The organism is Enterobacter asburiae, assembly GCA_011754535.1.
GTDB classification, from domain to species: domain Bacteria; phylum Pseudomonadota; class Gammaproteobacteria; order Enterobacterales; family Enterobacteriaceae; genus Enterobacter; species Enterobacter cloacae_N.
Window position 1 is genome coordinate 2817933 of the sequence record JAAQVN010000001.1, and the last position, 115343, is coordinate 2933275.

109 protein-coding genes and 1 pseudogene (2 of these 110 cut by a window edge) are annotated in these 115343 nt (G+C 56.0%); 47 read left to right on the top strand and 63 right to left on the bottom strand.

Going from position 1 to position 115343, the window contains the following annotated elements; translation table 11 throughout:
* From tssB to HBM95_13290, 8 genes are all read right to left on the bottom strand, one after another.
* Positions 1–320, bottom strand: partial view of a type VI secretion system contractile sheath small subunit gene (gene tssB / locus HBM95_13255; protein ID NIH43895.1) — the 5' portion only. 205 nt of this gene lie to the left of the window's left edge; only the first 320 of its 525 coding nucleotides appear in the window; the start codon lies at positions 318–320; its stop codon lies beyond the left edge, outside the window.
* A gap of 75 nt (positions 321–395) precedes the next feature.
* On the bottom strand, positions 396–1412 hold the full coding sequence (gene tssA, locus HBM95_13260) for a type VI secretion system protein TssA (GenBank protein NIH43896.1): 1017 nt from the start codon (positions 1410–1412) through the stop codon (positions 396–398).
* Positions 1413–1423: 11 nt separating this feature from the next.
* Entirely contained in the window at positions 1424–2140 is a 717-nt protein-coding gene (gene tagF / locus HBM95_13265; GenBank protein NIH43897.1) for a type VI secretion system-associated protein TagF, read from the bottom strand.
* Between the two features lie 16 nt (positions 2141–2156).
* Positions 2157–5777, bottom strand: coding sequence for a type VI secretion system membrane subunit TssM (gene tssM, locus HBM95_13270; protein NIH43898.1), 3621 nt, complete (start codon positions 5775–5777; stop codon positions 2157–2159).
* Positions 5778–5780: 3 nt separating this feature from the next.
* Positions 5781–7019: a DotU family type VI secretion system protein gene (locus HBM95_13275; protein NIH43899.1), complete on the bottom strand. Its 1239-nt coding sequence runs from the start codon at positions 7017–7019 to the stop codon at positions 5781–5783.
* 17 nt (positions 7020–7036) lie between these two features.
* Positions 7037–8380: a type VI secretion system baseplate subunit TssK gene (gene tssK, locus HBM95_13280; GenBank protein NIH43900.1), complete on the bottom strand. Its 1344-nt coding sequence runs from the start codon at positions 8378–8380 to the stop codon at positions 7037–7039.
* Positions 8381–8408: 28 nt separating this feature from the next.
* On the bottom strand, positions 8409–8912 hold the full coding sequence (gene tssJ, locus HBM95_13285; GenBank protein NIH43901.1) for a type VI secretion system lipoprotein TssJ: 504 nt from the start codon (positions 8910–8912) through the stop codon (positions 8409–8411).
* A 23-nt stretch (positions 8913–8935) separates the two neighbouring features.
* A complete protein-coding gene (locus tag HBM95_13290; protein ID NIH43902.1) occupies positions 8936–9430 on the bottom strand; it encodes an SH3 domain-containing protein in 495 nt (164 codons plus the stop codon).
* Positions 9431–10409: 979 nt separating this feature from the next.
* Here HBM95_13290 and HBM95_13295 point away from each other — a divergent pair.
* Together HBM95_13295 and HBM95_13300 are read left to right on the top strand one after the other, a co-directional pair.
* The gene (locus HBM95_13295; GenBank protein NIH43903.1) at positions 10410–12698 is read left to right on the top strand and encodes an FdhF/YdeP family oxidoreductase; all 2289 of its coding nucleotides are present in this window, start codon (positions 10410–10412) and stop codon (positions 12696–12698) included.
* Between the two features lie 23 nt (positions 12699–12721).
* A complete protein-coding gene (locus HBM95_13300) occupies positions 12722–13618 on the top strand; it encodes a LysR family transcriptional regulator (protein NIH43904.1) in 897 nt (298 codons plus the stop codon).
* Here the strand turns inward: HBM95_13300 and HBM95_13305 are convergent.
* Entirely contained in the window at positions 13597–14355 is a 759-nt protein-coding gene (locus HBM95_13305) for a PhnD/SsuA/transferrin family substrate-binding protein (protein NIH43905.1), read from the bottom strand. The two genes, HBM95_13300 and HBM95_13305, sit on opposite strands and share 22 nt — an antisense overlap.
* A complete protein-coding gene (locus tag HBM95_13310) occupies positions 14348–15319 on the bottom strand; it encodes a fatty acid desaturase (GenBank protein NIH43906.1) in 972 nt (323 codons plus the stop codon). Before HBM95_13310 ends, HBM95_13305 begins: the two co-directional genes overlap by 8 nt.
* A 148-nt stretch (positions 15320–15467) precedes the next feature.
* Here HBM95_13310 and HBM95_13315 point away from each other — a divergent pair, with 148 nt between their 5' ends.
* The gene (locus HBM95_13315) at positions 15468–16448 is read left to right on the top strand and encodes a helix-turn-helix domain-containing protein (protein NIH43907.1); all 981 of its coding nucleotides are present in this window, start codon (positions 15468–15470) and stop codon (positions 16446–16448) included.
* A gap of 78 nt (positions 16449–16526) precedes the next feature.
* Positions 16527–17537, top strand: a complete 1011-nt coding sequence (gap, locus tag HBM95_13320; protein NIH43908.1) for a type I glyceraldehyde-3-phosphate dehydrogenase — start codon at positions 16527–16529, stop codon at positions 17535–17537.
* A 41-nt stretch (positions 17538–17578) separates the two neighbouring features.
* On the opposite strand, the gene HBM95_13325 is transcribed toward gap, so the two are convergent.
* On the bottom strand, positions 17579–18766 hold the full coding sequence (locus HBM95_13325) for an MFS transporter (protein NIH43909.1): 1188 nt from the start codon (positions 18764–18766) through the stop codon (positions 17579–17581).
* A gap of 115 nt (positions 18767–18881) precedes the next feature.
* Between HBM95_13325 and HBM95_13330 the strand changes: the two genes are divergently transcribed.
* Positions 18882–19838: an AraC family transcriptional regulator gene (locus HBM95_13330; protein ID NIH43910.1), complete on the top strand. Its 957-nt coding sequence runs from the start codon at positions 18882–18884 to the stop codon at positions 19836–19838.
* Positions 19839–19852: 14 nt separating this feature from the next.
* Here the strand turns inward: HBM95_13330 and HBM95_13335 are convergent, their stop codons facing one another.
* Positions 19853–21193: a porin gene (locus tag HBM95_13335; GenBank protein NIH43911.1), complete on the bottom strand. Its 1341-nt coding sequence runs from the start codon at positions 21191–21193 to the stop codon at positions 19853–19855.
* 414 nt (positions 21194–21607) lie between these two features.
* Between HBM95_13335 and HBM95_13340 the strand changes: the two genes are divergently transcribed.
* Positions 21608–23293, top strand: a complete 1686-nt coding sequence (locus HBM95_13340; protein NIH43912.1) for an alpha,alpha-trehalase — start codon at positions 21608–21610, stop codon at positions 23291–23293.
* Positions 23294–23355: 62 nt separating this feature from the next.
* Here the strand turns inward: HBM95_13340 and HBM95_13345 are convergent, their stop codons facing one another.
* Positions 23356–25458, bottom strand: a complete 2103-nt coding sequence (locus tag HBM95_13345) for a TonB-dependent siderophore receptor (protein NIH43913.1) — start codon at positions 25456–25458, stop codon at positions 23356–23358.
* A 112-nt stretch (positions 25459–25570) separates the two neighbouring features.
* Complete coding sequence (locus tag HBM95_13350; protein ID NIH43914.1) at positions 25571–25825, bottom strand: GlsB/YeaQ/YmgE family stress response membrane protein; 255 nt, start codon at positions 25823–25825, stop codon at positions 25571–25573.
* 207 nt (positions 25826–26032) lie between these two features.
* Here HBM95_13350 and HBM95_13355 point away from each other — a divergent pair, with 207 nt between their 5' ends.
* Positions 26033–26764, top strand: a complete 732-nt coding sequence (locus tag HBM95_13355; protein NIH43915.1) for a flagellar brake protein — start codon at positions 26033–26035, stop codon at positions 26762–26764.
* Positions 26765–26800: 36 nt separating this feature from the next.
* Here HBM95_13355 and emtA read toward each other — a convergent pair whose 3' ends face one another.
* Positions 26801–27412 (bottom strand): membrane-bound lytic murein transglycosylase EmtA, encoded by a 612-nt coding sequence (gene emtA / locus HBM95_13360; GenBank protein ID NIH43916.1) that lies wholly within the window; start codon positions 27410–27412, stop codon positions 26801–26803.
* A gap of 106 nt (positions 27413–27518) precedes the next feature.
* On the opposite strand from emtA, the gene ldcA reads away from it, so the two are divergent.
* Both ldcA and HBM95_13370 read left to right on the top strand, forming a co-directional pair.
* Entirely contained in the window at positions 27519–28433 is a 915-nt protein-coding gene (gene ldcA, locus HBM95_13365) for a muramoyltetrapeptide carboxypeptidase (protein NIH43917.1), read from the top strand.
* A gap of 88 nt (positions 28434–28521) precedes the next feature.
* On the top strand, positions 28522–30255 hold the full coding sequence (locus tag HBM95_13370) for a potassium/proton antiporter (GenBank protein NIH43918.1): 1734 nt from the start codon (positions 28522–28524) through the stop codon (positions 30253–30255).
* Between the two features lie 48 nt (positions 30256–30303).
* On the opposite strand, the gene dadX is transcribed toward HBM95_13370, so the two are convergent.
* A complete protein-coding gene (gene dadX, locus HBM95_13375; GenBank protein NIH43919.1) occupies positions 30304–31374 on the bottom strand; it encodes a catabolic alanine racemase DadX in 1071 nt (356 codons plus the stop codon).
* 9 nt (positions 31375–31383) lie between these two features.
* On the bottom strand, positions 31384–32682 hold the full coding sequence (locus tag HBM95_13380) for a D-amino acid dehydrogenase (protein ID NIH43920.1): 1299 nt from the start codon (positions 32680–32682) through the stop codon (positions 31384–31386).
* 321 nt (positions 32683–33003) lie between these two features.
* Here HBM95_13380 and HBM95_13385 point away from each other — a divergent pair, with 321 nt between their 5' ends.
* Positions 33004–34536 carry a SpoVR family protein gene (locus HBM95_13385; protein ID NIH43921.1) on the top strand — a complete coding sequence of 511 codons (1533 nt, stop codon included), beginning with the start codon at positions 33004–33006 and terminating at the stop codon, positions 34534–34536.
* A 115-nt stretch (positions 34537–34651) separates the two neighbouring features.
* Here the strand turns inward: HBM95_13385 and fadR are convergent, their stop codons facing one another.
* On the bottom strand, positions 34652–35371 hold the full coding sequence (gene fadR, locus HBM95_13390; GenBank protein NIH43922.1) for a fatty acid metabolism transcriptional regulator FadR: 720 nt from the start codon (positions 35369–35371) through the stop codon (positions 34652–34654).
* 199 nt (positions 35372–35570) lie between these two features.
* On the opposite strand from fadR, the gene nhaB reads away from it, so the two are divergent.
* Both nhaB and dsbB read left to right on the top strand, forming a co-directional pair.
* Positions 35571–37109 (top strand): sodium/proton antiporter NhaB, encoded by a 1539-nt coding sequence (nhaB, locus tag HBM95_13395; GenBank protein NIH43923.1) that lies wholly within the window; start codon positions 35571–35573, stop codon positions 37107–37109.
* 46 nt (positions 37110–37155) lie between these two features.
* Complete coding sequence (gene dsbB, locus HBM95_13400; GenBank protein ID NIH43924.1) at positions 37156–37686, top strand: disulfide bond formation protein DsbB; 531 nt, start codon at positions 37156–37158, stop codon at positions 37684–37686.
* Positions 37687–37719: 33 nt separating this feature from the next.
* Here dsbB and HBM95_13405 read toward each other — a convergent pair whose 3' ends face one another.
* The 3 genes from HBM95_13405 to HBM95_13415 form a co-directional block, all read right to left on the bottom strand.
* A complete protein-coding gene (locus HBM95_13405) occupies positions 37720–38160 on the bottom strand; it encodes a YcgN family cysteine cluster protein (GenBank protein NIH43925.1) in 441 nt (146 codons plus the stop codon).
* A gap of 93 nt (positions 38161–38253) precedes the next feature.
* Positions 38254–38913, bottom strand: a complete 660-nt coding sequence (locus HBM95_13410) for a fumarylacetoacetate hydrolase family protein (GenBank protein NIH43926.1) — start codon at positions 38911–38913, stop codon at positions 38254–38256.
* 47 nt (positions 38914–38960) lie between these two features.
* The gene (locus tag HBM95_13415; protein ID NIH43927.1) at positions 38961–39236 is read right to left on the bottom strand and encodes a hypothetical protein; all 276 of its coding nucleotides are present in this window, start codon (positions 39234–39236) and stop codon (positions 38961–38963) included.
* A 123-nt stretch (positions 39237–39359) separates the two neighbouring features.
* On the opposite strand from HBM95_13415, the gene minC reads away from it, so the two are divergent.
* The 3 genes from minC to minE are packed head-to-tail and all read left to right on the top strand — an operon-like array spanning position 39360 to position 41173.
* On the top strand, positions 39360–40067 hold the full coding sequence (gene minC, locus HBM95_13420) for a septum site-determining protein MinC (protein ID NIH43928.1): 708 nt from the start codon (positions 39360–39362) through the stop codon (positions 40065–40067).
* Between the two features lie 23 nt (positions 40068–40090).
* Entirely contained in the window at positions 40091–40903 is an 813-nt protein-coding gene (gene minD / locus HBM95_13425) for a septum site-determining protein MinD (GenBank protein ID NIH43929.1), read from the top strand.
* Between the two features lie 3 nt (positions 40904–40906).
* The gene (minE, locus tag HBM95_13430; GenBank protein NIH43930.1) at positions 40907–41173 is read left to right on the top strand and encodes a cell division topological specificity factor MinE; all 267 of its coding nucleotides are present in this window, start codon (positions 40907–40909) and stop codon (positions 41171–41173) included.
* 86 nt (positions 41174–41259) lie between these two features.
* Here the strand turns inward: minE and rnd are convergent, their stop codons facing one another.
* The 5 genes from rnd to HBM95_13455 form a co-directional block, all read right to left on the bottom strand.
* Positions 41260–42375 (bottom strand): ribonuclease D, encoded by a 1116-nt coding sequence (gene rnd / locus HBM95_13435; GenBank protein ID NIH43931.1) that lies wholly within the window; start codon positions 42373–42375, stop codon positions 41260–41262.
* An 83-nt stretch (positions 42376–42458) separates the two neighbouring features.
* Positions 42459–44144, bottom strand: a complete 1686-nt coding sequence (gene fadD / locus HBM95_13440) for a long-chain-fatty-acid--CoA ligase FadD (protein ID NIH43932.1) — start codon at positions 44142–44144, stop codon at positions 42459–42461.
* Between the two features lie 203 nt (positions 44145–44347).
* Complete coding sequence (locus HBM95_13445; protein ID NIH43933.1) at positions 44348–44929, bottom strand: Slp family lipoprotein; 582 nt, start codon at positions 44927–44929, stop codon at positions 44348–44350.
* A gap of 37 nt (positions 44930–44966) precedes the next feature.
* Positions 44967–45662, bottom strand: coding sequence for a tRNA (adenosine(37)-N6)-threonylcarbamoyltransferase complex dimerization subunit type 1 TsaB (gene tsaB, locus HBM95_13450; GenBank protein NIH43934.1), 696 nt, complete (start codon positions 45660–45662; stop codon positions 44967–44969).
* Between the two features lie 66 nt (positions 45663–45728).
* Positions 45729–47639 carry an ATP-dependent DNA helicase gene (locus HBM95_13455; GenBank protein NIH43935.1) on the bottom strand — a complete coding sequence of 637 codons (1911 nt, stop codon included), beginning with the start codon at positions 47637–47639 and terminating at the stop codon, positions 45729–45731.
* A gap of 133 nt (positions 47640–47772) precedes the next feature.
* Between HBM95_13455 and HBM95_13460 the strand changes: the two genes are divergently transcribed.
* The gene (locus HBM95_13460; GenBank protein ID NIH43936.1) at positions 47773–48117 is read left to right on the top strand and encodes a RidA family protein; all 345 of its coding nucleotides are present in this window, start codon (positions 47773–47775) and stop codon (positions 48115–48117) included.
* A 6-nt stretch (positions 48118–48123) separates the two neighbouring features.
* Here the strand turns inward: HBM95_13460 and HBM95_13465 are convergent, their stop codons facing one another.
* The gene (locus HBM95_13465) at positions 48124–48306 is read right to left on the bottom strand and encodes a YoaH family protein (GenBank protein ID NIH43937.1); all 183 of its coding nucleotides are present in this window, start codon (positions 48304–48306) and stop codon (positions 48124–48126) included.
* 61 nt (positions 48307–48367) lie between these two features.
* Here HBM95_13465 and pabB point away from each other — a divergent pair, with 61 nt between their 5' ends.
* From pabB to sdaA, 3 genes are all read left to right on the top strand, one after another.
* Positions 48368–49696, top strand: a complete 1329-nt coding sequence (gene pabB / locus HBM95_13470) for an aminodeoxychorismate synthase component 1 (GenBank protein ID NIH43938.1) — start codon at positions 48368–48370, stop codon at positions 49694–49696.
* A 2-nt stretch (positions 49697–49698) separates the two neighbouring features.
* Positions 49699–50277, top strand: coding sequence for a CoA pyrophosphatase (locus HBM95_13475; protein ID NIH43939.1), 579 nt, complete (start codon positions 49699–49701; stop codon positions 50275–50277).
* A gap of 184 nt (positions 50278–50461) precedes the next feature.
* Positions 50462–51826, top strand: coding sequence for an L-serine ammonia-lyase (gene sdaA, locus HBM95_13480; protein NIH43940.1), 1365 nt, complete (start codon positions 50462–50464; stop codon positions 51824–51826).
* 250 nt (positions 51827–52076) lie between these two features.
* Here the strand turns inward: sdaA and yoaE are convergent, their stop codons facing one another.
* Entirely contained in the window at positions 52077–53636 is a 1560-nt protein-coding gene (gene yoaE / locus HBM95_13485) for a CNNM family cation transport protein YoaE (GenBank protein NIH43941.1), read from the bottom strand.
* 461 nt (positions 53637–54097) lie between these two features.
* Between yoaE and manX the strand changes: the two genes are divergently transcribed.
* From manX to mntP, 5 genes are all read left to right on the top strand, one after another.
* Positions 54098–55066, top strand: coding sequence for a PTS mannose transporter subunit IIAB (gene manX, locus HBM95_13490; protein NIH43942.1), 969 nt, complete (start codon positions 54098–54100; stop codon positions 55064–55066).
* A 47-nt stretch (positions 55067–55113) separates the two neighbouring features.
* Complete coding sequence (gene manY / locus HBM95_13495) at positions 55114–55914, top strand: PTS mannose transporter subunit IIC (GenBank protein ID NIH43943.1); 801 nt, start codon at positions 55114–55116, stop codon at positions 55912–55914.
* 12 nt (positions 55915–55926) lie between these two features.
* Positions 55927–56778 carry a PTS mannose transporter subunit IID gene (locus tag HBM95_13500; protein NIH43944.1) on the top strand — a complete coding sequence of 284 codons (852 nt, stop codon included), beginning with the start codon at positions 55927–55929 and terminating at the stop codon, positions 56776–56778.
* Positions 56779–56832: 54 nt separating this feature from the next.
* Complete coding sequence (locus HBM95_13505) at positions 56833–57291, top strand: DUF986 domain-containing protein (protein ID NIH43945.1); 459 nt, start codon at positions 56833–56835, stop codon at positions 57289–57291.
* Positions 57292–57690: 399 nt separating this feature from the next.
* On the top strand, positions 57691–58257 hold the full coding sequence (gene mntP, locus HBM95_13510) for a manganese efflux pump MntP (protein NIH43946.1): 567 nt from the start codon (positions 57691–57693) through the stop codon (positions 58255–58257).
* Here the strand turns inward: mntP and rlmA are convergent.
* The 7 genes and pseudogenes from rlmA to mgrB all read right to left on the bottom strand — a co-directional run bounded on the left by rlmA (position 58254) and on the right by mgrB (position 63486).
* Entirely contained in the window at positions 58254–59069 is an 816-nt protein-coding gene (gene rlmA, locus HBM95_13515) for a 23S rRNA (guanine(745)-N(1))-methyltransferase (protein ID NIH43947.1), read from the bottom strand. The two genes, mntP and rlmA, sit on opposite strands and share 4 nt — an antisense overlap.
* A 67-nt stretch (positions 59070–59136) precedes the next feature.
* Positions 59137–60855 carry a peptidoglycan glycosyltransferase FtsI gene (ftsI, locus tag HBM95_13520; GenBank protein ID NIH43948.1) on the bottom strand — a complete coding sequence of 573 codons (1719 nt, stop codon included), beginning with the start codon at positions 60853–60855 and terminating at the stop codon, positions 59137–59139.
* 217 nt (positions 60856–61072) lie between these two features.
* Positions 61073–61282: a transcription antiterminator/RNA stability regulator CspE gene (gene cspE, locus HBM95_13525; GenBank protein NIH43949.1), complete on the bottom strand. Its 210-nt coding sequence runs from the start codon at positions 61280–61282 to the stop codon at positions 61073–61075.
* Positions 61283–61295: 13 nt separating this feature from the next.
* Positions 61296–61440, bottom strand: a pseudogene (locus HBM95_13530) (DUF2627 domain-containing protein).
* Positions 61441–61964: 524 nt separating this feature from the next.
* Positions 61965–62954: an MBL fold metallo-hydrolase gene (locus HBM95_13535; GenBank protein NIH43950.1), complete on the bottom strand. Its 990-nt coding sequence runs from the start codon at positions 62952–62954 to the stop codon at positions 61965–61967.
* Positions 62955–62977: 23 nt separating this feature from the next.
* Positions 62978–63268 (bottom strand): hypothetical protein, encoded by a 291-nt coding sequence (locus HBM95_13540; protein NIH43951.1) that lies wholly within the window; start codon positions 63266–63268, stop codon positions 62978–62980.
* Positions 63269–63342: 74 nt separating this feature from the next.
* Positions 63343–63486: a PhoP/PhoQ regulator MgrB gene (gene mgrB / locus HBM95_13545; GenBank protein NIH43952.1), complete on the bottom strand. Its 144-nt coding sequence runs from the start codon at positions 63484–63486 to the stop codon at positions 63343–63345.
* 159 nt (positions 63487–63645) lie between these two features.
* On the opposite strand from mgrB, the gene HBM95_13550 reads away from it, so the two are divergent.
* Positions 63646–63885, top strand: a complete 240-nt coding sequence (locus tag HBM95_13550) for a hypothetical protein (protein NIH43953.1) — start codon at positions 63646–63648, stop codon at positions 63883–63885.
* 65 nt (positions 63886–63950) lie between these two features.
* Here the strand turns inward: HBM95_13550 and kdgR are convergent, their stop codons facing one another.
* Positions 63951–64742 (bottom strand): DNA-binding transcriptional regulator KdgR, encoded by a 792-nt coding sequence (gene kdgR / locus HBM95_13555; protein ID NIH43954.1) that lies wholly within the window; start codon positions 64740–64742, stop codon positions 63951–63953.
* Positions 64743–64920: 178 nt separating this feature from the next.
* On the opposite strand from kdgR, the gene HBM95_13560 reads away from it, so the two are divergent.
* Positions 64921–66294 carry an MFS transporter gene (locus HBM95_13560; protein NIH43955.1) on the top strand — a complete coding sequence of 458 codons (1374 nt, stop codon included), beginning with the start codon at positions 64921–64923 and terminating at the stop codon, positions 66292–66294.
* Positions 66295–66344: 50 nt separating this feature from the next.
* Here the strand turns inward: HBM95_13560 and htpX are convergent, their stop codons facing one another.
* The 4 genes from htpX to HBM95_13580 all read right to left on the bottom strand — a co-directional run bounded on the left by htpX (position 66345) and on the right by HBM95_13580 (position 70768).
* Positions 66345–67226 (bottom strand): protease HtpX, encoded by an 882-nt coding sequence (gene htpX, locus HBM95_13565; GenBank protein NIH43956.1) that lies wholly within the window; start codon positions 67224–67226, stop codon positions 66345–66347.
* A gap of 193 nt (positions 67227–67419) precedes the next feature.
* Complete coding sequence (gene prc, locus HBM95_13570; protein NIH43957.1) at positions 67420–69468, bottom strand: carboxy terminal-processing peptidase; 2049 nt, start codon at positions 69466–69468, stop codon at positions 67420–67422.
* 19 nt (positions 69469–69487) lie between these two features.
* Positions 69488–70174, bottom strand: a complete 687-nt coding sequence (gene proQ, locus HBM95_13575; protein NIH43958.1) for an RNA chaperone ProQ — start codon at positions 70172–70174, stop codon at positions 69488–69490.
* A gap of 96 nt (positions 70175–70270) precedes the next feature.
* Complete coding sequence (locus HBM95_13580; GenBank protein ID NIH43959.1) at positions 70271–70768, bottom strand: GAF domain-containing protein; 498 nt, start codon at positions 70766–70768, stop codon at positions 70271–70273.
* Between the two features lie 132 nt (positions 70769–70900).
* Between HBM95_13580 and yebS the strand changes: the two genes are divergently transcribed.
* The 4 genes from yebS (at position 70901) to HBM95_13600 (ending at position 76651) form a co-directional block, all read left to right on the top strand.
* Positions 70901–72184: a membrane integrity lipid transport subunit YebS gene (yebS, locus tag HBM95_13585; protein ID NIH43960.1), complete on the top strand. Its 1284-nt coding sequence runs from the start codon at positions 70901–70903 to the stop codon at positions 72182–72184.
* Positions 72153–74786, top strand: coding sequence for an MCE family protein (locus HBM95_13590; GenBank protein ID NIH43961.1), 2634 nt, complete (start codon positions 72153–72155; stop codon positions 74784–74786). Before yebS ends, HBM95_13590 begins: the two co-directional genes overlap by 32 nt.
* 77 nt (positions 74787–74863) lie before the next feature.
* Entirely contained in the window at positions 74864–76306 is a 1443-nt protein-coding gene (gene rsmF / locus HBM95_13595) for a 16S rRNA (cytosine(1407)-C(5))-methyltransferase RsmF (protein ID NIH43962.1), read from the top strand.
* Positions 76307–76411: 105 nt separating this feature from the next.
* Positions 76412–76651 carry a YebV family protein gene (locus HBM95_13600; protein NIH43963.1) on the top strand — a complete coding sequence of 80 codons (240 nt, stop codon included), beginning with the start codon at positions 76412–76414 and terminating at the stop codon, positions 76649–76651.
* 34 nt (positions 76652–76685) lie between these two features.
* Here HBM95_13600 and pphA read toward each other — a convergent pair whose 3' ends face one another.
* Positions 76686–77330 carry a protein-serine/threonine phosphatase gene (gene pphA, locus HBM95_13605; GenBank protein NIH43964.1) on the bottom strand — a complete coding sequence of 215 codons (645 nt, stop codon included), beginning with the start codon at positions 77328–77330 and terminating at the stop codon, positions 76686–76688.
* 167 nt (positions 77331–77497) lie between these two features.
* On the opposite strand from pphA, the gene HBM95_13610 reads away from it, so the two are divergent.
* The 3 genes from HBM95_13610 to HBM95_13620 all read left to right on the top strand — a co-directional run bounded on the left by HBM95_13610 (position 77498) and on the right by HBM95_13620 (position 80170).
* Entirely contained in the window at positions 77498–78439 is a 942-nt protein-coding gene (locus HBM95_13610; GenBank protein NIH43965.1) for a DUF535 domain-containing protein, read from the top strand.
* 102 nt (positions 78440–78541) lie between these two features.
* Positions 78542–79507 (top strand): benzoate transporter, encoded by a 966-nt coding sequence (locus HBM95_13615; GenBank protein NIH43966.1) that lies wholly within the window; start codon positions 78542–78544, stop codon positions 79505–79507.
* Positions 79508–79591: 84 nt separating this feature from the next.
* Entirely contained in the window at positions 79592–80170 is a 579-nt protein-coding gene (locus tag HBM95_13620) for a serine acetyltransferase (protein ID NIH43967.1), read from the top strand.
* Between the two features lie 550 nt (positions 80171–80720).
* On the opposite strand, the gene HBM95_13625 is transcribed toward HBM95_13620, so the two are convergent.
* The 3 genes from HBM95_13625 to yobA are packed head-to-tail and all read right to left on the bottom strand — an operon-like array spanning position 80721 to position 82318.
* The gene (locus HBM95_13625; GenBank protein ID NIH43968.1) at positions 80721–81059 is read right to left on the bottom strand and encodes a YebY family protein; all 339 of its coding nucleotides are present in this window, start codon (positions 81057–81059) and stop codon (positions 80721–80723) included.
* A gap of 16 nt (positions 81060–81075) precedes the next feature.
* On the bottom strand, positions 81076–81945 hold the full coding sequence (gene copD, locus HBM95_13630; GenBank protein ID NIH43969.1) for a copper homeostasis membrane protein CopD: 870 nt from the start codon (positions 81943–81945) through the stop codon (positions 81076–81078).
* Between the two features lies 1 nt (position 81946).
* Entirely contained in the window at positions 81947–82318 is a 372-nt protein-coding gene (gene yobA / locus HBM95_13635; GenBank protein ID NIH43970.1) for a CopC domain-containing protein YobA, read from the bottom strand.
* 136 nt (positions 82319–82454) lie between these two features.
* Between yobA and HBM95_13640 the strand changes: the two genes are divergently transcribed.
* The 3 genes from HBM95_13640 (at position 82455) to exoX (ending at position 84133) form a co-directional block, all read left to right on the top strand.
* A complete protein-coding gene (locus tag HBM95_13640; GenBank protein ID NIH43971.1) occupies positions 82455–82685 on the top strand; it encodes a DNA polymerase III subunit theta in 231 nt (76 codons plus the stop codon).
* A 110-nt stretch (positions 82686–82795) separates the two neighbouring features.
* Positions 82796–83446, top strand: coding sequence for a carbon-nitrogen hydrolase family protein (locus tag HBM95_13645; GenBank protein ID NIH43972.1), 651 nt, complete (start codon positions 82796–82798; stop codon positions 83444–83446).
* 24 nt (positions 83447–83470) lie between these two features.
* Positions 83471–84133 carry an exodeoxyribonuclease X gene (exoX, locus tag HBM95_13650; protein NIH43973.1) on the top strand — a complete coding sequence of 221 codons (663 nt, stop codon included), beginning with the start codon at positions 83471–83473 and terminating at the stop codon, positions 84131–84133.
* Here exoX and ptrB read toward each other — a convergent pair.
* Both ptrB and HBM95_13660 read right to left on the bottom strand, forming a co-directional pair.
* The gene (gene ptrB, locus HBM95_13655; GenBank protein NIH43974.1) at positions 84130–86190 is read right to left on the bottom strand and encodes an oligopeptidase B; all 2061 of its coding nucleotides are present in this window, start codon (positions 86188–86190) and stop codon (positions 84130–84132) included. The genes exoX and ptrB overlap by 4 nt on opposite strands.
* Before the next feature lie 85 nt (positions 86191–86275).
* Positions 86276–86926, bottom strand: coding sequence for a tellurite resistance TerB family protein (locus HBM95_13660; protein ID NIH43975.1), 651 nt, complete (start codon positions 86924–86926; stop codon positions 86276–86278).
* Positions 86927–87096: 170 nt separating this feature from the next.
* Between HBM95_13660 and purT the strand changes: the two genes are divergently transcribed.
* Positions 87097–88275 (top strand): formate-dependent phosphoribosylglycinamide formyltransferase, encoded by a 1179-nt coding sequence (purT, locus tag HBM95_13665; protein NIH43976.1) that lies wholly within the window; start codon positions 87097–87099, stop codon positions 88273–88275.
* Between the two features lie 42 nt (positions 88276–88317).
* On the opposite strand, the gene kdgA is transcribed toward purT, so the two are convergent.
* The 3 genes from kdgA to zwf form a co-directional block, all read right to left on the bottom strand.
* Complete coding sequence (kdgA, locus tag HBM95_13670) at positions 88318–88959, bottom strand: bifunctional 4-hydroxy-2-oxoglutarate aldolase/2-dehydro-3-deoxy-phosphogluconate aldolase (protein ID NIH43977.1); 642 nt, start codon at positions 88957–88959, stop codon at positions 88318–88320.
* A 39-nt stretch (positions 88960–88998) separates the two neighbouring features.
* Positions 88999–90810, bottom strand: a complete 1812-nt coding sequence (edd, locus tag HBM95_13675; GenBank protein ID NIH43978.1) for a phosphogluconate dehydratase — start codon at positions 90808–90810, stop codon at positions 88999–89001.
* A 234-nt stretch (positions 90811–91044) separates the two neighbouring features.
* Complete coding sequence (gene zwf / locus HBM95_13680; GenBank protein NIH43979.1) at positions 91045–92520, bottom strand: glucose-6-phosphate dehydrogenase; 1476 nt, start codon at positions 92518–92520, stop codon at positions 91045–91047.
* Positions 92521–92878: 358 nt separating this feature from the next.
* Here zwf and HBM95_13685 point away from each other — a divergent pair, with 358 nt between their 5' ends.
* Together HBM95_13685 and pyk are read left to right on the top strand one after the other, a co-directional pair.
* Positions 92879–93748 (top strand): MurR/RpiR family transcriptional regulator, encoded by an 870-nt coding sequence (locus HBM95_13685; protein NIH43980.1) that lies wholly within the window; start codon positions 92879–92881, stop codon positions 93746–93748.
* 139 nt (positions 93749–93887) lie between these two features.
* The gene (pyk, locus tag HBM95_13690) at positions 93888–95330 is read left to right on the top strand and encodes a pyruvate kinase (protein ID NIH43981.1); all 1443 of its coding nucleotides are present in this window, start codon (positions 93888–93890) and stop codon (positions 95328–95330) included.
* Between the two features lie 43 nt (positions 95331–95373).
* Here the strand turns inward: pyk and lpxM are convergent, their stop codons facing one another.
* The 3 genes from lpxM to znuA all read right to left on the bottom strand — a co-directional run bounded on the left by lpxM (position 95374) and on the right by znuA (position 98744).
* Positions 95374–96345 (bottom strand): lauroyl-Kdo(2)-lipid IV(A) myristoyltransferase, encoded by a 972-nt coding sequence (lpxM, locus tag HBM95_13695; GenBank protein ID NIH43982.1) that lies wholly within the window; start codon positions 96343–96345, stop codon positions 95374–95376.
* Between the two features lie 119 nt (positions 96346–96464).
* Positions 96465–97784, bottom strand: a complete 1320-nt coding sequence (mepM, locus tag HBM95_13700) for a murein DD-endopeptidase MepM (protein NIH43983.1) — start codon at positions 97782–97784, stop codon at positions 96465–96467.
* Positions 97785–97799: 15 nt separating this feature from the next.
* Positions 97800–98744 carry a zinc ABC transporter substrate-binding protein ZnuA gene (znuA, locus tag HBM95_13705; protein NIH43984.1) on the bottom strand — a complete coding sequence of 315 codons (945 nt, stop codon included), beginning with the start codon at positions 98742–98744 and terminating at the stop codon, positions 97800–97802.
* 77 nt (positions 98745–98821) lie between these two features.
* On the opposite strand from znuA, the gene znuC reads away from it, so the two are divergent.
* Both znuC and znuB read left to right on the top strand, forming a co-directional pair.
* Positions 98822–99577 (top strand): zinc ABC transporter ATP-binding protein ZnuC, encoded by a 756-nt coding sequence (gene znuC, locus HBM95_13710; GenBank protein ID NIH43985.1) that lies wholly within the window; start codon positions 98822–98824, stop codon positions 99575–99577.
* Positions 99574–100362, top strand: coding sequence for a zinc ABC transporter permease subunit ZnuB (gene znuB, locus HBM95_13715; GenBank protein NIH43986.1), 789 nt, complete (start codon positions 99574–99576; stop codon positions 100360–100362). The genes znuC and znuB overlap by 4 nt, the downstream gene beginning before the upstream one ends.
* A 141-nt stretch (positions 100363–100503) precedes the next feature.
* On the opposite strand, the gene HBM95_13720 is transcribed toward znuB, so the two are convergent.
* From HBM95_13720 to aspS, 7 genes are all read right to left on the bottom strand, one after another.
* Positions 100504–100959 (bottom strand): hypothetical protein, encoded by a 456-nt coding sequence (locus tag HBM95_13720; protein ID NIH43987.1) that lies wholly within the window; start codon positions 100957–100959, stop codon positions 100504–100506.
* Between the two features lie 196 nt (positions 100960–101155).
* Complete coding sequence (gene ruvB / locus HBM95_13725; GenBank protein ID NIH43988.1) at positions 101156–102166, bottom strand: Holliday junction branch migration DNA helicase RuvB; 1011 nt, start codon at positions 102164–102166, stop codon at positions 101156–101158.
* 8 nt (positions 102167–102174) lie between these two features.
* The gene (gene ruvA / locus HBM95_13730; GenBank protein NIH43989.1) at positions 102175–102789 is read right to left on the bottom strand and encodes a Holliday junction branch migration protein RuvA; all 615 of its coding nucleotides are present in this window, start codon (positions 102787–102789) and stop codon (positions 102175–102177) included.
* 80 nt (positions 102790–102869) lie between these two features.
* On the bottom strand, positions 102870–103391 hold the full coding sequence (gene ruvC / locus HBM95_13735) for a crossover junction endodeoxyribonuclease RuvC (protein ID NIH43990.1): 522 nt from the start codon (positions 103389–103391) through the stop codon (positions 102870–102872).
* 34 nt (positions 103392–103425) lie between these two features.
* Entirely contained in the window at positions 103426–104166 is a 741-nt protein-coding gene (locus HBM95_13740; protein ID NIH43991.1) for a YebC/PmpR family DNA-binding transcriptional regulator, read from the bottom strand.
* 27 nt (positions 104167–104193) lie between these two features.
* Positions 104194–104637: a dihydroneopterin triphosphate diphosphatase gene (gene nudB / locus HBM95_13745; GenBank protein NIH43992.1), complete on the bottom strand. Its 444-nt coding sequence runs from the start codon at positions 104635–104637 to the stop codon at positions 104194–104196.
* 1 nt (position 104638) lies between these two features.
* On the bottom strand, positions 104639–106411 hold the full coding sequence (aspS, locus tag HBM95_13750; GenBank protein ID NIH43993.1) for an aspartate--tRNA ligase: 1773 nt from the start codon (positions 106409–106411) through the stop codon (positions 104639–104641).
* Positions 106412–106675: 264 nt separating this feature from the next.
* Between aspS and HBM95_13755 the strand changes: the two genes are divergently transcribed.
* Genes HBM95_13755 through cmoB form a run of 5 tightly spaced genes read left to right on the top strand, consistent with a single transcriptional unit; the run spans position 106676 to position 110256 of the window.
* The gene (locus tag HBM95_13755) at positions 106676–107242 is read left to right on the top strand and encodes a hydrolase (GenBank protein NIH43994.1); all 567 of its coding nucleotides are present in this window, start codon (positions 106676–106678) and stop codon (positions 107240–107242) included.
* Complete coding sequence (locus tag HBM95_13760) at positions 107239–108057, top strand: DUF72 domain-containing protein (protein NIH43995.1); 819 nt, start codon at positions 107239–107241, stop codon at positions 108055–108057. Before HBM95_13755 ends, HBM95_13760 begins: the two co-directional genes overlap by 4 nt.
* A gap of 51 nt (positions 108058–108108) precedes the next feature.
* Positions 108109–108504 carry a hypothetical protein gene (locus HBM95_13765; protein ID NIH43996.1) on the top strand — a complete coding sequence of 132 codons (396 nt, stop codon included), beginning with the start codon at positions 108109–108111 and terminating at the stop codon, positions 108502–108504.
* A gap of 40 nt (positions 108505–108544) precedes the next feature.
* A complete protein-coding gene (gene cmoA / locus HBM95_13770) occupies positions 108545–109288 on the top strand; it encodes a carboxy-S-adenosyl-L-methionine synthase CmoA (protein ID NIH43997.1) in 744 nt (247 codons plus the stop codon).
* Complete coding sequence (gene cmoB, locus HBM95_13775; GenBank protein ID NIH43998.1) at positions 109285–110256, top strand: tRNA 5-methoxyuridine(34)/uridine 5-oxyacetic acid(34) synthase CmoB; 972 nt, start codon at positions 109285–109287, stop codon at positions 110254–110256. Before cmoA ends, cmoB begins: the two co-directional genes overlap by 4 nt.
* 262 nt (positions 110257–110518) lie before the next feature.
* Here the strand turns inward: cmoB and cutC are convergent, their stop codons facing one another.
* A complete protein-coding gene (gene cutC, locus HBM95_13780) occupies positions 110519–111262 on the bottom strand; it encodes a copper homeostasis protein CutC (GenBank protein NIH43999.1) in 744 nt (247 codons plus the stop codon).
* 77 nt (positions 111263–111339) lie between these two features.
* Positions 111340–111900: a VOC family protein gene (locus HBM95_13785; GenBank protein NIH44000.1), complete on the bottom strand. Its 561-nt coding sequence runs from the start codon at positions 111898–111900 to the stop codon at positions 111340–111342.
* Between the two features lie 239 nt (positions 111901–112139).
* Here HBM95_13785 and argS point away from each other — a divergent pair, with 239 nt between their 5' ends.
* On the top strand, positions 112140–113873 hold the full coding sequence (gene argS, locus HBM95_13790; protein NIH44001.1) for an arginine--tRNA ligase: 1734 nt from the start codon (positions 112140–112142) through the stop codon (positions 113871–113873).
* 35 nt (positions 113874–113908) lie between these two features.
* Here the strand turns inward: argS and HBM95_13795 are convergent, their stop codons facing one another.
* Both HBM95_13795 and HBM95_13800 read right to left on the bottom strand, forming a co-directional pair.
* Positions 113909–115048 carry a glycoside hydrolase family 105 protein gene (locus HBM95_13795; GenBank protein NIH44002.1) on the bottom strand — a complete coding sequence of 380 codons (1140 nt, stop codon included), beginning with the start codon at positions 115046–115048 and terminating at the stop codon, positions 113909–113911.
* Between the two features lie 4 nt (positions 115049–115052).
* On the bottom strand, positions 115053–115343 hold the final stretch of the coding sequence (locus HBM95_13800) for an MFS transporter (protein ID NIH44003.1). 1293 nt of this gene lie beyond the right edge of the window; 291 of the gene's 1584 nt are visible here — the last part of the coding sequence; the start codon falls outside the window, past its right edge; the stop codon is at positions 115053–115055.

The following is a 115343-nucleotide window of genomic DNA, read 5'->3' on the forward strand; positions in this document are numbered from 1 at the left end:
AAGTCGTCCATGCTGTCGAAGGTCAGATCCACGTTGAGCTTACCTTCGCCAGTCAGGGTGTTATCCACCTGGAACGCCACGCGCGGCTTCAGCGCCTTCATGCGTTCGTCAAAGTTGTCGATGTCGATTTCGAGGAATTTACGCTCGTCGACGGCCGGCAGATTTTCAACCGGTTTGCCGACCAGATCGGCCATGACGCCCATCACAAACGGCAGCTGAATCTTACGTTCTGCACCGTAGATCTCTACGTCGTACTCGATCTGCACGCGGGGGGCACGGTTACGTGCGATGAATTTCTGCCCACTGTTACTCATTGCCATGATGTTCTCCATCAAAGATGCGCGGTGAAGGTGAAACGGCAGGCTCCATGCCTGTCGTCATAATGCCTGGACGCGTTATTCGCGGCGTCCAAAGATGTTTTCCAGTTGGTTAACGCCGTCTGGCGCCAGGTCGCGAATAATGTCCATGAAGTTAAGTTCTGACAGCCGCTGCACCCGTTCAATCATCAGCGGTGCGGGGTGGCTCGGTTCGTACTGCGCAAAATACTGCTTCGCTTTTTCCAGCATCAGCTGCGCGTCGGCGCGGCTGGTGACCTGCACGCTGCGCCAGTCGGTCACCTGCTGAATCGGCTGCGTTGCCGCCGATTGCTGTTCAGCCTGTGGCTCTGCCTGCGCTTCACGGTTCGGCAGCAGCTTGCTGATGTCGGTCACCTGACACGCGCTGGCGACCAGCCCCACGGTTTTCAGCAACTGCTCCATCTCCGGCACGCCGCTTTCACCGAGATGCCCGGTGAGCAGCTCACGGATGGCAAGCAGCCGTTCGTTAATGACGATAACCGCTGCGGTTCCCGGCTGGTCGCCGCGGGCCAGCTCGTCAATCAGCCGCGGACGGCCGCCGGGATAGTCCGGACATTCCGTCTTGCTGCCGTCCAGCAGCGCCTGGGCGTCACGCAGCGAAATTTCATCGCCGTTAGAACGCAGCAGCGAGGCGTTGCGTACCGCGACGGTGAGGTCGGATTTATCGCTCAGCCCGGCCAGGGCGTTAATGCGGTAGAACGGGTCGGTTTCGCCATACTCTTCAAGCAGCGGGTAGAGCGGCTCCCAGTAGCGCGCGATCGCCTCCTGCACCAACAATAATCCGTCCGCGTAGCCCGCAAGCCCGCGGCGGCGGGTCCAGGCATGGGTTAACGCCAGCATCACGCGAAGATCTTTGGTGCGGGTCAGCAGGCTGGTGGCGAATTTTTCAACCGTGTTCCAGTCAGCGGGCTCTGCCGGGATAATGGTGTCGCCAAACTGCTGTTCCGCTTTCCCAAGACTTGCCTGATTCATGATCTGGAAGTCGGCGTCGTACTCCAGGTTTTCGCCGCAGGGCTTTTCAGGGCTTATTGGCGCGAGAAATTCTTCGATATTCATGAGATCCCTGCTTATTCAAACATGGGCGGATAGAGACCGTGACGCCCCGGACGGGCGCCCCCTGCCGGGTCGAACAGCAGGGTGAAAAGCTGCCCGGTAAAATTACCGCTGTGAACGTGGGTGTAGAGCGGGTAACCGTCGCAGCGGTTGGTCCACCAGTAGCTGGTCTGACGCAGCGGGTCAAAACACTCTGCCGCCTGCGGCCAGCCCAGCGTGCTCTGGCCATCCTCGTCATAGCCAATGACGTCAAGGATGTCGGAACGCTTTTGCGGCTCGACGGGCTGCGGCGCCGGAATGGACATCAGCATCTCATCCAGCTGCGAGGCGGAAAAGCTGTTGCGCACCGCGTGCAGCCCCAGACGGCCAATCTGCTGATACCAGCTCTCCGCCTGGCTGAGCAGGCTGGTCGACCACTCTGACGGGGCAAAGCTCAGCTGAATGCAAACCGGGTACTGTCGGCCAACGCTGTCGCGGCCGGGCAGCAGGCAGCCCATCTGGATCATCTGGCTGCCCAGCATCGGCGGGACGACGAAATTCCAGACCGGTGCTTTGGTGAACTGGCGTTCGCCACCGCGCTGCTCTTCCTGCTGCCAGGCGAGCAGGCCAACCTGAAACCAGTGCGACCACTGGCGCTGTAAGGTGTCAGGAAAGCGACGCTGCAGGAAATCTCCGGCGCTGGGTAATTTGCCATACCAGCTGTAGCGGTTCATCGCAGGGGTATTCGTCATACGGCTGTCCTTGCGGTTATGGGCATGAGAAACGGGGAAGCTGGAACGGGTTGCGAATGCTGTTTGGCGCAAACTCCAGTGTGACCTGATGTCCGTCGACGTTGAAGGTGGCCTGACGGCTCAGGCTACCCGCGCCAGGGCTGGTGCTCGCTTTGTCGAAAAAGCGGTTGAGCGCCCAGGAACCGTTGGTTACCAGCGTCGCCGTGCTGCCGTTAGCCAGCCCCAGCTGCATGCGTACCTGATTGGTGCCGCCCGGCCCCGGCCAGTTCATGATCTGCACGGCCTGCGGGCCGTGGCTGTAGCGCAGGAGCTGGCCGTCGACGTCCAGCGTCAGGTTCAGAATGGTGTTATCCATTCTCACGGTGCGTACCGTTACCTTGAAAGATGGCGTGGTGGCGCCGTTAGCAAAGAAAGCGTCGCGAATCGACTGGGCCTGCTGGAACGGTCTCAACAGCCCTTCGCTGCCCGGCAGGGTTTTACCGTCGATGCCCGGCATAAAGCGCCAGTTTGCCTGCGTGGTATCGACTTTGCTGGTCAGGTTGTCGCGAAAGAAGGTATCCATCAGCCCGGTACCGGGGGCAAACATGCGGGCAAGATCGTCCGGGGTGACCTCGGTGCTGGCGCTGCGCACCAGCGGGTAGCGGCCGGCGATTGCCTGACGGCAGAACCCGCCGACTTCAACGTTAATCCGCTTACGCACGTTTTCCAGGTCGCGGCGCTGGGTATCGCTGCTGGCCCCCACCGCCATGTTGCTGAACATGGTTTGCAGTCCGCCCGGCAAACGACCGGCGCTGGCCTGCAGACGGCTGATCGCCTCACCGCCGGGTGCTGGCATACCGCTGTTGGCCGCATCCTGAACCGCGGTCAGGTAACGATAAAGCTCATCCACCTGCTTGAGAAAATCATCAAATACAATCGTCTTCCCGCCTTTCTCCAGCGGCTGCGCCAGCTCAATCATCGGCGCATAGTGGTCGGTCACCAGCTGCTCCGGCGCCTGAGTAATCGCGGCGGCCTGCGTCGGGGCATTGTCATTATTGCTGAACAGCGCTTCCAGCGTGCGGGTGGCGCGGTTGCTCTGCGCCTGCGCTTTACCGGCATCTTCCGGCGCCGGGGTATCGCGGGATAGCGTCAGCACCTGGCTCAGGTTCTGGACCAGACGACGCAGGGGCGAGTTTGCGCCAGAGAGCAGGCGCGCGGTGTTGATGCGCTGGGAGAGATCGGCGCTGTTATTAAGCTGAATGTCGGCGAGAAAGCGATCCCAGTTCGCGATAAAGTCGCGCATGTAGAGCTGGCGCACGGCGTTATCGATCTGCTGTTTATCTTCCTGCGCGGTTGCGGCGCCCAGCACCCAGGCGTCGTCCTCATGCAGGGCGGTGGTTACGCTGTCAATCTGGCTGTTAAAGCTTTTCCAGTAACCGTCCGGCGTATAGAGCCCCGGCACGCCTTCGCTTACCGGCTTGCCGCTTTTGCGGGAAAACACCAGCTCGCTCTGCGGGCCGCCCAGATCGGAAAGGGAGACCGGCTTGATGTTTTCGTCATGTTCCAGCAGGCGCTTCAGGCGACCGTAGACGCGGGTTGAAAGTGGCTGCTGGTTGATCAAAGCCCTTTCGCGTGCCACCAGGGATTCGTCCTGAGCGTACGGCGAGGCCTGAATTTTCGGCTCCAGCAGCTGGGTGAGATGCCATTCGAGCTGCTGCAGCTGCGCCTTCGTGACGTTTTGCGGCAGGTTACGCTGCAGGTTGAGCATCACCCACGAATGCAGGAATTTGCCGTCGTAGTGTTTCGGCTGATACAGCATCTGATAGGCTTTCAGCGCCTCGTAGCTGTACTCCACGTCGCTGCCGTTGTCGTTGCGCAGCCAGGTGGTGATGTGCATTGCAACGGCGGGCAACAGCAGCTGATCCAGCGCTTTCTGGTACAGGGACTGAGAGGCATCGCTGACGTCATCCCCACGGTAAAGCCCCATGCGGCGGGAGACTGGCGGATCGTTGACATCAAACGCGTCGCTTTTCGGCAGGTCCACCAGGCCATTCAGCAGCGGGAGCAGATCGAACAGGTCACGCTGCGGCTGGTTCTGCAACGCTTTGCTCTGCTGGTCCAGCAGCGGCACCTTCGCATCCACCTCTTCCAGATAGGCCTTGTTTTTTGCATAGCTGGTCAGCCACAGCCCGCCGAGGATCGCCAGCAGGGCCAGCAGCGCCGCGTAGCCGGACCAGATCACTGCCCGGTTGCGCAGTTCCCACCAGCGGTTTTCGCCGGCAATCCCGGCTTCCTGGAAGATGACGTTTTGCAGCAGGTTCTTGATGAAGAAGCTCTGGCCCTTCGCGCCGGGGATAGGCGCTTCTTTGCTTACCGAATCCCAGTTATCGTTCTCTCCCCCTTCCGGCAGGGAGAGCGCGCGGTTCAGTTCGCCCATTACGCGGTCGAACGGCATGCCTTCCTGGGTACCGCTGGCGAAGTAGATCCCGCGCGGCGAGAACTCGGTTTCGAAGTTGGAGCGGGCGAAGACCGTGCTGAGGTAATCCGCCAGCAGTGGACGCAGCGCGGCGAACTCCTGTGGGAAGAGATACGCTTCGGCACGGGTTTTCGCATCATGCTCTTTGAGCATGGTTTCCGGCAGCCCGGCATCAAGGCGCTGCTGCAGCAGAGAAAACTCCTGCTGGAAGTTACCCATCAGGTCGTAATCGGCGTGTTTGGTTTGCTCCCACGGCAGCGTGAAGCCCCAGATCTGGTCTCGCTGCGCTTTGTCGTAGTCGGCAAACCACGCGCGGAAGCCTTTGAGCAGGTCGGCCTTGGTCACCATCACGTACACCGGGAAACGGATACCCAGCTGCTCATGCAGTTCAGAAAGGCGCTGGCGCAGGTTCACCGCCTGCTGGCGGGACGCCTCGGCGGACTGGGTCAGCAGGTCCGAAATACTGATCGTGACGATGACGCCGTTGATCGGCTGGCGGCGACGGTACTTGCGCAGTAGCCCCATGAACTGCAGCCATTCACCGGCGTCCTGCACCTGTTCGCTTTCCTGAGTGGTATAGCGACCCGCGGTATCCAGCAGCACGGCCTCGTTGGTGAACCACCAGTCGCAGTTGCGCGTGCCGCCGATGCCCCGCAGCGCGGTTTTACCGAAGCGGTCGGCCAGCGGGAACTGCAGCCCGGAATTAACCAGCGCCGTGGTTTTACCGGAACCCGGCGCGCCGATAATGACGTACCACGGCAGCTGGTAGAGATATTGCGTGCTGAAGCGCTGCGTCCACTGGGCACCCTGTCCCGCTTTGCTGAAGTGCGCTTTTTTCAGCATCTGCGCGGCTTCATCAAAACGGCTGGCGAGGATCTGCTCCTCGCTGTTCAGGCGCTGCTGCGGATCCGCCGCCTCCGGGCTGGTGGTGTTCTCGTTGAGCTTGTCCATCAGCTTGCGGTTCAGCCAGGCGTTATAAAGACGCGGCAGAATATGGCCCTGAGCCCACAGCAGGTAGACCACGGCAATACTGATGATGCGGTTCTGCTCGGATTCGAGCGGTCGGGTGTCCACGATGGACAACAGCGGACCTATCATCCAGATCACCGCCGCCAGCGCCGTGACGCCGAGGAAGCTCCACAGAATGCGGTTAGTCAGTATGGAAAGAAGAGTCGTCAGCATTCCTTAGTTTCCTTGCGGCAATCCGTTCAGCTCGGCCTGAGTGTTTTCAGGCGACACCAGCAGAGTAATTTCCACACGGCGGTTACGGGCGCGGTTTTCCGGGGTCGTGTTCGGCGCCACCGGGTTAATCTCGCCCCGCCCTTCCGCCTTCACGCGGCCAGGCTGAGAGAGGCTTCCCTGCAGCATTTTCTGTACGGAGCGCGCGCGTTCCAGTGAGAGCTCGTAGTTAGAGGCAAAGCGTGCGCTGCGGATCGGCACGTTATCGCTGTAGCCCACCACCAGAATTTTGCCGCTGACGTTATTCATCGCCTGCGCAATGCGGTTGATGACCGGTTCATAGCGGTCGCGCACGACGGTAGAGGCGGAGGCAAACAGCCCGTCGCCCTTCAGGATCACGACGCTGCGATCCGCTTCGTCTTTCACCGCCACCAGGCCCGCCTCAATTTCAGGCTTCAGGAAGCCGCGCAGGTTCAGCACAGCGGGCAGCTGACGCGCCGGCTGCTGGATGGTGGTTTCCGGCAACTGGGACTGGTAAATCTTCGCCAGCACCGGGTTGGTGCTGTCGCCAAGACGCCAGTTAAGCACGATATAAAACAGGCAGGCGATAAACCCGGCCAGCGCCACGCAGGCCCACAGGGGAACCATCGGCCGCCACAGCTTGCGCAGCACCGGACGATCTTCCGGATGAGGAGAAAGCGGCGGCGGATAGCTGCCGCGTACGCCTCGGATCATTTGCCACAGCCGCTGCTTGATGGTTTCAAGCTGGGTGCGACCATTGTCCAGCACCCGGTAGCGCCCCTCGAAGCCCAGCAGCAGACAGTAGTTGATCATCTCCAGCAGCAGAATATGCTCGCGCGGGTTCTGCGACAGGCGCGCCAGCAGTTGGAAGAACTTTTCGCCGCCCCAGGTTTCGTTATGGAACGTCACCAGCAGGCCATTGCTGGACCAAACGCCGCTGCTGCCCCAGGGGGTAAGCGCGGCGGCCTCGTCCAGCGCCGTACACAGGCAGTAGCGCGCCCCGACGATCACTTCGTAGGGCAGCCCCGCCTGCTGGCAGCGGACTTCAAAACGGCGAATCTCATCGATCAGGCGCTGACGTAACGCCACCTGATCGTCATGTGATACCGAATGACGGATCTGCGGAATCGCGTTGAGCAGCGGATTGGCGGCCGCCACCAGCTGATTGTTGCTACTGGCTCCGGTAAACGCGGCATCACTGCCGCTATCCTGTCGTTCCTGCATATTAAGCGCTCGCTTTATTATTCTGTCGGGCTACGGATGGCCCAAAACTCCATATCCAGCCCCGGGAACTCCCCTGCAAGGTGCAGGGCGAATGCGCCGGACTTATCCATCTCGTGCCACAGCTCGCTGCCCTTCTCCAGCTCAAAGTAACTGTAGCCGGCATGCCACGGGATCTGCGGTGGCGCGACCGGCATGGCGCGCAGCATAATGCCCGGCAGCTGTAGCTGAACCAGATCGCGAATTTTCGAGACCGGTGCGACCTTCATCTGCGCCGGGAAATGAGTCTGCAGGTGTTCGCCCGGCACGTTGGCTTTTACCGCCAGCACGAAGCCAAACTCACGCACCATGCTGGTTTCAGGCACCGTGGCAATGTTCAGGCCATGGGAGCGCTCGTTAAGCGGCAGCTGAATCGCGTGGTCTTCCATTACCAGCGACAGCCCCTGACGCAGCATCAGCATCAGCTTGCTGAAGCAGTTCGCCAGATCGTCGTGATCGTAAATCGGCAGCACGCTCTCGGTTGTACGCTGCGACGTCCAGGTGGCGAGCTCGGTGGCAAACGGCAGCCAGCTGCGCCAGAGCGTTTCCGGGTGCAGCAGCGGCAGCGTTTTCAAATGTGAAACCTCGCCCAGATGACGGTTCACCAGCGACAGCAGCGTAAATTCAATCAGTTCAGAGGTGTTAAAGCGGCCAGGCTGGCGCAGGCGGCCGCCAATCTGCTGGCTGCGCTGCACCAGCAAACCGTGCAGATCGTTAATCATGCTGTAGATCTGCGGGCTGTTGTTGGCGTTCAGCATCGGCGGGATGTAGCTATTATCGAGCCGCACGTGGTTGTCGTTGCGTTTTTCAGTCACAAACGCCACGCCGATGGTGGTCCATTCTGCCGTGAGGTCTTTTTCCAGCATCAGGGTCAGACGCAGGCGGCCAAACTGTACGGTAGCATCCCCTACCGACATGGCGTTATCGTCTTCCACCTCCTGCTCAAACGCGACGAAGCGTGCCAGCGAGGCCGGCTCTTCGCTGAAAATCACCTCTTCCCGCTCGCCACGACGAACCGGCAGCGCAAGCACCACCTTTTCGTTGGTGAGGTTGTCAGGAATTTTTAGCGGCGCGGGACCGTTGCGTCCGTTGCGCACCTGGAAAAAGGTGCCGTCCGGCAGTAACCCGCTGCAGTAGCTCAGGGCAATGCAGCCCTGGCGAAGCATTGCTTCGTCCAGCTCTACGTCGAGAAAGCCCCAGAGATAAGAACGCTGCAGCGCACCCCACTCACGAACATGGTTGAGCAGATAACTTTCAGTCCGCTGAAAATGGTGTGGACGCAGGAACATGCCTTCGGTCCAGACGACCTTTTCTGCTTTGGTCATGATGATGTGTTTCCTGTTGTGAAGCGCGTTACTGGCTGATGACCCGAATGCCGTTTACGTCGAGAAAAACGTTGGCCTGGAGTTCATCCGCGGACCATTTCCAGAACTGGTAGATATGATTTTCGCCTGGCACAGGCAGCGGGAGTGAAACGCGCCATTTTTTACCGTCCAGCTTCTGATATTCCGCCATCACGCCGATATAGCGCGCCTCGGGATCGCTCTGACCGCTGAGGGTTTTGGACAGCTGTCCCGGCATCAGGAAGAAAACATCGCTGTTCAGCAGATTCGCGCCAAGCGTTGCTGACGCGTTGTTCTGCAGGGAATAGAAGTCGCTGGACATGAAATCCGCATCGGATTTCAACAACAGCACCCGGACTTTAAGTGGCGCAGAATCATTGATTTGTGGATGAGCCTGAAACTGCAGGTTGTAGCGGGAAGGGTCGCTGTGTGAAGACGACGTACAACCACTGACAAGGGCGAAAAACGCCGCGTAAAAGACTAACCACAGCCGATGAAACTTTTTATTATTCATAAAAATACGCCCACGAAAGCCGTTTAGTTCAGGATCCAGGTACCGTTAGCGCTGTCTTTGCAGGCTTTGCTGTTGCCATCCACATCGACGCAGGTCGCCTTTTTACGCGCCTTAGGACGAATGGCCTGTTTACGAACGGTCGCTTCGTACTGGTCGGCTTTGATAACGGCACGCATCGGGACGTAGCCAATCAGTTGGTCGTTCCCCTCATCGGCGAGCGCCATCCAGTAGTGTTCAACCTGCCCCAGCACCACATAAGTTTTGCCGGTATCCAGCGTACGGATAACCTTTCCGCCAAAATCAGGACGGCTCATCAGGGAGGCCGGGTACATGGCGCGATAAGGCTCGTTAAGCGGGGTGAATTCCGTTGGCGGCACCACGGCGTGACGGTGAGTCAGGGTGACGCCGTTGACCTGGCTGGTCACAATCGTGTCGTCGGTGATTGCCGGTTTCTGTGGCGCTTTACAGCCCGCCACCGCCATTACAAACAGAAGTGAAAACAGTACGCGCATTTTCATATGCTTTTCCGTAGCGATATTTTGATGATGGAGATAAGGGGATGAAATTTGACTTAGGTGCTATTGTTAAAATAGTCAGGATAATTTCGGGGTGTTACTAATTTTAAGGCATAGCTACCGCACGAGCCCTTCAGAATAAGGCCCAGCGTCTTCCTGACATATTTTGACAAACGGTAAACAAGTTTACATGAGCTTGCCTGCAATTCAATATTTCCTGCCTGACAAGTGGTGCTTAAAGAAGCACATGAATGATTATAGGATTAATCTGAGAAAAAAATATGATTTAAGCGCGACCCTCTATTTCACCTGCCAGACAACAAGTTATCCAATTGATATTTAAAGATTAACCCCAAAAAAGAATTACTTTCATTACCGCAGTCACTCTATTATTGCTACTACCATAACTAGTAGAATTTGGCTTTTTGTGAGGTGAAGAAAATATATCCAGTATGAATTATTTGTTGCATTAGCCATGTAACATTTATTACTGGAAGGGGTAAGATGAATATATGAAGCTTATTCAGCAGGGTTGAAAAAAGTTAATTTTGCACTTCAAAATAAGTTTCTCTTTTAGCCACTACTTTTTCCCCGTTATTATCACCTGGATATTATAACAATTAAGCGTTGCTACACCATTTATGATGTTTCCCTCGATGAAATTGTGAAGCATTCCCTTTTCTGTTCGGATTCGCTTTGCTGCAAACCACGCAACCTTCATTTGAAATTTCACCCTGACTACATAATCGCCCCGCTACCGCCATCGCTCAGACTGAACACATGATAGATATAATTTATTATTAAAATGATAAAATTTCGTTATAATTTCTTTAAATAGTTACACATAAACCGCTTTAACCCATTGTTATAAATATGATTACAGGCAAGAGCCATAACTCGATCGTATGGGTTCCTCTTCATGCCAGTCATTGTTTTTGCTTATTACCCAGCCGTTGCGCGACCAAACACGTCAGGAGTATGTATGAACACGAAAAGACGCTCAGTTCCCGGTATCAGACACTATGATGGTCCTGCCGGCGGCTGGGGCGCGTTAAAAGCGACGGCCATTGCGGTACGGACTCAAATGGATACCTTTGAAGCCCCCGCTACGCTGCTGCGCACCAACCAGCCTGACGGTTTTGACTGCCCGGGCTGCGCGTGGCCCGATAAAGAACACAAATCAACGTTCCAGTTCTGTGAAAACGGCGCCAAGGCGGTGACATGGGAAGCGACCAGCAAGCGCGTGACGCCCGCGTTTCTGGCGGAAAACAGCGTCTCCTCGCTGCTGGCAAAATCGGACTTTGAGCTGGAGGGTTACGGGCGTCTGACGCATCCCCTGCGCTATGACCGGACTAGCGATACCTTCCGGCCCGTCGACTGGGACGAGGCGTTTCAACGTATCGGGGAAATCTTGCGCGGGCTCGAACCGGACCAGGTCGAGTTCTATACCTCCGGACGTGCCTCCAACGAAGCGGCGTATCTGTTCCAGCTGTTCGCCCGGGAGTACGGCACCAATAACTTCCCGGACTGTTCGAATATGTGTCACGAGGCCACCAGCGTCGGCTTGCCGCGCTCCATCGGTATTGGGAAAGGTACCGTCTCGCTGGACGACTTCGACAAGACCGAGCTGGTGATCTCCATCGGCCATAACCCCGGCACGAACCATCCGCGAATGATGGGGACCCTTCATGAGCTGGCTCGTCGCAACGTGCCGATTATCGTCTTCAACCCGCTTCGCGAGCGCGCCCTCGAACGTTTTGCGGATCCGCAAAGCGTGATTGAAATGGCAACCTATAGCTCTACGGATATCGCCTCAACCTACTTCCAGGTGAAGGCCGGGGGCGATGCTGCCGCGCTGAAAGGTATTGCTAAACATCTTCTTGAAATGGAGGCCGAACGCGGTAACGTGCTCGATCGTGCCTTTATAGCAGAACACACCCAGGGCCTTGACGACTTTGCTGCCGATATCACGCAGACCCGCTGGGATGACATCGAGCGCGAGTCCGGGCTCAGCCAGGCAGCGCTCAAAAAGGTGGCCGAGGCCTATGCAAAATCAAACGCCACCATCATTACTTATGGAATGGGGATTACCCAGCACAATAAAGGCACGGCCAACGTCCGCCTGATTGCTGACGTGCTGCTCCTGCGCGGGAATATCGGCAAGCCCGGCGCGGGGATCTGCCCCCTGCGCGGCCACTCAAACGTTCAGGGGAACCGCACCGTCGGGATTAGCGAGAAGCCCACCCCCGCCTTCCTGACGCGTTTGAAAGAGGTGTTTGGCTTTGAGCCCCCTTCCCGTCACGGGCATGATGCGGTGCAGGCGACGCAGGCCATGATCGACGGTCGCGCAAAAGCGCTCATTTGCCTCGGCGGTAACTTTGCCGTTGCGATGCCCGATCACGAACGGGGTTTTCCGGCGATGGGTAACCTGGATTTGAGCGTGCAGGTTGGGACCAAGCTCAACCGTACCCATCTGCTGATGGGCAAAGAGACCTTTATTTTCCCGTGCCTCGGCCGCACCGAGCTGGATATGCAGGCCACCGGCCGTCAGTCCATTACCGTTGAAGACTCCATGTCGATGGTGCACGCCTCCTCCGGCAAGCTAAAACCCGCCTCGCCGTTACTCCGCTCGGAGCCCGCCATCGTGGCAGGCCTTGCGAAAGCCACGCTGTCGGATACCCGTGTAGACTGGACGACGCTGGTCGAGGATTACGACCGCATCCGCGATCTGATTGAGCAGACCATCCCGGGCTTCGAGAACTACAATGCGCGGATCCGCGTTCCCGGCGGCTTCCGCATGCCGCTGCCGCCGACGCAGCGTATCTGGCCGACCGCGACGGGCAAAGCGATGTTTTCGGTATTCGACGGCGTACACGAGAACGCCAGCGGCGAAGGCGAGCATGTTCTGCGCCTGATTACGCTGCGCAGCCACGATCAGTACAACACCACCATTTACGCCCTGGACGACCGCTACCGCGGCGTGTTTGGGCGCCGCGACGTGCTGTTTATGAACGAAGAGGATATGGCGCAGTCGGGGCTGGAACACGGCGATCGCGTGGATATTGAAACCGCCCTGCCCGGCAGCGCTCAGCGTCTGGAGGATATTACCGTGGTGGCGTACAACATCGCCCAGGGCTCCGTCGGGGCCTATTACCCGGAGGCCAACGTGCTGGTGCCGCTCGATTATCTCGATAAGGACAGCGGCACGCCGTCGTATAAATCGGTTCCGGTTCGCATTACCCTGCGCTCGAAAGAGATCCGCATGCTGTAAGGCTTCACGCGCAGAGAAGAGTGATGGACATAAAACAGTTAAAATATTTACTCGCGCTCGACGAAACCCGCCATTTTGGTAAAGCGGCCTCGCGATGCAATATCACCCAGCCGACCCTCTCCATGCGCATCCGCAGCCTGGAAGAGGAGCTCGGGCTGGTGCTGATTGTGCGCGGACAGCGCTTTGAAGGGTTTACACCGGAGGGTGAACGTATTCTGGCGTGGGCGCGCGCGCTGCTCGCCGCGCACGACGGATTGCAGGCGGAAGCCGCGCTGTGCAAAGGTCAGGTGGTGGGGGAATTACGTCTGGGGATGGTGCCGTTGGCGAGCGTGGATCCGATGATCTTTATCCGCCAGCTGACGCAAAAGTACCCGGAGCTGACCTACAGCCTCTATTCTATGTCTTCGGCGCAGATTGCGGACGGCGTCAGCCGCAACCAGCTGGAACTGGGGATTTGCTATCTCAACAGCATCGACACCAGCCTGTTTGATATTATCCAGCTTCCTGAAACGAAGATGGGCCTGCTGCACGACACCCGCCATTTCCAGTTGGACCAGACGCCGCTCACCTGGCGCGACCTGACGGATTTTCCGCTGGGGTTCCTGACCAAAGGGATGCACTACCGGGCGCACATGGAGGCCAGCTTTAAATCAGCCGGCATCGAACCCAGGTCCGTTTTCGAGAGTGATTCAACATACCAGATCATTCAGGCGGTTCAGAGCGGCGTGTGCTGCGCCGTGATGCCGCTGAACAACGGGCTTGAGGAACTGAACAACAATTTCGGGATCGCCCCCATCGCCGATGCCAACGTTGAGGCCCTCGTCGGCCTGATTATGCGCAGGCAGAAGCCCGTCTCCTCGCTGGCGCTGCGCTGTTTTACCGACGCACAGGCGATTTTTCACACGGTCAATGCGGCGTAAGCCTGGCGAGTCACCACGCTAAAACCGCCGATCAGAACCGCGGCACAAACCTCCCGGTATTCCGGCGCGCTCACCAGCTCGCGTAGCGCATCGCGAATGGCACTGAGCGTTTCGGTGGACGTGCGTTGCGACGTGATTAATGGCAGCCCAGGCGTAAGCGGGGTACGGTCGATCGCCGCCAGCCCCGCAAGCCGTTCCGGCTCATGACGCTTCAGCAGCGCCCAGGTCACGCAGTCGATGGCGGCGATATCGCTCTTCCCGCGCTGGACGTCAATCAGGGACTGACGGTGGCTGCCACTGAAGGACGTTTGTGAGAAAAATGGCCCGTCAACAATCAGGGGAGCCACCTTTTTTCGCAGTGCGTTATAGCCGGACTGCGAGTCTACCGAATTACAGACCGCCCGACGTCCGCGAAAATCCGCCAGCGTGAGATGCCTATCAGCCTCGCGCGCCACCAGAAAGCTGCGGTACAGGCTCCCTTCGCAGCCCTCCACGGTGTAGTGAAAACAGCCCACCACCTGTACCTCCGGGAGCTGCGTGACCAGCGGGTAGCCGCACGTCTGGCTGAGGGTAAGCTCAGGCTGCCGCCAGTGGGTCAGCAGGTCAGACTCCGGCCAGCCGGGAACAGGATCGACGGGCACATCCCGTGCGGCCAGCAGACGCTGCACCGCCAGCCAGAGCGCGCGGGTGTCGGCGCGATCCACGGCGTACATGGGAAGCGCCAGCAGGTTACTCATACCTCTCCTCCTGTTGTTTTCCGGGATGTACAGTGACCTCCACAGGCCGGGTCCAGAACTGGCGTAGCCAGTCACCGTAGCCCCTGACTACAAAGCCGTGGTTACGCTGCCGGTACGCCTCCCGATTTTGCCGGTAGATCGTCGGTAACCCGTACCAGGGAACGCCCGGTAAATCGTGGTGAATGGAATGGTAGTTGAGATTCAAAAACAGCACCCGCCAGAACAGCCCGGCCTCGTTAATGACCGATCGCGCGAGCGGATCGTCCGCCGCCCGATGTTCGTAAAACGACCGGACCTTGGTCAGCGCCAGCGCCGGATAGCTTACCGCCAGCACAAACCAGACGGGTGAAAAGCCGTGATGCGCCATCCACGCGAAAAGCGCCGCCAGCAGCAGAGCGTGAACCAGCCACATCGCCATTGCCCGCGGCTGACGATGACGAAACGCCGTCACGGCGCTGCCCAGCGACTGAAGGATATCCAGTAGCGGCGCCAGTGCCAGCCGCCCGAAAAAGGTATTCCGGGCGCGGATCGCGCGTTTCTGCCACGGCGAAAAACGTGCCCAGCTCTCGTCGGTAAAATAGTACGACTCCGGGTCATCCACCGGATCGGTCAGGCTATGGTGCCGATGATGCGCAAGATGGGAATCCCGGTACAGGCCGTACGGATACCAGACCGCCAGCGGGAGCGTGCCCAGCAGCTGGTTAAGCCAGGCGAAACGGGTGGGATGTCCGTGGATCAGCTCATGCTGCAGCGACATGTACCAGGCGGTAAACCCGATGAGCAGCAGCGTGGCGGGCAGCAGGCCCAGCGTTTGCCAGAACGCCAGCGTGGCAAACCAGCCGGCATAAATAGTGACGATCAACAGCCACGTGGGCAGTTCGCTTCGCCATATAAAACCCGATGCGAGATGGCGGATTTGTTCGCGTTGTTGCGGATGTAAATAGAGGGAGCTTCGTTGACTCATTCCTTCAGACGCCGTTTCGCCAGAGACAGTGCCCTGACGATCGGGGATAACGCCTGAAATAACAAAGAACTTAAATCGCTTTGCTTTGCCAGAAATGTGGGGGCACGCGCCGCTTGACTTATTTTGTGGTAAAGGTACTTTTCAGGACATGAAGAAAATTTTAATTATCGTTCCCGACGGTGGCATGCTGTTTGAAGCCGCCGGTATCGCCGACATTCTGATGCAGGCCAACCGGCTGCATCCGGAAGGGCTTTCCCGGCCCCGCTACCGTATTATCATCGCCACCACGCAGCCTCACCAGGTGATCCACGGCCAGTCCGGTCTGAACCTGCTGGCGGACTATCGTCTGCCGGAGCTGGATCCGCGCGAACCGCTGGACACCATTATCATCACCGGACGCGGGATGAACGAGCAGGAAAGCACGGCGGTGGTGGACTGGCTGCACCTCGCTGCGCCGCATGCCCGGCGGGTAGCCTCTATCTGCGGCGGCGCGATGCTGCTGGCTCAGACCGGCCTTCTGGACGGTCGTCGCGCCACCACCCACTGGCGGCTGCTGGAGACAATGCAAGCCCGGTATCCGTCTATCCATGTCGAAGGGGGCCCGCTGTACATTCAGGATGGTCCCATCTGGACCTCCGGCGGCGTCAGTTCCGGGTTCGACCTGACCCTCGCGCTGGTGGAGGACGACTACGGATTTACCCTCGCCCGCGACGTGGCGCAGGATATGGTGATGTACCTGCGACGTCCCGGCGGACAGCTGCAGTTTAGCCGCTATAGCCTGCAGCAGCCTGGCACATCGGGGCCCATAAGCGAGCTGCAAACCTGGATCCTGCAGAACCTCACCGCTGACCTGTGCGTGGAAAATCTGGCCGAAAAGGTGGCGATGAGCCCGCGCAATTTTACCCGGGTATTTACCCGCGACGCGGGCGTCTCGCCTGCCCGCTACGTGACCGAAGCGCGACTGGCTGCCGCCCGGCAGCTGCTTGAGCAGACTCATGATCCCCTTGATCGCGTTGCCGAGCAAAGCGGGTTTGGCACCAGCATTAATTTGCGCCGCATCTTTGAGAAGCAGCTTCACCTCACGCCCGGCGAGTACCGCCAGCGATTCCACTGCCGCAAGATGGCGTAATCTGATCCTTTTTTGTCATTTACGCCAACCAGCCCGACGCCTACAGTGACTCCAGACAACAGAGATAAGGAGTGCACCATGGTTAAGGTCGGTATTAACGGTTTCGGCCGTATCGGACGTAATTTCCTGCGCGCGGCGCTGGGTAACCCGGCTCTTCAGATTGTGGCCATTAACGATCTGACGGACAGTAAAACCCTCGCCCATTTGCTGAAACATGATTCCCTTCTGGGCAAACTGCCCGCGCCCGTTGAAGCGGCTGACGGCGCGCTGCAGGTGGACGGTCAGCGGATCACGGTGTTTAGCGAGCGCGATCCGGCAAATATCCCGTGGCGCGATGTCGGCGTTGACGTGGTGATAGAGGCCACCGGCTTCTTTACCGAGCGGGAAAAAGCAGCGGTGCACGTCACGCACGGTGGTGCAAAGCGCGTCATCATCTCCGCGCCCGGCAAGAATGACGATCTGACGGTTGTGATGGGGGTGAACCACGATCGCTACGACCCGGCTCAGCATGTGGTCGTCAGTAACGGGAGCTGCACCACGAACGGCCTGGCGCCGGCGGCTCAGGTGCTGCATCAACAGTTCGGGATTGAGCATGGTCTGATGAACACGACGCACGCCTACACCAACAGCCAGGCGCTGCACGACCAGCCGGAGAAAGATCTGCGCGGCGCGCGCGCGGCGGCGCTGTCGATTGTGCCTTACTCCAGCGGCGCGGCGAAAGCGCTGGGCAAAGTCATTCCCTCACTGGACGGCAAACTCACCGGGTACTCTCTGCGCGTGCCGGTTCCGGTGGTGTCGATTGTGGATCTAACGGTAACGCTCAGCCGGAACGTAACCGCCGAAGAGGTGAATGACGCGTTCCGTAACGCGGCAGCCAGCGGGCCGCTGAAAGACATTCTGGGCTATAGCGATGAACCGCTGGTCTCCAGCGACTATCAGGGCGACCCGCGCTCCTCCATTATCGACGGGCTTTCCACGCTGGTGATTGGCGGGAACATGGTGAAGATCCTGGCGTGGTATGACAACGAGTGGGGCTTCTCTAACCGCCTGGTGGATCTGGCGGTGTGGATGGATAAGAAAGGGCTGTAAGCCTGGGGCCGGGTGGCGCAAGCGCTCACCCGGCAAATAAATTACTCCGCTTTGACCTTCACGCCCATCAACACAACCACCATCGCCGTCACCAGCAGCAACCCGCTTCCGGCGAATACTCCGCTGGCACCGTTAAGGTCAAATACCGCTCCGCCCACGGCCGCACCGGCACTGATTGCCAGCTGAATTGAGGCCACCAGCAGCCCTCCTGCACTTTCGGCTTCATCCGGAACGGTGGTAGCAAGCCAGGTTGACCAGCCTACCGGAACCAGACCAAACGCAAAGCCCCACAGCGCCACCAGGAACCCGTCCAGCATCGCCAGATGGCCAAACGCCACCATCGCCAGCGCCAGTATGCCCATGGCGAAAGGCACCAGCGCCAGCGTCAGGCGCAGATTACGTGCCAGCAGGTGCCCGGCAACGGAAGTGCCGACAAAGTTCGCCAGCCCAAAGCCCAGCAGGATCAGTGAAATGGTCTCAACGTTCGCCTGCCCCACCGTTTCCAGGAACGGGCGCAGGTAGGTAAAGAAGGCGAAATGGCCGCTGAAGATCAGAATAGTGGCCAGCATGCCGCCGATCATCCCCGGACGACGCAGCACGCGGAACAACGTGCTCAGGCTACCGCTGCTCTCCGGCTTCATGGACGGCAGTACCCAGATCTGCCACAGCAGCGCCAGCATGCTCGGCAGAATGCAGAGCACAAAGACGTTGCGCCAGCCAATCAGGCTGCCCAGATAGCTCCCCAGCGGGGCCGCAACCACGGTGGCAATCGACACGCTGGAAAAGATCACCGCCAGCGCTTTCGGCACCTTATCCGCCGGAACCAGACGCATCGTCGTGGCCGTCGACATCGCCCAGAACCCACCGATGGCGACCCCTAACAGCAGGCGCCCCATCAGGAGGACGTGCAGCGTGGGCGCAAAGGCCACCAGCAGGCTGGAGATGATTTGCAGCACGGAGAAAAACATCAATACCCAGCGACGGTCGATATTTTTGGTCGCCGGGGCGATCAGCAGGCCGGTGACCAGCGCCACCAGCGCGGTGGCTGTGACGGCCTGCCCGGCCATGCCCTCACTGACGCCCAGGCTCGCGGCCATCGGCGTCAGCAAACTGGCCGGCAGGAACTCTGCCGTTATCAAACCAAACACGCCCAGCCCCAGTGAATAGACGGCCCGCCAGGCGGGTCTGGCAGGCGCAACGGCCTCTCTCGCCGCGACACATGAATTCATCTGTTATTCTCCCGTTATAAAAATGTGACAACTGTCGCAAAAGCATAGAGGGTTCACCGTGGACGATCTATGACATATAATCTCCACTTATTGATTATTCGTCCGGAGTTGCGCCATGACCGTACAGTCCCCCGATTTGATCAGCGAACTTTTACGCGGCATGCGCCTGTCGGGCGTGAAATACCGGCGGATTGAAGCCAGCGCGCCGTTTGGCGTGGCGTTCCACCAGGCACCCGGTAAGGCGCAGTTCCATTTTGTGAGCCACGGAAGTGCCCTGCTCCGAATGGACAGCGGCGCAACGTTTGAACTGAGCAGCGGCGACGCGCTGTTTATTCCTGGCGGTAATTCCCATGCCCTGCTCTCTGACGCGCAGGCAGCCATTACCCCGGTGAACGCCTTTCCCAGCGAGCCTATCTGCGGCTCGGTCTGTGCGATTACCTGCGAGCCCTGCCCGGAGAACGAGAACACCATCATCTTTAGCGGGTGTATGGATTTTGAGCTCGGCGGGATGCAGCCGCTGATTAAAGCGATGCCGGAAGTGATGATGGTCAGCCGGCTGATGTCCACCTGGCCGGAAATCCATCCGCTGCTGGCGGCCATGGAGCGCGAGTCAATGACGCGACAGGTCGGGTTTGCCGGGATCCTCGCCCGGCTGGCTGACGTGGTGGCAGCGCTGATCGTCCGCGGCTGGGTTGAGGCTGGCTGCGGGAAAGCCACCGGCTGGGTGCAGGTCTTACGCGACCCGCGGCTGAGCAGGGCCATTTATGCCATGCACCAGCAGCCTGGCCTGAACTGGAGCGTGGCGGAACTGGCAAAAGAAGCGGGCACCTCCCGCTCCGTGTTTGCCGAACGGTTTCTGGCCGCGACGGGAACCACCCCGGCAAAGTATCTCAGCGAACTGAGAATGCGGCTGGCGATTCAGTACATTCGTCACGAAAACCAGCCGATTGAAACGGTTGCACTCAGGCTGGGTTACGGATCGCTGGCAGCGTTTAGCCGGGCCTTTAAGCGCATCATTGGCCATGCGCCGGGCACGCTGCGGGAAGCCAGCCAGACCCCGGAAGAGATCTGACCGGCAGGCGGGCATCAGAAATAGTATTTAAAGCGCACGCGGCCACCGTAGCGGTCGTCGTTTTTATTATCACCCTCTTTCGGGGAAGCGTTGATCCAGGACGCATACGCGCCCAGATAGATGTTGAAGTTTTTCATCTTCATGACGTTCGGGATCAGGTACGACGTATGGATGGTATGAATGTCATACTCGCCCGGGTCAGAGATCCAGCAGTCGTTCTCACACTCTGCGTCAAACGTCGAGGTATTGAATTCGTCGATTTCGTTATGGGCGTAGATATAACCCAGCTCAAAATTATGCCAGAGGGCATTGATGCCTGAGGTAAAGTCGGTTTCGCCCGTCGCGTCCAGGTATGCCGTGTTGAGGTTTATAACCACCCCGTCCTGCGGATCGGTTTTGAGCCCGTCCCAGGTCATAGTAAACCCGTAGCCGGTACGGTCGGATTGATCGACCCAGCGCCCTGCGTCGTCGCGATAGCCGTATGCGTTGTTCACCAAGTTGGTCTCCATGGCGACCGCGGTGGAAAACGGCCCGTCCTGCCACGAGATGACCGGGCGCACGTAGGTCACATTTTTATCGTTCTCAAGTTCTGCGCCGTGATAACGCTGGTCGACGTACAAATCGCTGCCGTCTTTAAACAGGGTATTAAGCTCAAAACACCAGTTATCCAGCGTCTTGCTCATCAGGAAGTTGCCCCCGCTGTCGGTTCGCCCGCGGCCCTCTTTCAGCATATAGATATAACCGTAGCCATCGCTGTAGAGATCGTCTGCGGTATTTCCTGAGTATTCCACAAAGGTATCCTGATTGAGCGGGAACATATCGTACGCTTCGAAGCGTCCGACTTTAATTTCCCAGTCGTTCTCAGAACCAAAGAAGAATACCGCATCATCGAGGTACATTTTCCCGACGAGATCGCCGAGGGGCTGAACAGAAAATCCGGCAAAATTGCCGTTATCCATTTTACGATAACCATCAAAGCCTAATAAAATACGTCCGTTAATATCCCAGCGTTCTTTATCTCCTGGTGCCCAGTCGCTATTAGCGCTTTGCCTAACAGAAGTCAGACTGCCGGTCTTACTCGCGGCATCCATATTAAACTCGACGTCGCCATAAAATTTAATATCACCATACCCTGAAAGCGTCAGCTTTGGCGGTTCGGCTTTGCTCACCGGCTCTTCCGACCGCACAACAACGGCGGATGCTGCCTGCGCGGCGGCCGCCTGCTGCTGTTTAAGCGCCTGAATTTGCGCTTCCAGTTGCGCCAACTTTTCTTCCACGTTCGTCGCGGGTTGTGCCGCGAAAAGCGCGCCGGAATAGAATGCACTTATCAGTATTACCGTTTTTTTTAATTTCATAGAATCCATCCTGATTATAAAAGTGAATACACAAATATTGAGCATCGCCATTTCGACCAAATACCCACTGGGGTGCTATTATGTTTTTTGATAAGTGAATTATGAATTTTAACTTGTGTGATCGGCGCAGAGAAAACATCTCACGATGAGCAAAAGAAACACCATTTACTTCGCACTCTTATTCCATTAATTACATCAATATTTTAATGCGTAATGTATATAATTATTTAAAGGCATAATTGTTCTAACACCATTTACACAACAAATCCTTCCGGACAGGGCGTGCGAAGCGGTAAATTGTCTGGTTCTGCGCAAAATGGGATATTCAACACGCGAAGCGGGCGATATTCGTCTAAGGTTTTCAGGTGATTGATAACAGCGGTCACGCTGCTCAGGAATACAGGAGACGAACCGATGATAAGACCTCGTACTTTACGCCCTGCCCTTTTGCACCTCGCGCTGGGAGGCGCGCTACTCGGTGTGGCAACGATGGGCTATGCCGACGAAAAGCCAGCCTATCAGAAAAATTCACCCGATATTTTGCTTGGCCCTCTGTTTAATGACGTGCAGAGTGCCAAACTGTTTCCCGATCAGAAAACCTTCGCTGATGCCGTTCCCAAAAGCGACCCGCTGATGATTCTGGCGGATTATCGGATGCAGCACACCCAGACAAGTTTTGACCTGCGCCACTTTGTGGAGATGAACTTCACCCTGCCTGAGGAAGGTGAAAAATATGTGCCGCCTGCGGGACAAAGTTTACGTGAACACATTGACGACCTCTGGCCTGTACTGACGCGCACCACGGATAAAGCCAGCAACAAATGGGATTCCCTGCTGCCGTTACCGAAGCCTTACGTGGTGCCCGGCGGGCGCTTCCGAGAGGTCTACTACTGGGACAGCTATTTCACCATGCTGGGCCTGGCGGAGAGCGGCCACTGGGACAAAATCAGCGATATGGTGGATAACTTCGCCTGGGAAATTGATACCTTCGGCCATATCCCCAATGGCAACCGCAGCTACTACCTGAGCCGCTCCCAGCCGCCGTTCTTCTCATTGATGGTTGAACTGCTGGCGACCCACGACGACGATGCACTGAAGAAATATCGTCCGCAGATGGAGAAAGAGTACGCCTACTGGATGGAGGGCGTAGATAGCCTTCAGCCTGGGCAAGCTAACCAGCGCGTGGTGAAACTGGATGACGGTTCGGTCCTCAACCGCTACTGGGACGATCGCGATACCCCGCGCCCGGAGTCCTGGCTTGACGATATCACCACGGCGAAGAGTAATCCTAACCGCCCCGCCACGGAGATCTACCGCGATTTGCGCTCCGCAGCCGCCTCGGGCTGGGACTTTAGCTCCCGCTGGATGGACGATCCGCAAAAGCTCGGCACCATCCGCACCACCAGCATTGTGCCCGTCGATCTCAACGCCCTGATGTTTAAAATGGAAAAATTGCTTGCGCGAGCGAGCCAGGAGGCAGGGGACAGCGCGGCGGCGAGTAAATATGAAGCGCTGGCAACTGCACGTCAGAAAGCCATTGAGCGCCATCTGTGGAATGATAAAGAGGGCTGGTACGCCGATTACGATCTCAAGAGCAAGAAGGTGCGCAACCAGCTCACGGCAGCGGCCCTCTTCCCACTTTACGTGAAGGCGGCGGCGCAGGATCGTGCCGATAAAGTCGCCGCGGCCACCTCCGCGCGCCTGTTGAAACCGGGCGGTATTACCACCACTACCATCAACAGCGGCCAGCAGTGGGATGCGCCAAACGGCTGGGCGCCGCTACAGTGGGTGGCAACGGAAGGCTTGCAGAACTATGGGCAGAACAAGGTGGCGATGGACGTAACCTGGCGCTTCCTGAAGAACGTTCAGCATACTTACGACCGCGAGAAGAAGCTGGTGGAGAAGTATGATGTCTCTTCTACCGGTACCGGCGGTGGCGGCGGAGAGTACCCGCTGCAGGATGGGTTTGGCTGGAGCAACGGCGTGACGCTGAAAATGCTGGATCTGGTTTGTCCTAAAGAGAAACCGTGCGACAGCGTGCCGGAAAATCAGCCTGCGGCGAACGATGAGGCTGCGCCGGTGAAAGCTGCGGCGCAGTAAGGGTATTGCCGGGTGGAGGCTTAGCCTTACCCGGCCTACATTTTGAACTCACAGGGAGTTACTTAGAAACTGTAACTCGCCCCTAGCTGATACGTCCTGTCACGCCCAATCCAGCAGTTGGTCGCGTCATAGCAGGTCAACGTCTCTTTATTGGTGATGTTCTGCGCGCTGGCTTTAAGCGTTAGCCCTGCCAGCGAAGGCAGAATTTCGCCCATCCGGTACGAGGCCGCCAGATCGTACTGCGTAGTGCCCCCGAGTTTACCCGCATCGTTTGCCGGAGAGATTTCCATCGGCCCGGTGTAGCGTGCGCCCGCTCCCAGCATCAGTCCTTTCAGCGGCGTGTTCTCAAAGGTGTAATCACCCCAGAGGTTGAAGGCATTCTCCGGGACCTGCGTTGGACGTTTACCTTTGTACTTGTCATCTTCCCGGTTGATCGCGTGGGTGTACGCATAGTTGGCAATCAGCGTCAGGTTATCCGTCGGACGGCTGATGGCGGAGAGCTCCGCGCCTTTGGATTCCACTTCACCGGTCTGACGGTAGTTCAGGAAGCCCGGATCGGAGGTGACAACGTTTTTCTGCCGGATGTTAAACACTGAGGCGGTAAACGTCGTGGCGTACTCGGCCAGCAGATATTTTACCCCGCCTTCCACCTGCTTGCTGGTGGTTGGCTTGACGTCTTTCGCCACGAGTGTTCCCTGCGGCGACACCGGTGCAAAACCTTCTGAATAGCTGATAAACGGCGAAATACCGTTATCGAAGGCGTAAAGTGCGCCCAGGCGTTTGGTGACGCGATCCTGCGATACCCAGGCCTTATCGCCGTTTTGCAGGTAATCGGTGGTGACGGAGCGGTAATCGTCGTAGCGCAGGCTACCCAGCAGATTTAAGCCGCCAAATTCCACCTGATCCTGGAGGTAGTACCCGTTCTGCTGATAGCTAAGGCGGTTTTTCTGGGCGGTGTAGAGTCCCAGCGCACTTTCATGGATTTGCGAATAGTCAGGATTACGCATATCCATGCCCGGCGTGGAGGACGCGTAACGGTAGTGGAAATGGGAATTCAGCCTCTGGTAGTCAAACCCGGCCAGCAGATGGTGTTTCCAGTCGCCCAGCGCAACGGTTTTGGTCACCTGGTTATCAATGTTGAAGCTCTTAAGATCTTCATCGGTGGTATAGGCAAAGCGGTTAAGCTGATAGACCTCACTCCCCGTTCCCGTCGCGTAGACGCTGTTCTGGTGGGTATCGACGTAGAAATAGCGCGCTTTCTGGCTAAAGCCCCAGCCGCTGTCGAACTCGTGTTCGAAGCTGTAGCCCAGCATCCACTGGCGCTGCTTAAACCCGCTCCACTCATCGCCAGCGTAATCCCGGCGATCGGCATATTTCGAACGCAAATAAGCGAGCGGCAGCGGGTTCGACGGCGTCAGGCTCGGGGAATTTTGCGCCAGCGCATCCAGCGTGAGGCGGGTTTTGCTGTCGGGTTGCCAGGTGACGGACGGGGCGACCAGGTAATTTTCATAGCGGCTGGTGTGCGGCTGATCGTCATTCTCCGTCGCCTTACCCAGCAGACGGTAATTCCAGTCGCTGTCAGCTATTTGTCCGGTCGAATCGAGGTAGCCTTCTTTCAGTTTACGGTTCCCGGTGCTAAAACCGACCTCGGTTCGGGCTTCCCGCTGCGGCTTTTTACTTTGAATATTTACCAGCCCGCCCGGCGAAGCGCCGCCGTAAAGCACCGATGAAGGCCCTTTCAGGATATCGACGCTGTCTATTAACAGCGGATCGATGCGCGCCTTGGTGTTGCCGGTGACGTTATAGGGCAACTGCAGCCCGTTGTAGAACTCCTGGTCAACGGTAAAGCCACGAATTTTGTATTCGCTCATATAGGAGGTGTTACCCCGCACCTCGGTCGAGACGCCGGGAGCATAGCGCAGGATTTCGTTCACGGAGTTCGCGTGACGCTTTTCAATTTCAGGCGCCGAGAGCGTGTTGATGACCTGCGGCGTTTTACTTTCGGCAACGGCCGACTTTGTGGCGCTGTTCGTCCAGGCCGGCAGCGCGCTGCCCTGCTCTGAGCCCGTGACGACAATGGTGGATTCTTCGGCGAAAGCCTGGACCTGCACTGCCAGCGTGACGGCACCCGCCAGGGCGCATAACGTAAAACGTGAGGAGTTCATAATGTCGTCTTGTTGTTAGATGCAATACGGAACGACAATTATTATCATTTAGATTAACAAATCAATACTCAGGCAAAAAAACGGCCCTCCGCAGAGAGCCATTTACGTCAATTTATGCTCGTCGCAGTAACCTGAATATGCCCAGCACCACAATGGCACCCACGACAGCGACCAGAAAACTGTGCAGGTCGAAACCACTTATGTTGCCTCCAAAACCAAACATCGTCGCCAGCCAGCCGCCTACAACCGCACCAACGACCCCGAGTACGCAGGTCAAAATAAAGCCGCCGCCATCGTTTCCCGGCATGATCAGTTTAGCGATAGCGCCAGCAATAAGGCCAAAGATAATCCAGGCGATGATACCCATAGCAATGCCCTCTTGCAGATTAAACGCATGTGCAGAAAACCTTCTGCACAGCTAGCTTAAGTATAGGTCATCTCCGAAAAACCATTTTCAGCTCACCGACTTATCTTTGCTTAAACAGGCAAAAAAACTCACCGGTTTGTATTAAGTTTGAGGATGGATTGCCGATAACGCTAAGACAGTCCGTCATCAATCAAGGAGCCACCCGGCGTGAGTCATTACAGTGAGCAGTTCCTCAAGCAAAATCCGCTGGCTGTGTTAGGGGTATTACGCGACCTGCAAAAAGGCGAAGTGCCGCTGCGCATCAGCTGGTCGAATAATCAGTTTATCAGCAAGATCCTTGACGTCTCGCAGGAGCGGCTGGTTATTGACCTGGGCAGCCAGGAGTATGAAAACCGCGCGGCGCTGAAAGCAGAGAATATCGTCGTCATGGCCGAAACCCATGGGGCCAAAGTGGAGTTTGTCCTCCTGCGACTGGAAATGAGTGAATACCAGGGGCTCCCGGCTTTTGTTACCCCCCTTCCTGGCAACCTCTGGTTTGTCCAGCGTCGTGAATATTTCCGCATCAGCGCCCCGCTTCATCCTGCCTATTTTTGTAAGGCTAAAATGCCGGACAAAAAAGAGATCCGCTTCCGTCTCTTTGACCTGTCGCTTGGCGGAATGGGCGCGCTGATGGATACCCCTAAACCGGAGGGCCTGGTAGAAGGCATGCGGTTTACGCAAATTGAACTGGATATGGCGGGCTGGGGCCGTTTTTATTTCGATGCACAGCTGATTGCCATCAGCGAGCGCACGGTTGTGGACAGCAAAAATGAAACGATTACCTCGCCGCGGCTGAGCTTCCGTTTTCTGAACGTCGGTCCGGGCGCCGAGCGCGAGCTGCAGCGCATTATCTATTCGCTGGAACGGGAAGCACGGGAACGTGCGAATAAGGTGCTTTGAGAGAAGTCGGGCAGCGAGCGCCGCCCGTTTGCGGCATTACATGGCATCCATCGCTTTCTGTACTTTCCAGATATAGCGAGGCGCCTGCGGTGCCGGATGATTTTTCGCCACATGCTCGACGAATTCATCTTTGTCCATGTCGTTGATCTCCTCGATCGCCTCTTTACGGTCAGAGGAGAAGGTTCTGAGCAGCGCCCCTGCGCCGTTCACGTACGAGACCACCAGCGCGTATTGCATCACTTCCGGATCCTCGATGCCCTTCAGCACGCCATGTTCCAGAATGCTCAGGTAAGCGGTCCCCATGGAGATGTTACGTTCCGGGTTCTTCAGCTCGCTGGTCGACGGCTGTCCGCTCCAGCCCATATAGCGGTAAACCTCTCTCCCCGCCGTTGAGGCTTTCAGCTGCATCAGACCCACCGCGTTGGATTTGCTGACAAGCGTGGGATTGCCGCCGGACTCGACCGCAATAATGGCGGTGATCAGACGCGGGCTGACGCCCCAGGCCTTTCCGGCTTGTTCACTGATCGGCATCCACTGCATGGCCCGTTTCACCGGCACTTCCGGGTTCCAGGGCGGGTTTTGATAATCACGTTTTGAACTACAGCCAGCCAGCAAAACAATCAAAAAAGCAAACCATCTCAATTTCACGTCATCTATCCTTATAGCCGGTCATCGCGGTGCGCCGCCCTTGAAGCTGGCAGCGTATACGCGGCATGATATAGACAATTAGTTTCTCATTCAGCAAGGAATTGCCATGTCTCAGTTTCATCTCATCGCGCCGTCGGGCTATTGCATTAACCAGGACGCGGCGCAGCGGGGCGTTCAGCGCTTACTGGAATCCGGCCACCAGGTAGAAAATCAGACAATTATCCCGCGCCGCCAGCAGCGTTTTGCCGGAACAGAAGCGCAGAGGCTGAATGATATCAATAGTCTGGTGAACCTGAAGGGCGAAAACCGAATAGTCCTTGCGGTGCGCGGCGGCTACGGTGCGAGCAGGCTGCTGGAGAGCATCGACTGGCAGGGCCTGGCGCAGCGCCAGCAGCAGGATCCGCTGCTGATATGCGGCCACAGCGATTTCACCGCCATCCAGCTTGGTCTGCTGGCGCAGCATAACGTCATTACGTTTAGCGGCCCGATGCTGGCCGGTAACTTCGGCGCGCCGGAACTGGACGCGTTCACCGTGGAGCATTTCTGGCGCGCGCTGCGCAATCCCACCTACAGCGTCGAGTGGCAGGGGAATGGGCCGCACTGGGAATGTGAGGGCCAGCTGTGGGGCGGTAACCTGGCGATGCTGGTCTCGCTCATCGGCACGCCGTGGATGCCTCAAATCGAGGACGGCATTCTGGTGCTGGAAGATATCAACGAACATCCGTTCCGCGTCGAGCGCATGTTATTGCAGCTTTATCATGCCGGTATTCTCGATCGCCAGTCCGCGATTGTGCTGGGCAGCTTCAGCGGCTCGGCCCCGAATGACTATGACGCGGGCTACTCCCTGGAAACGATGGTCGACTTCATCCGCTCGCGGCTGGATATTCCGGTTATCACCGGTCTGGATTTCGGCCATGAGCAGAAGACCGTTACCCTTGCGCTGGGCGCGCAGGCGACGCTTACACATGATATTTCGGGCAGTCGGTTAACGATCGGCGGTCATCCAGTCATAAAAGCCTAAAAAACCCCCTTAATAAAACGCTGTTACCGTTGTTAATATGTTAGGGTTTTAGTAACAGCGTTAACATTGAGGTGGGAGTAAGAGAACATTGGATGCCGCAGCGATAATCAGCCTTTTCATTTTGGGTTCTGTACTTGTAACCAGCAGTATTTTATTAAGTTCATTTTCATCGCGTCTCGGCATACCCATTCTTGTTATTTTCCTTGCCATCGGCATGCTGGCCGGCGTTGACGGCATCGGCGGTATCCCCTTCGATAACTATCCCTTCGCCTACATGGTGAGTAACCTCGCGTTGGCGGTGATCCTGCTCGACGGCGGGATGCGCACTCAGGCAAGCTCCTTCCGCGTGGCCCTGGGGCCTGCGCTGTCGCTGGCGACCGTCGGCGTGTTGATCACCTCCGGCCTCACCGGGATGATGGCCGCATGGCTTTTCCATCTCAATCTGATGGAAGGCTTGCTGATTGGCGCAATCGTTGGCTCTACCGATGCGGCGGCGGTCTTTTCCCTGCTTGGCGGTAAAGGGCTTAACGAACGCGTTGGCTCAACGCTTGAGATTGAATCCGGCAGTAACGATCCGATGGCGGTGTTCCTGACCATCACGCTGATAGAGATGATTCAGCAGCACGAGACCGGCCTGAGCTGGATGTTTGCCTTACATATCCTGCAGCAGTTCGGGCTGGGGATTGTCATCGGCCTGGCGGGGGGATACCTGTTACAGCAGACGATCAACCGCATCTCGCTGCCCTCGGGACTTTACCCTCTGCTGGCGCTGAGCGGTGGAATCCTGATTTTTGCCGTCACCACCGCGCTGGACGGCAGCGGTATTCTTGCGGTTTACCTCTGCGGATTCCTGATGGGCAACCGCCCTATTCGTAACCGTCACGCCATTTTGCAGAACTTCGACGGTCTGGCCTGGCTGGCGCAAATCGGCATGTTCCTGGTGCTGGGCCTGCTGGTGACGCCATCTGACCTGCTGCCGATTGCCGTTCCGGCGCTTCTGCTGTCGGCGTGGATGATCTTCTTCGCCCGTCCGCTGTCCGTGTTTGCGGGCCTGCTGCCGTTTCGCGGCTTTAACCTGCGCGAGCGCGTCTTTATCAGTTGGGTAGGCCTGCGCGGCGCGGTGCCGATTATTCTTGCGGTCTTCCCGATGATGGCCGGTCTGGATAACGCGCGGCTGTTTTTCAACGTGGCGTTCTTCGTGGTGCTGATTTCCCTGCTGTTCCAGGGAACCTCGCTCGGGTGGGCGGCAAAAAAAGCCAAAGTGGTGGTGCCCCCCGTGGGCTGGCCGGTTTCCCGCGTGGGGCTGGATATTCATCCGGAAAATCCGTGGGAACAGTTCGTCTACCAGCTGAGCGCTGATAAATGGTGCGTGGGGGCCTCGCTGCGCGATCTGCATATGCCGGCCGAAACGCGCATTGCCGCCCTGTTCCGCGATAATGTCCTGCTGCACCCTACCGGCAGCACCCGCCTGCGCGAAGGGGATATTCTCTGCGTAATTGGCCGCGAGCGCGACCTGCCCGCGCTGGGCAAGCTGTTCAGCCAGTCGCCTCCCGTGGCGCTGGATCAGCGCTTCTTCGGCGACTTTATTCTTGAAGCCAGCGCCAAATTTGCGGATGTGGCGCTGATTTATGGCCTGGATGAAGGAGCTGAAGAGGGTGGTAACCCGCAAACGCTGGGCGAAATCATCCAGCAGCGGCTTGGCGCTGCCCCGGTCGTGGGCGATCAGGTTGAGTTTGCCGGGATGATCTGGACGGTTGCCGAAAAAGAAGATAACGCGGTGCGGAAGGTCGGTTTGAGGCCGATGGAAGAGGACGCGGAGTAGCGTTTTTTTACCGGGTGGCGGCTTCGCGTCACCCGGCACACGTACAAGTTACACCGTCACAACCGGCACCCTCGGCGCCAGCGCGCACATCAGTTCATAGCCAACCGTTCCCGCCGCGGCCGCCACGTCATCAATTTTGATTTCGTTGCCCCACAGCTCGACCGGAGAACCGATCCCTGCCTGCGGGCATGGCGTGAGGTCAACCGCCAGCATATCCATTGAGACTGTCCCTACCGTGCCCGTGCGAACGCCATCCACCCAGACCGGCGTACCGGTCGGCGCGATGCGCGGGTAGCCGTCGGCATAACCGCCCGCGACGATGCCGATACGCTGCTCGCCCTTCGCCCGGTAGCGGCTGCCGTAGCCTACCGTGTCGCCCGTCTTCAGCGTCTGCACGCCGATGATCTCGCTGCGCAGGGTCATAACCGGCTTCAGGCCGCTGTTGGCGATATCCTGCCACTGCCCTGAAGGAGACGCACCGTACAGAACGATCCCCGGACGTACCCAGTTATAGTGAGCTTCAGGATGCCACAGCGTGGCCGCCGAGTTTGACAGCGAGCGCGGGCAATCGAGCCCTTCTGCCGCCTGCTCAATGCGGACCATGGCATCCGCAATGCCGTCCGGTTTTTCCGCATCGGCAAAGTGCGCCATCAGCGTCATTTCGCCGACGTTTTTCAGGGCGCGCAACTGCTGCCAGACCGTATGAACCCGCTCGGGCTGGAAGCCCAGGCGGTTCATGCCGCTGTTTACCTTGAGATAAATATCCAGCGGAGCGTGGAGCTTCGCATCCTGAATGGCTTTAATCTGCCAGTTGCTGTGCACGCTGGTAGTCAGGCGATACTTATCCAGCAGCGGCAGATCGTCCGCGTGGAAGAACCCCTCCAGCAGCAGAACAGGCCCTTTCCAGCCGCGCTCGCGCAGCAGGATGGCCTCTTCGATATTGAGTAACGCAAAGCCGTCGGTCGCGCCGAGCGCGCTCCAGATACGATCGATACCGTGGCCGTAGGCGTTCGCCTTGACGACCGACCAGACGCGCGAACCAGGTGCTGCCCGGCGAACAATTTGCAGGTTTTCCTTCAGGGCCTGCAGATCCAGCTGAGCCAGAACAGGACGGGACATGACAACTCCTTAGTTATGCGCGCCGTGCAGATGCTGAGGACGCGCTGGCGAGAATCCTGATTGATAGCGCGCAGCACTTAAATCGTCAAACGGAATTGCCGGCGTGCGCCCGGAAATCAGGTCGCTCAGCAGCTGGCCCGATCCGCAGGCCATCGTCCAGCCGAGCGTACCGTGTCCGGTATTGGTCCACAGGTTTTTGAACGGCGTGCGCCCGACAATAGGAGTGCCGTCCGGCGTCATCGGACGCAGGCCGGTCCAGAACGTCGCCTGCTCAACAAAACCGCCGCGAGGGAAGAGATCGCCCACCACCATTTCCAGCGTTTCACGACGCGGCTGCAGCAGTTCGGTGTTAAAGCCGACAATCTCCGCCATGCCGCCGACGCGAATACGGTTATCAAAGCGGGTAATGGCGATTTTGTAGGTTTCATCCAGGATGGTCGACACGGGCGCCCCACTCTCCTCTTTCACCGGGATGGTCAGCGAGTAGCCCTTCAGGGGGTAGACCGGAATATCAAGAATGCCTTTCAGCATGGCGGTGGAGTATGAGCCAAACGCCATCACGTAGGCGTCCGCCTTGATCACCTCGTCGCCGCACTTCACGCCGTAAATTTTTTCGCCTTCCGACAGCAATTTATCGACAGAGGTGTTGAAGCGGAACGTCACGCCTGCCTGCTCGCACATCTGCGCCAGACGCTGGGTAAAGAGCTGACAGTCGCCGGTTTCGTCGTTCGGCAGACGCAGACCGCCGGTCAGCTTGTGGGCCACTTCGGCCAGCGCGGGTTCAACCTGACCCAGCTGGCTGGCCTCCAGCAGCTGGTAAGGTACACCGGCATCTTCCAGCACGGCGATATCGCGGGTGGCGTTTTCATACTGTTGTTCGGTGCGGAACAGCTGCAGCGTGCCGCCCTGACGGCCTTCGTACTCGATACCCGTCGAGGCGCGCAGGGCTTTGAGGCAGTCGCGACTGTATTCCGCCAGACGCACCATGCGCCCTTTGTTTTCCATGTAGTGGCGGGTGTCGCAGTTGCGCAGCATCTGCCACATCCACTTCAGCTGGAACTGCGTGCCGTCAAGGCTGATGGCCAGCGGCGCGTGACGCTGGAACATCCATTTGATCGCCTTCAGCGGCACGCCCGGTGCCGCCCACGGGGCCGCATAGCCGGGAGAGATTTGACCGGCGTTTGCCGCACTGGTTTCAAGCGCCGGGCCGGATTCACGATCGATAACGGTAACCTCATGTCCCGCCTGACTTAAATACCAGGCGCTGGTTACGCCAACGACACCACTTCCCAGTATGACAACACGCATAGCCACTCCATTATGAGCAAAAGAACAATCATCTAATTACAGATTGATAACCTAGTTGAAAATATTATTCAACATACGACTTTTTTATGGTGACTTACCTCACACATCCCCCAGCATCAGGGGACAGGGATAATTTGGGATCTCCTGCTGAGCTTTATTTTTAACCAGCATAAAATGCTGATGCACACCCTTTTTTTGCCGTATCAAAAACGAGAAATCGCAAAGAAAAAATTTCTGCGCCAGCACGCTTTTTAACACGTTGATCTATGCTTGAAAGGAGGCTCTCCAGACAGAGAGAGCACCCACAACGAGGGCGCGCTAATGGCTACTATTGATTCCCTGAACAAGGACAACACACGTCTGAGCGATGGACCCGACTGGACCTTCGAGCTGCTGGATGTTTACCTCGCCGAAATCGACCGGGTGGCAAAGCTGTATCGCCTGGATACCTATCCCCATCAGATTGAGGTGATTACCTCCGAACAGATGATGGACGCTTACTCCAGCGTCGGGATGCCGATCAACTATCCGCACTGGTCGTTTGGTAAAAAATTCATTGAAACGGAGCGGCTGTATAAGCACGGCCAGCAGGGGCTGGCGTATGAGATCGTCATTAACTCCAATCCGTGTATCGCCTATCTGATGGAAGAGAACACTATTACCATGCAGGCGCTGGTGATGGCGCACGCCTGCTACGGGCATAATTCCTTCTTTAAAAATAACTACCTGTTCCGCAGCTGGACGGACGCCAGCTCCATCGTTGATTACCTGATCTTCGCGCGTAAATACATTACCGACTGCGAAGAGCGCTACGGCGTGGACGAGGTGGAGAAGCTGCTCGACTCCTGCCACGCGCTAATGAACTACGGCGTGGACCGCTATAAGCGCCCGCAGAAAATCTCTCTGCAGGAGGAGAAAGCCCGGCAGAAAAGCCGCGAGGAGTATCTGCAGAGCCAGGTGAACATGCTGTGGCGTACCCTGCCGAAGCGTGAGGAGGAAAAAACGATCGCCGAAGCGCGTCGTTATCCGTCCGAGCCGCAGGAAAACCTGCTCTATTTTATGGAGAAGAATGCCCCGCTGCTGGAGCCATGGCAGCGTGAGATATTGCGCATCGTGCGCAAGGTGAGCCAGTATTTCTATCCGCAGAAACAGACCCAGGTGATGAATGAAGGCTGGGCGACATTCTGGCACTACACCATTCTCAACCACCTGTATGACGAAGGGAAAGTCACCGAGCGTTTCATGATGGAATTTCTCCACAGCCATACTAACGTGGTGTTCCAGCCGCCCTACAACAGCCCGTGGTACAGCGGGATTAACCCGTATGCGCTGGGCTTTGCGATGTTCCAGGATATTAAACGCATCTGCCAGTCGCCGACGGAAGAGGACAAGTACTGGTTCCCGGATATCGCCGGCTCTGACTGGCTGGAAACGCTGCATTTTGCGATGCGCGACTTTAAGGATGAGAGCTTTATCAGCCAGTTTATGTCGCCGAAGATCATGCGTGATTTCCGCTTCTTCACCGTGCTGGACGATGACCGTAACAACTATCTGGAAATCTCGGCGATCCACAACGAGGAAGGCTACCGTGAGATCCGCTCTCGCCTCTCTTCCCAGTACAACCTGAGCAACCTTGAACCCAATATTCAGGTGTGGAACGTGGACCTGCGCGGCGACCGTTCCCTGACGCTGCGCTATATCCCGCATAACCGCGCGCCGCTCGATAAAGGACGTAAAGAGGTGCTGAAGCACGTGCACCGCCTGTGGGGCTTTGACGTGCAGCTGGAGCAGCAGAATGAGGACGGCAGCGTGGAGCTGCTGGATCGCTGCCCGGCGCGGTTGAATACCCTGTAGTGCAGCTTTTTTGCCCGGTGGCGCTACGCTTACCGGGCTTACAAAACCTGTAGGTCGGGTAAGGCGTAGCCGCCATCCGACGAAAAAAAACCTCTCGTATGAGAGGTTTTTTCTTTTAGCGGGTCTGAATCGCTAAATCGCCCGGCAGCGTTTTCTGCATACGGTGCCAGATTTCGCCGGAGTCGTGGCCGTAGCGGCGCACGGTTTCATAAACCTGATCGTGCAGGCCTTCGGTGCAGAGCTTGCTCAGCTTATGGTAGAAGCCCAGCGCCAGGCTGCGGGCTTCAGGATTGGCAAAATAGTGGCGACCAATGCGGGTATAGAGCCCTTTCATGCCGTTGAGGATCAGGCCGTAAACCGGGTTGCCGGAGGCAAACGCCAGGCCGCGGAACACGTTGTAATCGAGGGTGGCAAAGGCATCGGCATGATCTTCAACTTCATTCGCGCTGGCCAGCACCGCAAGCGCATCCTCCGGATGCTGACGGAAAGCGGTACGAATAAAGATAGTCGCGATGTTGGTGCGCACGGAGAGCAGATTATCAATCAGCTGCGGCACGCTTTCGTGGTCGAGGCGCGCCAGCGTTTCAAGAATGTTCAGCCCCGAGGTTTCCCAGAAGTTATTTACCTTTGTTGGCTTGCCGTGCTGGATCGTCAACCATCCATCACGCGCCAGTCGCTGAAGCACTTCACGCAGCGTGGTGCGAGTGACGCCAATCAGTTCAGAGAGTTCGCGTTCAGCCGGAAGAATGGACCCCGCAGGGAAACGATTATTCCAGATGCTTTCAATGATGTACTCTTCCGCGAAACCCGCCGGGCTCTGCGCCTTAATGACCATAGTGAGATTTCCATTACACAGCTTTTGCAAATTGGACTCATCATACCAGAGGCGCGCAGCGGCAGGTAGCGCGGCAAAGTGAGAAAAGGGGATCGCCGTTTCATTTTTGTGAAATTTACAATGCGGTCTTATCCGCCTCCGGGCCGCGATTTTTGCGTATACTGATGTTTTGTATTATTTGACGGGAAGGACGTCTGTTGTGGAAATTTCTTTTGGGCGCGCGCTGTGGCGCAATTTTTTAGGTCATTCTCCTGACTGGTACAAACTAATACTGCTGGTTTTCCTGGTCGTTAATCCCCTCATTTTTAGTGTGGACCCGTTTATCGCCGGGTGGCTGCTGGTGGCGGAGTTTATCTTCACCCTGGCAATGGCACTGAAGTGCTATCCCCTGCTGCCAGGCGGTTTGCTGGCGTTTGAGGCCGTGGTCATCGGCATGACGTCAGCAGAGCATGTCAAAGCAGAGCTGGCCTCCAATCTTGAAGTGCTCCTGCTGCTTATTTTTATGGTGGCCGGTATCTATTTTATGAAACAGCTGCTGCTGTTTATCTTCACCCGCCTGCTGCTGAGCATTCCGTCAAAAACCATCCTCTCGCTGGCGTTTTGCCTTGCCGCCGCCTTTCTGTCGGCCTTCCTGGATGCGCTCACCGTCGTCGCGGTGGTGATCAGCGTCGCCGTTGGATTTTACGGCATTTATCACCGCGTGGCCTCCTCTCGCCCGAGTGATGATTTGCAGGACGATAGCCACGTCGAGGCGCATAACCGCGACGTGCTGGAACAGTTCCGCGCATTTCTGCGCAGCCTGATGATGCACGCGGGGGTCGGTACGGCGCTGGGCGGCGTGATGACCATGGTGGGCGAGCCGCAAAACCTGATCATCGCGAAAGCGGCAGAATGGCATTTTGGCGAATTTTTCCTGCGCATGGCCCCCGTCAGCGTGCCTGTGCTGGTCTGCGGGTTAGCAACCTGCATTCTTGTCGAAAAATTCAGGCTGTTCGGCTACGGCGCACAGCTGCCTGAGCCGGTCCGCAACGAACTGCATAAATTTGACGAGCAGAGCCGCAAACAGCGCGCGCGCCAGGAGACGCTGCGTCTGATTGCGCAGGGGATCATCGGCATCTGGCTTATCGCCGCGCTGGCGTTGCATCTTGCCGAAGTCGGGTTGATTGGCCTCTCCGTCATTATTCTTGCGACCACCTTTAGCGGGGTAACGGACGAACATGCTATCGGCAAAGCCTTTACCGAAGCCCTGCCGTTTACCGCGCTGCTGGCGGTCTTCTTTGCGGTCGTGGCGGTGATTATTGACCAACACCTGTTCGCACCGATTATCGCGTTTGTGCTCCAGGCCTCGCCGGACTCGCAGCTTACGCTGTTCTATTTATTTAACGGGCTGTTGTCCTCTATTTCCGATAACGTCTTTGTCGGGACGGTGTACATCAATGAGGCCAAAGCGGCGATGGAGCAAGGTATTGTCAGCACCGGGCAATTTGAACTGCTGGCGGTGGCCATTAACACCGGAACAAATCTGCCCTCCGTTGCAACACCGAACGGCCAGGCGGCATTTCTTTTCCTGCTAACCTCGGCGCTGGCGCCACTCATACGACTTTCTTATGGAAGAATGGTCTGGATGGCGCTGCCGTACACGCTGGTACTCACCGCTGTTGGTTTGCTGTGCATCAAAATTACTCTCGTTCCCTGTACGCAATGGCTGTTACAAGCGGGTATACTTGCGGCGCATTAAAATTCGTTTACACTGCGCTTTCTAAGCATGTTCCAGGGAAATGATTATGTTGAGATTTTTAAACCAGTGCTCCCGCGGTCGCGGAGCGTGGTTGTTGATGGCCCTGACCGCCTTTGCGCTGGAAATGGTTGCGCTGTGGTTCCAGCACGTAATGGGACTCAAGCCCTGCGTGCTCTGCATCTATGAGCGCTGCGCACTGTTCGGCATTATGGGGGCAGGCCTGGTGGGTGCGATTGCCCCGAAAACGCCGCTGCGCTATGTGGGTATTGCAATCTGGCTGTACAGCGCCTGGAAAGGGATTGAGCTTTCCTGGCAGCACACCATGATGCAGCTGCATCCGTCACCGTTTATGACCTGTGATTTCGCCGCCCGCTTCCCGAGCTGGCTGCCGCTGGATAAGTGGCTGCCGCAGGTGTTTGTCGCATCCGGTGACTGCTCCGTACGTCAGTGGGAATTCCTGACGCTGGAGATGCCACAGTGGCTGGTGGGGATTTTTGTGGCCTACTTCGTGGTGGCGCTGCTGGTGCTGATCGCTCAGCCGTTTAAGCCGAAGAAACGCGATTTGTTTGGAAGGTAAAAGCAAAAACCCGCCTCGGCGGGTTTTTTATTCTCACCGATTCGGGTGATTCATAATGTGGTCTTCCCAGTCCCGCACCTCAGACTCTTTCACCGCAATGTGGCGCACAGAGATACGCTCGCCGTGCATCGCCGCTTTTGAACCGGTCAGTAGCGGATGCCATTTCGGCAGATCTTTTCCTTCCGCCAGCAGACGATACGCGCAGGTATGCGGTAACCACTCAAAAGTCGGCAGATTTTCACGGGTTAACTTGATGCAGTCCGGCTCGTACTCGAAGCGGCGTTCGTAGTTGCGGCACTGGCAGGTTTTAATGTTCAACTGCTTGCAGGCAACGTTGGTGAAATAGATCTCGTCGGAGTCCTCATCCATCAGCTTATGCAGGCAGCACTGACCGCAGCCGTCGCACAGGGATTCCCATTCCGCGTCGGTCATGTCGTCAAGAGTTTTGCTTTGCCAGAAAGGGATGTCGTTCATCAGGATGTCCACACGTCAAAAGAAAGCGCACCTTATAACGAGTCTGGCACGCTGTTGCAAGTTTTGCCGCCCTCTTCAGGCGGCAAGATGCGGTTACAGCACGCGGGTTTTTAGCGACAGGCCGTTAAAACCGACCTCAAGCTCATCCCCGCAGGCGAGCGGGCCCACGCCTTCCGGCGTGCCGGTGAGGATCACATCACCCGGCTTCAGGGTAAAGAAACGGCTCATGTAGGCGATCAGCGGCACAATCTTGTGGATCATGTCCGCCGTAGTGCCCTGCTGGCGAACCTCGCCATTCACCTTCAGGCTGAGCGGGGTGTCCTGCGGATCGTTAGTAAATTCACTCACCGGAACGAATCCTGAAATCGGACATGCGTTATCAAAGCCTTTGGCTTTTTCCCACGGCTGCCCCGCTTTCTTCATTTTGCCCTGCACGTCACGCAAGGTCAGATCCAGCGCCACGCCGTAACCGGCAATCGCTTTCTCGACATGCTCTTCGGAAGCCTGGCGCAGCGTCGCGCCGATCAGCACCGCGAGCTCCACTTCGTGATGCACCGACCCCAGCCCCTGCGGCAGCGCCAGCGGCTGGCGGATGTCGCACAGTGCCGTCTCGGGCTTAATAAACAGGACCGGCTCTTCTGGCGTTGCGCTGCCCATCTCCTGAATATGCTTAGCATAGTTGCTGCCCACGCAGACCACTTTGCTGACGGGATAATCCAGTAATGCACCTTGCCAGTTATGATGTTGATACATGCTCGACCCCTAATCGGTTGATGTGTTATGCCCGAAAACAGCTGAGGCTATTTTTTCCCGTTCGCCTCAAGATGCTGTTTTAATAAATTCTCAGGCGGCGGTGGAAGCTGTAAATAATAGCCCTGCTCGGCTAATGCCGTTTTCACTTTTTCCAGATCGGCATTCACCAGTTTCTTACGGCCGTCCAGCGGCAGCAGCATCGCCAGCTGTGGTCGGCCAAAGTTCTTCATTAATTCTTCCGGCACGCGTGAAAAATCGTCTTTCTTTTCGACATAAAGATAGGTCTGGTCACGGCTTGTACTTCTGTAGATCACACAAAACATGTTTTTACTCTGAATTAATGGGTGGTTGCTTGCCTCAATATACTCCTGACTATAACATGCCTGATACTCTTCGGAATATCGCAGCGAATGGCTGCGGTTAATAGCAAATTGAGTAAGGCCAGGATGTCAAACACGCCCATCGAGCTTAAAGGCAGTAGCTTCACCTTATCAGTGGTACATTTGCATGATGCAAAACCCGAGGTTATTCGTCAGGCGTTAGAAGACAAAATCGCCCAGGCTCCCGCCTTTCTGAAGCACGCCCCTGTTGTTATCAACGTCAGCGGTCTCGAGGCGCCGGTGAACTGGAAACTTCTCCAGCAGGCGGTCTCCTCGACCGGGCTGCGTATTGTCGGCATCAGCGGCTGCAAAGATACCGAGCTGAAAGCAGAAATTGAGCGCGCGGGGCTGCCGCTTCTTAATGAAGGCAAAGAAAAAGCCCCACGTGCAGCACCTGCTGCCGTGCAAACGCCCCCTCCTGCGGCGCAAAACGTTACCGCTCTCACAAAAACGCGAATGATTGATGTGCCGGTTCGTTCCGGTCAGCGCATTTATGCACCAAACTGTGATCTGATTGTTACAAGCCACGTCAGCGCTGGCGCAGAGCTGATTGCAGATGGCAATATTCACGTATACGGTATGATGCGTGGACGTGCGCTCGCAGGCGCAAGTGGCGATCGGGACGCGCAAATATTTTGTACTCACCTGACGGCGGAACTGGTGTCCATCGCAGGTGAATATTGGCTGAGCGACAAGATCCCAGTCGAATTTTATGGCAAAGCGGCTCGCCTGCTTCTGGCAGACGACGCGTTGACCGTTCAACCGTTGAATTGATCCCTTTTTAACAAGGAATTTCTATGGCACGCATTATTGTTGTTACTTCGGGTAAAGGAGGCGTTGGCAAGACCACCTCCAGCGCGGCCATCGCTACTGGTTTGGCCCAGAAGGGAAAGAAAACCGTCGTTATCGACTTCGATATCGGTCTGCGTAACCTCGACCTCATCATGGGATGCGAGCGTCGCGTCGTGTATGACTTCGTGAACGTCATTCAGGGCGATGCCACGCTGAACCAGGCGCTGATTAAAGACAAGCGCACCGAGAACCTCTATATCCTCCCGGCTTCTCAGACGCGTGACAAAGACGCCCTGACCCGTGAAGGGGTGGAAAAGGTGCTCGACGAGCTGAAAAAAATGGAGTTCGACTTCATTGTCTGCGACTCCCCTGCCGGCATCGAGACCGGTGCCCTGATGGCGCTCTACTTCGCTGATGAAGCGATTATCACCACCAACCCTGAAGTCTCCTCCGTGCGTGACTCAGACCGTATTCTCGGCATCCTCGCCTCCAAATCCCGTCGTGCGGAAAATGGCGAAGATCCGATTAAAGAGCACCTGCTGCTGACCCGCTATAACCCGGGTCGCGTAAACAAAGGTGACATGCTGAGCATGGAAGACGTGCTGGAGATCCTGCGCATTAAACTGGTTGGCGTCATCCCGGAAGATCAGTCCGTGCTGCGCGCGTCTAACCAGGGCGAGCCCGTGATCCTTGATACAATGGCAGATGCAGGTAAAGCGTATGCGGATACCGTTGACCGTCTGCTGGGAGAAGAACGTCCTTTCCGCTTCATTGAAGAAGAGAAGAAAGGTTTCCTCAAACGCCTGTTCGGAGGATAAGTTATGGCATTACTGGACTTTTTTCTCTCGCGGAAAAAGAACACCGCCAACATCGCAAAAGAACGTCTGCAAATTATCGTTGCGGAGCGTCGTCGTAGCGACGCCGAGCCTCACTACCTGCCGCAGCTGCGCAAGGACATCCTGGAAGTGATCTGTAAGTATGTACAGATTGACCCGGAGATGGTGACGGTGCAACTGGAGCAAAAAGACGGGGATATTTCGATACTGGAGCTGAACGTGACGCTACCGGAAGCGGAAGAGTCTCGTTAAACCGTTTGTGGTTTTGTAGGCCGGGCAAGCGTAGCGCCGCCCGGCAATCTCCCCGGTGGCGCTACGCTTACCGGGGCTACAATTCTTTAGCGTGGGTATGCTTCCAGCAGCGTATTCAGGCGATCGGCCATCAATTCCCCGCGCCAGCCCGCCATCAGTTCCGGCACGCCATTCTGCGGTTTTAGCTTCCAGTGCCAGTTCAGCAGCTGGTTAATCTGCCTGCGTGACGCCAGCAGTTCTGCACTCAGTTTGCTTTCCGTTGCGGCATCCTGCACCAGCACTTTGATATCCTTAAACGCTTTGCGGTAGCCCGGCATATCCATCAGATTCAGCAATGGCTCAGGCAGCGCCTCTTCCGGAAGCTCCTGCGCTTTGGCGACGAGGGCCAGCAGGGTTTTACCGTGGAAGCGGATCTCGCTCCCCGAAAGCCCGATGCTGTCCAGTTCGCCCAGGCTGCCCGGCATATAGCGTGCGACCGCCCAGAGATGCTCTTCGCGAACCACGAAGTTAACAGCCAAATCGCGTTCGCGCGCTTTGCGTAAGCGCCAGTCGGCTAACAGTTGGAGGCACGCCAGCTGACGCGTACGCAGCTGCCAGGCGTTGCTGATGTCGCGCCAGGCTTCTTTCGGATCAACCACTTCCTGACGACGCTGCTGTGTCATACGGCACTCGTCCAGCGCGGCTGACAGCCAGCCGGAGGCTTCCGCCTCTTTCATCAGCTGTCCGGCAATCGGCAGCAGGTAAAACACGTCTGCCGCCGCATATTCCAGCTGGCGCTCGGTAAGCGGACGCGCCAGCCAGTCGGTACGGGATTCACTTTTATCCAGCGTCAGGCCCGTGTACTCCTCCACCATGGCGGCAAATCCCCACGACAGCGGACGACCGCTGAACGCCGCAAGGATCTGCGTATCAATCAGCGGCTGAGGCATGATGCCAAAGGTATTCAGAAAGACTTCCAGATCTTCACTGCCCGCATGCAGGTATTTCGTTACCGCAGTATCCAGCAGCAGGTCACGCATCGGCGCCCAGTCGGTAATGCCGAGAGGGTCGATCAGCGAGACGTGCTTACCGTCGTACATCTGAATCAAACCCAGCTGTGGATAATAGGTGCGAGTACGGACAAACTCGGTATCCAGAGCGATGGCAGGAAAGTCGCGCGTTACTTCGCAGAGCGAAGCCAGCTCGTCGTTGGTCGTGATCATCTGGTAATTCAAATCGGATTCTCTTTTGTTTGCGCCCATAAAAAACGCCGGCTTAACCGGCGTCTGGGCGATTAACGTGAAGCTCAGGCCTTATTGTCTACTTTGGCACGGGCTTCGTCACGTAATTCTCGTCGTAATATCTTCCCGACGTTGGATTTCGGCAGCTCATCGCGGAATTCCACCAGCTTCGGTACTTTATAGCCCGTCAGCTGACGACGACAAAACGTTATCAGCGCTTCCTCGGTAAGAGAAGGATCTTTCTTGACCACAAAAATCTTCACCGCTTCACCGCTGCTGCCGGAAGGGACGCCGACTGCCGCCACTTCCAGCACGCCGCTGTGCTGCATCACCACGTCTTCGATTTCGTTCGGGTAGACGTTGAAGCCGGAGACCAGGATCATATCTTTTTTGCGATCGACGATGCGCAGGAAGCCTTCGTCATCCATCACCGCAATATCGCCGGTGTGCAGCCAGCCGTCTTTGAGGATCTCGTCGGTCGCATCAGGGCGCTGCCAGTAACCCAGCATCACCTGAGGCCCTCTGACGCACAGCTCGCCTGGCTCACCGTGCGGCACTTCGTTACCCTCATCATCCACCAGCTTTGCTTCCGTGGATGGCACCGGCAGGCCGATGCTGCCGCTGTGGTAGTCGATATCGTGCGGGTTGACGCTCACCAGCGGCGCGCACTCCGTCAGGCCATAGCCTTCCAGCAGATATTGCCCGGTTAACTTCACCCAGCGCTCGGCCACCGCCTGCTGAACCGGCATGCCGCCGCCCGCAGAGAGATGCAGCGTGGAGAAATCGAGCTGCTGGAACTCTTTGTTGTTGAGCAGCGCGTTGAACAGGGTGTTCACTCCGGTCATGGCGGTGAATGGATATTTCGCCAGCTCCTTCACCAGCCCCGGGATATCGCGCGGGTTGGTGATAAGTACGTTTTGCCCGCCCAGTTCGATAAACAGCAGGCAGTTCATGGTCAGCGCGAAAATGTGATACAGCGGCAGCGCGGTGATCACCAGCTCTTTGCCCGGATGGAGCAGCGGCCCGTAGGTGGCATTGACCTGCTCAAGGTTCGCCAGCATGTTGCGATGTGTAAGCATCGCCCCTTTGGCCACGCCGGTTGTGCCGCCCGTGTATTGCAGGAAGGCCAGGTCTTCTGAGACCACTTCCGGCTTGACGTACTGCATGCGATAGCCCGCATGCAGCGCGCGGCGGAAAGAGATAGCGTCCGGAAGATGGTATTTGGGCACCAGACGTTTGACGTATTTAACGACAAAGTTAACCAGCGTCCCTTTGGCGGTGGAAAGCTGATCGCCCATGCGCGTCAGGATGACGTGCTTCACCTGGGTTTTGTCGACCACTTTTTCCAGGGTATGGGCAAAGTTAGAAACAATCACAATCGCCACCGCCCCGCTGTCGTTCAGCTGGTGTTCCAGCTCGCGCGGCGTATAAAGCGGGTTGACGTTGACGACAATCATCCCGGCACGCAGGATGCCGAACAGCGCCACCGGGTATTGCAGCAGGTTCGGCATCATCAGCGCGACGCGATCCCCTTTTTGCAGCCCAAGCCCTTCCTGCAGATAAGCCGCAAACGCCCGGCTACGCTCCTCAAGCTTACGGAACGTCATCACCTCGCCCATATTCACAAACGCGGGCTGGTCTGCGTAACGTCTTACCGAGTGCTCAAATAATTCAACCAGGGATTGATAACGGTCAGGATTGATCTCCGCAGGCACATCTGCGGGATAACGGTTAAGCCAAACCTTTTTCAATGCATCACCTCTGAAATGAGTGTTCGTCGTCATCACAGCCCCGATAATAAACAGTTTATTAACATTATATTAACTCAGCGTACCAGTTTATTAATTGTTCAGATTGCAGGTTGCGAAGCGCGTCACTCTTTTTTTTCGTTTTATCCGTAAAAAAACAGAGACAGCGGCTGAGCCGCTGTCTCTTTCCTAATAATAACAGTAAGTTACTCAGTTACGATCGTTTGCACCTGTGCAGGGCCCGGGTTATACCATCCCCATCCCGGATAACCGTAACGATAAGGATGTGGACCCCACATCCACGGATCGATTGGCTGAGGCGGCATCACCACCTGCTGTGCGAGCCGCCAGCGCTTATAGCCGTTCACCTGCATGGTCATAAATTTGTACGGCGTGTTGCCGATTTTGCCCTGCACCGAACCGGTAATCGGTCCGACGACGGTCACCAGCTGTCCGCGAAAATCGACCGGATCGAGGAAGCCATTCACGTCAGCATAGATACGCCCGCGAGAAGCTTCACCGAGGACGGGCCGCGCGCCGCTATCGAGAGGTACGGTGGCGATTTCCAGACGGGTTTTCCCCTGCTGGTTCTGCACCTCGATCACTTTCCCGCCAAAGCGGGCTTCCTGGCCGACGTAAAGCTCGGGCGCATTCATCACCCGAACCAGATCCTGCTGTGGCGTCGGGCTGCTGCCCTTGATCGCATCAGGTACGGTTACGCAACCGCTCAGTGCTATGGCAACCGCGCCTGCCATAAAAAGGCGTACTACTTTAGTCTGAACCGCCATGATGCGACTCCTTTTTCTCAGTTCCTGTTACTGAGATTCACTCGCGGCCCGGAAGTTTCTTCCACGCGACGGTGTTTCGCAAATAAACCGGCTCCGCATGTTCAACGGCAACGGTTTTTCCTTCCGCAAGCAGCTGACGGGCAATCGGGAGCATATCTTCTGCCGCCGGCAGGAGCATGTTGCCGTCCACCAGCGTCACGCCTGTGCCGCTCGCCATCTCCGGCCACGCCGGCCAGCCCGTGCCGACCGTCGCCCACTCGCCGGACAGCTGCTTCAGGCGTTCAGTCACGGCTTCAGGCTTAAGTACCGCTTCCGTCTCTTCGCCGTGCCAGACGCCGTTTTCATCGCGGGTATATTCCGCCCAGTAAACTTCGCCCATGCGGGCATCAATAGCGGCGAGCACGCGGGTCGCGCCCGTCATGCGCCAGGCCCCCTGCGCCATCGTGGCGAGCGTAGAGACGCCGATCATCGGCAGTTCAGCGCCGAGCGCGAGCCCCTGCGCAATACCAATGCCAATACGTACGCCCGTAAAGCTGCCGGGACCGCGGCCAAAGGCCAGGGCATCGAGGTCGGTTAAGGCGGTATTGCCCTGGGTTAAAATGGCTTTTACCAGGGGCAGAATACGCTGGGTGTGTTCCCGGGGACACTCTTCGAAATGGGCAGAAACAGCACCGTCGTTCAACAGAGCAACAGAGCAAGCCTCTGTCGCGGTATCAATAGCCAGAATTCGCATCAGTCGTCGCGCTCTCGCAAGGGTCAGTCACAAAATGGCGCGCATCTTAGCACACTCCAGGACGAATTACTCCGCCGTTGGGTTTGCCAGAAAGCGCACCGCGCGTTTAATGTCCCGCGTACGCGGGGCGGGCGGCAGGCTGGCGAGGAAGGTCGCACCGTAAGGACGCATAACCAGCCGGTTATCACAAATGACCAGCACGCCGCGATCGGTGACGTCGCGGATCAGGCGCCCTACCCCTTGCTTCAGGGTAATGACCGCATCCGGTAGCTGAACCTCGTCAAACGGATCGCCCCCGCGCAGGCGGCAGTCCTCCATCCGCGCTTTGAGCAGCGGATCGTCCGGCGACGTGAACGGCAGCTTATCGATGATCACCAGCGAGAGCGTGTCGCCGCGCACGTCCACCCCTTCCCAGAAGCTGCTGGTCGCCACCAGCAGGGCGTTACCGGCGCTGACAAACTGCTGGAGCAGCTGCCCTTTGCTGGTTTCCCCCTGCAGCAAAACCGGCAGGGTCATGGTGGCGCGAAACTGCTCGGCGAGGTCGCGCATCATGGCGTGTGAAGTGCAGAGCATAAAGCAGCGCCCGTTGTTGGCCTCAATCATCGGCTTGAGCATCGCCGCGAGAAGCCGCGCCGCACCCGGCTGGTTCGGCAGCGGCAGATTGCGCGGCACGCACAGCAGCGCCTGCTTTTCGTAATCAAACGGGCTGGGCAGCAGCAGTGATTCCGCCTGCTCAATGCCGAGGCGCTCGGTGAAGTGGTGCAGATCGTCATTGACCGACAGGGTGGCGGAGGTGAAGATCCAGCTTCCCGGCTTCTGCGCCATCACCTCTTTGAATTTATCGGCCACCGTCAGCGGCGTGAGCGCCAGGGTAAAGTGGCGCGAGGTACATTCGTACCAGTAGCTGTACCCAGGCTGATTGATCTCTTTCAGCCGTTTCAACCGACCGCGATACAGCGTGGCGCGCTCGAAGGCGGCGTCAAGCAGCGCCGAGCGACCGAGGGACAGCTTCGCCACGTCGTAGCATAGTTCCAGGGCATCATCGAGCAGCAGCAGCGCGCGCTGGATATTTTTGTCCGCCAGCAGCTCGCGCAGGTTGCCGCGATAGCCCGGCTCGCCTAGCTGTAAGCGGAAATCCTGCGCGCTTTGCGCCAGGCGGTCGGCGCACTTCTGCAGCTGCTGGGTATCTTTGAGTTCGGTCCGGTAGGCAATGGTGAAATCTTTTGCCAGATCCTGAAGCTGGCGGCTGGAAAGCGACTGGCCGAAATACTGGCTGGCGATATCCGGAAGCTGATGGGCTTCATCGAAGATCATCACATCCGCCTCCGGGATCAGCTCGCCGAAACCGCTGTCCTTAACCACCATGTCCGCGAGGAACAGGTGGTGGTTCACCACCACAACGTCTGCATCCATCGCGGTTTTACGCGCTTTCACCACAAAGCAGTCTTTATACAGCGGGCAGTCGCTGCCGAGGCAGTTGTCGTTGGTGCTGGTTACCAGCGGCCAGGCCGGGGAATCTTCCGGCACGCTCGCGCAGGTGCTGATATCGCCCTCTTCAGTCTGGTTCGCCCAGGCACGCAGAATAATGACGTCGCTCAGGGTTTGTACCGGCAGATCGCCGCCCGCCAGCGCCTGCTGTTCAAGTCGCTCCAGGCAAAGGTAGTTTGAGCGCCCTTTCAGCAGCGCCAGGCGTCCTTTGTATTTCAGCGCTTTTGCTACGGTAGGCAGATCGCGGCTGTAGAGCTGATCCTGCAGCGCTTTCGATCCGGTGGAAATAATCACCTTCTTTTTCGCGCGCAGCGCAGGCGCAAGGTAAGCATAGGTTTTACCCGTGCCGGTTCCGGCCTCGACCACCAGCGGCTGAGCCTTATCGATGGCGCGTGCAACGGCGTGCGCCATCTGACGCTGAGGCTCGCGGGGCTTGAAGCCGGGGATCGCCTGCGCTAATTGACCTTCAGGGGAAAAATCGTCTGCCACGTTGCTCTCTCACTGTATTTTTGCACAGGGATTATGTCAGCCCATTCTCTCCTGTGCCACCCCAAATAGTGACGACAGTGGAACAATATGGCAGTCTTGCCGCCTGATGACGAAAAATAACGAGGAAACGTTTATGACAATTGTGCGCATTGATGCCGAAGCCCGCTGGTCTGATGTGGTGATCCATAACCAGACGCTCTACTACACTGGCGTACCCGCTAACCTGGACGCGGACGCGTTCGAACAAACGGCTAATACCCTGGCGCAGATTGATGCCGTGCTGGAAAAACAGGGCAGCGACAAATCCCGGATTCTGGATGCGACCATTTTCCTGGCCAATAAAGATGATTTCGCGGCGATGAACAAAGCCTGGGATGCGTGGGTAGTGGCGGGGCACGCACCCGTACGCTGCACCGTACAGGCCACGTTGATGAAACCGGAATATAAGGTTGAGATTAAGATTATCGCGGCAGTTTAAGCCCGATTACTCTTCATCTTCATCCTCGAAACGCGCCACGATCCGCTCGCCGGTATGCGTGGCGCGCAGTTCTTCCGCCACCTGGGAAATCGCCTGTCCGCTGCTCATCCCCTGGGACATCAGTTCCTGGATTCGCTCAACCGCTTTCTGCTGCTGTTCATGGCTCAGAGAAGGTAAACCTGCAAACATCGTCAACTCCTGCTAAATTATTCGCGCTAATTATTTCACGCTGCCCGGTAGTATGCCACACATGAACATGCGCTTCCCCACTGTTATTACCTTGCCCTGGCGTGCAGACGCCGCTGAATTCTGGTTTGCCCGCCTGAGCCATCGTCCGTTTGCGATGCTGCTGCATTCCGGTCATGCGGACCACCCCTATAGCCGCTTTGATATTCTGGTGGCCGATCCGGTGAAGACGCTGACAACCGATGACCTGTCGTTAACGGACGATCCGCTGGTGCAGCTTCAGCAAGCCATTAACGCACTGGGCTTATCCGCTACCCCTAACCTGGACCTGCCTTTCCAGGGCGGTGCGCTGGGCCTGTTTGGCTACGATTTGGGTCGCCGCTTCGAAACGCTGCCGGAGCATGCGCAGGCGGATATTTCCCTGCCGGACATGGCCGTGGGGCTGTACGACTGGGCGTTAATTGTCGATCACCAGAAAAAAACGGTCTCCCTGCTGAGCCATAATGACGTGCAGGCGCGTCTGGCCTGGCTTGAGGCGCAGCAGCCTGCCCCAGCCGAGGCATTTACCCTGACCTCCGGCTGGCGCTCGAACATGATCTCAGCGGAATACGCCGAAAAATTCGCGCGCGTTCAGTCGTATCTGCAAAGCGGCGACTGCTATCAGGTTAACCTCGCCCAGCGTTTTCAGGCGACGTATCAGGGGGACGAGTGGCAGGCCTTTATCCGTCTCAATGCCAGCAACAGGGCGCCGTTCAGCGCGTTCGTACGTCTGGAACAGGGGGCGGTCCTTAGCCTGTCGCCGGAGCGCTTTATTCATCTCGCGGAGGGCATGATTCAAACCCGCCCGATTAAAGGCACGCTACCGCGTCTTGCCGACCCTGATGCCGATCGCCGGCAGGCGGAAAAACTCGCCGCATCACCGAAAGATCGTGCCGAAAACCTGATGATTGTCGACCTGATGCGTAACGATATTGGCCGGGTCGCCGAGCCAGGCAGCGTGCGCGTGCCGGAACTGTTCGTCGTCGAGCCTTTCCCGGCGGTGCATCATCTGGTCAGTACCATTACCGCGCGTCTGCCCGCCTCTCGCACCGCCTGCGATCTGCTCCGCGCCGCATTTCCGGGCGGCTCCATCACCGGCGCGCCAAAAATTCGCGCCATGGAAATCATCGACGAGCTGGAACCGTACCGCCGCAACGCCTGGTGCGGCAGCATCGGCTATATCAGCCTGTGCGGCACCATGGATACCAGCATTACCATTCGCACGCTGACGGCCTGCGGCGGCAATCTGTACTGCTCTGCGGGCGGCGGCATTGTGGCGGACAGCCAGGTCGAGGCGGAATATCAGGAAACCTTTGATAAGGTCAACCGTATCCTGAAACAACTGGAGAACTAACGGTGGAGAAAGAGAACCTGACGCTGGATGATTTTCTGTCGCGCTTTCAGCTGTTGCGGCCACAGGTCAACCGCGAGGCGCTGAATCAGCGCCAGGCGGCGGTGCTGATCCCGGTGGTGCGTCGGGAACAGCCGGGCCTGCTGCTTACGCAGCGCTCGCCGCATATGCGCAAACACGCCGGTCAGGTGGCCTTCCCGGGAGGCGCGGTGGACAGCACCGATGCGTCGCTGATTGCCGCCGCGCTGCGGGAAGCGCAGGAAGAGGTGGCTATTCCTCCTGAAAAGGTCGAGGTCATCGGCGTGCTGCCGCCGGTCGACAGCGTCACCGGCTTTCAGGTCACACCCGTGGTCGGCATTATCCCGCCTGGCCTGCAGTATCACGCCAGCGTCGACGAAGTCTCTGCAGTGTTTGAAATGCCGCTTGAAGAGGCGCTCCGGCTAAGTCGCTATCATCCGCTGGATATCCATCGCCGGGGGCATGACCATCGGGTCTGGTTGTCCTGGTATCAGCATTATTTTGTCTGGGGCATGACGGCGGGCATTATTCGTGAACTGGCGCTGCAAATCGGCCTGAAGCCTTGACTATACTTTACATTCCATCCTTTTTTGCAGGTTTGCGATCCGCGTCGCGCTATTAGCAAAACCCATCGTCAACCATTAGTTTAATTCATGTGAATAGTTAAGCCGAGGTCGGTGTTCCCTCTTACACTATGCGCAGTTATAACATCGTTACTGGAACCCCGGTAACCCTGTCAGGAGTGTGAAAGTGATTAGTATATTCGACATGTTCAAAGTGGGGATTGGTCCTTCTTCTTCCCACACTGTAGGGCCGATGAAGGCCGGTAAACAGTTCGTCGATGATCTGGTCGAAAAAGGATTACTGGAAAGCGTTACCCGTGTCGCCGTAGACGTTTACGGTTCACTGTCATTAACGGGTAAAGGCCACCACACCGATATCGCCATTATTATGGGTCTGGCGGGCAATATGCCGGACACTGTTGATATTGATGCCATCCCGGCATTCATCCGCGACGTGGAAGCGCGCGGCCGCCTGCTGCTGGCTAACGGTCAGCACGAAGTGGATTTCCCGCAGGATGACGGCATGCGTTTTCGCAGCGACAACCTGCCGCTGCATGAAAACGGCATGACTATCCACGCCTGGAGCGCCGAAAAAGAGATCTACAGCAAAACCTACTACTCCATCGGCGGTGGCTTCATCGTTGACGAAGAGCATTTTGGTAAAGAGAGCGCGGGCGACGTGAATGTGCCCTATCCGTTCAAATCGGCCACCGAAATGCTGGGCTACTGTAAAGAAACCGGTCTGTCGCTGTCCGGCATGGTGATGCAGAACGAACTGGCGCTGCACAGCAAAAAAGAGATCGAGGACTATTTTGCCAACGTGTGGCAAACCATGCGCGCCTGTATTGACCGCGGGATGAACACCGAAGGCGTCCTGCCTGGGCCACTGCGCGTGCCGCGTCGTGCCTCTGCCCTGCGCCGTATGCTGGTGACCACCGACAAGTTCTCTAACGACCCGATGAACGTGGTCGACTGGGTTAACATGTTTGCCCTCGCGGTAAACGAAGAGAACGCTGCGGGTGGTCGCGTCGTGACTGCGCCAACCAACGGTGCGTGCGGGATCGTCCCGGCTGTGCTGGCCTACTACGATCACTTTATTGAGCCCGTGACGCCGGATATCTATATCCGTTATTTCCTCGCGGCAGGCGCTATTGGCGCGCTGTACAAGATGAATGCGTCCATTTCAGGCGCTGAAGTGGGCTGTCAGGGTGAAGTGGGCGTAGCCTGCTCCATGGCGGCGGCCGGTCTGGCCGAGCTGCTGGGTGCAAGCCCTGAACAGGTTTGCGTGGCGGCGGAAATTGGCATGGAGCATAACCTCGGTCTGACCTGTGACCCGGTCGCTGGCCAGGTGCAGGTGCCGTGCATTGAGCGTAACGCGATTGCTTCCGTCAAAGCGATTAACGCCTCGCGCATGGCGATGCGCCGTACCAGCGAACCACGCGTGTCGCTGGATAAGGTAATCGAAACCATGTACGAAACCGGCAAAGACATGAACGCGAAGTACCGTGAGACGTCGCGCGGCGGTCTGGCCATTAAGGTGCAGTGCGACTAATCCTCTCTTTCGCCCATCCGCAACGGATGGGCGAATTTCTCCCTTCATTCTCGTCTCTTTCTTCTTTCCCCACTACACTTTTACGGTTGCGGCTGCTCGCGCACTGCCTGATATCAGGCAGCGGCTAAGTATTGGACTCGTTGCGAAAGGGGTTGAGAGAAGCGGACGCGGTATTAACGCCACAATGGCTGGCGGGAAATTCGTCCCCGCCAGCACATCATAACGGGCACATCGTACCCGTTAAGCAGACTTATTCATCTTCGTCGTGTGCAGACTGTTCTTTAACAATGCGGACCAGATCGACGCGGTAGTCGTTGGCTTCAACGATAGTGATGTGCAACGGAGGAAGCTCGATTACATCTCCGACGCGCGGGATCTGACCGTTTACGGCGATAACCAGACCCGCCACGGTTGCGATGTCTTCTTCGTCGTTAACCACGTTCTCCAGCCCCAGCGTGTGCGAGAGCGCGTGCAGGTCGGTCGCACCTTTGACCAGCCAGCCTTCGCCGTCGGCCACAATCTCAGGCGTTTCGTCTTCATCCGGGAATTCACCGGCAATCGCTTCGAGAACGTCCAGCGGCGTCACCAGCCCCTGTACCACACCAAACTCGTTGGTGACGATAACAAAGCTACCGCGCGCGCGACGCAATACGCCCAGCAGGTTGATCGGATCCAGCGTTTCCGGCACGACAATCGCCGGCGACGAAGCTGCAATCGCCTCTACGTTGACGCCCTCTTCCAGCGCCACCAGCATCTCTTTTGCCCGCACGACGCCGATGATCTCATCCAGCTCACCGCGGCATACCGGGAACAGGCTGTGCGGTGAAGAGAGCAATTGCTGACGAATTTCATCTACGCTCAGGTTCGCATCCACCCAGCTGATTTCCCCGCGCGGCGTCATGATGCCGCGCAGCGAGCGGGAGGCAAGGGAGAGCACGCCGTTAATCATGTAGCGCTCCTCTTCCACAAACGCCCCTTCCGGGACCGGCACCGGGTTACGGTTTTCGGAATCAGACTGGACGTTCACCTGGCGACGCCCTCCCATCAGGCGCAGAATGGCGTCCGCCGTACGGGCGCGCAGCGGCTGATTTGACTGCTGCTTAATAAAGTTACGGCGCGCAATCTGGTTGAACAGTTCGATCAGAATCGAGAAGCCAATCGCGGCGTACAGGTAGCCTTTCGGAATATGGAAGCCAAAACCTTCCGCCACCAGGCTCAGACCAATCATCAGCAGGAAGCTCAGACAGAGCACGACCACCGTCGGATGCTGGTTGACGAAGCGCGTCAACGGTTTCGAGGCCAGCAGCATTACCGCCATAGCAATGACCACAGCCGCCATCATCACCGGCAGATGGTTCACCATACCGACTGCAGTAATAACCGCATCCAGCGAGAAGACCGCATCCAGCACCACAATTTGCAGTACCACGACCCAGAAGCTGGCATAGCCTTTACCGTGCCCATCATCGTGCTGACGGTTTTCCAGCCGTTCATGTAGCTCCGTCGTCGCTTTGAAAAGAAGGAATATCCCCCCGATCAGCATGATCAAATCACGCCCGGAGAAGGTGTAATCCATGACGGAGAACAGCGGTTTAGTCAGCGTGACCATCCAGGAGATGACGGAGAGCAGCCCCAGTCGCATGACCAGCGCCAGCGACAGACCAATCAGACGCGCTTTATCACGCTGTTTTGGCGGCAGTTTGTCCGCAAGGATGGCGATAAACACCAGGTTATCAATACCGAGAACGATCTCCAGTACGACCAGCGTGAGCAGTCCCACCCAGATTGACGGGTCCATTAAGAATTCCATGACAAGCTCCTGCTAAAGGAATGACAAAACGGTGCCCCACTCAACGTGGGCAAATATAAGGCAGACAGAGTCGATACGTGGCGTGGTTCGCCGGTGAAAAAGGCGCGGAATGGCCTGGTAGATGACTGACGTCGGTGACGGTCCATATAGTGGGCTGTAGCCCTATACTCCTGAACAATTAAACGGAGGCTAAACATATCAGACACAATGCATTTTTAGCAAAGATTTACGTTCCTTTGCAAAGATCTGTAACACAGTGGCTGTACCCTTAAGATAAATCTGTCGCGTGTGGCTAAATTACGGATCTTCATCACATAAATTATTTTTTCACTATCTAAAATAATTCGCGGAAGTCTTAGTTTTTGAACTCTAACCCTTATCTGAATCGATTCGGTTCGCCAATACGATTCTCAGTACGTCTGCCCGGCAGGCGTATTAATGATAATAAAAGGAGGTAGCAAGTGACCATTGCTATTGTCATAGGCACACATGGTTGGGCTGCTGAGCAGCTACTCAAAACGGCAGAGATGCTGTTGGGCGAGCAGGAAAACGTCGGCTGGATCGATTTCGTTCCCGGTGAAAATGCCGAGACGCTGATTGAGAAGTACAACGCTCAACTCGCGAAGCTGGATACCAGCAAAGGCGTGCTGTTTCTCGTCGATACATGGGGCGGCAGTCCGTTTAACGCTGCCAGCCGCATTGTCGTCGATAAAGAGCATTATGAAGTCGTCGCCGGGGTTAACATTCCCATGCTGGTGGAAACCTTTATGGCGCGCGACGACAACCCGAGCTTCGATGAGCTGGTCGCGCTGGCCGTTGAAACCGGTCGTGAAGGCGTGAAAGCCCTGAAGGCTCAGCCGGTTGAAAAACCTGCCCCTGCCCCGGCTGCGGCGGCACCGAAAGCGGCGGCACCGGCAAAACCGATGGGACCGAACGATTACATGGTTATCGGCCTTGCGCGTATTGATGACCGCTTAATCCACGGGCAGGTGGCGACACGCTGGACCAAAGAGACCAACGTTCGCCGCATCATCGTCGTCAGCGACGAAGTGGCCGCTGATACCGTCCGTAAAACCCTTCTGACTCAGGTTGCACCACCGGGCGTTACCGCGCACGTGGTGGATGTCGCCAAGATGATCCGCGTTTACAACAACCCGAAATATGCGGGCGAGCGCGTGATGCTCCTGTTTACTAACCCGACAGACGTCGAGCGCATTGTTGAAGGCGGCGTGAAAATTACCTCCGTGAACATCGGCGGTATGGCTTTCCGTCAGGGCAAAACGCAGGTCAACAACGCGATTTCAGTCGATGCGAAAGATATCGAGGCGTTCAACAAGCTGAATGCCCGCGGTATTGAGCTGGAAGCCCGTAAAGTTTCCACTGACCCGAAACTGAAAATGATGGATTTGATCGGTAAAGTTGGGAAATAAGCCCGCGCCGGTTTTTCACATAAAGCTTATGTCATAGGAGAAGTACAATGGAGATTACCACTCTTCAGATTGTGCTGGTGTTCATCGTCGCGTGTATTGCGGGTATGGAATCCGTACTTGATGAATTTCAGTTCCACCGCCCTCTGGTGGCCTGTACGTTGATTGGTGCCGTTTTGGGTGATATGAAAACCGGTATCATCATCGGCGGTACGCTGGAAATGATCGCCCTCGGCTGGATGAACATCGGTGCTGCCGTTGCGCCCGATGCCGCGCTGGCCTCTATCATCTCAACCGTTCTGGTTATTGCCGGTCATCAGAGTATCGGTGCAGGTATCGCCCTGGCCATTCCTCTGGCCGCAGCGGGCCAGGTGCTGACTATTATCGTGCGTACCATCACCGTTGCGTTCCAGCATGCGGCGGATAAGGCGGCCGAAAATGGCAACCTCACGGCACTCTCCTGGATCCACGTTTCGTCCCTGTTCCTGCAGGCGATGCGTATCGCGATCCCGGCGGTTATCGTTGCGATTTCTGTCGGCACAAGCGAAGTTCAGGGCATGCTGAATGCGATCCCTGAAGTGGTCACCAGCGGTCTGAACATCGCGGGTGGTATGATCGTCGTGGTGGGTTACGCAATGGTCATCAACATGATGCGCGCAGGCTACCTGATGCCGTTCTTCTACCTCGGCTTCGTCACCGCCGCCTTCACCAACTTCAACCTGGTTGCACTGGGTGTGATTGGTGCCGTGATGGCGATTCTCTACATCCAGCTCAGCCCGAAATATAACCGCGTTGCGGGTGCCCCAGCGCAGGCTGCTGGTAACAACGATCTCGATAACGAACTGGACTAACAGGTGAGCGAAATGGTTGATATGACAAAAACTACCACCGAGAAAAAACTCACTCCGGGTGATATTCGTGGCGTGTTCATCCGTTCTAACCTGTTTCAGGGTTCATGGAACTTCGAACGTATGCAGGCGCTGGGCTTCTGCTTCTCCATGGTACCGGCGATCAAACGCCTGTATCCGGAAAACAACGAAGCGCGTCGTCAGGCGATTAAGCGTCACCTGGAATTCTTCAATACCCATCCTTACGTCGCGGCTCCTGTTCTGGGCGTGACGCTGGCGATGGAAGAGCAGCGTGCGAACGGCGCGGAGATTGACGATGGTGCCATCAACGGTATCAAAGTCGGTCTGATGGGTCCGCTGGCCGGCGTGGGCGACCCTATCTTCTGGGGTACCGTTCGCCCGGTATTCGCGGCGCTGGGTGCCGGGATCGCGATGAGCGGCAGCCTGCTCGGTCCTCTGCTGTTCTTCATCCTGTTCAACGCGGTGCGTCTGCTGACCCGTTACTACGGCGTGGCGTACGGCTACCGTAAGGGCGTGGACATCGTTAAGGATATGGGCGGCGGCTTCCTGCAGAAACTGACCGAGGGGGCGTCAATTCTCGGCCTGTTTGTGATGGGGGCGCTGGTTAACAAGTGGACGCACGTGAACATCCCGCTGGTGGTTTCGACCATCACCGGTCAGGATGGTCAGACCCGCGTCACCACCGTGCAGACGATTCTGGACCAGCTGATGCCTGGCCTGGTGCCGCTGCTGTTGACCTTCGCCTGTATGTGGCTGCTGCGTAAGAAAGTGAACCCGCTGTGGATCATCGTTGGCTTCTTCGTCATCGGTATCGCGGGCTACGCTGTCGGCCTGCTGGGCCTGTAAGACACTGCGTTATCGACCGGGGGCTTGCCCCCGGTCTTTTTATCCGGAGGATGAATGACTGTTACGGACATCGTACTGGTTTTATTTATTGTTGCCCTTCTGGCTTACGCGATCTATGACGAGTTCATAATGCCTCGCCGCCACGGCGAGACGCTGCTGTCCCTTCCCCTCTTGCGCCGAGGACGCATTGATGCGTTTATCTTCGCGGGCTTGGTGGTCATTCTGATATACAATAACGTGACCAGCCACGGTGCAATATTAACCACATGGTTATTATGTGCGCTGGCATTAATGGCGATTTACCTTTTCTGGATCCGCTCGCCAAAACTCATTTTTAAAAAACACGGATTCTTCTTCGCCAACATATGGATAGAATATAACCGTATTAAAGAGATGAATTTATCCGAAGACGGCGTGTTAGTGATGCAATTAGAACAACGCCGCCTGCTCATCCGGGTCAAAAATATTGATGACCTTGAAAAAATCTACAACTTACTCGTTAAAACTCAATGAGTTATTATTATAACCTCGGCTATATATTGTGATATTCTTTCGCAAAGAATATAGCCGTTGCTATATCTTCCCTCCTCATTGACTTATATTTATTAACGATATTTTCACGCATAAATCTAAATGAAAATCGTTATCAAAAAGGCGAATAAATTAAGCCTTTATCATTGTTGTTTTATATTCTCAAAATATGTTAAGGTTGCGCCCGTCGTTGGGGAGTAGCCGATTTCCTGCACGCAGGAAATGTACGTGTCAACATACTCGTTGAAAAACGTGGCGCGTACGGATCGCTTTCAGCACACTTACCGTGCAAAAGGGATCAGGCGAGACCATAGATACATCAACTGCTGTTTACTGGGGGCAGTGATGTGTCATATGGATATCCCCGGTCTGGACGCTCTTATGAACATCTCCGCTACGATCCTTCTCGCTTTTGGCATGTCCATGGACGCATTTGCGGCTTCCATCGGCAAAGGCGCCACGCTTCACAAACCTAAATTCTCAGAAGCTCTGCGCACCGGTCTGATCTTTGGTGCCATCGAAACGCTGACGCCGCTCATTGGCTGGGGTTTGGGCATGCTCGCCAGCCAGTTCGTGCTGGAGTGGAACCACTGGATTGCGTTCGTCCTGCTGGTATTTCTCGGTGGCCGAATGGTGATTGAAGGTTTTCGCGGGAATGATGATGAAGATGAAGCACCGCTGCACCGCCACGGTTTCTGGCTGCTGGTCACTACGGCAATTGCCACCAGCCTGGACGCCATGGCCGTCGGGGTGGGTCTGGCGTTCCTGCAGGTCAATATTATCGCCACCGCGCTGGCCATCGGCTGTGCAACGTTGATTATGTCCACGCTGGGCATGATGGTTGGACGGTTTATCGGCCCGCTGCTGGGTAAACGCGCCGAGATCTTAGGCGGTATTGTGCTGATCGGCATTGGTGCCCAGATCCTCTGGGCACACTTCGCGCCTTAAGCGTCGCGCTGCCAGACGTGGATACTGAAATCCGTCTGGCAGCCAAACGTCGTTCGAGCCGCTAACGCATCCCATACTTCCGGTTTTGCCCGCCACGCGAACGGCGTCATTTGCAGCAGGGCTACCGCCTCTTCACCGTTTAAATTCATTTCATACGCCACTGACTGCTCCTGCTTCAGCGTAAAGCCTGTCAGCTGTTCAGAGTGCGGGGCATGCAGACGCACCTCGTCGTAAATGAGCCCTTTCAGCTCCATCAGGTGACGCGGGCCCGGCGTGACGGTTATCACCCAGCCTCCGGGCTTCACCACGCGCGCCAGCTCTTCTGCTTTACACGGCGCGTAAATGCGGATAACGGCGTCCATACTGACATCCTCAAACGGCAGCCGGTGGCTGGATGCCACACAGAACGTCACGCCAGCGTAACGTTTAGCCGCCGCGCGGATCGCCACTTTCGACACGTCGAGACCGAATGTCACGGCCCCCTTTTCACGCACCACATCCGCAAACCGTGCGGTGTAGTACCCTTCCCCGCAGCCGATATCAAGCATGGCGGACGCCGAATCAGGCAACATGTCATTCAGCATCTGCGCTACCGTTTCCCGCAGCGGCAGATAGTGTCCGGCATCGAGAAACGCCCTGCGAGCCTGCATCATCTCTGCGCTATCGCCCGGATCGCGGGAGCGCTTGTGCTGCACCGGAAGAAGATTCACATACCCTTCTTTCGCCATATCAAACTGGTGTCCCTGCGGACAGGCATAACTTTTATCTGAGCGCGTCAGGGACGCGTGGCAAAGGGGACAGCTGAAGGACATGACAACTCCGGGAGATAAACCAAAGGGCGAAGTGTACCGCTATTCGCCCCGCTATAAAACGGCTGGATTACCGCATCACGATAAGGTGGTCAGAACCGGCAGGCAGCCCGTCAGGCTTCACGTTCTCCAGGCGCAGAACGTTGCCCATAATTTCGCTGAAGACCGGTGCGGAAACTGCCCCGCCATAGTAGGCCCCGTTTTGAGGATCGTTAATCACCACCACCAGGGCAAAACGCGGGTCGCTGGCAGGCGCAACCCCCGCGGTATAGGCGACGTATTTATCGACATATTTGCCGCTATCATCAATTTTCTTCGCCGTCCCGGTCTTCACCGCCACGCGATAGTCGCGAACGGCGGCCTTAACGCCCCCGCCGCCGGGCAGCGCAACGCTCTCCATCATGTGCTCCACCTCGTGCGCGATCTCTTCCGGCATGACGCGGTGTCCGATAACGGGGGGATCGATGCGGGTGATGGAAAGTGGACGCTCAAGCCCGAAGCCGCCAATCGTCGCGTAGACGTGGGCCAGCTGAAGCGGCGTGACCATAAGGCCGTAGCCAAAGGCAAAGGTCGCGCGGTCGAGCTGGCTCCAGTATTTACGCTGTGGCAGCAGCCCCGCGCTCTCACCCGTTAGGCCAAGCCCCGTGTTGGTACCAAAACCAAAGTTTCGATAGGTATCAATCAGATGCTGAACAGGCATCGCCAGCGAGAGCCGGGATACGCCGGTGTCGCTCGATTTTTGCAGGATCCCGGTCATGGTCAGCTCAGGATAATAACCCACGTCGCGGATACGATGCCCGTCAAGGGTATACGGGTGGGTATCAATAACGCTGTCCGGCTGGACCAGCCCCTGCTGCAGGGCCGTCATCAGCACCAGCGGCTTGACGGTCGAACCAGGCTCGAACGTATCGCTGATCGCGCGGTTGCGAAAATCGTTTATCGTCGCGCCTTCCCGGTTATTGGGGTTGAAATCAGGATAGCTCGCCATGGCGAGTATTTCCCCGGTGGGGATATTGATTAACACGGAGGCCCCTGACTCGGCCTTATTCCAGGCGACGGCATTATCCAGCGCGTCTTCGGTAATGGTTTGCAGCCGCTCGTCAATGCTCAACTGGATGTTATGCGCCGGCGTGGGCGCCACTTCCGTCAGGTTTTCAACCACGCGCCCGTAGCGATCCTCCCTTACCTGTCGGATACCCGCTTTTCCCGTTAGCTGCGCATTGAAGCTTTTTTCCACCCCTTCAATGCCCTGTCCGTCAATATTGGTGAAGCCAATCAGATTTGCCGCCACGTGGCCTGCCGGGTAAAAACGGCGGGATTCATCGCGTAAATTAATGCCGGGCAAATTGAGTTTATCAATCCACTTTGCCTGTGCTGGATCGACCTGACGCGCCAGGTAGATGAAGCGGCCCTGGGGATTAGCTTTAATTCGCGAAGCAAGCGTGTTCAGTGAGAGATGCAGCGCATTTGCCAGCGCCTGCCAGCGTTCATCAAAACCGACGCCCCCTTTCGCCCGCACGGTTTTAGGATCGGCCCAAACGGCCCGGACAGGCACGCTGACCGCCAGGGGTCGCCCTTCGCGATCCATAATCATCCCACGCGGTGCATCAATCGCCAGCTGACGGAGGGATCGCATATCTTCCTGCTTCACCAGATTGTCGGGTTTAATGATTTGTAGCCAGGCAACGCGGCCAAGTAAGAAGGCCAGACTGCAGAAAATAGCGAAACAGAGCAGCGCAAAACGCGCCGGCGTGAAATTGCCAGCGGTTATTATCAATTTCTTCTTCACCTGAACCCCAGGACTGTTAAACAACGCCCTGATTTAACGAGAAAAGATGCGCTTTGGGAGGCGAAACTGTGCTACTAACCTCGCAGCTTTGCAACAAGTTGCTAACAAGGCCGGAGATTGCAATATTTTGAAAGAAAGGGAATAAAAAAGCCCCGCATGATGCGAGGCTTTATGTCTGAGATTGAAGCGCTATGCGCCCCAGTCAGCAGCGGTTCGATCAGATAGCAGTTACGTTAACTGCAGCTGGGCCTTTCTGGCCGTCCTGAATTTCGAACTCAACGTTCTGGCCTTCAGCCAGAGTTTTGAAGCCGTTACCCTGGATTGCAGAGAAGTGTACGAACACGTCTTTGCTGCCGTCAGCAGGAGTAATGAAACCAAAACCTTTAGACTCGTTGAACCACTTAACTTGACCTTTAATCTTTGCCATTTTGCAAAATTCCTTAGAGTGTTTTCTTAGCCCGCAGGCATTAACTGAGATAAAACTGAGACATTACTGCATGAGGCACTAATATAAGGTTCGGCAGAGAAGCGGTATTCAACGACAACGTGTTTACTCAGGACTTCTTTACTGAAAATGCCACACATAAACAGAACTGTACCTCGTTTGACCCAAAACGTGTTATCACACACTATGTTTAATATGGCAAGCCATTTTTAAACATGTCTCGATCCGCCGCACAAATTCGAACACTGTCTGTAAGGATTTGCACAATTATGCGCTTCACAAACAGACGGCTTTACTCCCTTACACAGACTCAACGCTGCTTGCGCAACCGCTGTAATCTAAGACTTTTTTAACATAGCTCAATCATTACAATGCGTCCAGCAGACGGGAAAAGAAATCTTCGGCGTTGATTGAGTTAGAACAAATTGTGAAAACTTATGCTTAAATCATTGTAACGTGACCGTATTGTTTCAGGCAAAAACGATGTTAATAAACCACGACCCGCTGTATTAAAATGCACCAGATAATAAACAGGATTATGCACCAAAATAATGAAATTTTTATGACTCTGCATCAAAACAAGGCAAGCAAAACGTTTCGATAAAAATAAAACATTCCTGACAACGAATACATACACAATATATGCAACAATGCATCGCTTCGTTTATAAGGGTAAATATTCGCCAATTTTCAGTATCCTGAAAGGATTATTAACTGACGCTACATTATCCAGCACGTCAGTTAATTCTTTTATCGGGTCATCCAGCGCTTCATCTGCCAGTTCAAACACGCCCCAGTGAACAGGGAACGCCAGAGGGCAACCTAGCTGCTGCCACAGCGCAACGGCAGACTGGGGATCCATATGGTGTACCGCCATAAACCATCGCGGGGCATAGGCACCAACGGGCAATGCTGCCACATCAATCTGCCCCAGACGTTCCGGTATCAACAGCAGCTCAGGCGAATAGCCGGTATCGCCGCTAAACCAGAACCGGTGATGTCGCCCTTCAAAGACCCAGCCGCACCATAATGAGCGATTGCGGTTCCAGAGCGTGCGCATACTCCAGTGCTGCGCCGGTACGGCTGACAATGTCATCCCCTGCCAGGTAAAACTCTGCCACCAGTCGAGCTCAACCACCTGTTTTGCACCCCGGCGACGAAACCAGCCGCCCAGACCTAAAGGAACAAATATACTGACGTCGGGAAAGCGTTTGAGAATGTGGCGAATTGTGAGTTCATCAAGATGATCGTAATGATTATGCGAGATGACGACTGCGTCAAGTTGGTGCAGTTGATCGACAGACAGTGCCGGAGGCGTTTTACGCTGCGGCCCTAAGAAAGGGAGCGGAGAAGCGCGCCGTGAAAAAACGGGATCGGTAAGAAGGATATTGCCGTCCAGCTGCAGCAGTATGCTCGCATGTCCGAGCCACCACGCCCCATCCCCTTGTGGTTGCTGAAGATTGGCCGGTTGCCACCACTGCCGGATAAAGTCATCGTAACCGAGGGCGGGCGGCTTCGGCAGGCCGGCTTCTTTACGTTCTTTGCGCCAGCGGTCAAGGTCGCCGGGCTGGTGTCCTGCAGAAGTCGTATTACGAAAACCGTTTGGGGTGTGATGTTTTAGGGAGGGGTCATACCAGGGATTTTTCCAGACCACAGCCACCTCCCGGAATGATACGATTAGCGCTCAGCAACCAGGCGGATAAAATCGTCTTGGTCGTTGTTCTCTTCAGCGACCGCCTCTTTTGGCACGTATTTCTCTTCCGGCTCGTTAGCCTCGCACAGACGACGCAACAGCGCATTCTGTCGCTTTTGCTGCTCAAGCAGCGCTTCCAGCAGTTCGATCTGCTCATTAGTACGTGAACTGGCACGGTTTACGAAAAACCAAATGACCAGCCCCACCAGCAGAACAACCAAAGAGATCGTCAGGGATGCCATATTTAGCAGCCCTGAATTCAGTAACTCACCCATTTCACCACCTCAATAAAAGCGTCTATTTTACCACTGGCGCGAAGGAAGGAAATCACCTGAAGAAAAAATGCGTGCTACCACGGAATAAACTTATTGATTGCGCAAACGCCGCTAAAAAACTGTACATCCTGATCGCACATCACGTTGATAGTCTGCGTCCATAACACCACGCACGCTATCAGCACGATAATCAGAATCACCCAGCGTATTTTTTTCACTCCACACTCCGTTTAAAGACCTGATGCAACCAGGTTATCACGGTTATCTTAAACAAGGACTAACTGTAGCGCCATCAGGCTCTTTTCAGAATCCTGCACTTGTTTCATTACGTAAACCGTTTAGTCTGGCATTATGATAACAATGAAAAAGAGGTAATAATGCGCTTAATTATTCGAACAATTGTTGCACTGGCGATACTCTGGATAGGCCTTCTGTTAACGGGTTATGGCGTGCTGGTGGGAAGCACCGAAAACGCAGCAGGGCTGGGCATACAATGTAAATATTTAACAGCACAGGGAATCAGCACCGCGCAGTATCTCCATTCGGACAGCGGGATCGTTGGTTTAACCAACTGCCCGGTACTGCGTAAGACCTCCGTCGTGATTGATAATGGCTGATCCACAGCGTGAATGCCGAATAAAAAAACGCCGCAAAGATGCGGCGTTTTTTATGCTAACCAGGCTTAAAACGGATAGTCGTGGTAACCCATCTGTTCTGAAATCTTGCGCGCGGCGGTATGCAGAATAGCCACATACTCGTGCAGGCGCTCTTCCGAGAAGCGCAGCGTTGGGAAAGAGATGCTCAACCCCGCAATCACGACGCCAAAGCGGTCAAACACCGGAACGCCAATACAGCGCAGCCCTTCTTCCTGCTCTTCGTTATCCTCGCCATACCCTTGTTCACGCACCTTGTCGAGCACCGTTAATAACTCTTCGGTGCTGGTTATGGTGCGTTCAGTGCTGCGTTTGTACTCCACGCCATCGAGGATCTGTTTTACCTCTTCACGATCGCGCCACGCCAGCAGAACCTTACCAATTGCTGTGCTGTAAAGCGGGTTGCGACGACCAATGCGCGAATACATACGCAGGTTATACATGGAGTCGATTTTATGGATGTAAACAATACTGTCTTCATCCAGCGCACCCAGGTGGATAGTCTCTTTGGTCAGGCGGGAAATCTCACGCATCTGAATATCCGCGCTACGGATTAGATCCACGTTTTGTAATGCCCTGGCACCCAGTTCAAACAGTTTCAGCGTCAGAGAGTATTTTTCAGACTCCCCTTCCTGTGCAACGTAACCCAGTGATTTCATGGTTTGCAAAAAGCGATAAACGGTGCTTTTCGACATCATCACGCGCTGTGACAACTCTGTGATACCAATTTCACGCTCTTCCCCGAGCGCCTGTAAGATGCCAAACACCTTCAGCACGGAAGAAACAGAATCTGGCTGTTTATCCAAATCCGCAATTGCCATTTACCACCTCATAGAGAGTGTTTTATAAAAATCAGAACCGGTTTTTATTATAAATTCCCGTCATGTTACCTGCAATCAATCCGCGTTTACTTCGTTACAAATCTGCGACATAAAACGGTGTTGACGATGCTAAAATAGTTACCCTGAGAATAATTTCACTCTGAGCTATTTATCCCCGATGGAAAAGAACCTTTCCGATGGCCTGCCTTTGCCCCAGCGGTATGGCGCTATCGCTACGATAATTATTGGTATCTCAATGGCCGTCCTTGACGGCGCGATTGCGAACGTTGCCCTTCCCACCATTGCCACCGATCTGCATGCTTCCCCGGCCAGTTCGATATGGATTGTTAACGCCTATCAGATTGCGATTGTGGTTTCCCTGCTCTCCTTCTCTTTTCTGGGCGATATGTTCGGCTACCGTCGGGTATATCAGTGCGGGCTGGTGGTGTTTACTTTCACATCACTGCTGTGCGCCCTTTCGGACTCTCTGCATACGCTGACGCTGGCGCGCATCGCGCAAGGGTTTGGCGGCGCGGCGCTGATGAGCGTCAATACGGCGCTAATCCGCCTAATCTATCCGCAGCGTCATCTGGGGCGCGGCATGGGGATAAACTCGTTTATTGTCGCGATCTCATCTGCCGCCGGGCCAACCATTGCGGCCGCTATACTTTCTGTCGCCTCCTGGCAATGGCTGTTCGCCATAAACGTGCCGCTGGGTATCGTGGCCATCTTCTTTGCCCTGCGTTATCTCCCCGCTAACGGCCCGAAAAGCACCATGCCGCGCTTTGACGTGGCAAGTGCAGTGATGAATGCGCTCACCTTTGGTCTGCTGATTACCGCCCTGAGCGGCTTTGCGCAGGGTCAATCTCTGCTGCTTACCGCCGCGGAGCTTGTTGCCCTGCTGGTGACGGGCTTCTTCTTTGTTCGCCGCCAGCTTGCCCTGCCGGTACCTTTACTGCCGGTCGATCTGCTGCGTATCCCACTCTTTTCGCTCTCCATCTGCACCTCCGTCTGCTCCTTCTGCGCCCAGATGCTGGCTATGGTTTCTCTGCCCTTCTTCCTGCAAAGCGTGATAGGACGTTCCGAAGTGGAGACCGGGCTGCTGTTAACCCCCTGGCCGCTGGCAACGATGGTGATGGCACCGCTTGCCGGTTATTTAATAGAACGTGTACATGCCGGTTTGTTGGGTGCGGTGGGGCTGGCAGTAATGGCCACCGGTCTTTTTGCGCTGGCGCTGCTTCCGTCATCGCCAGGTGATCTGGACATTATCTGGCGCATGGTTCTGTGCGGTGCCGGGTTTGGCCTGTTCCAGTCCCCCAACAACCACACCATTATTACCGCGGCGCCGCGCCATCGCAGCGGAGGTGCCAGCGGCATGCTGGGGACCGCGCGTCTGCTGGGACAAAGCACCGGTGCGGCACTGGTTGCCCTGATGTTTAACCTTGCCGGGCAAAACGGTAATCACGTTGCGCTTCTCACCGCAGGCGCCCTTGCCACCCTGGCAGCCATCGTCAGCGGTCTGCGCGTGACCCAACCCGGCATTCAGGCATAAAAAAAGCCGGGCGGAGTCTTCTCCTGCCCGGCTTATTTACGCTCTTAGCGTTACTTCAGGTATTCCCCACTGCGCAGCGCTTCAATACGTTTATCCAGCGGCGGGTGAGACATAAACAGCTCGCTCAGCGACTTTGATTTGCCATTGATGCAGAAGGCCATCATGCTGTTCGCTTCCTGCGGCTCGTAGCTGGTTTTCAGACGCTGCAGGGCTGCAATCATCTTCTCACGCCCCACCAGCTTCGCAGAGCCAGCATCCGCATGGAACTCACGGTGACGAGAGAACCACATGGTGATAATGCTCGCCAGGATACCGAACACCAGTTCCAGCACCATGGATACGGCGAAGTAGATCAGCGGGTTACCGTTGCTCTCCTCACCTTCATCGCGGTTGCCGCCCATGAAGCCAGCCGCAATCTGCGCCAGGATACGGGAGATAAAGATAACGAAGGTGTTCACCACGCCCTGAATCAGCGTCATGGTTACCATGTCACCGTTGGCAATATGGCTGATTTCATGCGCGATAACCGCTTCGGCTTCGTCACGGCTCATGTTCTGCAACAATCCGGTGCTCACGGCAACCAGTGACGCATCACGACGGGCACCCGTGGCAAACGCGTTAATATCCGGGGCATGGTAAATAGCAACCTGCGGCATCGCAATGCCTGCCTGCTTAGACTGCTGTGCCACCGTATTCATCAGCCACTGTTCCATATCGTTACGCGGCTGTTCAATCACCTCACCGCCTACGGATTTCAGCGCCATCCATTTTGACATCAGCAGGGAAATGAAAGAGCCACCAAAACCAAACAGCAGCGCCATAATCAACAGACCCTGAACGCTGCTCGACTGAATTCCTGTCAGGCTTAGCACGAGCCCGAAAACCACCATCACCGCCAGGTTGGTGAGCAGGAAGAGCGCGATTCGCATCATAATTTTCTTTTAACCTCAGTTTAACAAAACGCACTATGCGATTACCCACATCGTATGGGTATTACGGCTATTTTCAAGCATCCGGTAGGCGTAAGTCACCAGAAAGACACAACTTTACACAATTGGAAATCAGCCTGACGGAAGGATGCAGAACAAAAAGAAACAGGCACAATTTCTTGTGCCTGTTGGGAGATTATTTTGCCGGAGCGGGCTGTACGGCAGGCTTCTCTTTTTCCAGATTCGCCAGGTCGAGCGCGATATGCACCGTCTCGTCCAGGTACGGATCCGGCTCCTGGTAATCTTTTGGCAGATCGTCCAGTTTCTTGAGCAGAGGTTTACCTTCTCGCTTGAAGCGATCGTTGATACGCGCCAGACGCGTTGCATCGTCCTCGTTGTTCTCTTTTTCACGCTGAGCGTAGTTCAGAGAAACAATATTCCGCTTATCTTTCAGGGCATTGAAACGCGCAATGTCCTTCATGATGTACTGGAATTCCGGATCTTTCGCGATGCGGTCATTATGCGCTTTCAGCAGCTCAGGACCAAACTGCGTCATATCACCGGCTTTAACGAAGGTCGCAGCGTTGATGCTGTCCCACGGCAACGCGTTATCTTCAAACTTCTCGCCGGTTTCGGTCTCTTCCGTGCCGGTCGGCATCATGATATCCGGCGTTACCCCTTTACGCTGCGTACTGCCGCCGTTAACGCGGTAGAACTTCTGAATGGTGTACTGAACGGAGCCCAGCGCAGGCCATTCCGGACGCAGCATCTGATCGTAAATACGGTTCAGCGAGCGATACTGCTGAACGGTACCTTTACCGAAGGTGGGTTCACCCACGATCAGCGCGCGGCCATAGTCCTGCATTGCAGCGGCAAAGATTTCAGATGCGGACGCGCTGAAGCGGTCAACCAGGACCACCAGCGGGCCTTTGTAATAGACCACACCGTCGTTATCGGCATCTTCACGAACTTTACCGTTGTTATCACGCACCTGTACCACCGGGCCAGACGGGATAAACAGGCCTGAGAGCGACACCGCTTCAGTCAGCGCACCGCCACCGTTCGTACGCAGGTCGATGATAACGCTGCTCACGTTCTGCTTCTCAAGTTTCTGCAGCTGAACTTTTACATCGTCGGTCAGCCCCACGTAGAAGCCAGGAATATCCAGGACCCCCACCTTCTCTTTACCCACGGTTTTCACCGACATTTTCACCGCGCGGTCTTCCAGACGGATCCGCTCACGGGTCAGGGTCACGATACGGGTTTTGGTGCCTTTACCGGCCGGCAGAATTTCGAGGCGAACTTTGCTGCCTTTCGGACCTTTGATCAGCGCAACCACATCGTCCAGACGCCAGCCGATGACATCAACCATGCTCTGACCGGTTTGTCCTACACCCACAATGCGATCGCCTACGCTAATCGCTTTGCTTTTGGATGCCGGGCCGCCTGCAACCATGGAGTTGATCACCGTGTAGTCATCGTCCATCTGCAGCACCGCGCCAATACCTTCCAGAGACAGGCTCATCTCGGTATTGAACTGTTCGGTGTTGCGTGGAGAAAGATAGTTGGTGTGCGGATCGATTTCGTGCGCAAAGGCGGTCATCGCCAGTGAGAAAACATCCTCACTGTTAGTCTGCGCCAGACGACGAATAGCAAATTTGTAACGACGCGTCAGCGTGTCGCGGATCTCTTTCTCATCTTTACCGGTCAGCTTGAGGCTCAGTTCGTCGTATTTGACCTTGCCATCCCACAGCGCGTTCAGCTCGGCTTCGTCTTTCGGCCAGGGCGCTTTGCTGCGATCGAGATTAAAGGTGTCGTTGCCGGTGAAGTCCATCGGACGTTCGAGCACTTTCAGCGCGTACTGATAGCGCTCAAAGCGGCGCTTTTGCGACAGGTTGTAGAGATCGTAGAACAGATCCAGCTTGCCTGACCGCAGCTCATCACCCACCTCGGATTTGCGCTTAGCGAACTGCTCGACATCGCTGGCGAGCAAAACGTTATGGCTGTAATCCAGCAAGTTCAGATAGCGGTCAAAGATTTTGGCCGAAAAGGCCTGATCGAGATCGAACTGACGATAGTGCGAGCGGGTAAAGCGAGAGGTTACACGCTCGCTTACCGTCGCGTGCTGCGTCTCTTCCTTGAGTACCGGAATTTGATCAACACGCGTGATATCGTCCACTGCGAAAGCATGACCTGTTATGGCAAACAGGCCCGCCAGCGCGGTGAGCTTAAAAAAAGTGTTCATGCCAGGCTTGGCCTCCGTTTCAGAACAACAAGTGTTCTGCGCGTACAATCATTGACATACCAGAAGTCAGCTGTACACGAACGCCATCTTTGGTGATTTCCAGTACGGTGGCGTCCATAGCGTTGTTGCCCGCTTTTACCTTCAGAGCCTGACCCACGCTCAGGGCGTTAATGTCAGAAACCGGAGTATGACGCGGCTCTTCACGAGGCGCGCGAGGGGCTTTCGCTGCTGGTTTGTCTGCACGCGGTTTGCGATCGTTATTGTCGTGACGACGCGGCGCTGGGCGTGGTTTACGCTCACGACGAGGCGCTTCTTCCTGGCCGTTTGCCGCTGCGGCTTCGCGTTTTTTCGCTTGCTGTTCTGCACGTTGTGCCTGAACGCGTGCTTTGGCTTCTTCCAGCTGCTTGCGCGCGTGCTCAACATGCTGCTCGTCCAGCTCACCGCAAGGGTTGCCGTCGAGATCCACGCGGGTTGCGCCCGGTTTGATACCGTACAGGTAACGCCAGCTCGAAGTATAAAGACGTAAGGCAGAACGCAGCTGAGTTTTGCTGAGGTTCATTTCCCCTTCAACACGCGCCACCAGATCCTGAAAAATACCGACTTTCAGGGGACGAGCTTCACCTTCCGCGCTGAAGCACTGCGGGAAACGCTCGGCCAGAAATGCGATAACTTCTTTACTGCTATTCAACTTAGGTTGATTTTCCATGAAATTTCCTGATTACAACGGACGTTGCCAACAAGCGCAGGCATGAACAGGCGTCATTATAATGACGCTATCAGTAAATGCTACGTTATCCGTTGATTATCCTGCGACGCTCGCAAAGAATTTTTGATAATCGGTTGCAGCGAGGACGTTTTCCAGATTCGCCGCCAGCTCGCGCAGCCCCTGTTCGTCCTCGCTTGTAAAGCGACTGAAGACGGTACTGTCGATATCCAGAACGCCAATAATCTGATTTTTTACCACCAGCGGCAGAACGATTTCTGAATTGCTGGCAGCATCACAGGCAATATGCCCGTCAAACGCATGCACGTCTTCCACGCGCTGAACCTGATTCTCGGCCACCGCGGTACCGCATACGCCGCGCCCTACCGGAATGCGCACGCAGGCCAGTTTGCCCTGAAACGGCCCCAGCACCAGCGTTTCACCTTCCAGGAGATAAAAGCCAGCCCAGTTCACATCGGATAGCCGTTCGAACAGCAATGCGCTAGTATTTGCCAGAGTGGCTAAGAAGCTGGTTTCACCTGCCATCAATGCCTTAAAATCGCGGTTCAGATCCGCGTAGAATTCTGTTTTGTTCATTATTCAATCACTTAGTTGTCTTACAAAATTACCGCATAGCCTATTAAAATAAGCAATAAATGCGCTCATGCTCAAGATGAATCCGTTCATGAGTTAATATAACGTTCAACAATACTTATTTGCGCGCAGCTGATGGCCTTAAAAACAACCAAAATTACGCCGACAAAAAAGATAACTGTCCATACGGTAAGCGAAGCTTTGCCTCGTGCACATTATCAGCGTTGCCCCCAGTGCGATACGCTTTTTATGTTGCCGAAGATGAAATCGCACCAAAGCGCCTTTTGTCCCCGCTGCGACGCTAAAATTCGTGACGGCCGCGACTGGTCGTTAACCCGCCTTGCCGCCATGGCCGTCACCATGATGCTGCTGATGCCCTTCGCCTGGACCGAACCGCTGCTGAAGCTCTACCTGCTTGGTGTGCGCATTGACGCCAACGTGCTTCAGGGTATCTGGCAGATGACGAGCCAGGGCGATCCTCTCACTGCTGCCATGGTGCTGTTCTGCGTTGTCGGCGCGCCGCTGGTGCTGGTTGCCGCCATTGCCTACCTGTGGTTTGGCAACATTCTGGGGATGAACCTGCGTCCGGTATTGCTTATGCTGGAAAAGCTCAAAGAGTGGGTCATGCTGGATATCTATCTGGTGGGCGTGGGCGTGGCATCCATCAAGGTGCAGGACTATGCCTTTCTGCAGCCGGGCGTCGGGCTTTTTGCTTTTATCTGCCTGGTATTGCTCAGTATCCTGACGCTGATCCATCTGAACGTTGAGCAGCTTTGGGAGCGTTTTTACCCTCAGCGCCCTGCCACCCGCCCGGATGAGAACCTTCGCGTCTGTCTGGGATGCCATTACACCGGGCTGCCCGACAAGCGTGGACGCTGCCCGCGCTGCCATATACCGTTGAGGCTACGGCGCAACAACAGCCTGCAAAAATGCTGGGCGGCGCTGATTGCCTCACTGGTGTTTCTGCTCCCGGCCAATATGCTGCCGATTTCCATTATCTACGTGAACGGTGGCCGTCAGGAAGATACTATCCTCTCCGGTATTATCTCCCTTGCGCACAGCAACGTTGGGGTGGCGGCCATCGTGTTTATTGCCAGTATCCTGGTTCCCTTTACCAAAGTGGTGGTGATGTTTACCCTGCTGGTCAGCATTCACTTTAAGTGTGAACAAGGTTTACGTACCCGTATTCTGCTTCTGCGATTCGTCACCTGGATTGGCCGCTGGTCAATGCTGGATCTGTTTGTGATTTCGCTGATGATGTCGCTGATCAATCGCGACCAGCTTCTTGCTTTTACTATGGGACCCGCGGCTTTTTATTTCGGCTCTGCGGTGATATTGACTATTCTTGCTGTGGAATGGCTGGATAGCCGCTTACTTTGGGATGCACATGAGTCAGGAAACCCCCGCTTCGCCGACTGAAGCGAGAATTAAAACTAAACGCCGCATTTCGCCATTCTGGTTGCTGCCCGTCATCGCGCTGATGATTGCAGGCTGGCTTATCTGGACGAGCTATGAAGATCGCGGCAGTACCGTCACCATTGATTTTCAGACCGCCGACGGCATCGTCGCCGGGCGAACCCCCGTTCGTTTTCAGGGGGTAGAAGTCGGTACGGTTCAGGACATCTCCCTTGGCAAAGGGCTTAACAAGATTCAGGTGCGGGTCAGTATCAAATCTGACATGCAGGATGCTCTTCGCAGCGAAACGCAGTTCTGGCTGGTGACGCCGAAAGCCTCTCTGGCCGGCGTCTCCGGGCTGGATGCGCTGGTTGGCGGTAACTACATTGGTATGATGCCGGGTAAAGGTGAACCGCAGGATCACTTTGTCGCGCTGGATACGCAGCCGAAATACCGCCTCAATAACGGCGATCTGATGATCCATCTTCAGGCACCGGATTTGGGCTCGCTGAACAGCGGCTCGCTGGTTTACTTCCGCAAGATTCCGGTTGGCCGCGTGTATGATTACACCATCAACCCGAACAAACAGGGCGTAACCATTGATGTGCTGATCGAACGTCGGTTCACCAATCTGGTGAAAAAAGGCAGCCGCTTCTGGAATGTCTCCGGCGTGGACGCCGACCTCAGCCTGAGCGGTGCAAAAGTGAAGCTTGAGAGCCTGGCCGCGCTGGTGAATGGTGCCATTGCCTTTGACTCCCCGGAAAATTCAAGCCCTGCCACGGCCGATGACACGTTCGGTTTATACCCGGACCTGGCGCACAGCCAGCGTGGCGTGATTGTTAAGCTTGTTCTGCCTGATGCAAAGGGACTGAAAGCGGGTTCAACGCCGCTGATGTACCAGGGACTGCAGGTCGGCCAGCTCACCAAAATGACGCTTAATCCGGGCGGTTCGGTGACCGGCGAAATGACGGTCGACCCGAGCGTGGTCGATCTCCTGCGCGAGAAAACGCGCATCGAAATGCGCAGTCCGAAGCTCTCCCTGAACGATGCCAGCCTCAGCGCGCTGCTTACCGGAAATACCTTTGAACTGATCCCTGGTGAAGGTGAGCCAAGCAACAGCTTCGTCATTGCCCCGGCGGATAAAGCGCTGCTGCAAAAACCGGGCGTCGTGACGGTTACGCTGAATGCGCCCGAAAGTTACGGCATTGAGGCCGGTCAGCCGCTGATTCTGCACGGCGTACAGGTGGGTCAGGTGCTGGAGCGAACGCTCTCCGAAAATGGCGTGAGCTTCTCGGTTGCTATCGATCCGCAATACAGCAACCTCGTCCATGGCGACAGTAAATTCGTGGTGAACAGCCGCGTCGATGTGAAGGTGGGCCTGGACGGCGTGGAGTTCCTCGGTGCGAGCGCCAGCGAATGGGTTAACGGCGGCATTCGCATTTTGCCGGGCAATAAAGGCCCCGTTCGCGACAGCTACCCGCTCTACGCCAACCTGGACAAAGCGATTGAAAACAGCCTGAGCGATTTGCCAACCACTACCTTGACCTTAAGCGCCGAGACGCTGCCGGACGTTCAGGCGGGCTCCGTGGTGCTCTACCGCAAGTTTGAGGTCGGGGAGGTGATCGCCGTTCGCCCTCGTGCGGACGCGTTTGATATCGAACTGCATATCAAACCCGAATACCGTAAGCTGCTGACGCCAAACAGCGTCTTCTGGGCCGAGGGCGGCGCGAAGGTGCAGCTTAACGGTAACGGGCTGACCGTGCAGGCCTCCCCGCTCTCTCGCGCGCTGCGCGGGGCAATCAGCTTCGATAACCTCAGCGGCGCAGGCGCGAACCTGCGCAAAGGCGATAAGCGAATTCTCTTCCCGTCCGAAACCGCCGCACGTGCCGTGGGTGGACAGATTACCCTGCATGCGTTCGATGCCGGCAAGCTGGCAGAAGGCATGCCAATTCGCTACCTGGGCATTGATATCGGACAGATCCAGAAGCTGACGCTTATCACCTCGCGCAACGAGGTACAGGCCACCGCGGTGCTTTATCCGGAATATGTGCAGACCTTCGCCCGAACGGGTTCACGCTTCTCGGTGGTGACCCCGCAGATTTCAGCCGCAGGCGTTGAGCATCTCGACACCATTCTGCAGCCTTACATCAACGTCGAGCCCGGCCAGGGTAAAGCCCGTCGTGATTTCGAGCTGCAGGAAGCCACCATCACCGACTCACGCTACCTTGGCGGCCTGAGCATTGTGGTCGAAGTACCGGAAGCAGGCTCGCTTGGCATCGGTACGCCGGTACTGTTCCGCGGCATTGAGGTGGGTACGGTAACGGGTCTCACGCTCGGCACGCTCTCCGACCGCGTGATGGTGGCGTTACGCATCAGCGAGCGTTACCAGCACCTGGTCCGTAATAACTCGGTGTTCTGGCTGGCGTCCGGCTATTCGCTGGACTTCGGCCTGACGGGTGGCGTGGTGAAAACCGGTACCTTCAACCAGTTCATCCGCGGCGGTATTGCGTTTGCCACCCCGCCGGGAACGCCGCTGGCGCCGAAGGCGCAGCCGGGTAAACACTTCCTGCTGCTGGAAAGCGAACCGAAAGAGTGGCGCGAATGGGGCACTGCCCTGCCGCGTTAATCTGACAGGCTCCGGTGTCAACGCGCCGGAGCCTTTATGTTACACTGCGCACCTGAACTTTTCCCTGTGGTGTGCTCGTGGCTCAAAACTCCGTATTTCTTCCTGAACAATTCCTGGCGCAGATGCGCGAGGCGCTTCCCTCTCATCTGTCGCTGGGCGAATTTATCGCCGCCTGCCAGCGTCCGTTACGTCGGAGCATTCGCGTTAACACGCTGAAAATCAGCGTCGAGGATTTTTTGGCGCTGGTTTCTCCGTACAACTGGCAACTTACGCCGGTTCCGTGGTGTGACGAGGGATTCTGGATCGATCGCGATGACGAAGACGCCGTGCCGCTGGGAAGTACTGCAGAACATCTGAGCGGTCTTTTTTATATTCAGGAAGCGAGCTCAATGCTGCCGGTTGCCGCCCTGTTCGCCGATGGCAACGCGCCTGAACGCGTGATGGATGTCGCCGCCGCGCCCGGCTCGAAAACCACGCAGATTGCCGCGCGCATGGGTAACCGCGGGGCGATTCTCGCCAATGAGTTTTCCGCCAGCCGCGTGAAGGTGTTGCATGCCAATATCAGCCGCTGCGGTATTCACAATGTCGCTTTGACGCATTTCGACGGACGCGTCTTTGGCGCCGCCCTGCCGGAAATGTTTGATGCCATCCTGCTGGACGCCCCCTGCTCAGGAGAAGGGGTGGTGCGTAAAGATCCCGATGCGTTAAAGAACTGGTCGGTGGAGAGCAATCTTGAGATCGCCGCCACGCAGCGCGAGCTGATCGACAGCGCGTTCCACGCCCTGCGCCCCGGCGGCACGCTGGTGTATTCAACGTGTACTTTAAACCGGGATGAAAACGAAGACGTCTGCCTGTGGCTGAAAGCGCAATACCCGGATGCCGTTGAGTTCATGCCGCTTAACGATCTGTTCGCCTCGGCACAGGAGGCGGTCACGCCGGAAGGTTTCCTGCACGTATTCCCGCAGATTTACGACTGCGAAGGGTTCTTCGTGGCCCGCCTGCGTAAAACTCAGGCGGTAGATCCCCTCCCCGCCCCTAAATTCAAGGTCGGCAATTTCCCGTTTGTACCGCTCAAAGGCCGCGATGCCGCGCAGCTTGAAGCCGCTGCCCGCAAGGTTGGGCTGGACTGGGATGAGAGTCAGCGCCTCTGGACGCGAGACAAAGAGATATGGCTTTTCCCGGCGAATATCGAGCCGTTGATTGGCAAAGTGCGTTTTTCCCGTATCGGGATTCGCCTGGCGGAAGTGCACAATAAGGGGTATCGCTGGCAGCACGAGGCGGTCATCGCGCTTGCCGGGCATGCAAATACTTTCGCCCTGACGCACCAGGAAGCCGAAGAGTGGTACCGTGGACGCGATGTTTATCCTGACGGCACGCCTCCCGCTGATGAAGTGGTGGTGACCTATCAGGGATACCCGCTGGGGCTGGCAAAAAAGGTTGGCTCAAGGCTTAAAAATAACTATCCACGCGAGCTGGTCCGCGATGGCCGTCTGTTTACCGGTAACGATCGCACTGCCTGAAAAAAGCGCATTTTTTTACTGGCGATTTTGCTCTCCTTGTCTACGATCAAAAATGGATGCCCATACTGGTCATACCAGATTTTGACAACCGACCCGGAGAGCACTATGACGAAAACCAGCGTGCGTATTGGCGCTTTTGAGATCGACGACGCAGAGCTGCGCGGCGAAGCACAAGGCGATCGAACGTTAAGTATTCCCTGCAAATCCGACCCGGATTTGTGCATGCAGCTCGATGCATGGGATGCAGACACCAGCGTCCCGGCAATACTTGATGGCGAACACTCTGTTCTTTACCGTGAGCATTACGATAGTAAAACCGATGCCTGGGTCATGCGTCTTGCCTGACCTAAAGAGAACCCGCCCAAAGGCGGGTTATTTATTACTGTAGCTGCGCCAGCGTAAAGTAACCGTCGAATACCGCACCGGTATCAATATAGTGCAGGTTAGAAAAATCATACCGTCTGTCGACGGGCGTATGGCCGAACCAGAAGTGATCCGCGCCGCTAATCCCCTGCCCTTTGCCCACCATAAATCCCATCAGGCGGTCGCGATCCCATAACACGCGCTGGGCGCTTACCGGTTTTTCCCAGCGGTATTCCTCCGCCGGATAATCCGCGTGAGCGATAACATTAAGGCCATTTGCGCAGGTTATCTCAATAATATGCGGCAGCTCCCGACAGGCGTTAAGTAACGTTCGCGCCAGCGCCTGCTGCTCATGCTCAAGGCGCGTAAACCACATTCCGCCATTCATCGTCCAGACCGAAAAATCATTATTATCCAGGCTATCTATTGCCATTTGCTCATGGTTACCCCGCACGGCTCGAAACCATTTCTCGTTAATGAGCTGTAATGATTTCACGCTGTCCGGACCGCGATCAATCAGATCGCCAACGGAAATAAGTAAATCCTCATAAGGATTAAAATGACGGCGTTTCAGTTCCTCCATGAGCCTCTGGTAACAACCGTGTATGTCACTGACAACCCAGACGTGACGCCACTCTCCACTTTCGATTCGCTGATACATAAGGCCTCCCTTAAACAGTATAGCCGCGTCAGTAAATGAAAAAGACGGGAGCGGTCCTCACCAAGTCAAACAAACGGTAAACCAAAGAGAAATAAAGATCCTCACGCTATTAATCCCTTTTTATAGGCTCCGTAGAATAAGGGTAGAAAAAAACGAGAGGTCTTCACGTGTCTAATACACAGCTACATAACGATGTGTTCTATCCGCATCGCACGAATATTATTTCCGAGCTGGTGAACGGCAAACGCGTTCCGGGGCCAATCTGGCGGAAGCGCGATTACCGACTGAAGTTCCTTTTACGTTCGCTGCTGTTCTGGTCTTCCACCCACCGTATGCTGGAAGCCCTCTCTGGTCGTGACGATTTCGACAAATTGCTGACAGCGCAAATTACGTTGCCCAGCAAGACCCATCGGCAGTACCTGATGCGCGGTCTGACGGCAAACGATCGCGCTGACGCTATCGTTAACCACTATTACTGGATTGACAGCCTGAAAGAGAGCAGTCTCGCCCAGGCGCTGACCGGCCCGCTGGAACAACCCATTGCGCACTTCCATGCAAAAGACGGCGTGACCTACACGGTTAATGCGTCCTCAGCCGGCAAAGCCGAGCGTGAAGGTGAGAGCACACTCTGGCTGCGCGACAACGAGGATACGCTGCTGGCCAGCCTGACCTTTAGCGTCGCCCGCAGCAATGCTCAGCCCGTTATGGTCATTGGCGGACTTCAGGGACCCCGTCGCTGCGTATCACGGGATGCCATTAAACTGGCAACTCGCGCCTGCCATGGCCTGTTCCCCAAGCGCGTGCTGATGGAAGTTCTTTTCCATCTGGCAGCACAGTCATCTGTCCGGGCCATTTTTGCCGTCAGCGATGAGGGGCACGTTTTCCGGGCGCTGCGCTATCGCCTCAGCAAAGGTCGTCATTTCCACGCCAGCTATGACGAATTCTGGGATTCTCTGGGCGGAAAAAAAATCTCCTCCTTCTGCTGGCAGCTTCCGCTGCAGGTGGAGCGCAAATCCCTCGACGAGATAGCGAGTAAAAAACGCGCTGAATACCGTCGTCGCTTTGAACTGCTTGATGAAATTGAAGCGTCCGTTAAGTCCCATTTCTAATCGCGACAGGCTTTGCCGCTAGCAGCACAGAGAATGCGCTCGGTTTAAAAAAGGAATAATAAAGCAGAGCACTCTTGCATATGCCGAGGGTGCTCAGTTAGCATTGCGCGAAATGAAAATAACGAATGCGCTAGAAAAGCGCAGTGTAGACGCCAATTTAAGGATTTGATGATGATTTACGACTGCTTCTTGTATTACGATGAAGATATGCTTCTTGATATCAGGTTAAATACGCTAGCGGACGTTATTGATCGCTTCGTTATCGTTGAGTCAACGCATACTTTTACCGGTAAAAAGCGACAGCTCCACTTTGACATAAATAAATACAGCCAGTTCAAAGATAAAATTATTTACGTTGTGCATGATGAAACACCCATCATGAAATCTTCTGACTACGTAAATCAGGTTCATGATAGTAACTCGGACCGAAAAGAGAGTCTTGTTGTAGATGCCTGGGCGAATGAAGCCTCGCAGAGAAACGCCATCATGCAGGGACTTAAGCAGGCAAAAGATGATGATTTGATTTTAGTTTCCGATGTGGATGAGATTTTTTCACCTCAGGTTATCGCGTCAATAAACCCTAATAAACTCTGCACTACTCTTTATCAGGATTTTTATAACTATCAGTTTAATCTGCAGGTTTTCAATACCAATGACACACCAAGAAAATGTACATTACCGCGAGCGACAAAATATAAAAACCTGGTGAATTTTTTTGGCGGTGAGCCTGAAACCTTCAGGAACCTTAAACGCGCCAGAACCATCAAAAACTGGTCGTGGTTAAAATGGAACTGGCTAAAGTTAAACAATAGCATCATCGAAAATGGTGGCTGGCATTTTTCATGGGTGATGACTCCTGAGCGCATATCGGAAAAAATGTCCACCATATCCCACACCGAATATGATCTTCCTGAATTTAATAATCCGGAACATATCATGAAGGTCATCAAAAACGCGGAAGATATCTGGGGACGCGACAGGAAATTAGTCAAGCAAGAACTGACAGTTAAAAGCTTCCCTGAGTATATTGTCAACAATCAAGCGCGATTCAGGGAGTTCATCATTTAAGCCAGAACCGCCCGGCCACGAAATTTTAATAAGGAGCTAGCTAAGAGGCTGGCGAAAATGCGAGAGACTGGAGCAAAGCTAAAGATGACCAAGGAAGATTTAAAACGCCACCTGCATGAATGTTTACAAGCTGAAGTGATGAAAAATCAAAAGCCGTTTACCTGGGCCAGAACTGCTCACAAAGCATTCAAATGCCCTGAAAGGCGCTTTAACTTTTGGTGGCGGATTGCTTCTTATCTTTATAAAACTAACATTAGTAAAAATTTTGCACGCAGAATAAATAGAAAATTGACCAGGAAATATGGTTGCGAAATTCAGCTTAGCGCCTCAATCGGTCCGGGGTTAATTATCAGCCATTTTCATGGCGTAGTTATTAATGGTAGCTGCCGTATAGGTTCAAACTTTAAAATCAGACAAAATTCCACAATTGGAATTGGCGGTGGAAAAAGGCCTGACTCCGGAGAGCCAAGCATTTTAATTGGAGATAATGTCAGTGTCGGCGCTGGCTCTTGTATTATTGCAAATGCAATAAACATTGGTAGCAACGTTGACATCGGCGCAATGAGCTTTATAAACAAGGACATTCCAGGCGATTGTGTCGTTTATACTAAAAAAACGAATGAACTCCTTATCAAAGTTAGCCGGGAGGACGCTTGCATCTGAATGCCCGGCGCCACTTTTGAGAAAACCGACCGCAATGCCAGTGTCCCACCGTTTGCAATCAGGCGTCCCGAGGGACCCACGCACCGAAGATTAGGGTTCAGCGCCTGTTCGGCCATAAGCCAGTAAAATGACTATAACGTGCCGGGACAGCAGGCAAAAGAATCCATGATGATTTAAAAATTTGCGTGTAAATGAATTGTGAATGTTAAAAACGGTATGGTATAACGAGAAATGCCGGATATGGAGGTTCGGACAATTTCAGGACATTTCGGACGGTTCGCCGTAAGTGGCTGAAACAGAACGCAGATAAAAAGAGACCGAATACGATTCCTGTATTCGGTCCAGGGAAATGGCTCTTGGGAGAGAGCCGTGCGCTAAAAGTTGGCATTAATGCAGGCTAAGTCGCCTTGCCTTTTAAGAATAGATGACGACGCCAGGTTTTCCAGTCCACAGCAAAAGTGGACTGAAAAAAAGCGTCAGAGCATCATTAAAAGTAAAAAACCGCAGTGCTTTCGCGAGCATCTGCGGTTTTTTATTGGAAACCTGAACGTCAGCAGAGCTTGTCAGCGCGCTCGATAAACGGTGCCAGGCTCATCTTCTGCCCCGGGAGGGCCGGGTCATCAATCTGAATCACGCTGATTGGCTGACCGCTGCTCTTGCCGCTGGCGACCTGCTGCTCTGCGGTATCATTTAACGGATATTGCACCAGCGTACTCGGGTTGATTGCGTATAACGCATGCCCCGGACGACAGGTCAGCATCACCTCTTCGCGATTGAAGGCCCATTTGTCTTTGCCCACCTCAAAACGGCTGACGGTGATAACCTGCGGTGCCGCCAGAGCGCTTCCCGCGCAGGTCAGCAATAAGAGTGAAAGTACTGTCTTTTTCATTTAATAGTTAACCTTGTCAGAAGGGTTCCCAGGTAGCGAACAGGCTGACCGTTGCCAGAACCAGCGCGCCCAGCACCACCTCTGCCTGTGTCATCCTGATAAAAAGCCGTTGTGCGCGCCCGGAATCTGGACGGAACCGTGGCACCAGAAAATACCGATTTGCCAGCGCAATTGCCACCATCAACGCCACGAGAGCACATTTGAACAACAGAAACTGCACGTAGCCAGACTGCCAGGGAATATGGATGCCCATAATCAACAGCGCATTCACCACGCCGGTGAGCAGCACGCCCGCCACGGCATAATGCCCCACCCGCGAGAAACGCATCATGGTATAGATGGCCGCGTTCTGCCAGCGCCCTTTAGCCAGGCGCATGCAGAACAGCAGCGGCAACAATCCCCCCACCCAGGTTGCGGCACACAGCAGGTGAACAGCATGATTGAGACGCTGTATCGCCCCCACCGGACCGTCGCTCATCGCCGCGTGCCCTACCCCTGCCAGAAGGATAAGCTGTCCCATAGCGAGCAGCAGCAGCCGCGAGCCTTTCAGCGGCGCGAGCCACGCGGCGGCAACGGTGATGGCGCCGAGGATGATTTGCCACAGCCAGACGCCGCCAAACCGAGTCCCCAGCACGCTGTGCCAAATTTGCGGGTTAAGTACATCGCCCCAGCCGTTGCCCATTAAGCCACCCTGAAGCATGAACATCAGGATCGCAGCGGCCAGGCTGACAATGGACGCCACTCTCTGCTGGAGCTGGAAACGCCGGGCCATCAGGCGGTGCAGCCCGGAAGGCGCAAACCAGACGCTGTAAAGCGCGTTGCCAAAAACGAGCATCAGCGCCGCAAAATGGATAAAGCGCAACCCCACGTATAACAGTGCCAGCATGCTATTTCACGCTGAAGTGATAGCTGCCTGTGGTTTTATGTCCGTCGACGGAGACCACATGCCAGTCCACCCGGTAAGCCCCCGGCGCCAGCGTCTGTTCCAGCGGAACGGTCAGCTGTGCCTTGTTCTTTTCGTCTCGCGTTGCGGTACCGGTTTTGATCACCTGCTTGTGTGCATCCGTCACCACGACGCCGCTAAATCCGGGCTCAATGCCTTCGGAGAAATTCAGCGTAAGCACCTGCGGTGCCGCCACCTGGCTGTCTGCTGCCGGGCTTTGCTGCTTAAGATGCGCATGCGCCAGTACAGAGGGCGAAAGTATCGTCGAGGCCAGAAAAACCAGCGTACATACCGCGCGGGAAGAGGAAAAACCCATCACAATCATTCCTTTTTGTTATGCCTGTATGCTAAAGAATAACGCTGTATAATAAACGAGTCGAGGATCATCCCGCTCTGCTTGTCATCGTCACGCAATCGCGGTAACGTTGCCGCCGCAAAATAAGGAGAAGGTAATGAAGATCAATCTGGCCGCCCTTCCTCAGGACGAGATGGATAAAGTGAATGTCGATCTCGCTGCCGCTGGCGTCGCCTTTAAAGAGCGTTACAACATGCCCATCGTGGCTGAAGTGGTCGAACGGGAACAACCCGCCCACCTGCGTGACTGGTTTCGCGAAAGGTTAATCGCCCACCGTCTCGCCTCGGTCAACCTCTCCCGCTTACCATACGAGCCGAAAGTTAAATAAGCTTAACGACTCGTTACACTTCCTTACGCGGAATCTGGCAGGATAAGAAAACCCTGGTTAAATTAGGATTATTCTTTAATCCCTGCGACTCAGTGTATAAGGAAGTCACGATGTCACATTGGAATATAGCGGCAGCACAGTATGGCGGGCAGCACCATAGCGTAGATGACCACGTTGCGCACCATCTCCACTTCATTGCCGAAGCAGCACAACATCGGTGCGATTTGCTGGTCTTCCCGGAACTCTCGTTAACGGGCCCGGGCACCACGGCACTACCGCCCCCGCCCGGAGACGCTCAGCTACTGCCATTGCTAAACGCCGCCCATTTTTACCGCATTACCCTCATTGCAGGGCTTCCCGTTGAACGAAACGGTCGGCGCCAGAAAGGCCTCGCGCTGTTTGCCCCCTCTCGCGATCGCATTCTGCGTTACCCTCAGGGGAGCGGCGCCAGCCTGGTGCCGGGGGATAAACAGCTCACTATCATGGACGAGCAAGGCGATTCCCCGAATCTTGATCCGCAGGCAACGCTCTTCACCAGCTGCCAGTCGGTGAGGGATTACCGCTGGCGACAGTCTATCAACACCCTGCAGCGCTTTGCGCACAGGTATGCCATCGCGGTATTAATGGCGAATGCCAGCGCGGGCAGTGCGTTATGGGATGAAAAAGGCCAGCTGATCGTTCGGGCGGATAAAGGTGAGCTTCTGTTGACCGGCACGCGCAACGGACAGGGTTGGCAAGGCGATATCATTCCTTTAGGCTAAGCGTTTTAAGCTCAGGAGATTTTCATGCTGCGCGTCATTGATACCGAAACTTGCGATCTTCAGGGCGGAATTGTGGAAGTGGCCTCGGTCGACGTGGTTGATGGAAAAATAGTCAACCCGATGAGCCATCTGGTGCGTCCCGATCGCCCTATTAGCCCACAGGCCATGGCTATCCATCGCATTACAGAATCAATGGTGGCGGATAAACCCTGGATAGAGGACGTTATCCCGCACTACTACGGCAGCCCGTGGTACGTTGCCCACAACGCCAGCTTTGACCGCCGGGTACTTCCCGAAATGCCCGGGGAGTGGATTTGCACCATGAAGCTGGCGCGTCGCCTCTGGCCGGGGATCAAATACAGTAATATGGCGCTGTATAAATCCCGTAAGCTCAGCGTCAGAACCCCTGAAGGGCTGCACCATCACCGCGCCCTGTATGACTGCTATATCACCGCCGCGCTGCTCATCGACATTATGAATATCTCCGGCTGGACGCCGGATGATATGGCAACCATCACCGGCCGCCCTGCGCTGCTGACGACGTTTACCTTCGGCAAATACCGCGGGAGAGCGGTATCGGATATTGCGGATAAAGATCCGGGCTATCTACGCTGGCTGTACAACAACCTCGACAAAATGAGCCCGGAACTGCGCTTAACCCTGAAACATTATCTGGGCGAAGCTTAACGCTGCGCGCGGCCTGGCAGCGTATCCTGCGCCAGGCCAATCAAAAAGGCATACTCCAGGGCCACCCCTTCGTAAGATTTGAATCGCCCCGATTTCCCCCCGTGCCCGGAGTCCATATCGGTACAGAGCAGCAGCAGGTTGTCATCGGTTTTCAGTTCCCTCAGCTTTGCCACCCATTTTGCCGGTTCCCAGTATTGCACCTGTGAATCGTGCAAACCGGTCGTCACCAGCATGTGCGGGTACGCTTTCGCTTCCACGTTATCGTACGGGCTGTACTCTTTCATATAGCAATAATAGGCTTCATCCTGCGGGTTACCCCACTCCTCAAACTCCCCGGTCGTCAGCGGAATGGACTCATCGAGCATGGTTGTCACCACATCAACAAACGGAACCTGCGCAACAATGCCCTTAAAGCGATCGGGGCGCTGATTGATGACGGCACCCATCAACATTCCGCCCGCGCTGCCGCCCATGCCGAAGCAGAGCTGCGGATCGCCATAACCTTGTTCAATTAACGCATCGCAGACGTCGAGATAGTCGTTGAAGGTGTTTTTCTTTTTCAGGAATTTCCCGTCTTCATACCAGTGCTGCCCCAGCTCGCCGCCGCCGCGAATGTGGGCAATAGCGAAAACAAAGCCGCGATCGAGCAGGCTTAATCTGCTGCTGCTGAAGTCGGCATCCATGCTGGAGCCATAGGAGCCGTAGCCGTAGACCAGGATCGGATTTTTACCTTTCTGAAAATGCGCCTTGTGATAAACGAGCGAAACCGGGACCTCAACACCGTCGCGCGCGGTGACCCACAGGTGTTCGCTGCGATAATTGTCGGAATCAAAGCCCTTCACTTCGGTTTGCTTAAGCACCTGGCGCTGTCCGGTATCCATATCCAGCTCGAAGAGCGTATCCGGCGTGGTCATGGATGAGTAGCCGTAGCGCAACCGCGACGATTCGGGTTCAGGGTTGAAGCCGATCCACGTGACGTAGGCCGGATCGTCGAACGCAATCCCAATCACCTCACGCGTTTTACGGTTGATCTGCCGGATGCTGGTCAGCCCCCGCTGACGCTCTTCCACCACCAGCCAGTCGGTAAACAGCGTGAACCCTTCCAGCATCACCTGATCTCGCGCGGGGATAAGCACCTCCCACTTGCGCTCGTCGCGCACCTTGGTTTTGTACAGACCAAAGTTTTTGCCCTCGCGATTCGAACGCAGATAAAAGCTGTGCTGGAAGTGATCCAGGCTGTACTCGTGATCCTTGCGGCGCGGCAGGAAGCAGAGCGGCTGGGCATCAGGCAGTTCGGCATCCAGGAGCAGCACTTCCGAGGTGGTGGCGCTGGCCAGGAAGATAATCACATAGTGGCGCGAGGAGGTTTTATGCAGGCTGACATAAAACGTTTCGTCTTTCTCTTCATAGACCAGCTCGTCATCGGCTGAGTCCGTGCCTACGGTATGGCGCCACACCTGATAAGGCAGCAGCGTGGAAGCATGCTTTTTGACGTAGTAGACCGTCTCGGAATCGTTCGCCCAGACAAAATCCGGGGAGACATTTTCCAGCATTTCCGGATACCAGTTGCCGGTTTCCAGATTGCGAAAACGCAGGCCGTACTGGCGACGGGAGAGATAATCCTCCGCCAGCGCCATAATGATGTTGTCCGGGGAGATGGACATGCCGCCCAGGGTATAAAACTCGCTGTGGGCGGCTCGCTGGTTCGCATCCAGCAGAATGTCCCATTCATCCCACTCGGCGCTTAATACCGACTGTCGCTGATAGATGGGATACTCGTTGCCGGGCTCGTAAATATGGCGATAGCGATAGCCGTTTTTGGTCCACGGCGCGGAGATATCGCGCTGGGGAATGCGCTGCACCATTTCGTTCAGCAGCTGGTCCTGAAGCGCCTGCTGGCTGGACATGACCTTGCGACCATAGTCGTTTTCTTCGTGCAGGTAGTCGAGCACCTCTGGCCGGGAACGCGAATCATCCCGGAGCCAGTAGTAATTATCTATACGCGTATCGCCATGCGTGACGATCGCATAAGGAGTACGTCGGGCTTTCGGTGGCATGTCATCATTCTTTTGAGTTTTACACCCTATAAGGTTGGCAAAACCCGCGCATGATGCAAGCGAAACATGACCACCGGGGCGAGAGTTAGCCCTGTAGCGTCTGTTTTTGCTCCCGGATATCTTTTTCTATCCCTTCGCGTACGTCCTGAGGGATTTTCAGCGCATCGCCGAGGGCGTTGAGATAGCTGCGTTCCATAAAGTGATCGATATCGATGGCGGCACAGCTGAGGAAATAAAGTTCCAGCGCTTCTTCCTCATTTTTCACGTTCAGCGCCAGACGCTGCGGATCGAGCGGCTGCTCAATGGCCTGTGCCACCAGCGTTCTGCCCTGCTCTTCAACCCCGGCTTCGCGCAGCTGCTGTTCGATAGCCGCTCTCTCTTTATCATCAATGTGCCCGTCGCTTTTGGCGGCAAACACCAGCGCGAGAATAAGCCGCTCCGTGCGCAAATCCAGCGGAGAAGTATGCTCGCCATAGTGAGGTTCATCGCGGTGTGCCGCCCGCACTTTATCCTTGTATTTGTTCCACAGCACGGTGCCAGCGATGGCACCACCACCGGCCAGCAGCGCGCCGGTACCGTACTTCGCCAGCAGCTTGCGTGAGGATTTATTGGCAACCAGCAGCCCTGCCAGCCCGCCGAGTGCCCCCGGTACCAGCAGCTTGCTCAGCCCCTGCTCGCCGGAACCTGACGTTTTCTGTCCTAACATGGATTGCAGTTGATTTAACCAGCCTGACATGGATTCCCTCGCTTAACGGTTAACATTTTCCACAGCGTATGCGAGCAGGCGTCAGGAAATGTCCGCTAAGGCTAAAGAAGCGCAAATTTCTCATCTGCCCTTTTGCCCTGCGCAAGACAGACGCAAACGTTTTCGTTTATACTGCGCGCATCTTGTTCAGGGGGAATATTATGACTCGTTTAGGAACCGCGCTGCGGCCTGCGGCGACGCGCGTGATGCTGTTGGGATCGGGTGAACTGGGTAAAGAAGTCGCCATTGAGTGTCAGCGCTTAGGGGTGGAAGTGATTGCCGTAGACCGCTACGCTGACGCGCCCGCCATGCACGTCGCCCATCGTTCTTATGTGATTAACATGCTGGACGGCGATGCCCTGCGTACGCTCATCATGCAGGAGAAACCGGATTACGTCGTGCCGGAAATTGAAGCTATCGCAACCGATACGCTGATCGCGCTTGAGCAGGAAGGCCAGCGCGTGGTGCCCTGCGCCAGAGCGGCAAAACTGACCATGAACCGTGAAGGCATTCGCCGCCTGGCGGCGGAGGAGCTGGGGCTGCCGACCTCACGCTACCGTTTTGCGGGCGACAAAGCCGCATTCCTGCAGGCCGTCGAGGAGATTGGCTACCCGTGCATCATTAAGCCGGTGATGAGCTCTTCCGGTAAAGGTCAGAGCTTTATTCGCGACAGCAGCGCGCTGGATAGCGCGTGGGATTATGCGCAACAGGGTGGCCGTGCCGGTGCCGGTCGCGTCATTGTCGAAGGCGTGGTGAAGTTTGATTTCGAAATCACTCTGCTCACCGTCAGCGCCGTGGACGGCGTCCATTTCTGCGACCCGATAGGTCACCGTCAGGAAGATGGCGATTACCGCGAATCCTGGCAACCGCAGCAGATGAGCCCCCTGGCGCTGGAGCGTGCCCGGGAGATTGCCCGTAAAACCGTTCTGGCCCTGGGCGGCTACGGCCTGTTCGGCGTGGAACTGTTCGTTTGCGGTGACGAGGTGATTTTCAGCGAAGTCTCCCCTCGCCCGCATGACACCGGGATGGTCACGCTCATTTCGCAGGATCTCTCAGAGTTCGCCCTGCACGTGCGCGCCTTCCTCGACCTGCCGGTTGGCGGCATCCGTCAGTACGGCCCGGCGGCCTCGGCGGTGATCCTGCCACAGTTGACCAGCCAGAATGTGACGTTTGATAACGTCGAAGGTGCGGTTGGCGCAGGCCTGCAGGTCCGTCTGTTCGGCAAGCCGGAGATCGACGGCACGCGTCGTCTGGGCGTGGCGTTAGCCATCGGGGATAACGTTGACGAGGCCGTAGCAAGAGCAAAAGCGGCGGCAGCGAACGTTAAGATAGCAGGATAGAAAAAACGGGCCGAAAGGCCCGTTTTTCATGCTGCGAATAAGTTACTGCTTCGCGCCTTCAACCGCTTCGCGAGCCAGTTTCGTGATGCGATCCCAGTCGCCCGCTTCCAGCGCATCCGCCGGTACCAGCCATGAGCCGCCGATGCACAGCACGCTTTTCAGCGCCAGGTAGTCGCGGTAGTTCGCCGGAGAGATACCCCCAGTCGGGCAGAAACGTACCTGAGAGAAGGGACCCGCAATCGCCTGCAGCGCTTTAGTACCGCCATTAGCTTCTGCCGGGAAGAATTTGAACTCTTTCAGACCGTAGTCCATGCCCAGCATCAGTTCTGAAACGGTGCTGATGCCCGGGATCAAAGGAATCGTGCCTTCTGTCGCGGCCTTCAGCAGCGGCTCGGTCAGGCCCGGGCTGATGGCAAACTGTGCGCCAGCTTCGGTTACTTCCGCCAACTGCTGCGCGTTGAGAACGGTACCCGCACCGATGATGGCATCCGGCACTTCTTTAGCAATGGCGCGGATGGCATCCATCGCGCAGGCGGTACGCAGGGTCACTTCCAGAACGCGAACGCCGCCCGCAACCAGCGCTTTCGCCATCGGTACAGCGTGCTCCAGCTTGTTTACCACGATAACCGGCACGACAGGGCCAGTGGTCAGGATTGCTTCTGCACTTGTTTTCCAGTTTTTCATCAGAGTTCTCTCTCGCCAGATCGTTAAAATCAAGTCGTCTTAAAACGTAATACAGGTTGCGCCCTGCTCTGCACCGGAGAGTTTCTCACGCAGCGCGCTGAACATTTCGCGTCCGGTCCCCACGCGCGATGCGCTCAGGTCAGGAATATGGGGCTGACGTGCCGCCAGCTCGGCGTCATCCACCAGCAGGGTTAACTCGCCTGTCTGGCCGTTCACGCGGATCATGTCGCCGTCGCGCACTTTTGCCAGCAAGCCGCCGTCGTAGGCTTCAGGCGTGACGTGGATGGCGGAAGGCACTTTGCCGGATGCGCCTGAGAGGCGGCCATCGGTCACTAACGCAATTTTGAAACGGCGGTCCAATAATACACCAAGTGGTGGCATAAGTTTATGTAATTCTGGCATGCCGTTCGCTTTAGGCCCCTGGTGACGCACCACCACCACGCAGTCTTTATCAAGCAGACCGGCGTCAAAGGCAGGCAACACGTCGTGCTGGCTTTCAAACACCACCGCCGGGGCCTCGATAACCTGGTTCTCTTCCGGCACGGCAGACGTTTTCATCACCGCGCGGCCGAGGTTGCCGCTCAGTACCTTGGTACCGCCGTGGTGGGAGAAAGGTTTGTCGATAGTGGCAATCACCTGCGGATCCAGAGACGCGGTTGCCCCGTCGCGCCAGTCCAGCTCGCCGTTGTTCAGCCACGGCTCCTGGGTGTAGCGCTGCAGGCCAAATCCGGCTACGGTGTTCACGTCTTCATGCAGCAGACCGCCTTTCAGTAGCTCGCGCATCAGCAGCGGGACGCCGCCAGCGGCCTGGAAGTGGTTGATGTCCGCCGGGCCGTTCGGGTACAGGCGAGCCATCAGCGGCACCACGGAGGAAATGTCGGAGAAGTCATCCCAGTTAATCAGAATGCCCGCCGCGCGAGCCATGGCCACGAGGTGCATGGTGTGGTTGGTCGAACCGCCGGTGGCCAGCAGGGCGACGATGCCGTTGACGATGACTTTTTCGTCGACCATTTTGCCCATCGGCATCCATTCATTGCCGTTTCCGGTCAGACGCGTCACCTGACGGGCCGCGGCCTCGGTCAGCGCCTGACGCAGCGGCGCATCCGGCTGGATGAAGGACGACCCCGGAAGCTGCATCCCCATAAACTCCACCACCATCTGGTTGGTATTGGCTGTGCCGTAGAACGTACAGGTTCCCGGCGCATGGTAGGAGGCCGCTTCGGCCTCCAGCAGCGCCTGACGATCCGCTTTCCCTTCCGCATACAGCTGGCGGATGCGCACTTTTTCTTTGTTCGGCAGACCGCTCGCCATCGGGCCGGATGGCACAAAGATGGCGGGCAGGTGACCAAATGACAGTGCCGCCATCACCAGGCCCGGGACGATTTTGTCGCAGACGCCGAGATAGAGCGCGCCATCAAACATGTTGTGTGACAGGCCCACCGCCGCGGACATTGCAATTACTTCGCGGCTCAGCAGTGACAGCTCCATACCGTCCTGCCCCTGCGTCACGCCGTCGCACATCGCCGGCACGCCGCCCGCGACCTGACCCACCGCGTTTACGCTGTGCAGCGCCTTGCGAATGATGTTGGGATAGACCTCATAGGGCTGGTGTGCGGAGAGCATATCGTTATAGGAAGTAATAATAGCGATATTGTTACGCAACATGCTTTTCAGGGAGGCTTTGTCATCGGGCTGGCAGGCGGCGAAGCCGTGCGCCAGGTTACCGCAGGCCAGCTGGGAGCGGTGAACGGTGTTGCTCTTCGCCTGTTCAATCCGGGCGAGGTAGGCCGAACGGGTCTCTTTCGAGCGCTCGATAATGCGTTGTGTTACGCGTAACAATACAGGATTCATAAAAGCTCCTTTAATTTATCTGTCCGGGCCCGGGAGTTTACAAAGTCGCTGGCAGTTGTTAACAACGCTGAAACGCTTGCTGTCCGGAGCTCAGGGGCAAAATCACTTCCGGCAGTGTAATAAAAAAAGCTCCGCGGGTGAATCCACGCGGAGCTTAAAAGTATAAAAATTGTGCCACGAGCTGTGTTAGATCATGTTACCGGTAAAATAACACTTTTGGGCTAGTGGATAATCCTACTCAAACTCGTTCCAGGAGCGACCATCGCGGGTGATCATCGCCACCGACGCGACCGGCCCCCAGGTACCCGCCTGATACGGTTTTGGTGCATCCTGATCGGCAGCCCAGGCTTCGGTGATGGAGTCGACCCATTTCCACGCCTCTTCCACTTCGTCGCGACGTACGAACAGCGCCTGGATACCGCGCATGGTTTCCAGCAGCAGACGCTCGTAGGCATCCGCCAGGTGCGTCTGGTTGAACGTTTCGGAGTAGCTCAGATCCAGCTTGGTGGTCTGCAGGTTGTGCTTATGATCCAGGCCCGGTACTTTGTTGAGGATCTGGATATCCACCCCTTCGTCCGGCTGCAGACGAATGGTCAGCTTATTCTGGGGCAGCTCCTGCCAGGATTCTTTGAACAGGTTCAGCTCAGGGTTTTTGAAGTAGACGACAACTTCGGAACATTTTGTCGGCAGACGTTTACCGGTACGCAGGTAGAACGGAACGCCCGCCCAGCGCCAGTCGTCGATATCCACGCGGATCGCCACAAAGGTCTCAGTGTTGCTGGTCTTGTTCGCGCCCTCTTCTTCCAGATAGCCCGGCACTTTTTTGCCTTGCGCAAACCCGGCGGTGTACTGGCCGCGCACGGTCTTCTCGCGCACGTTGGAACGATCGATGCGGCGCAGCGACTTCAGCACTTTAACTTTGGCGTCGCGGATGCTGTCAGCCGTCAGGTCAGACGGTGGAGACATGGCAATCATGCACAGAATTTGCAGCAGGTGGTTCTGGATCATGTCGCGCATCTGGCCGGCCTGGTCAAAGTAACCCCAGCGACCTTCAATCCCCACCTCTTCCGCCACGGTAATCTCCACGTGGTCGATGGTGCGGTTGTCCCAATTGTTCACAAAGAGGGAGTTAGCGAAGCGCAGCGCCAGCAGGTTCAGTACCGTCTCTTTACCAAGATAGTGGTCGATACGGTAGACCTGGCACTCTTCAAAGAACTCGCCTACCTGGTCGTTGATTTCACGCGAGGTCGCCAGCGACGTACCCAGCGGCTTCTCCATCACCACGCGCGCCGGCTTGGCGTTCAGCTTCGCTTCGCCCAAACCTTTGCAGATGGCACCAAAGGTGCTTGGCGGCATGGCGAAATAGTTAATGGTGACACGGTTTTTCTGATCCAGCATGGCACCCAGACGGGAAAACGCGCTAACGTCATTGACGTCCAGGTTGCAGAAATCGAGACGACCGCTCAGGGTATCCCACAAACTTTCATCAATTTTTTCCTTCATGAAAGTTTCGAGCGCCTCGCGGACGACTTTGGTATAAGCGTCCTTGTCCCAGTCGGCGCGCCCTACACCCAGGATACGCGTATCCGGATGAATTTGGCCCGCTTTCTCCAGTTGATACAGGGAAGGCAGCAATTTTCGGCGTGCAAGGTCGCCTTTCGCGCCGAAAATGACCAGGTCACATGCCTGGGCTGTTTGCGTTACCGCCATGTCATTCTCCTCAGTTGGATCACCTGGTGCTTCTGCCAGGTATCGTTGTAATTTTATTACAATGCACTGTACTGCTTTTACGTCATTCCCGAAACCATTAGCGCTTATCGTCTCGTGCGATACGGCGATTTTTCGCCATTCAGCCAATTACGGCGACGTAATGACGCAACAGCCGTCGATAATTTGCGCAACAGGGTCATAGCAAAACCCGACATCGATCAAGTAATGAAAAAAAACAACAACATTATCTTGTCGACTGTTACCCTTTATGGAAGCCACAGGGGTAATATCGGCTAATCGAATCAAGATTTCATCAATGCGTGAAATCGTTTCCACCCCCACGAGCGCCTTGTTAACAATGAACATGCTTGAAAAAATCCAGTATCAACTGGAACACCTTAGCAAATCCGAGCGAAAAGTGGCTGAAGTCATTCTGGCCGCGCCCGCTCAGGCAATTCATTCAAGCATCGCCGCTCTGGCTCAGGAAGCTGGCGTCAGTGAACCGACGGTCAACCGCTTCTGCCGTAGTCTGGAAACGCGCGGCTTTCCTGATTTTAAACTGCATCTGGCACAAAGTCTGGCGAACGGCACACCCTATGTTAATCGTAATGTGGATGAAGACGACAGCGTAGATGCCTACACGGCGAAAATATTTGAGTCGGCCATGGCCACGCTCGATCACGTTCGCCAAAGTCTGGATATGAGTTCAGTGAACCGCGCGGTGGATTTACTCACCCAGGCCAAGCGAATTGCGTTCTTCGGACTTGGCTCGTCAGCCGCCGTGGCGCACGACGCCATGAATAAATTCTTCCGCTTTAACGTACCGGTTATTTATTCCGATGACATTGTGCTGCAACGCATGAGCTGTATGAATTGCAGTGAGGATGACGTCGTGGTACTGATTTCGCACACTGGCCGCACCAAAAGCCAGGTTGAGCTAGCGCAGCTGGCCCGTGAAAACGATGCCATGGTGATCGCCCTCACCACCGCAGGCACGCCGCTGGCGCGCGAGGCGACGCTCGCCATTACGCTGGATGTCCCTGAGGATACCGACATGTATATGCCGATGGTGTCCCGTCTGGCGCAGCTCACGGTAATCGACGTGCTGGCGACCGGTTTTACCTTACGCCGGGGCGCAAAATTCCGGGATAACTTGAAGCGAGTCAAGGAAGCGCTGAAGGAATCGCGTTTTGATAAAGAATTGCTTATAAAGAGCGATGTTCCCTGAAGTAGATAACGAAGACGTAACCAATAATTACGATGTAATGATTTTCGGCATTCGGTCCCCTCTTTGCTGCCTTGCGGCAGATGAAGGCCGATTCTATGTTCACGCAACACCAAAGTTGTTTCAGTCAACGGAGTATTACATGTCCAGAAGGCTTCGCAGAACCAAGATCGTAACCACCTTAGGCCCGGCCACCGATCGCGATAATAATCTCGAAAAAATTATCGCCGCTGGCGCCAACGTGGTGCGTATGAACTTTTCTCACGGTACGCCAGAAGACCATAAATTGCGTGCCGATAAAGTGCGTGAGATCGCCGCTAAGCTGGGCCGCCACGTCGCAATCCTCGGCGACCTGCAGGGTCCAAAAATTCGTGTATCAACCTTTAAAGAAGGTAAAGTTTTCCTCAATATCGGCGACAAATTCCTGCTGGATGCCAACCTCGGCAAAGGCGAAGGCGACAAAGAGAGAGTCGGGATCGACTATAAAGGCCTGCCGGCTGACGTGGTGCCTGGCGATATCCTGCTACTCGACGACGGTCGCGTCCAGCTGAAGGTTCTGGAAGTTCAGGGGATGAAGGTGTTCACCGAAGTCACCGTCGGCGGCCCGCTCTCCAACAATAAAGGCATCAACAAACTGGGCGGCGGCCTCTCTGCGGAAGCCCTGACCGAGAAAGACAAAGCGGACATCGTAACCGCGGCCCAGATCGGCGTTGACTACCTGGCGGTCTCTTTCCCACGCTGTGGCGAAGATCTGAACTATGCGCGCCGCCTGACCCGCGACGCAGGCTGTGATGCCAAAATCGTCGCTAAGGTTGAACGCGCGGAAGCTGTGTGCGATCAGGATGCCATGGACGATGTGATCCTTGCCTCTGACGTGGTGATGGTTGCCCGTGGCGATCTGGGCGTGGAAATCGGCGACCCTGAGCTGGTCGGTATCCAGAAAGCGCTGATTCGTCGCGCACGTCAGCTGAACCGCGCGGTGATCACCGCCACCCAGATGATGGAATCCATGATCACCAACCCAATGCCAACCCGTGCGGAAGTCATGGACGTGGCTAACGCCGTGCTGGACGGGACCGATGCGGTCATGCTCTCTGCGGAAACCGCGGCGGGCCAGTATCCGGCAGAAACCGTGGCCGCAATGGCGCGCGTCTGCCTGGGCGCGGAGAAGATCCCAAGCATTAACGTCTCCAAGCACCGTCTGGATATCCAGTTCGACAATGTGGAAGAAGCGATTGCAATGTCCGCCATGTACGCGGCCAACCATCTGAAAGGCGTTACGGCGATCATCACCATGACCGAATCTGGCCGCACCGCGCTGATGACCTCTCGCATCAGCTCCGGCCTGCCGATCTTCGCCATGTCACGTCACGAGCGTACGCTGAACCTGACGGCGCTCTACCGCGGTGTGACGCCGGTACATTTCGACAGCACCAATGACGGCGTAGCTGCCGCGCACGATGCCGTAAACCTGCTGCGCGATAAAGGTTACCTGGTGTCCGGTGATATCGTCATCGTGACCCAGGGTGACGTGATGAGCACCATCGGCTCAACCAACACCACTCGCGTACTGACCGTAGAGTAAGATCTGATCCCCTCTCCCCTATGGGGAGAGGGGTGACTGTATTTTATTTCCTCGGGTAGAGCTCTTTACGCTTATAGGGTTCCGTCTCTCCCGGCTTCCGCGTTTTCAGCAGCTTCAGTATCCACGTGTACTGTTCGGTATGCGGCCCCACCAGCAGTTCCACCTCTTCATTCATACGACGTGCGATGGTGCGATCGTCCGCAGTCAGCAAATCGTCCATAGGCGGACGGACTTCAATGCTCAGACGATGCGTTTTACCGTCGTAAACCGGGAAGAGCGGGATCACGCGAGCGCGACAGACCTTCATCAGGCGGCCAATCGCGGGGAGCGTTGCTTTGTAGGTAGCGAAGAAGTCGACAAACTCGCTATGCTCGGGTCCGTGGTCCTGATCCGGCAGATAGTAGCCCCAGTACCCCTGACGTACGGACTGAATAAACGGCTTAATACCATCGTTTCGCGCATGCAAACGTCCGCCAAAACGACGGCGTACGGTATTCCAGACAAAATCGTAGATTTTATTGCCCTGGTTATGGAACATGGCCGCCATCTTTTGGCCCTGAGAGGCCATCAGCATCGCCGGAATGTCGACGCCCCAACCGTGAGGAACGAGGAAAATCACCTTTTCGTCATTGCGACGCATTTCGTCGATGATTTCCAGCCCTTTCCAGTCAACGCGCTCGATGATTTTTTCCGGACCTTTCAGAGCCAGCTCCGCCATCATCGCCATGGCCTGCGGTGCGGTGGTGTACATCGCATCGATGATGGCCTCGCGCTCGGCATCGCTTTTTTCAGGAAAACAGTAATAGAGGTTGATCTGCGCACGACGACGCGCGCTTTTACCTATACGTCCGGCCAGACGGCCAATTTTCCCCAGAACAGGATCGCGCAGTGCGGCAGGCAGCATAGCGATGCCCGCAAAGGTGTAAACCCCCAGCCAGGCGCCCCAGTTGCGCGGGTGGCGAAAGGATTTTTCAAACTCAGGAATGTATTCAATATTATTTTTTTTTGTTTCCATGCTGGTTCCAGGGTCTGGTGACGCAAAAAATTATTCAGATAGTGTAGCGAGGCAGTCGCCCACGCACAAAAGAAAAAGCCGGTGCATACTGACACCGGCTTTTTTCACACAACAAAGGCTTAGTTTAAGCTCAGCTGCGGTATCACCTCTTTCGCCTGCGCCAGGTAATCGGAGCGATCTTTACCTGTCAGGCCTTCGGTGCGCGGCAGTTTCGCCGTCAGCGGGTTCACGGCTTGCTGGTTGATCCACACTTCATAGTGCAGGTGTGGGCCGGTAGAGCGTCCGGTGTTGCCGGAAAGCGCGATACGGTCGCCGCGTTTCACTTTCTGGCCCGGTTTGACCAGAAGTTTACGCAGGTGCATATAGCGGGTGGTATAGGTACGACCGTGACGGATAGCCACGTAGTAACCCGCTGCACCGCTGCGTTTTGCCATTACCACTTCACCATCTCCCACCGACAGCACGGGCGTACCCTGCGGCATCGCGAAGTCTACCCCGCGGTGTGGCGCAACGCGCCCGGTAACCGGGTTCAGACGACGCGGGTTGAAGTTAGAAGAGACACGGAACTGTTTCGCCGTCGGGAAACGCAGGAAGCCCTTCGCAAGTCCCGTACCGCTGCGGTCATAGAACTTGCCGTCTTCAGCGCGAATAGCGTAGTAATCTTTGCCTTCAGAGCGCAAACGCACGCCCAGCAGCTGGCTTTGCTCGCGCTTGCCGTCCAGCATTTCGCGGGACATCAGGACGGAGAACTCATCGCCTTTCTTCAGCTTGCGGAAGTCCATCTGCCACTGCATGGCTTTGATCACCGCGCTGATTTCAGCGCTGGTCAGGCCGGCATCACGGGCGCTGGAAACAAAGCTTCCGCCCACAGTACCTTTCATCACGCTGTTCACCCAGTCGCCCTTCTGCAGTTCACTGGTCATTTTGAAACCGTTTGCAGTGCGATCGTAGGTGCGGGTTTCGCGGCGGGACATTTCCCAGGTCAAACGCTGGAGATCACCATCCGCCGTTAATGTCCAGGAGAGCTGTTGCCCGATTTTCAGGTTACGCAGGTCTTTATCCGCAGCCGCCAGCTGGCTGATATTGCCCATGTCGATACCGTACTGGTTGAGCACACTGCTCAGCGTGTCACCGGTAGAGACAACGTATTCGTGGATCCCCGCTTCGTTCTCGGTTTTATCGTCCAGCTCATCCTGCGGGATGGCTTCATCTTCCTGAGCGGCCTGGTCGATAGGCTCGCTGGCTTCAGGCAGCAAAGAACGAATTTCGCTCTTTTCAAGCTCGATGGTCTTAATGATAGGGGCAGAACTCGGGTGGTAAACATAGGGCCGCCAGACGGCGACCGCTAAAGTGAGAACTGTAAGCGACCCCAGCATAACGCGGTGGGGTCGAGGCAGATTGTTAAATGCCAGGGCGACAGAGCGGGCTATCTGTTGCACGTATTCACTTCCTCGTTAATCTCCTTTCAGGCAGCTCGCATACTGGTTCGCCAGTTGGCTGAGGAACTGCGAATAGCTCGCTTTGCTCAACTGGATGTTCGTACCTAGCGGGTCAAGGGTTCCCATGCGCACGGATGTTCCCCTGGCCACGGCTTCTACGACCGCTGGCCTGAACTGTGGCTCAGCAAAAACGCACGTTGCTTTTTGCTCAACCAGCTGTGTTCTGATTTCATGTAAACGCTGCGCACCAGGTTGAATTTCAGGGTTGACGGTAAAGTGCCCAAGCGGGGTCAAACCATAGTGTTTTTCGTAGTAGCCGTAGGCGTCATGAAAAACGAAATACCCTTTTCCTTTCAACGGTGCGAGCTCATTACCCACCTGCTTATCGGTTGCGGCTAATTGTGCCTCAAAATCCTTCAGGTTGGCGTCTAGTTTGGCTCGACTTTGCGGCATAAGTTCCACTAATTTGTCATGGATTGCAACCGCTGAAAGCCGCGCTATCTCTGGGGAAAGCCAGAGATGCATGTTGTACTCGCCGTGATGGTGATCGCCATCACCTTTTTCACCCTCTGCAGCGTGATGATCGTGTTCGTCACCGTCGTCATCCGCCCCTTTCATGAGCAGCGGTTTCACGCCGGAAAGCCCGGCAATCGCGACCTGTTTTTCGCCTGGAATCTGTTTGGCCGATTTCTGCATAAACGCTTCCATCTCCGGACCAATCCAGACAACTAAGTCCGCGTTTTGCAAGCGTTTTACATCTGACGGGCGTAAGGAATAGTCATGCTCGGATGCACCATCCGGGAGCAGAACCTGGGTTTCCGTTACGCCATCGGCAATGGCCGATGCGATGAATCCAAGCGGTTTAAGCGAAGCGACAACGGCAGCGTTAACATCTTGTGCGGTTGTTCCCCAAAGGGCAGCGGATAATGCTGCGAAAAGAAGCGTATTTTTATGTAACATAATGCGACTAATCATCGTAGTGAATGCGTGGAATGTGATATTATAACATCCGTTGACTTCTTCAAGCTTAAATTGACATGACGACACTGGTTTCTCTCGATAATATTTCGGTCTCATTCGGCCAGCGCCGCGTCCTCTCTGACGTATCGCTGGATCTCAAGCCCGGCAAAATTTTAACGCTGCTCGGCCCCAATGGCGCTGGTAAATCCACTCTGGTACGTGTGGTGCTGGGTCTGGTAACACCGGACGAAGGTGTGATTACGCGCGAGGAAAAATTGCGGATCGGCTACGTGCCGCAAAAATTACACCTGGACGCCACCCTGCCGCTGACGGTAAGTCGCTTTCTGCGCCTGCGCCCCGGCACGCGTAAAGCCGATATTCTCCCGGCGTTGAAACGCGTGCAGGCGGGCCATCTTATCGACGCACCGCTGCAAAAGCTGTCCGGCGGTGAGACGCAGCGCGTTTTGCTGGCCCGTGCGCTGCTGAGCAGCCCGCAGCTGCTGGTGCTTGATGAGCCAACCCAGGGTGTGGACGTTAATGGTCAGGTCGCGCTTTATGATTTGATCGACCAGCTGCGTCGCGAACTGAACTGCGCCGTGCTGATGGTCTCCCACGATCTCCATCTTGTGATGGCGAAAACGGACGAAGTGCTGTGCCTTAACCATCATATTTGCTGCTCCGGCACGCCTGAAGTGGTCTCGATGCACCCGGAATTTATCTCCATGTTTGGCCCTCGCGGCGCTGAACAGCTGGGTATTTACCGTCATCATCATAATCACCGCCATGATTTACAGGGACGAATTGTCCTGCGCCGGGGAAATGGACACTCATGATTGAACTATTACTGCCCGGCTGGCTGGCCGGGATTATGCTTGCCTGCGCCGCGGGTCCACTCGGCTCGTTTGTGGTATGGCGCAGAATGTCCTATTTCGGGGATACCCTCGCGCACGCCTCCCTGCTGGGCGTGGCTTTTGGTTTACTGCTGGACGTTAATCCCTTCTACGCGGTGATTGTTGTCACCCTGCTGCTGGCAGCCGGGCTGGTCTGGCTGGAGAAACGTCCGCACCTCGCCATTGATACGCTGCTTGGCATCATGGCCCACAGCGCGCTCTCGCTGGGTCTGGTGGTGGTAAGCCTGATGTCGAATATCCGCGTCGACCTGATGGCCTATCTGTTTGGCGATCTGCTTGCCGTGACGCCGGAAGATTTAATTTCCATCGCCATCGGGGTGGTGGTGGTACTCGGTATTCTGCTCTGGCAGTGGCGTAACCTGCTGGCAATGACCGTCAGCCCGGACCTGGCCTTCGTCGACGGCGTGAAGCTGCAGCGGGTTAAGCTGCTGCTGATGCTGGTGACGGCATTAACCATCGGCGTGGCGATGAAGTTTGTCGGGGCGCTGATTATTACGTCGCTGCTGATTATCCCTGCCGCCACGGCACGTCGTTTTGCCCGCACGCCGGAGCAGATGGCCGGCGTGGCCGTGATTATCGGGATGATTGCGGTAACGGGCGGGTTAACCTTTTCGGCATTCTATGACACGCCTGCGGGGCCGTCGGTGGTGTTGTGTGCGGCGGTGTTGTTTATTTTTAGTATGATGAAAAAACAACCGAATGCCTGAATAAGCGATTACCACCACCACAGAGGGTGGCGTTTCGCTTCATGTGCTGTGATCAACACATGGCGAAACTTCCACCCGCAGGAGTGCGCCCATGTCGGGCGCACACGTAAATAAGCACCGATGAAATTATCGGTGCTTATTTTATTTATTGGTACAAGTTGCTAAATACAATTTGGCGCCAGGGACGTTTATACCGCCTTCAATATCAAGACATTTCTCATGACCATCATAATCAGCTGTTATCATCTGTCCGTTAACATGGTTCCAATGAGGCGCGGAAGTGTCATTTTGGACTAAATATATTTTATTATCTATTGGTCCGAACGCATAATATGGATGTTCATCCAGTATCAGAGTCCCACCAAGAGCGAAATTGGCCTCACGTATATTCTGCATATCTGGATTAGAACCACACTCTTCCATCGTCGCCTGCTCCAGGCCAACGCCAGTCATACACAGTTTTTGTCCGTTACTGGTATTTTCAAGTCTCTGATCTACCATTTTCCATGTTTGGGTTCCTGAAATAGCGGCATTCGCTACGCCAGATATAGCCGCCATAGTCAGAGCGGCAATAGATATTGCCTTCATTAATTTCATTTTGTTATTCCTGATAGGGTAAATTAAATTCATTTATAGCTAGGGTATCGCTATAAATTCATAGTAGATAAAATGAGTGAATTATCTCAAATGATATGGATGATAAATTTATCCAAAATAATATTGATGGGAAAATCGGATGAGGTGAATAATCGGTCAGCGTCGCAGGCGGAATTTAACATCCGCCTGCTCATCGTTACGGCATTGCCGGTGGGGTGATACCAAAATGATTCCAAGCCCGCACCGTCGCCATTCGACCACGCGGCGTGCGCTGCAGAAAGCCCTGCTGGATCAGATACGGCTCCAGCACATCTTCAATCGTCTCACGCTCTTCACCGATCGCCGCCGCCAGGTTATCCAGGCCAACCGGGCCACCAAAGAACTTATCCAGCACCGCCAGCAGCAACTTGCGGTCCATATAGTCAAAGCCTTCGGCATCGACGTTAAGCATATCCAGCGCCTGGGCGGCAATCTCTGCCGAAATGGTGCCATCATGCTTCACTTCGGCAAAGTCACGCACGCGACGCAGCAGGCGGTTGGCGATACGCGGCGTCCCGCGCGAACGCTTCGCCACTTCAAAAGCGCCCTCTTCGCTCATATCCAGCCCCATATAGCGCGCGCTACGGCCAACGATATGCTGCAGGTCCGGCACCTGATAAAACTCCAGACGCTGAACGATACCGAAGCGGTCACGCAGCGGAGAGGTTAACGACCCGGCACGGGTCGTTGCGCCAATCAGGGTAAACGGAGGAAGATCGATTTTGATAGAGCGCGCGGCCGGGCCTTCGCCAATCATGATATCCAGCTGGTAATCTTCCATCGCCGGATAGAGCACCTCTTCCACTACCGGAGACAGGCGGTGGATTTCGTCGATAAACAGCACGTCATGCGGTTCAAGGTTGGTCAGCATCGCCGCCAGATCGCCCGCTTTCTCCAGCACCGGGCCGGAGGTGGTGCGCAGATTAACGCCCATTTCGTTGGCGACGATATTCGCCAGGGTGGTTTTCCCTAACCCCGGCGGGCCAAAAATCAGCAGGTGATCGAGTGCATCGCCGCGCAGCTTTGCCGCCTGGATGAAAATCTCCATCTGGGAACGTACCTGCGGCTGGCCGATATACTCATCAAGCAGCTTAGGGCGGATCGCGCGATCCACCACGTCTTCTGCCTGAAGGGTGCCTGCCGATACCAGGCGATCTGCTTCAATCATCCTTTACCTCACAATGCTGCGCGCAGCGCTTCACGAATCAGGGTTTCACTGCTGGCATCCGGTTTGGCAATTTTGCTCACCATGCGGCTGGCCTCCTGAGGTTTATAGCCCAGCGCCACCAGCGCGGCAACCGCTTCCTGCTCGGCGTCATCATCAGAGGCAGGCGCGCCCGGGGAGGTCAGAACCAAATCGGCCGCCGGGGTGAACAGATCGCCGTGCAGACCTTTAAAGCGGTCTTTCATTTCGACTATCAAACGCTCTGCGGTTTTCTTACCGATACCCGGAAGCTTAATCAGCGCCGCAGGATCTTCGCGCTCAACGGCATTCACAAACTGCTGGGCTGACATACCGGACAAAATCGCCAGCGCCAGCTTCGGCCCGACGCCGTTGGTTTTAATCAGTTCGCGGAACAGGGTGCGTTCCTGCTTGTTGTTGAAGCCGTAGAGCAGCTGAGCATCTTCACGCACCACAAACTGAGTAAAGACAACCGCCTCTTTGCCCGCGTCCGGCAGCTCGTAGAAGCAGGTCATCGGCATATGGACTTCATAGCCCACGCCGCCCACTTCCATCAGCACTAACGGGGGTTGTTTTTCAATGATGATGCCTCTGAGTCTGCCTATCACGTGACGCTCCTGCGTTCTGGAAGAAATTAACTGCCGACATAATAAAAAAAGGCTGGATAAACATCCAGCCTGATTTCTGATTATCGTAACCTGCCTCGCGCCAGGTTGAGCCGCGACTCGCTCATCTGCATCGCGTTCTGGCTGACGTGGCAGTGGGTAATCGCAATCGCCAGCGCATCGGCTGCGTCGGCCTGCGGGTTCGCGGGAAGCTTCAGCAGGGTACGCACCATGTGCTGCACCTGGCTTTTCTCCGCGCTACCAATCCCCACTACCGTCTGCTTAACCTGACGCGCGGCGTACTCGAACACCGGCAAATCCTGGTTTACGGCAGCGACGATGGCGACACCGCGCGCCTGACCCAGCTTTAGCGCTGAATCGGCGTTTTTCGCCATAAAGACCTGCTCGATGGCGAAATAGTCCGGCTGAAACTGGGTGATGATCTCCGACACGCCTGCGTAGATGAGCTTCAGGCGCGACGGCAGATCGTCCACTTTAGTACGAATACAGCCACTGCCGAGGTAGGTTAGCTGGCGTCCCACCTGACGGATAACGCCATAGCCGGTGACGCGCGAGCCGGGGTCAATCCCGAGGATAATCGACATCACGCGTCTCCCGTAAACGGTTTACAGGCTCTCATCAGAGAGTCGCTGCAACCTCATCAGAGATTTCACCGTTATGGTACACTTCCTGCACGTCGTCGCAGTCTTCGAGCATGTCGATCAGACGCAGCAGTTTCGGTGCGGTTTCCGCATCCATGTCCGCTTTGGTAGACGGGATCATTGAGACTTCAGCGTTGTCCGCTTTCAGGCCCGCGGCTTCCAGCGCATCGCGCACGGCGCCCATCTCTTCCCAGGCGGTGTAAACGTCAATGGCGCCATCATCGTAGGTCACCACGTCTTCCGCACCCGCTTCCAGCGCAGCTTCCATGATCGCATCTTCGTCGCCTTTCTCGAAGGAGATGACGCCTTTTTTGCTGAACAGGTAAGCTACAGAACCGTCAGTGCCCAGGTTGCCACCGGTTTTGGTGAACGCATGGCGCACTTCCGCAACGGTACGGTTACGGTTGTCGGACAGACACTCAACCATCACCGCAGTACCGCCAGGGCCGTAACCTTCATAAATGATGGTTTCCATGTTCGCGTCTTCATCACCGCCGACGCCACGTGCGATAGCACGGTTCAGGGTGTCACGCGTCATGTTGTTAGACAGCGCTTTATCCACCGCAGCGCGTAGACGCGGGTTAGAAGCCGGATCGCCGCCGCCCAGACGCGCCGCTGTCACCAGCTCGCGAATAATTTTGGTAAAGATCTTACCGCGCTTGGCATCCTGTGCCGCTTTGCGGTGCTTGGTGTTGGCCCACTTACTATGACCTGCCATAAAAAGTTCTCCAAAAATCGCGCCTTCTCAGGCCGCGTTAATTACAAATTCTTCAATCGCCTGCCGGTTGCTCCACGACTTGGTCAGCGCGGCGGCATCCGCCGCATCTACCCAGCGGTAGTTCAGGTGTTCGGTAAACACGATCTCCCGCTCATGGGGGAGCGCGAGACAGAACCACGACTCCGTATTGCGCTCAATGCCCGGCGCATAGCGATGACGTAAATGGCTAAAAATTTCAAACTCCACCGTGCGCTGACAGTCCTTCAGGGTCAGTTGCTCATGAGCAACATCAATGGTGACCTCTTCCTTTACTTCACGCGCGGCGGCCTGCGGCGCGGTCTCCCCCTCTTCCAGGCTGCCGGTAACCGACTGCCAGAAATCAGGATCGTCACGCCGCTGCAACATCAGCACCCGCTTCGTGTCTTCTGCATAAATGACCACCAGGACAGAAACGGGAAGCTTATATGCCATATCAGTTTTTCTCTTCCTTCTTCACCACTTCAATGCCCAGCTCGGCCAGCGCAGCCGGGTTGGCAAAGCTTGGCGCTTCGGTCATCAGACACGCTGCGGCAGTGGTTTTCGGGAAGGCAATAACATCACGAATGTTATCGGTGCCGGTCAGCAGCATGGTCAGACGGTCGAGACCGAAGGCCAGGCCCGCGTGCGGCGGCGTGCCGTATTTTAGGGCGTCCAGCAGGAAGCCGAACTTCTCGCGCTGTTCCTGCTCGTTAATGCCCAGAATGCCGAACACGGTCTGCTGCATGTCACCGCTGTGAATACGCACGGAACCGCCGCCCACTTCGTAGCCGTTGATAACCATGTCGTAGGCATTCGCAACCGCGTCTTCCGGAGCCGCTTTCAGCTCTGCCGCCGTCATGTCTTTCGGCGAGGTGAACGGGTGGTGCATCGCGGTCAGGCCGCCTTCACCGTCGTCTTCAAACATTGGGAAGTCGATAACCCACAGCGGCGCCCATTTAGTTTCGTCGGTCAGGTTCAGGTCTTTGCCGAGTTTCAGACGCAGCGCGCCCATCGCATCCGCAACGACTTTCTTGTTGTCTGCGCCGAAGAAGATCATGTCGCCATCCTGCGCGCCGGTGCGCTCAAGGATCGCTTCCACGATGTCCGCGTTCAGGAACTTCGCCACCGGGCTGGTGATCCCTTCCAGACCTTTCGCACGCTCGGTCACTTTAATATAGGCCAGACCTTTCGCGCCGTAGATCTTAATAAAGTTGCCGTAGTCATCAATCTGCTTACGGCTCAGCGCCGCACCGCCCGGTACGCGCAGGGCCGCCACGCGGCCTTTCGGATCGTTAGCCGGGCCCGCGAATACCGCGAACTCAACGGCTTTCACCAGATCAGCCACGTCCACCAACTCCATCGGGTTACGCAGGTCTGGTTTGTCGGAGCCGTAGCGACGTTCCGCTTCGGCGAAGGTCATAATCGGGAAATCGCCCAGCTCAACGCCTTTCACGTCGTTCCAGAGGCTACGCACCAGCGCTTCCATCACCTCACGCACCTGTTCGGCGGTCATGAAGGAGGTTTCCACGTCGATCTGGGTAAATTCGGGCTGACGGTCAGCGCGCAGGTCTTCGTCGCGGAAGCACTTAACGATTTGATAGTAGCGATCGAAGCCGGACATCATCAGCAGCTGTTTGAACAGCTGCGGTGACTGCGGCAGCGCGTAGAATTTGCCTTTATGAACGCGGGATGGCACCAGGTAATCGCGCGCGCCTTCCGGCGTGGCTTTGGTCAGCATCGGGGTTTCGATATCGAGGAAACCGTGGTCATCCATAAAGCGACGCACCAGGCTGGTAATTTTCGCACGGGTTTTCAGGCGCTGGGCCATTTCCGGACGACGCAGATCCAGGTAGCGGTATTTCAAACGCGCTTCTTCAGTGTTGACGTGGTTGGAATCCAGCGGCAGCGCTTCGGCACGGTTGATGATAACCAGATCGGACGCCAGCACTTCGATGGCCCCCGTCGCCATGTCTGCGTTAACATTTTTCTCGTCACGCGCACGCACGGTGCCGGTGACCTGAATGCAGAACTCATTACGCAGCTCGGAGGCCAGCTTCAGCGCTTCGGCGCGATCCGGGTCGAAGAACACCTGAACGATACCTTCACGGTCGCGCATATCGATGAAGATAAGGCTACCAAGATCACGACGACGGTTGACCCAACCACACAGGGTAACCTGCTGTCCGACGTGGGACTGACGCAGCTGCCCGCAATATTCTGTACGCATGAGATATCCCTTAATTAGCCGCAGGCTAAATGTCGCCTGGTATGCAGGCTACTATGTCGCAGCTTTCTGTATGTCACAACTGGATGAAAAAAGGCGGCTATTATACTGGAAATTCCGCCGGACGATAAGAGCGAACCACCGCCAGACGGTCGTTTGCTGCACTCTTATTGCGCATTCTCACAAAAATTAACAAAATTATCCGACCGATAACAGGTCATCACGTCGTAAGGTGTTACGGAAGTGATTAATTTACCTGGAGTGACGATGTTAACACTTGATGCCCGCAAAACCGCGCTTGTGGTGATTGATTTACAGGAAGGGATCCTCCCCTTTGCCGGTGGCCCGCACGCTGCGGATGATGTGGTCAGCCGCGCCGCTCGCCTGGCCGAGAAATGCCGCGCCAGCGGTGCCCCTGTAGTCATGGTGCGCGTCGGCTGGTCCGCTGATTTCGCCGAGGCGTTAAAACAGCCCGTTGATGCCCAGGCGCCCGCGCATGCCCTGCCGGATAACTGGTGGACGTACCCGGTGTCGCTGGGCAAACGCGACAGCGATATCGAAGTGACCAAACGTCAGTGGGGCGCCTTCTACGGGACCGATCTGGAGCTGCAGCTCCGCCGTCGCGGTATCGACACCATTATTCTGTGCGGCATTTCCACCAACATCGGCGTGGAATCGACCGCCCGTAACGCCTGGGAGCTGGGCTTTAACCTGGTGATTGCCGAAGATGCCTGCAGCGCGGCCTCCGCAGAACAGCATCGGGGCAGCATGACCCACATCTTCCCGCGCATCGGACGCGTGCGCAGTACGGATGAGATTTTAAGCGCGCTATGATGTACGTGGGCCTTCCCCAGTGGTCGCACCCGAAATGGGTGCGCCTGGGCATCACCAGCCTTGAAGAGTATGCCCGACACTTCAACTGCGTCGAGGGTAATACCACCCTGTATGCGCTTCCCAAAGCCGAGATTGTCGAACGCTGGCGAGAGCAAACGACCGACGATTTCCGTTTCTGTTTTAAGTTTCCGGCGACCATTTCCCACCAGGCCGCGCTGCGAAACTGTGGGGACTTAACGGAAGAGTTTTTCACGCGCATGTCGCCGCTGGCGAACCGCATTGGGCAATACTGGCTCCAGCTTCCCGCCACGTTTGCCCCGCGCGACCTGCCTGCGCTCTGGCAGTTCCTGGATGCCCTGCCCGGTGAATTCACCTACGGCGTGGAAGTCCGACACCAGGACTTCTTTGCGAAGGGCGAAGCAGAAAGAGCGCTCAACCGCGGCCTGCTTGAACGTTCCGTTAACCGTGTGATCCTCGATAGCCGCCCGGTGCACAGCGCGGTACCGCATAACGAGGCGATCGTTGAAGCTCAGCGTAAAAAACCGAAAGTACCGGTCCACGCCATCGTGACCGCGCAGAATCCGATGGTTCGGTTCATCGGCAGCGATAACATGGAGCAAAATCAGGCGATGTTCGCCGTCTGGCTGCAAAAACTCGCAAACTGGGAACACACCACCACGCCGTACCTCTTTTTACACACGCCGGATATCGCTCAGGCGCCCGAACTGGTCGATGCTCTGTGGCAGGCCTTGCAGGCTGTGGTGCCGTCCGTGGGCAGCGCGCCGTCCATCCCACAACAATCTTCTCTTTTCTGATATCACCCCCTATCATAGTGAAGTGCCATCTGCCAAAAACAGGGAGTTAGTATGGTCAGCGCGCTGTATGCGGTGTTAGGTGCATTACTGCTGATTAAATTTTCATTTGATGTTGTGCGCCTGAGAATGCAGTACCGCGTCTCTTATGGCGACGGCGGTTTCTCCGAACTGCAAAGCGCTATCCGCATTCACGGTAATGCGGTTGAATATATTCCCGTGGCCCTCATCCTGCTGCTGTTTATGGAGATGAATGGCGCGGAAACCTGGATGGTGCATATTTGCGGTCTGCTGCTGATAGCTGGCCGGCTCATGCACTATTATGGCTTTCACCACCGCTTATTCCGCTGGCGTCGTTCCGGCATGAGCGCGACATGGTGTTCGCTTTTGCTGATGGTGCTGGCTAACCTGTGGTATATGCCGTGGGAGTTGGTTTTCTCCCTCCGTTAGCGCACAATACGCCACTTTATTTTTCCCGGATTTTTACGTTATGTCAGATCGCGACACGCTTTTTTCCGCGCCTATCGCCAGCCTGGGCGACTGGACCTTCGATGAACGGGTAGCCGAAGTCTTCCCGGATATGATCCAGCGCTCTGTTCCCGGTTATTCCAATATTATCTCTATGATCGGCATGCTGGCTGAGCGCTTCGTTCAACCCGGCACGCAGGTCTACGACCTGGGCTGCTCGCTCGGCGCGGCAACGCTGTCGGTACGTCGTAACGTTCATCACGAAGGCTGCCGCATCATTGCCGTGGATAACTCCCCGGCCATGGTGGAGCGCTGCCGTCGCCATATTGACGCGTATAAAGCCCCCGTACCGGTGGACGTGGTGGAAGGCGATATCCGTGAGATCGAGATTAACAACGCCTCGATGGTGGTACTGAATTTTACCCTGCAGTTCCTGGTGCCTGAAGACCGTCAGCTGCTGCTGGACAAAATTTATCAGGGGCTGAATCCCGGCGGCGCGCTGGTGCTTTCTGAGAAATTCAGCTTTGAGGATGCCAAAGTAGGCGAGCTGCTGTTCAACATGCACCACGATTTCAAACGGGCGAACGGCTACAGCGAGCTGGAGATCAGCCAGAAGCGCAGCATGCTGGAAAACGTGATGCTGACGGACTCCGTGGAAACCCACAAAGCACGCCTGCAGAAAGCCGGGTTTGAGCACAGCGAACTGTGGTTCCAGTGCTTTAACTTTGGTTCGCTGGTGGCGCTGAAAGCGGGAGATGCGGCATGATTGAATTCAGCAACTTCTATCAGCTGATTGCTAAAAACCATCTTTCCCACTGGCTGGAGACCCTGCCGGCGCAGATTGCCGCCTGGCAGCGCGATCAGCAGCACGGCCTGTTAAAGCAGTGGTCAAATGCCGTGGAGTATCTGCCGGAACTGACACCGCATCGACTCGATCTTCTGCACAGCGTAACCGCCGAGAGCGAAGAGCCGCTCCCGGCCGGGCAGATCAACCGCATCGAAACGCTGATGCGTAATTTAATGCCGTGGCGCAAAGGGCCATTCTCGCTGTACGGCGTGAACATCAATACCGAGTGGCGCTCAGACTGGAAGTGGGATCGCGTACTGCCGCACCTTTCCGACCTGACCGGGCGCACCATCCTGGACGTGGGCTGCGGCAGCGGTTACCACATGTGGCGTATGATTGGCGCGGGAGCCCATCTGGCGGTCGGCATCGACCCGATGCAACTCTTCCTGTGCCAGTTTGAGGCGGTGCGTAAACTGCTGGGCAACGACCAGCGCGCGCATCTGCTGCCGCTGGGTATAGAACAGCTCCCAGCCCTGAAAGCCTTTGATACCGTTTTTTCCATGGGCGTGCTGTATCATCGTCGTTCCCCGCTTGAACACCTGTGGCAGCTCAAAGATCAGTTGGTCAGCGGCGGCGAGCTGGTGCTGGAAACGCTGGTGATCGAAGGCGATGAACATGCGGTTCTGGTGCCGGGCGATCGCTACGCGCAGATGCGCAACGTTTACTTCATCCCGTCCGCACTGGCGCTGAAAAACTGGCTGGAGAAGTGCGGATTTGTGGATGTGCGCATTGCCGATGTCTGCGTTACCTCAATTGAAGAGCAGCGCCGCACCGACTGGATGATCACCGAATCGCTGGAGCAGTTCCTCGACCCGACCGACCACAGCAAAACCATCGAAGGCTATCCGGCCCCGATGCGTGCGGTATTGATTGCGACCAAGCCGTAGCCTTTTAGCCGGGTGGCGGCTACGCCTTACCCGGCCTACTCGTAACACTTTTTCTCCAAAATAGTTCAAGTTGCAGCAAGGCGGCAACGCAGCGAATCCCCGGGAGCTTACATCAGTAAGTGACCGGGGTGAGCGAGGCGGCCAACGCAGTTGCGGCTTGAAATATGAAGGAGAAAAAAAGGCCCCTGTGTAATTGGCAGGGGCCTGGTACAAGCAAGCATCATATTGGGCGACATGATGCGCGGTAAAAATCGGTACGTTGCTACACGTGATGACGCTCAATCAGCGACTTCATTTCCGCAACCGACTCTCCCTCTACGCCGTAGCGTGAATACTCATCCGCTTCAGCATCCGTCGACATTGACAGCCCTGTATTGCGATAACGCATGGGTGAAGGTATCCATTTCCCCGCAGAGCTGTGAAGCTCTTCCACCCCGGCGTTTAAAAACCGTTCCAGATTGCTGGCACGGACTCCCGCACCCGCCATTATTATTGGAACACCGGAATGTGCTTTTAGTTCCGTAATAAATTGCAGTCCTTTTTCAGCCGAAGACTGCTGTCCCGATGTCAGAACGCGCGCCACGCCAAGTTCTCCAAGCGTTTCAAAGGCCTGAAGCGGATCTTTACACATATCAAACGCGCGATGAAAAGTGACGGCCATCCCTTTAGCGGCGTCCATCACCTGGCGCATCCGCGGCAGATCGACGTGACCGTCTTCATCAAGCAGGCCGGTCACCAGACCGGGGAACCCCAGGTCACGAACAAGGGCGATATCTTCAAGCATGGCAGTGAACTCGCCCGGCGTGTAACAAAAATCGCCGCCGCGAGGACGAATAATCGGGTGGACCGGAATGGTGACGGCCTGGCGGGCAGACTTCAATACGCCGTATGAAGGCGTTAATCCCCCTTCTTTCGGGGCCGCGCACAGTTCGATACGGTCAGCTCCCATCTGTTGCGCCGTAAGGGCACACTCCACGCTGTAACAACAAATCTCCAGCAGCGCCATCTACTCCTCCTTAAATCAGCTTAACGCGCCATCATGGCACGCCTCTCGTTTCGGGTCTCAGCGGCGAATCACAACTCTCAGGCTTCGCTGGCAACGATCTGCTCAATGGTCCATGGATGAAATTTCACGGTCACCTGCCCGTCAGTGACGGCCAGCGTCGGGTTAGGAAGACGCTCGCGCTCGCCTTTCGGTGAACTCGTCTTCACAAAAATCCCCGGCTTGCTTAAACCCTCATCAGAAAGCAGGGCCAGCGCGCGCGTGTTTAACGTCTCCGGCTCTCCCGGCAGGACGATTTCAATATGCTCCCAGCCTTCGTGCGGATAGCGTTTTTCACCCGGCCACGGCAGTTCAACCACGGTGAACTGCCAGTGCGCCACGTTCACCGGCTCATGCAGTTTGAACAGACAAATGGGGCGTCCATTGATGATGTTCTCAGAGAGCAACTCGCCGCACTGTTCAAACCCGCGGCGCCAGCGTTCAGCCGTCGCATTCTGGTGACAGCGCAAAGAGATGTGATCTGCCTCAAGCGGCGCGATATCCAGACCAAGACGGGTGGCAAGTTCTGTGAACGCCTTTGTGAAGCGCGGTAAATCTGCGGAAATATCATGCAGTTCGTCAATGGATTGCCAGTTTGCCATAAATCAGTCTCTTTTCATGTCGCAAAGCCGCTAATTTACTCTGTTGCCCTGTTTTGACCAACCGCAGAATCCGGCTTTTTGCGACTGCATGATTATGCACACCTTCACCGCCTGGATTCTGAGCAATCTTCAGGCCCCGCAATGCTGACGCCAGAAGGCATTTGCAGTATACTCCCGCCCTAAATTCTTTAACTGGCGCGGGCGGTTGTAAGCCCGCATCAAAAACGTAAGGTATCCAGGTGAATATTCAGGCTCTTCTCTCCGAAAAAGTCAGTCAGGCACTGATTGCCGCAGGCGCGCCTGCGGATTGCGAACCGCAGGTTCGTCAGTCAGCAAAAGTACAGTTTGGCGACTATCAGGCTAATGGCGTGATGGCAGTGGCTAAAAAACTGGGCATGCCGCCGCGACAGCTCGCTGAGCAGGTACTGACGCATCTGGATCTCTCCGGCATTGCCAGCAAAACCGAAATTGCCGGTCCGGGCTTTATCAATATTTTCCTTGAGCCTGCATTCCTGGCGAGCCACGTTGACGCGGCGCTGAAGTCTGACCGTCTGGGCGTTTCCCAGCCGGAAGCGCAGACCGTGGTTGTCGACTATTCTGCCCCGAACGTGGCGAAAGAGATGCACGTAGGTCACCTGCGCTCCACCATCATCGGTGACGCCGCGGTGCGCACGCTCGAGTTCCTCGGTCACAAGGTGATCCGCGCGAACCACGTGGGCGACTGGGGCACCCAGTTCGGCATGCTGATTGCTTACCTGGAAAAACAGCAGCAGGAAAACGCGGGTGAAATGGCGCTGGCGGACCTGGAAGGATTCTACCGCGAAGCCAAAAAGCACTACGACGAAGACGAAGCCTTCGCCGAGCGCGCGCGCAGCTACGTGGTGAAGCTGCAGGGCGGCGATCGATACTTCCTTGAAATGTGGCGCAAGCTGGTTGACATCACCATGTCCCAGAACCAGCTGACCTACAACCGTCTGAACGTGACGCTGACCCGCGACGACGTGATGGGTGAAAGCCTCTACAATCCGATGCTGCCCGGCATCGTGGCGGATCTGAAAGCCAAAAACCTCGCGGTGGAGAGCGAAGGCGCAACGGTTGTGTTCCTTGATGAGTACAAAAACAAGGAAGGTGAACCGATGGGCGTGATCATCCAGAAAAAGGATGGCGGCTATCTCTACACCACCACCGATATCGCCTGCGCGAAATACCGCTACGAAACCCTTCACGCTGACCGCGTGCTGTACTACATCGACTCCCGCCAGCACCAGCACCTGATGCAGGCGTGGACTATCGTGCGTAAAGCCGGTTACGTACCTGACTGCGTTCCGCTGGAACACCACATGTTCGGCATGATGCTGGGTAAAGACGGCAAGCCGTTCAAAACCCGCGCGGGCGGTACTGTGAAGCTTTCCGATCTGCTGGACGAAGCGCTGGAGCGCGCACGTCGCCTGGTGGCCGAGAAGAACCCGGACATGCCTGCTGATGAACTGGAAAAACTGGCTAACGCCGTGGGTATCGGCGCGGTGAAATACGCGGATCTTTCCAAGAACCGCACCACCGACTATATCTTCGACTGGGACAACATGCTGGCGTTTGAAGGCAACACGGCGCCGTATATGCAGTATGCCTATACCCGCGTGCTCTCCGTGTTCCGTAAGGCGAACATTGATGAAAGCGTGCTGGCGAATACGACAGTAACCATTACGGAAGATCGTGAAGCGCAGCTGGCGGCGCGTCTGCTGCAGTTCGAAGAGACGCTGACGGTTGTCGCGCGTGACGGCACGCCGCACGTAATGTGTGCATACCTCTACGATCTGGCGGGTCTGTTCTCCGGCTTCTATGAGCACTGCCCTATTCTGTCTGCGGAAAATGAATCGGTACGCAACAGCCGCCTGAAGCTTGCGCAGCTGACGGCGAAGACCCTGAAGCTGGGTCTGGATACCCTGGGTATCGAAACCGTAGAACGTATGTAATACAAAAAACCCGGCAGGCGCCGGGTTTTTTATTATCAGAAATACTTCCGCAGATACTCCGTCAAACAGAGTATCGCCATCGCCTGTCCGTACGGCATCGACGTCAGCGGGATCTGGCGATAAAACTCAAGATCGCTGCCCATGCCCGTGCCGAACGAGGTTTGCAGTAGCTCCCCTTCCGGCGAGATATTTTTCACGATGCCGCGAATCGCTTTTTCCGCAACATCAGCATACTCAGGCTCAACATAGCGCTTACGCACCGCTTTCAGGATCCCATAGGCAAACCCAGCCGTGGCGGAGGCTTCCAGGTATGAGTTCGGGTCGTCCAGCAGCGTATGCCACAGCCCGCTGTCGTCCTGACATTTCGCCAGCGCGGCAATCTGCGCATTCAATACCTGCACCAGGTAGCGGCGCACGGCGCTGTTTTCCGGCAGATCCACCAGCTCGAGGAAGTCAGGGATCACGATGGTGAGCCAGCTGTTGCCGCGCGCCCAGCGGGCACGGGCAAAGTTATGATTACCGTCGTAGCTCCAGCCGTGAAACCACAGCCCGGTCTCCCGGTCCATCAGGTTCTGCACGTGCAGCAGGAACTGATACACCGCCTCTTCAACGTACTCCGGTTTGTTGAGCAGCTTGCCGATTTTTGCCAGCGGCAGCACCGTCATCATCAGCGTGTCATCCCACATCTGCTGGTGGTTCTCTTCTGCCAGGGTAATGTGCTGCATCCCGCCGTAATCGGTGCGCGGCATCTCGGCCATCGCCCACTCCGCCCAGCTTTCCAGCCACGGCAGCCAGGCCGGGTTTTTTGTCTCTTGGTAGCGATAGGCCAACGTCAGGAACGGCGACATGGTATTGACGTTTTTGGTGGTGGCGCCTTCCGCAAAGCGGTCTGTAAACCAGCTGTCGATAATATTGCGCATCTCTTCGTCGCCGGTCTGGCAGTAGTACTGCCAGATGCCATACAAACCGACGCCGTGCGTCCACTCCCATCCGGCCCAGCCTTTGGTGTCGATTACGCGTCCGTCGTCCAGCCGCAGCAAAAACTCACCCGTTTTGTCGTGGATATTGACCAGGTTATACGTCACCTTTTGAATCAGCGATTTCAGCTCGTCCCTGGCTATAAAACGTTCAGGCTGACGCAATAACGGGCTATGTTTGACAGGCCAAACTTTCATTATCTTAACCTCCGTTGTATGTCGAATTGAGTACCGCGCGATCCTTCAGCGAAGGTGCCGCTGGCTTGTTACGATTCAGATAACCGATGTTGTTATTGCCCCAGAGTGACTCATAAGGCATACCGGCCAGCATCTCGACGGTAGCGCGGGCGTGTGGCGTCGCTGACTCCGGCATCGCATGACCACACTCGCGCATTTTCGCGGTCTCCTCGCGCAGCGTGCTGTGGGTCTGCAAGTTAAGCTTGAAGCGCAGGGAGACAAGAAAACCGCAGAACAGCACCAGGACGGTGCCCAC

Bases quoted from the DNA above. Each gene is read 5' to 3' on its own strand.
- HBM95_13755 (NIH43994.1), top strand. From the start codon at position 106,676: ATGTTAACACTTGATGCCCGCAAAACCGCGCTTGTGGTGATTGATTTA.
- exoX (NIH43973.1), top strand. From the start codon at position 83,471: ATGCTGCGCGTCATTGATACCGAAACTTGCGATCTTCAGGGCGGAATT.
- HBM95_13550 (NIH43953.1), top strand. From the start codon at position 63,646: ATGCGCTTAATTATTCGAACAATTGTTGCACTGGCGATACTCTGGATA.
- tssA (NIH43896.1), bottom strand. From the start codon at position 1,412: ATGAATATCGAAGAATTTCTCGCGCCAATAAGCCCTGAAAAGCCCTGC.
- HBM95_13275 (NIH43899.1), bottom strand. From the start codon at position 7,019: ATGCAGGAACGACAGGATAGCGGCAGTGATGCCGCGTTTACCGGAGCC.
- cmoB (NIH43998.1), top strand. From the start codon at position 109,285: ATGATTGAATTCAGCAACTTCTATCAGCTGATTGCTAAAAACCATCTT.
- pphA (NIH43964.1), bottom strand. From the start codon at position 77,330: ATGTATCAGCGAATCGAAAGTGGAGAGTGGCGTCACGTCTGGGTTGTC.
- HBM95_13305 (NIH43905.1), bottom strand. From the start codon at position 14,355: ATGAGTAACCTGCTGGCGCTTCCCATGTACGCCGTGGATCGCGCCGAC.
- kdgR (NIH43954.1), bottom strand. From the start codon at position 64,742: ATGGCAATTGCGGATTTGGATAAACAGCCAGATTCTGTTTCTTCCGTG.
- HBM95_13295 (NIH43903.1), top strand. From the start codon at position 10,410: ATGAACACGAAAAGACGCTCAGTTCCCGGTATCAGACACTATGATGGT.
- HBM95_13325 (NIH43909.1), bottom strand. From the start codon at position 18,766: ATGAATTCATGTGTCGCGGCGAGAGAGGCCGTTGCGCCTGCCAGACCC.
- HBM95_13560 (NIH43955.1), top strand. From the start codon at position 64,921: ATGGAAAAGAACCTTTCCGATGGCCTGCCTTTGCCCCAGCGGTATGGC.
- mntP (NIH43946.1), top strand. From the start codon at position 57,691: ATGAACATCTCCGCTACGATCCTTCTCGCTTTTGGCATGTCCATGGAC.
- znuA (NIH43984.1), bottom strand. From the start codon at position 98,744: ATGTTACATAAAAATACGCTTCTTTTCGCAGCATTATCCGCTGCCCTT.
- pyk (NIH43981.1), top strand. From the start codon at position 93,888: ATGTCCAGAAGGCTTCGCAGAACCAAGATCGTAACCACCTTAGGCCCG.
- ruvC (NIH43990.1), bottom strand. From the start codon at position 103,391: ATGTCGATTATCCTCGGGATTGACCCCGGCTCGCGCGTCACCGGCTAT.
- ptrB (NIH43974.1), bottom strand. From the start codon at position 86,190: ATGCCACCGAAAGCCCGACGTACTCCTTATGCGATCGTCACGCATGGC.
- HBM95_13685 (NIH43980.1), top strand. From the start codon at position 92,879: ATGAACATGCTTGAAAAAATCCAGTATCAACTGGAACACCTTAGCAAA.
- HBM95_13720 (NIH43987.1), bottom strand. From the start codon at position 100,959: ATGAAATTAATGAAGGCAATATCTATTGCCGCTCTGACTATGGCGGCT.
- cutC (NIH43999.1), bottom strand. From the start codon at position 111,262: ATGGCGCTGCTGGAGATTTGTTGTTACAGCGTGGAGTGTGCCCTTACG.
- HBM95_13380 (NIH43920.1), bottom strand. From the start codon at position 32,682: ATGCGTGTTGTCATACTGGGAAGTGGTGTCGTTGGCGTAACCAGCGCC.
- HBM95_13300 (NIH43904.1), top strand. From the start codon at position 12,722: ATGGACATAAAACAGTTAAAATATTTACTCGCGCTCGACGAAACCCGC.
- HBM95_13795 (NIH44002.1), bottom strand. From the start codon at position 115,048: ATGAAAGTTTGGCCTGTCAAACATAGCCCGTTATTGCGTCAGCCTGAA.
- manY (NIH43943.1), top strand. From the start codon at position 55,114: ATGGAGATTACCACTCTTCAGATTGTGCTGGTGTTCATCGTCGCGTGT.
- HBM95_13500 (NIH43944.1), top strand. From the start codon at position 55,927: ATGGTTGATATGACAAAAACTACCACCGAGAAAAAACTCACTCCGGGT.
- pabB (NIH43938.1), top strand. From the start codon at position 48,368: ATGAACATGCGCTTCCCCACTGTTATTACCTTGCCCTGGCGTGCAGAC.
- HBM95_13640 (NIH43971.1), top strand. From the start codon at position 82,455: ATGAAGATCAATCTGGCCGCCCTTCCTCAGGACGAGATGGATAAAGTG.
- HBM95_13410 (NIH43926.1), bottom strand. From the start codon at position 38,913: ATGTATCAACATCATAACTGGCAAGGTGCATTACTGGATTATCCCGTC.
- znuC (NIH43985.1), top strand. From the start codon at position 98,822: ATGACGACACTGGTTTCTCTCGATAATATTTCGGTCTCATTCGGCCAG.
- HBM95_13765 (NIH43996.1), top strand. From the start codon at position 108,109: ATGGTCAGCGCGCTGTATGCGGTGTTAGGTGCATTACTGCTGATTAAA.
- znuB (NIH43986.1), top strand. From the start codon at position 99,574: ATGATTGAACTATTACTGCCCGGCTGGCTGGCCGGGATTATGCTTGCC.
- HBM95_13315 (NIH43907.1), top strand. From the start codon at position 15,468: ATGAAGAAAATTTTAATTATCGTTCCCGACGGTGGCATGCTGTTTGAA.
- HBM95_13645 (NIH43972.1), top strand. From the start codon at position 82,796: ATGTCACATTGGAATATAGCGGCAGCACAGTATGGCGGGCAGCACCAT.
- htpX (NIH43956.1), bottom strand. From the start codon at position 67,226: ATGATGCGAATCGCGCTCTTCCTGCTCACCAACCTGGCGGTGATGGTG.
- ruvB (NIH43988.1), bottom strand. From the start codon at position 102,166: ATGATTGAAGCAGATCGCCTGGTATCGGCAGGCACCCTTCAGGCAGAA.
- HBM95_13460 (NIH43936.1), top strand. From the start codon at position 47,773: ATGACAATTGTGCGCATTGATGCCGAAGCCCGCTGGTCTGATGTGGTG.
- rlmA (NIH43947.1), bottom strand. From the start codon at position 59,069: ATGTCCTTCAGCTGTCCCCTTTGCCACGCGTCCCTGACGCGCTCAGAT.
- HBM95_13335 (NIH43911.1), bottom strand. From the start codon at position 21,193: ATGAAATTAAAAAAAACGGTAATACTGATAAGTGCATTCTATTCCGGC.
- minC (NIH43928.1), top strand. From the start codon at position 39,360: ATGTCAAACACGCCCATCGAGCTTAAAGGCAGTAGCTTCACCTTATCA.
- HBM95_13405 (NIH43925.1), bottom strand. From the start codon at position 38,160: ATGAACGACATCCCTTTCTGGCAAAGCAAAACTCTTGACGACATGACC.
- gap (NIH43908.1), top strand. From the start codon at position 16,527: ATGGTTAAGGTCGGTATTAACGGTTTCGGCCGTATCGGACGTAATTTC.
- HBM95_13290 (NIH43902.1), bottom strand. From the start codon at position 9,430: ATGAAAATGCGCGTACTGTTTTCACTTCTGTTTGTAATGGCGGTGGCG.
- purT (NIH43976.1), top strand. From the start codon at position 87,097: ATGACTCGTTTAGGAACCGCGCTGCGGCCTGCGGCGACGCGCGTGATG.
- rnd (NIH43931.1), bottom strand. From the start codon at position 42,375: ATGATCACGACCAACGACGAGCTGGCTTCGCTCTGCGAAGTAACGCGC.
- HBM95_13340 (NIH43912.1), top strand. From the start codon at position 21,608: ATGATAAGACCTCGTACTTTACGCCCTGCCCTTTTGCACCTCGCGCTG.
- HBM95_13540 (NIH43951.1), bottom strand. From the start codon at position 63,268: ATGGGTGAGTTACTGAATTCAGGGCTGCTAAATATGGCATCCCTGACG.
- HBM95_13330 (NIH43910.1), top strand. From the start codon at position 18,882: ATGACCGTACAGTCCCCCGATTTGATCAGCGAACTTTTACGCGGCATG.
- kdgA (NIH43977.1), bottom strand. From the start codon at position 88,959: ATGAAAAACTGGAAAACAAGTGCAGAAGCAATCCTGACCACTGGCCCT.
- dsbB (NIH43924.1), top strand. From the start codon at position 37,156: ATGTTGAGATTTTTAAACCAGTGCTCCCGCGGTCGCGGAGCGTGGTTG.
- aspS (NIH43993.1), bottom strand. From the start codon at position 106,411: ATGCGTACAGAATATTGCGGGCAGCTGCGTCAGTCCCACGTCGGACAG.
- HBM95_13505 (NIH43945.1), top strand. From the start codon at position 56,833: ATGACTGTTACGGACATCGTACTGGTTTTATTTATTGTTGCCCTTCTG.
- edd (NIH43978.1), bottom strand. From the start codon at position 90,810: ATGAATCCTGTATTGTTACGCGTAACACAACGCATTATCGAGCGCTCG.
- minE (NIH43930.1), top strand. From the start codon at position 40,907: ATGGCATTACTGGACTTTTTTCTCTCGCGGAAAAAGAACACCGCCAAC.
- HBM95_13590 (NIH43961.1), top strand. From the start codon at position 72,153: ATGAGTCAGGAAACCCCCGCTTCGCCGACTGAAGCGAGAATTAAAACT.
- HBM95_13760 (NIH43995.1), top strand. From the start codon at position 107,239: ATGATGTACGTGGGCCTTCCCCAGTGGTCGCACCCGAAATGGGTGCGC.
- HBM95_13345 (NIH43913.1), bottom strand. From the start codon at position 25,458: ATGAACTCCTCACGTTTTACGTTATGCGCCCTGGCGGGTGCCGTCACG.
- tagF (NIH43897.1), bottom strand. From the start codon at position 2,140: ATGACGAATACCCCTGCGATGAACCGCTACAGCTGGTATGGCAAATTA.
- fadR (NIH43922.1), bottom strand. From the start codon at position 35,371: ATGGTCATTAAGGCGCAGAGCCCGGCGGGTTTCGCGGAAGAGTACATC.
- tssK (NIH43900.1), bottom strand. From the start codon at position 8,380: ATGACCAAAGCAGAAAAGGTCGTCTGGACCGAAGGCATGTTCCTGCGT.
- cmoA (NIH43997.1), top strand. From the start codon at position 108,545: ATGTCAGATCGCGACACGCTTTTTTCCGCGCCTATCGCCAGCCTGGGC.
- HBM95_13785 (NIH44000.1), bottom strand. From the start codon at position 111,900: ATGGCAAACTGGCAATCCATTGACGAACTGCATGATATTTCCGCAGAT.
- proQ (NIH43958.1), bottom strand. From the start codon at position 70,174: ATGGAAAATCAACCTAAGTTGAATAGCAGTAAAGAAGTTATCGCATTT.
- dadX (NIH43919.1), bottom strand. From the start codon at position 31,374: ATGTCCCGTCCTGTTCTGGCTCAGCTGGATCTGCAGGCCCTGAAGGAA.
- HBM95_13415 (NIH43927.1), bottom strand. From the start codon at position 39,236: ATGTTTTGTGTGATCTACAGAAGTACAAGCCGTGACCAGACCTATCTT.
- HBM95_13620 (NIH43967.1), top strand. From the start codon at position 79,592: ATGACCAAGGAAGATTTAAAACGCCACCTGCATGAATGTTTACAAGCT.
- tsaB (NIH43934.1), bottom strand. From the start codon at position 45,662: ATGCGAATTCTGGCTATTGATACCGCGACAGAGGCTTGCTCTGTTGCT.
- HBM95_13465 (NIH43937.1), bottom strand. From the start codon at position 48,306: ATGTTTGCAGGTTTACCTTCTCTGAGCCATGAACAGCAGCAGAAAGCG.
- tssM (NIH43898.1), bottom strand. From the start codon at position 5,777: ATGCTGACGACTCTTCTTTCCATACTGACTAACCGCATTCTGTGGAGC.
- minD (NIH43929.1), top strand. From the start codon at position 40,091: ATGGCACGCATTATTGTTGTTACTTCGGGTAAAGGAGGCGTTGGCAAG.
- ldcA (NIH43917.1), top strand. From the start codon at position 27,519: ATGTCTCAGTTTCATCTCATCGCGCCGTCGGGCTATTGCATTAACCAG.
- HBM95_13350 (NIH43914.1), bottom strand. From the start codon at position 25,825: ATGGGTATCATCGCCTGGATTATCTTTGGCCTTATTGCTGGCGCTATC.
- nudB (NIH43992.1), bottom strand. From the start codon at position 104,637: ATGGCATATAAGCTTCCCGTTTCTGTCCTGGTGGTCATTTATGCAGAA.
- HBM95_13600 (NIH43963.1), top strand. From the start codon at position 76,412: ATGACGAAAACCAGCGTGCGTATTGGCGCTTTTGAGATCGACGACGCA.
- yoaE (NIH43941.1), bottom strand. From the start codon at position 53,636: ATGGAATTCTTAATGGACCCGTCAATCTGGGTGGGACTGCTCACGCTG.
- HBM95_13740 (NIH43991.1), bottom strand. From the start codon at position 104,166: ATGGCAGGTCATAGTAAGTGGGCCAACACCAAGCACCGCAAAGCGGCA.
- HBM95_13445 (NIH43933.1), bottom strand. From the start codon at position 44,929: ATGGCGGTTCAGACTAAAGTAGTACGCCTTTTTATGGCAGGCGCGGTT.
- zwf (NIH43979.1), bottom strand. From the start codon at position 92,520: ATGGCGGTAACGCAAACAGCCCAGGCATGTGACCTGGTCATTTTCGGC.
- HBM95_13660 (NIH43975.1), bottom strand. From the start codon at position 86,926: ATGTCAGGCTGGTTAAATCAACTGCAATCCATGTTAGGACAGAAAACG.
- yebS (NIH43960.1), top strand. From the start codon at position 70,901: ATGGCCTTAAAAACAACCAAAATTACGCCGACAAAAAAGATAACTGTC.
- HBM95_13385 (NIH43921.1), top strand. From the start codon at position 33,004: ATGGCTACTATTGATTCCCTGAACAAGGACAACACACGTCTGAGCGAT.
- HBM95_13310 (NIH43906.1), bottom strand. From the start codon at position 15,319: ATGAGTCAACGAAGCTCCCTCTATTTACATCCGCAACAACGCGAACAA.
- yobA (NIH43970.1), bottom strand. From the start codon at position 82,318: ATGGGTTTTTCCTCTTCCCGCGCGGTATGTACGCTGGTTTTTCTGGCC.
- HBM95_13625 (NIH43968.1), bottom strand. From the start codon at position 81,059: ATGAAAAAGACAGTACTTTCACTCTTATTGCTGACCTGCGCGGGAAGC.
- HBM95_13580 (NIH43959.1), bottom strand. From the start codon at position 70,768: ATGAACAAAACAGAATTCTACGCGGATCTGAACCGCGATTTTAAGGCA.
- prc (NIH43957.1), bottom strand. From the start codon at position 69,468: ATGAACACTTTTTTTAAGCTCACCGCGCTGGCGGGCCTGTTTGCCATA.
- cspE (NIH43949.1), bottom strand. From the start codon at position 61,282: ATGGCAAAGATTAAAGGTCAAGTTAAGTGGTTCAACGAGTCTAAAGGT.
- tssJ (NIH43901.1), bottom strand. From the start codon at position 8,912: ATGAATAATAAAAAGTTTCATCGGCTGTGGTTAGTCTTTTACGCGGCG.
- lpxM (NIH43982.1), bottom strand. From the start codon at position 96,345: ATGGAAACAAAAAAAAATAATATTGAATACATTCCTGAGTTTGAAAAA.
- copD (NIH43969.1), bottom strand. From the start codon at position 81,945: ATGCTGGCACTGTTATACGTGGGGTTGCGCTTTATCCATTTTGCGGCG.